Genomic DNA, 112,654 nt, shown 5'->3' on the forward strand with positions numbered 1-112,654 from the left:
GCGCCCGTTCGCGCCGCGCCCCGGCCCCCCCCCCCGGCCCCGCGCCCCCCCCCCCCCCCCCCCCCCCGGGGCCCCGCCCCCCCCCCCCCCCCCCCCCCCCCCCCCCCCCCCCCAACTGCCTCACGAGCCAGTCGCATTACACGGCCAGCGCGGTTCCCTCGACGGATGCCATCGCCTGCTTCTCGGCCACGCCTCCGTCGCGGGGGCGAAGGAAAATCACACCGATGAGCAGAGCGGCGAAGGCGACACCGGCGACGGCCAGCAAGGCGGTCGTAATGCCGGAGTCGCCGTAGATGAGCACACCGGGCGCCGGGGACTTCGCGGTGGGCGTCATGATGGCGAACACCGTGGTGGTCATGACGGCGCCGACGAGGCCCGAGCTGAGTCCGCCGGCCGACGACATCGCACCCTGCTCCGACGCCGACGTGCCCGCGATCACCAGGTTCGGCATGGAGGCAATCGCCGCACCGGACCCGAGACCCGCGATCGTGCACGCGACGAGGATCTTCCCCAGCGTGTCGTGCGCGGACACCAGCACCAGCGATCCGGCGGTGAGCAGGCCCAGGCCCAGATACATCAGCAGCCGGGGACCGACTCGCCGGACCAGCACGCCGACCGCGACGCCGGCCACCACGCTGGCGAGGGTGAACGGCACCGTCACCAGGGCGAAGTGGGTCGCCGAGAAGCCCAGGCCGTAAGTGCCGCCCAGCTTCCGCGGTGTCATCGCCAGCAACGCCAGCACCGTCGTCAGCACCAGCGCGAGGCTGTTGCCCAGACCCCCGCCCAGCACGCCGAACAGGACAGTCCGGCGGAACAGAACCCGCAGGTTCAGCACCGGTTCCTGGATTCGAAGCGAGACGAGGGCATAGACCGCGAGCACGGCCGCGGCGCCGATCAGCAGGCCGATGACCCGGGCCGAGCCCCACCCCCAGTCCGCGCCCTTGCTCACCGGCAGCAGGACCAAGGTGACGCCGCCGGCCAGGAGCAGCACACCGAGCACGTCCATGCGCGCGGGACGGCGCACGCTCGTCTCCGGCGTGGTCAGGACCAAGAGCACCCCCATCACGACCAGCCACGCGAGGTTGAAGACGTACACCGAACGGAATCCGAAGTGATCGATCAGCACTCCGATCAGGAACGGCGCACCGACCAGCAGCAGCCCCATGCCCGTCACCGACACGCTCGCCGCGAAGGGAACGAGCTTCTTCGGATAGACGTCCCGGATCAGCGAGTAGCACAGGAACAGCAGGGCGGTGAGCGCGCCGAGCAGAACATGGCCGACGATCATCACCCAGAACGCGGGAGCGGCCGCAGCGAGGATCTCGCCGAGGCCGGCCACGACCAGCGAAATCAGGATCATCCGGCGCTTGCCGTGCAGGTCGGCCAGCTTGCCGAACAGGGGGGAGGACGCGGCTCCGGCCAGGGAGGCCATCGTCACCAGCCAGCCACCCTGGGTGGTGTTGAAGTGGCCGATGATCCGCGGAAGCGCGGTGTTGGTGGCTATGTTGGCGAACGCCGCCGACTCGACGAGGCAGACCAGGGAGATCAGGGACAGGACAAGCCGTGGAGTCCATCCGGCACTGCGGAAGGAGACCGTGCCGGCGGGGACGGGAGTGGACGAGCTCAAGGGGTCCTCCGAACGCGTCGTCATTGATACGCCGTGGGTTCTTGAAATATCAACTCACATTTCTGCTATGTCAACCAGTCCGGTTGCCCTCTTGTCGTGCAGGTTTTGACATCTCAGAATGTCCCCGTTCGCGAGCGAATCCTCTCCGCGAACGCGGGCGGGGCAGCAGGGCCTGGTGACCGGCGGCTTTTCCTCATCGCGACCGGAACTTCCTGGCCTTCTCGGCCTTTCCCGTTTCGACGACGCCCTACGAAGGGTACGTTTCCGGCCACATCCGCGCCGAGCCACCGTGCCAGCGGCCGGTAGTGATGTGGCAGTCGGTCCTGGATCGGGTGCAAGTGGTTCCGTCACCCACACCAAAGGCAGTGATCGGAGGACAAGCTTGTCCTCCGATCACTGCACTGATGACGGGCGCGGGCGGTCAGCTTCCCGTGTTCCACACGACCGGCGCCTTGCGGATCCACGTGCCCTGCTCCACGGTGTCCAGAAGGAAGCCGGCGAGGTCGGCTCGGTTGATCCGCGTGCCCGGCTTCTCCGTCCCGGCCTCGGCTGCCCGCACCGGGGTGACAACGGACTTGTCGGCGAGCAGGACCGCCCGGACAAGGGTCCAGTCCGTGTCGGAGGCGCGCACGACCTCGTCCACCCCGTCGTGGTCGTCGAAGCTGGCCTTGAGGTTGGAGAGCTTGACGAGGACCTTGAATGCCGGGTTGAACTGGTCCCGGCCGTCTCCGGAGTTCTGGGTGGAGGTGAGGACGATCCGGCGGATGTGCTGCTCGCCCATGACAGCCAGGGTGTTGCGGATGGCGTCGGTCATGAACATGGGCGGGCTGACGGGCTTGGCCCAGGGGTTGTCGGAGGCGCGGGAGTTGTTGAGCGCACTGATCACCGCCTCGCTGCCCTGGGCGGCCTTGCGGATGTCGTCGATGTCCGAGGGCGTGCCCCGGATCAGCTCGACACCGACCGGGGACTGGACGGCATCGGGGTTGCGCACCAGCGCCCGGACCCGATGGCCGCGTGCCACGGCCAGAGTGAGCACATGCGTTCCGGTGCGGCCACTGCCGCCGAGAACCAGCAGATTGGTCATGGAGATCACCTGGGTAGATGGGACAGACGAGGACGTCGAACCCGGATGCCTTGTCCACCGGGCTGTGCGGCACGGTCCTCAGGGGCGGGTGGACGCCTCGCGCTCCGGGGCCGGGCTGTCCGTCGACGGGGCTGGGACGGGCTCGTCCGGCGGGTCGACGGAGAGGTGGGGCATCCTGCGATCCAGCCAGTCCGGGAGCCACCAGTTGGCCTTGCCGAACATGTGCATGGCCGCCGGGACCAGGATGGTCCGCAGGATGAAGGCGTCCAGGGCCACCGCGGAGGCCAGGCCGATGCCGAACTCGGCGATCGTGCGCTGCCCGCCGAAGACGAAGGCGATGAAGACGCAGACCATGATGGCGGCGGCGGCGGTGATGACCCGCGCGGTCTCCACCTGGCCGACCCGCACCGCTCGCGCGTTGTCCTTTGTGTGGATCCACTCCTCGTGCATCCGGCTGACCAGGAACACCTGGTAGTCCATGGACAGGCCGAACAGAATGGAGATCATCATCACGGGGAGGAAGGCCTCCACCGGACCTGCCCGACCGAGCCCCATGGCGTCCGAGCCCCAGCCCCACTGGAACACCGCGATCAGGACGCCGAAGGAGGCGCCGGCGGCCAGCAGGTTCATCACGGCCCCGATGAGCGGGATCAGCAGGCTGCGGAAGGCGAGCATGAGCAGCAGCCCGGCGAGGACCACGATCACCACGATGAACAGCGGCAGTTTGCCGGTGAGCACGGTCGCGAAGTCGTTGAATATCGCGGTCGTTCCGCCGACGTAGACCTTGAGGGTGGTGCCCTTCTCGGCCGTGGGGATCACCTTGTCCCGCAGGTGATCGATCAGGTCGGAGGTCTGCTTGTCCTGGGGGGAGGTGGTGGGGAACACCTGGACGATGCCCACCGTGGAGCCCGGTCGGACGGGCGGCGCGACGACGCTCGCGACCCCGTCGACGTCCTTCAGCTGGGCGGACAGTTTCGTCAGGGCGGCCTTGTCCTCGGCCGAGGGGGCCTGGGCGACCAGTTGCAGCGGCCCGTTGAAGCCGGGGCCGAAGCCGTCGGCCAGCAGGTCGTAGGCCTTGCGGGTGGTGTTGGACGCCGGGTCGTTGCCCGAGTCGGACGACCCCAGGCGCAGGGAGAACACGGGAATGGTGAGGGTGACCATCACCACCAGTGCGACCAGGGACAGCACTCGCGGACGTCGTTCCACCACAGCCGCCCAGCGGGCCCAGGGGCCGGAGGCGGCGTTCTCGGGCAGCGGCTCTCCCGCCGCCAGCCGGCGCCGTGCCCGCCGGCCGAGCACCCGGGTGCCGAGCAGTCCGAGAAGGGCCGGAAGCAGGGTGACCGAGGCGAGCACGGTCAGTGCCACCGTCAGCGCCGAGGCGACGGCGATGCCGTTGAGGAACTTGGTCTGGAGGACGAACATGCCGAGCAGGGCGATGCAGACGGTGCCGCCGGCGAACAGGACGGCGCGTCCTGAGGTGTTCACCGCCCTGACCAGGGATTCCTGGACGTCGATCCCGGACTGCAGGCCCTTGCGGTGGCGGGTGACGATGAACAGGGCGTAGTCGATGCCCACGCCGAGGCCGATGAGGGCGGACAGGGTCGGGGCGATCTCACCAATGGTCATCGCGTGACTGAGCAGGCCGGTGGTGAGGATGGCGGTGCCGACCCCGGCCACCGCGGTCAGGATCGGCAGGAGCATGGCGAACAGCGAGCCGAAGGCGACGAAGAGCACGATGGCGGCCGCCAGCACGCCGACGAGTTCGCTGGTGGCCGGAGGTGTCTGCTCGGTGCTCTTGATGGCCTGGCCGCCCAGTTCGACCTGCAGGCCGTCGGTCCTGGCCGCCTCGGCGGTGTCGATCACCCGCTGGATGTCCGCCTTGTCGAGTTCCTGCTGGACCTTGGCGAAGTTCACCTGGGCGTAGGCGGTGCGGCCGTCCTTGCTGATCTGGGCCGCGCCCTGCGGGCCGTAGGGGCTGGTGACGCCGCTGACCTCGGGCAGTTTCGCGATCTTGTCCAGGGTGCCGGTCATCCGCGCCTTCGTCGCGCTGTCGCGCACGGAGCCGGCCTTGACATGCCAGACCACGGTGTCCGTGTCACCCGACTGGGCCGGGAAGGACGACTTCAGCAGGTTCAGGGCCCGGGTGGACTCGGTGTTCGGCAACGAGAAGCTGTTGCTGTATGCGCTTCCGGCGCCCTGCGACACCGCGGCGAGTCCGATGAGCGCTGCGAGCCAGAGCAGGAGGACGACGAGCCGGTGCTGATAGCACCATCGTGCGAGAGTGGACAATTCGAGCTCCACGTTCAGGGGTGGGCAGTTCGGCGGGTGCCGATAGACGGAAGGGCCGGTTCGCCGCCGGCAGGGACGCTCCTGCTCCGTCCGGGGGTCGTGATGCTCCCGCCGGGAGCCGGAGCCGGTCAGCGCGCGGGCGATGGCGAGTCAATGGGTGGCACTCGTCGACAGATCGGCGGGACGCCGGGCTCCACCTCGGCCAGGAGCCCTTCGCCGCCTCGGCGGCTTCTCGCGGGTGGTGCGATGGGGAGGCACCTGGCCGGGTGCCGACGGTGTCGCCGTACCAGGCGGTCCGGCCGGCCCCTGAGACCGGGGTAGTGCCCTGGAACCTGGAAGCGTCCGCCGCGACCTAGGTGAGCACCAGGAGAGTGACGTGATGCTCCGACGGCCGCGAGGCGGCGGGCGTCGGCACCGCATACGAGTCCGGTGGCACCGATCGAGAAGATCTCCACGGCGGTTTCCTCACGCCGGCAGCCGGCTGGTCTCGCCGCCGTCGGCGAAGATGATCGCGCCGTTGATGTAGCTGCTCGCGGGGCCGGCGAGGAAGGCGACGATCTCGGCGATCTCGCTCGGCTCGCCCGCCCGGCCTCGGGCGCTGACCTGGTCCAGTACGCCGATCTGGTCCCCGAGCGCGGCGGAGAGGCCGTCGGTCCTCACCGGACCGGGCGAGACGGTGTTGACGCGTACCCCGCTGCCACCGAACTCGGTGGCCCAGTACCGGGTGAGGATCTCGACGCCGGCCTTGGAAGCCCCGTAGGCCGCGCCGATCGGCGCGGGGGTCCTGACGGAGCTCGACCCGATCGTGATGATCGAACCGTGTCCCCGGGCCGCCATGGCCGGGGCGAGGGCGCCGACCAGGAGGAACGGGGCCCGGGTGTTGACCGCGATGTGCAGGTCGAAGGCAGCGGCGTCGGTCTGCGCGGTCGACGTGAAGGCGGTGAAGACACCCGCGTTGTTCACCAGGATGTCGATGTCACCCGCCTCAGCGGCCAACCGCAGTGTGTCCTCGGCGTCGGCCAGGTCCGCGGCCACGAACCGGGCGGATCCGCCCGCCTGCTCGATGGTCTTGGCCAGGGCCTCGCCACGGGTGCGGTCCCTCCCGTGAAGGACGACCTCCGCGCCCTGCTCGGCCAGTCGCTGAGCCACGGCACGACCAATGCCCGCGGTGGCTCCGGTCACCAGAGCGGTGCTGCCCTGCAGCGGGGTACCGGCACTCATCACGTTCTCACTTCCTGTCCGCGCAGGTTGGGTTCATGGCCCGAAACTATGCACCACAGATGTTCTGATGGCAATACGATCTGGCGGGCTGTGCAAGTGCGGTACATTGACCGGATGAGCGCATCCCCTTCCTCTGCCAACGGAGCCGGTCTCGAGTCGGAGCTGGGGTGGGCAATCCGCATGGTCTCCTCGACCTTCGGCCGAATGGCCACCAGCTGCGTGGAGGACTTGCCGGGCGGACCGCGGGGCTACCTCATCCTGGTCGCCCTGGCCGCAGGCGAGCCCCCGTCCCAGCTCGCCCTCGCGCAGCAGGTGAACCTCGACCGAACCGTGGTGACCTATCTGCTCGACGATCTCGAGGCCCGTCAGATGATCACGCGCAGGCCCGACCCCCGCGACCGGCGGGCCCGCCAGGTCCTGATCACCGACGAGGGACGCACCCACCTAGAGCGCGCCCAACACAGCCTCTCCCTCGCCGAGGCACGCCTGCTCGCCGACCTCGACGAGGACGACGCCCGCCAACTCCGCCGTCTCCTCACGCGGGTGGCCCTGTCGGCTCAGCGCGAGGCGCTCACCCCGGACACCGACTGCTGAGCAGCCCCGGGGCCCCGCGCCGGGTGTCGCCAGGTCACGGGGTCCCGGTAGCTCTACGGCTCCTGCGAGACCGAGTCCGGTGGGCGCATGGACGGGCTGACCACCTCTTGAACCGCACCGGCCGCGTTCACCCGCTGCCCACGCTCCCCACGGCCGGCCGGCACGACAGGAGTGGACGAGGACGTCAGCGGCCGCATACTCGGCTGGACGGCAGGCGCGGTGACGCCGTGCACCTTGGACAGGTGGGCCACCGTCTGCGGGCAGCTCGCATGTCCGCCGTCAGTAGTGGTCCGTAGGTGAGTTGGCGAGTTGCCCCCCCCCATTCGCGGGCATGCCGTTTCACACCTCGCTACCGGCGCCTGGCGTCCCCCGGGGCCAGAAGGCCGTCCACCACCAAACCGGCCAGGGCCTCCGCCTTCGCGAGACGGTCCGCCTGCGTCATGTGCCCGTAGCCGCCCATGCGCCGGGCGAGCGGCTCCTGCACCAGTGCTGACACCGGAGTGATGACGGCGAAGAACACGACGTCCATCGGGACCCGTGCCATGCGACCGGATGCCATCAGCCTCTCCACACTGGGCGCGACGAGGGCCAGCGTCGGCTCGATGTAGCTCTGGTAGAGGTAGTCGAGCCGCTCGGTGTCCCGTGCGGATTCATCCGCCATCAACATGGCGAGGTACGGCTCGCCGATGGTGGTGCGGTAGAACTCGCTGACGAACTGCCGCACCACGTCCCCATCGTCGCTTCCCGGGGCGGCCGGCGCCATGCGGGTGAGCTGAGCCCGGAGTGCGGCGTCCACCACCGCGCGCCAGTAGGCCGCCTTGGAACCGTAGCGGTCGTTGATGAAGGTGGGGCCGACCCCGAGACGGCGCGCGAACTCCCGCGCCGACGCCCGGTCGTATCCCAGCTCCGCGAACGCCTCCAGGCCTCGCAGCAGCACGTCCGGCTCCGAGGGCACCGCGGCGGAATCCGCGCCGGGACGGCCCGGGCGTCGCGTGGTGGTCGGCTTGCCTCCCACGTGTCCTCCTCTGTCGGCTGTGCGGGCGCGCGCCCGTCGGCCGGACCAGCGTAGCCGCCCCGATCGACACATCTGAGCACCATCCCAGGTCAGCACCTGTGACGGATCTGGCGCACCGGCCCCTGCCGGGACACCGACTTGACAAGGGCCACGCGCCCCATAATCCTACAGGTGTTGGATAATTCTCCCGGGTGGCCGACGCGAAGCACCTAGGAACAGGCGCCGCCCGCCATCGGAGAGGCGCAGCACTCATCCGACATCAACAGGTTTTCCTCCACCACACAACCGCATCCGCCGAGAGTACGAAACCGTTTCGTACACCCACACCGCAATCCGTGCGGGACATCCGCACAAGGAGTCATCATGCGCAAGTCCACCGTAGGCGCGGCAGCCGTCGCCTCGGCAGTCATCGCCTCGCTCACCCTCGTCGCGGGAGGAACGGCCACCGCGACCACCACCGGCGCCGGCCCGGCCGCGGCACACAGCACCTCCGGGAAGGGGCTGAACCAGACCAACCTCCCGGTCGCCGTCGACCCGGCCGCGGACCTCACCGCCAATCCCGACCGGGTCAACGAGTCCTGGTACGTCACCGCACACGTGACCGCCGGCGGCCACCGCTACGGATTTCTGGCCCACTACCTGAGCGCCGGTGACGCCAAGCAAGGACGCGCCGCCTCAGCTGTGTCGATCACCGACGAGGACACCGGCTGGTACACCAGGTCGGAGGCCACCCTCCCGGCCCGGGCGGGTCTGTCCGACAGGCAGGGCGTGGACATCCACACCGACAACATCACCTGGACCGGCGACGCCAAGGAACAGACGCTGCGCGCCAAGGTCCCCGAGGGGACCATCGACGTCACCTTCCGCCCCCGCGGCAACGTCCTCTACAACATGGGGACCGGCTACTTCCCCATGTTCGGCGACGCCAAGTACCCGAACTACGAGTACGCCCTCCCCACCATGGACACCTCCGGCACGCTGACCCTCAAGGGCCATTCCGAAAAGGTCCGCGGGCAGTCCTGGCTGGACCGCCAGTGGGGCCCCCTTCCCAACGTCGCCGCCGGCGAGGCCTCCTGGGGCTGGATGAACCTCAACCTGTCCAACGGCGACAAGGTCAGCCTCTGGAAGACGGAGGACAGCAAGGAGAACACCTGGGCGACCGTCCTGAAGCCCGACGGCACGCAGACCGTCGCCGAGGCGACCCTCACGCCCGACACCGCCACCCTCTGGACCAGCCCGACCACCGGCAAGAGCTATCCCACCCGCTGGAAGATCACCATCCCGGGCGAGCACGCCAAGCTCAACGTCAAGACCTACGCCGACGACCAGGAACTGGTGATCACCGGGCCCCGCTACGAAGGCGGCGCCGCCATCTCCGGCACCTACGACCACCGCCCGGTCACCGGCACCACCTACATCGAGGTCGCCCCCTCGAAGCAACCGTGACCTCCACCTGACCGCACGAGCCACGTCGTCGGTGTTCTCGGCGCCGCCCCTCAGGGACGGCGCCGAGATTCTTCAGGTGGGCCCCCCGGACCCCTGGTCGGTGACCATGTCCGCGCAAGGGGTCGGCGTCGGGATGGGGCAGCAGCCCGCCTGTGCGCGCGACGAGGTCACGATCCCCTGGTTCGCCGGGCGCGTGATCCGTGCGCGAAGAGTCGCGTCTGGATGTGGCCGACCGCGCGTCCCATGGCGTCGGCCACGTCCCGGACCCGGGCCGGCGGCATGCGACTGATCGGTGCCGCGACTCCCACGCTGCCGATCGGCTGCCCGAACAGGTCGCGGATCGGCACGCCCACCCCGGCGACACCGACCGTGATCTGGTCCTCGATGTGGGCGAAGCCCTGGCGTCGGGTTCGAGCGACGAGCTCGTCGAGAGTCTGTTCGGTGATCCCCCAGTCGTGCTCGATCGGCTCCACGACGTCCCGCAGCACGTCGTCGCGTTCCGGTTGCTCGATGGCCGCGAGGATGGCGAGACCTGCGGCGCCCACACCGAGCGGACGGCGGCTGCCGATGCGCAGGGTGACGACCTGGATCGGCGCCGGGCCGCTCTCGACTTCCAGACAGACGGCTTCCGACCCGCTGCGCATCATGAGGAAGACGGTGTCGCCCAGTTCGGTCGCGAGCGTGATCAGGGCGGGGCGGCTCCGGCCCCGGATGTCGAACTGCTGCGCGGCGGCGACACCGAGCTCGAAGGCAAGCGGTCCGAGGGAGTACATGCCGTCGGGCGAGTCCTGGTGCACCAGATGAGCTTCGCGGAGCTGGCTCAGGACTCGGTGGGCGGACGAGTGGGGCAGGCCGCATCGCTCGGCGATCTGGGTCAGCGCGAGACCGCCGGGCCCGGCGCTCGCGAGAGCCTTCAGTACGACGACTCCACGCTTGAGCGAGCCCACGGCTCCTGTCTGCGGCATGGTCCGGATAGTGGATCGGCTGAACGTCGGAAGTCAAGGGCGGTGGCGCGACAGGGCAGTGGCCACACGAAAGGAGGGGCAGAACCGTCTTTCCGATAAACGGAAACTGCTCCTGACACCTGCGCGGCCGGTCTCTTCAATGGGGCGCGAAGCCGAACGACTGGGGAAGGACCGCACAGTGAAGCTGGGCAGTTTGGTTGAAGGAGGCCGTGACGGCACTCTCGTCGTCCTCGATCGCACACTGACCCGTGCCGTACCGGCGACCGGGATCGCGCCGACACTCCAGGCCGCGCTCGAGAACTGGACCGAGGTGGAGGAGCCGCTGCGGAAGCTGAGCGAGGCCCTCGACGGGGACGGCGTCACCGGCGCCCTGCGCGTCGCCGACCTCGAGATGGCGAGTCCGCTTCCCAGGAGCCACCAGTTCCTCGACGGCTCCGGCTACCTCGACCACATGCGCAAGGCGCGGGCCGCTCGAGGGGCGGACATGCCGCCGAACTGGGAGACGGAGCCCCTGATGTACCAGGGCCTGTCCGACCGTTTCCTCAAGGCCCGGGACGAGATGGTGATCCCCGAGGAGGAACTCGGTCTCGACTACGAGGCCGAGATCGCGGTGGTGCTCGACGACGTCCCGATGGGCACCACCGTCGAGGAGGCGGCGGCCCACATCAAGCTGTTCGTCCTGCTCAACGACTACACGCTGCGGACCCTGACGCAGAGCGAGCTTCCCAAGGGCTTCGGGTTCCTCCAGGCGAAGCCGACCAACGGGTTCGCCGTCGCGGCCGTGACCCCTGACGAACTCGGCGCCCGGTGGGACGGTGAGCGCGTCCACCTGCGGGTGCGGACCAGCCGCAACGGATCGATCGTCGGTGAGCCCGACTCGGGCACCGGCATGTACTTCACGTACCCGCAGTTCATCGCCCACGCCGCGCGTACGCGCGACCTCGCCGCGGGCACCATCCTCGGTGCGGGCGCGGTCTCCAACGAGGGCGCCGAGAGCGGGCACGGATGTCTCGCCGAGGTGCGCATCTGGGAGACCGCGACCTACGGCGCCGTACGCACCCCCTGGCTCCTCCATGGCGACGTGCTCAAGATGGAGGCCTTCGCCGACGGAGAGTCGGTCTTCGGCCCGCTCGAGCACCGCATCACGGCGCTGAACAAGACGGGCGAGCCCGCGGGCGAGCGGCGATGAAGCGGTACGACGCGGTGATCGCGGGCATGGGCCCGACCGGGGTCACCCTCGCCAACCTCCTCGCGCGCAGGGGGTGGAGGGTCCTGATCGCGGACCCCGCGTACGAGGTCTACCCGCTGCCCCGGGCGATCACCGCCGACCACGAGGTGATGAGAACCTTCCAGGCCATCGGCGTCGCGGATGAGGTGGCACAGGAGTGCATCCCTCATCCGGGATCGGACTACCTCGGTGTCGACGGCGGGCTCATCAAGACGTTCTACCCGGCTCCGCCTCCGCACCCGCTGGGCTGGGAAGCCAACTTCCTCTTCTACCAGCCGAGGCTCGAAGCCCGGTTGAGGCGGGAGCTGGAGCGCTACCCGAACGTCGAACAACGACCGGGGACCTCGCTGGTCGACGCGGCCGAGAACGCGGACTCCGTCGTGGTCGTCCTGGAGCGCGACGGAGAGACGGAACAGGTGGAGGCGGAGTTCCTGGTCGGCTGCGACGGCGCGAGGAGCCGGACCCGCGCACTCGTCCAGCCCACGATCACCGATCTCGACTTCGACGAGTGGTGGGTGATCGTCGACACCAACCTCGTCGCCGACACCGACCTGCCCTCCAGGGCCACGCAGTACTGCCAGCCCTCCCGGCCGGGCACCTTCATCATCGGACCGGGCTCGCTCCGGCGCTGGGAGATCAAGGTGCTTCCGTCGGAGGACCCCCAGGACTTCAAAGACCATGCCGTGCTGAGAAGGGTCCTGTCCCATTTCGTCGATGTCGACGCTCTCGAGATCGCACGGGTCGCCGTCTACCGGTTCCACGCCCTGGTCGTCGACAACTGGCGGCGCGGACGCGTCCTGCTCGCGGGCGACGCGGCTCATCAGATGCCGCCCTTCCTCGGGCAGGGCATGTGCGCCGGGATCCGGGACGCGGCCGGGCTCGCCTGGAAACTCGACGCCGTCGCCAAGCGCGGCTGGCCCGAGCAGGTGCTGGACACCTACGAGGCCGAAATGCGTCCGCACGTGGCTGAGGTCGTCGGGCTCGCGAAGTCGTTCGGCGAGATCATCGGCGAGCTCGATCCCGACCGCGCGAGGGCTCGGGACGCCCGGCTCCGTGAGGCACGCCGACTGCGTCCGGACCCCACACGGCAGCAGGTCATCCCGCCGTTGTCGGCAGGGCTGATCGCGTCGCCGCCGAACGTGGCGGCCGGCACCCAGCTCCCCCAGCCGTGGGTGAGGGACCCGAGCGGTGACCGGGTCCGCCTCGACGAGGTACTGGGCGACTGGTTCGCCGTAGTGAGCATCGAGAACGACGACGCCGCCCGGGCCGGCGCAGGCGACGGCTCCGGGCGGTTCTTCGAGAGCGCGTGTCGGGCACTCGGTGCCCGACACGTGGCCGTCAGGAGACCGACCGGTGGCGAGAACGGCCGTACGGCGTCCAGGGCGGGGAACGCGGAGGTGACGGAGGTCGTCGACCTCGACGGCACCCTCGTGAACTGGGCCTCCCGGCTGGGGATCTCCTGGGCGGTCGTTCGGCCGGACCGCTACGTCTATGGCACGGCCACCTCGCAGGGCGCGGCCCTCGGGCTCGTGGAGGAGCTGTGTCTGCGGGGAGAGGTGCTCGCGTCCGAGCCGGTCGTCGAACGGCACTGAGCGCTCCGCTGGAAGAACAGTGACAAACATGCGGGCCAGTGGGGACCGGTCGCGCCCACACGCCGGAGCCGCACATCGACACAGCCCCGCGCCCCTTACGGGGCGAGGAACAGCTGAGGCGTCTTGCCTCCCCTTCGCCCACGCCGATCCTCGACTCCCCCGTCCCCTCCCGCTCTGCCGACGAACCGGCCGTGAAAGGAACCGACATGGCTGTCATTCACCCCACCGCCACCGAGGCGCTGCACGATCTGCTGTCCGACGGGATGACCCTGGCCGTAGGCGGGTTCGGCCTGAGCGGCATCCCGGACGATCTGATCGCGGCGGTCCGCGCGTCGGGCGTCCGGGATCTCACCGTCATCTCCAACAACATGGGAGTGGACGGGATCGGCCTCGGCGTCCTCATCGAGGGCGGTCAGGTCCGCAAGGTCATCGCCTCCTACGTGGGTGAGAACAAGCTCTTCGCGCAGCAGTACCTCGACGGAGTGCTCGACGTGGAGTTCAACCCGCAGGGCACCCTGGCCGAACGGCTCCGTGCGGGCGGCGCCGGGATCCCCGCCTTCTACACCCGCACGGGGGTGGGCACCGAGGTCGCGGCGGGCAAGAAGACCGAGGTCTTCGACGGCGTCGAGTACGTGCTCGAACGGGGCCTGGTCGCCGACCTCGCGCTGGTGCGCGCCCACCGCGCGGACACCGCCGGCAACCTCGTCTACCGCTACACCGCCCGCAACTTCAACCCGGTCGTCGCGACGGCCGGCCGGGTCACCGTGGCCGAGGTCGACGAGGTGGTCGAGGAGGGCGAGATCCATCCCGACCACGTGGTCACGCCGAGCATCTACGTGCAGCGCGTCGTACGGACGTCGAGTCTGGTCAAGCACATCGAACAACGCACCACGCGGCAGCGGACCGAGACGTCCGCATGAGCGCCTACCGCGCAAGCCGCGCAAGAAGAAGAGCCGCGTGCGAAGAAGAGGAGCTGTCATGACATGGTCCCGCGACGAGATGGCCGCCATCGCCGCCTCCGAACTGAGAGACGGTGCCTACGTCAACCTCGGCATCGGCATCCCCACCCTGGTCGCCAACCACCTCCCCGAGGGCGTGAAGGTCACCCTCCAGAGCGAGAACGGCCTCCTGGGCATGGGCCCGTTCCCCTACGAGGGGGACGAGGACGCCGACTTGATCAACGCGGGCAAGCAGACCGTCACCGTGCTGCCCGGCGGCAGCGTCTTCGACTCGGCCGCCTCCTTCGCGATGATCCGCGGCGGGCACGTCGACCTGACGATCCTGGGAGCCATGCAGGTGTCGGGCTCCGGAGGCCTCGCCAACTGGAGCATCCCGGGATCCGTCGTCAAGGGCATGGGCGGAGCCATGGACCTGGTCGCCGGGGCTCGCCGTGTGATCGCCCTGACGACCCACCGCGCCAAGGACGGATCCTCCAAGATCGTCCGCGAGTGCACCCTCCCGCTGACCGGTGTCGGCGTGGTGGACCGTGTCATCACCGACCTCGCCGTCTTCGACGTCGTCGAGGGCGGCCTGCTGCTGGCCCGGACCGCCCCGGGGGTGACGGTCGACGAGCTCCGTGCCGTCACCGAGGCCGAGTTCACCGTCGGCTCCGCGTACGAGGCGGCTGCCCGATGACTCTCGCCCAGACCTTCGGAACCGACATCGTCATCTCCGGTTGGGGGCACACACGCTTCGGCTCACTGGGTGACCAGTCCCTCGAAGACCTCGTCGTCGCCGTCGCCCGCGAGGCGATCGTCTCCGCGGGGATCGAGGCCGGGGATGTCGACGAGATCTGGCTCGGCCAGTTCAACTCGGGCCTCTGGCCACTGGCCTTCGCCTCGTCCCTGGCCCTCCAGATCTCCGACGACCTGTTCGGCGTACCCGCCACCCGGGTCGAGAACGCCTGCGCCTCCGGCTCGGCGGCCGTCCACGGCGGTATCAAGTCCCTCCTCGCGGGCACCGCCCGGACGGTCCTGGTGATCGGCGCCGAGAAGATGTCCCACGCCCCGGCGGAGCAGGTCGGCGCCGCCCTGCTCGGGGCCGACTACGAACTCGCCGGCCAGGAGTCCCGTACCGGTTTCGCCGGGCTGTTCGCGAAGGTCGCCGAGGCCTATCAGCAGCGGTACGGCGACCTGGGCGACGTACTCGGACAGATCGCCGCGAAGAACCACCGCAACGGCCTGGCCAATCCGTGGGCCCACCTCCACAAGGAGCTCACCCCCGAGTTCTGCGCCACGACGTCACCCAAGAACCCTGTCGTCGCCGGTCCGTTGCGGCGCACCGACTGCTCGCCGGTCTCCGACGGCGCGGCGGCGCTGGTCCTCACGACCGCGCCGAGCGGCGGCGCGGCCCAGAGCCCGGTGCGGCTGATCGGCTTCGGCCAGGCGAACGACTTCCTGCCCGCCGGCAAACGTGACCCGGTCGAGTTCGCCGGCAGCGCCGCCGCCTGGAGCCGCGCGAAAGGCATGGCCGGCGTGGAGCTCGGTGACCTCGACCTGATCGAGCTGCACGACTGCTTCACCATCGCCGAGCTGGTGATGTACGAGGTGCTCGGGATCGCGCCTCGGGGGAAGGGGCGCGTCGCGCTCGACGAGGGCACCGTCTTCCGGGGCGGCAGCCTGCCGGTGAACCTCTCGGGCGGGTTGAAGAGCAAGGGCCACCCGGTCGGCGCCACCGGGGTCTCCCAGCACGTGATGGCCGCTATGCAACTGTCCGGCACCGCCGGTGACATGCAGCTGCCGGGAGCCCGTCGCGCCGCCGTGCACAACATGGGCGGGCTCGCGGTGGCCAACTACGTCAGCGTCCTGGAGGCGACCTGAGCCCGTCCCAGGCCCCGAACACCTAACGGAGGTACTCATGACCACAGTTGACAGGTCACTCACCGACATCACCGGACCGGCTTCCGCACGCGACCTCGCGTATCTCTCGGGTTTCGGCAACCAGCACGTCACCGAAGCCGTCCCGGGGGCCCTTCCGCAGGGCCGCAACAGCCCGCAGAAGGCACCGCTGGGGCTCTACTCCGAGCAGCTGAGCGGCACCTCGTTCACCGCGCCGCGCCAGGACAACCTGCGTACGTGGGTCTACCGCATCCGGCCGTCCGCGAAGCACTCCCCGTTCCGGCAGGTCGACGCCGGCGGCCTGGCCGCGAGCCCGATCGCGAACGCCGCTCCCTCCCCCAACCGCCTGCGGTGGGACCCCTACGAATTCCCCGCCGAGCCGAAGACGTTCGTCGAGTCGCTGTTCACCATCGGCGGCAACGGCGATGTGCGCGCGCAGTCGGGTGTCGCCATCCACATGTACGCCGCGGCCAGGTCGATGGACCGCGAGTACTTCGTCAACAGCGACGGCGAGATGCTGATCGTCCCGCAGCAGGGCGGTCTGCGGGTGGCCACGGAACTCGGCGTCCTCGCCGTCTCCCCCGGCGAGATCCTCGTCCTCCCCCGCGGCCTCCGCTTCAAGGTGGAGCTGCCCGACGGCGTGGCCCGCGGATACGTCCTGGAGAACTACGGGCAGATCTTCAGGCTGCCCGAACTCGGCCCGATCGGTGCCAACGGCCTGGCCAACCACCGGGACTTCCTGTACCCGACGGCGGCCTTCGAGGACCGGGACGAGGAGGTGCAGGTCTTCAACAAGTACCTCGGCAACCTGTGGGTCTCCGACTACGACCACTCCCCCCTCGACGTCGTCGGATGGCACGGCAGCCTCGCGCCCTACAAGTACGACCTGAGCAACTTCATGGTGATCGGCACGATCTCGTTCGACCATCCGGACCCGTCGATCTACACCGTGCTGACGTCGCCCAGCGGAATCCCCGGGACGGCGAACGCCGACTTCGCGATCTTCCCGGACCGCTGGCTCGTCGCGGAGAACACCTTCCGTCCGCCGTGGTTCCACCGCAACGTCATGAGCGAGTTCGTGGGGCTCGTGCACGGCACCTACGACGCGAAGGCCGAAGGCTTCCTCCCCGGCGGCGCCAGCCTGCACAACTGCTTCGCCTCGCACGGCCCCGACCGTGAGACCTATGAGACCGCCAGCACGGCAGAGCTCAAGCCGCGCAAGATCGACAACGGGCTCACGTTCCTGTTCGAGACCCGGCTGCCCCTCATCCCGACCTCTGCCGCCCTCGCGTTGCCGACGCTTCAGGAGGACTACGACGCGGTCTGGGACGGCCTCCAGCGTCACTTCCAGGGCTGACACCGCCGTACGACACATCTTCCGGCCCGCATCCCATGGCGGGCCGGAAGCACGTGTGTGAAGCCACCAGCTCGGGACGGACAGTCAGTGTCGCCGGCTGCCCGGCATCGTCAATGGCTCTCGCGCCACTTGTCGAACTCCTGCTTCCAGCGACCAGTAGGAGGGAACAGCCTCTCGACGGGATTCCCTTCCGCGATCCGCTCTGCCACCCAGGCGTCCTGTTTCTCCTGGTCGGCCGCGGCGTCGGCCACCTCTTCGACGAGGTGTGCCGGGATGACGACGACACCGTCGTCGTCTCCGACCATGATGTCCCCGGGCTGGACCGCCACTCCCCCGCACGTGATCGTCGTGTCCGTCTCCCAGGGGACGTGACGGCGGCCGAGGACCGCGGGGTGAAGCGACTGGGTGAAGGTCGGCAGGCCGATGCCGACGACAGCGGCCGAGTCCCGAACACCTCCGTCGCTGACGATTCCGGCAGCGCCGAGCACCTTGGCGCGCAGGGCGAGAACATCGCCGAACGTCCCCGTGGAGGGATCCTGGCGCGCCTCGATCACCAGCACGTCGCCGGCCCGGAGATCGTCGAAGGCTCGTTTCTGGGAGTTGTAACCGGATCCGTACTCATCGGAGAGGTCGGGCCGGTAGGCGACGAAGCGGAGCGTTCGAGCAGGGCCGACGAGCTTGCTGCCCGGCACGCGGGAGTGGACGCCGTCGATCGACATGTCCGGGTAGCCCCGTCGGCGCAGTTCCGCGCTGATCGTGGCAACGGCAGTGTGCGTCAGCTTGTCCCGCACTCCGATGTCCAACGTGGCTCGGGTGCCCTTCACGACGTGCCTCCTCCCGTGTAGGCGGACATCAACCGCTCACTGCCCCGCGCCAGCAGATCGACGTCGGCGCCGACGAGGATGAAGTCGGCACCCGCTTCGATATAGCGCTGGGCGAGGGCGGGGGCGAACGCATTCACCCCGACCTTCCTTCCGGCACGCTTCGCAGCCGTGATGCAGGTGGTGACGGCGTGTACCACATCTGGGTGATCCTGCCGACCCAACAACCCCATGGATGCCGCCAGATCGGACGGGCCGACGAAGACGCCGTCGATGCCGGGCGTGGTGGCGATCTCCACGATGTTCTTCACCGCGGTATCGGACTCGACCTGCACGTACACCGAGAGCGTTTCCCGGGCCTGTCCCAGGTAGTCCGGCACCCGGTTCCAGCGCGAACCGCGGGCCAGCGCACTGCCGACGCCCCGGATCCCCTCCGGCGGATAGGTGACGGCTCGTGCCACTTCCCTGGCCTGCGCACCGTCGTCGATCATCGGAATCAGCAGGTTCTGCACGCCGAGGTCGAGATACTGCTTGATCGTGACCGGGTCGGCGCTGGGGGGCCGTACCACCGGGGTGATCGGGTAGGCGTGGGTTGCCTGCAGCTGGGCCAGCAGCGTCATGAGGTCGCCGGGGCTGTGCTCCGTGTCGATGAGCAGCCAGTCGAGGCCGCTGCCGGCGCAGATCTCGGCGACAAGGGGACTGCCGCTGCACACCCACATCCCCACCAGTGGCCGGTCCGCGTCGGCGAGTACCGAAGCGAATGTCGGGTCTATACGAAGCGGCATGTGACCGCCCCCAGGTTCCCGTAGTCGGCATGGATCGTGTCACCGCGCTCGACCCACAGGGGACGGATGAAGGATCCCGAGAGGACGATGTGACCGGCGCTGAGCGTCGTGCCGTGCTGGAACAGCTTGTTCGCCAGCCACGCGACTCCGTTGGCGGGGTTGCCCAGCACGCCGGCGGCGAGGCCGGTCTCCTCGATGGTCTGGTTGCGGTAGAGGAGCGCGCCGACGCGCCGCAGGTCGATGTCGCCGACGGACACGGGACGACCGCCGACCACCATGGCTCCCAAGGCCGCGTTGTCGCTGATCGTGTCGACGATGGTTCGTCCCGCCAGCTCGATGTGGGAGTTGAGGATCTCGATCGCCGGTACGACGTACTTGGTTGCGGCGAGAACGTCGACGACCGTGCAGCGCGGTCCCGTGAGGGGCCGACTCAGCACGAAGGCCAGCTCGACCTCGACTCGCACGTTGGAGAAGTCGTCGTGCGGGATGTCGACACCGCTCTCCAGCACCATGTCGTCGAAGATGACGCCGTAGTCGGGCTCGGAGATGCCGGTCGCCTCCTGCATCGCCCGGGACGTCAGGCCGATCTTGTGTCCGACGACGGTATGCCCTTCCTCTTCACGCCGCCGCGACCACAGCCCCTGCACGGCGTAGGCATCCTCGACCGTCATTCCCGGGTTGCGGGCCGCCAGCAGAGGCACCACCGTGCGACTGTGACCCGCCTTGGCCAACTCGTCGGCGATCTCCTCGATGCGCGCATGTTCGAGCATGTACCCTCCCAGCCAATCGTGAGCTAATATCGTATATGATTACAGCTACGAAGCCATGCATGATGCTGGGGGCTCTGGTGATCAACCCACTCCGCGATCAGCCTTCGAAGATGGTGGCCGTCCACCTCAACTACCGAAGTCGCGCCGATCAGCGCGGCAGGACGCCCGCGTTCCCGTCGTACTTCCTCAAGGCGCCATCCACGCTGGCGCCCTCCGACTCCGTACTCGGCGTGCCCGCCGACTGTGAACTCCTCGCCTACGAGGGAGAGATCGCCCTCGTCGTCGGAGCCGAAGCGCACCGCGTCAGCCGTGACACCGCATGGCAACACGTCGGCGGGGTGACGGCGGCGAACGACTTCGGCCTGTACGACCTGCGCTATGCCGACCCCGGGTCGAACGTCCACTCCAAGGGCCTCGACGGATGCACCCCGATCGGTCCCTCAATCCTGGACGCGGCCCAGCTCGACCCATCGAGCCTGCACCTCCAGACCTACGTGAACGGTCGGCTGGAGCAGGACGCGCGAGTCGCGGACGACATGATCTTCGACTTCGCCTATGTGATCGCAGATCTGTCACGGTTCATGACGCTCCAGCCGGGTGACGTGATCCTGACCGGCACACCGGCCGGCTCCTCCGTCGCACAGCCCGGGGACGTGGTCGAGGTCGAGGTGTCCGGCACCCACGTGAACGGACTGCGCACGTCGACCGGCCGCCTGCGCACGTCGATCGTCAAGGACGACTACCACGTCGGGCCACTACTGCCGACTCCACAGGCCGACGCGGCCGCGAAGGCGGCGGCGTACGGGCACCCAGCCCCCAAGGCCACGGGCGCCACCCCGCGCGGGTAGCCGTCCCCTGCTGCCGGACCGACACCATGTCAACCCACGGAAGCGAAGGACTCACCCAGGTGACTGCGCCGTACGAGGCCCCCGGCACCATCAAACGAATGCTGTTCGCCACGTGGGCGCTGTGGAACTCACTCACCCCCGAGCAGCGCGCCATCGCCACCTATCCCATGTCCGATCCCCGACGCCTCGACTGGGACTTCATCCCGAAGCCCGACCGCACCGGGATCGCGATCTCGGCGCTGCACGGGCACCAACGAACGCTGGCCCAGAACCTGCTGGCTTCAGGGCTGAGCACACGGGGCTACAGCCAGGCACTGCAGATCATGGCCATGGAGAACATGCTGCGCGAGAAGGAGGTCCATGAACGGGGCCTCGGCGTCATCGCGGGCGACTTCCGCGATCCCGACAACTACTCCTTCTCGTTCTTCGGCCGCCCTGGCTTCGAGGACACATGGGGCTGGAGAGTCCTCGGTCATCACCTCTCCCTGAGCTACACGATCATCGGTCAGCGCTACCTGACGGTCACGCCGTGCAACATGGGTGCGCAGCCGGTTCCCTCGGGTGTCTTCCACCCGCTCAGGGACGACGAGGAACTCGCCTTCGAACTGCTGCACGGCATGTCGGACGCCCACCGCAAGGCGGCGGTGATCCACGACGTGGCTCCCGCCGACTACGTCACCCGGCAGGTGCCCCGCGTCGGCCGCGTCGAACTGCCCGACCACGTCGACCTGGGCATCCCGAGCTACCGCATCTCGGACGCGGACCGGGAGGCGCTCAAGTTCGAGGCCGACCGGCCGCGCGGGGTGGCCGTGAGAGACCTGGACAGCCGGGGGTCCGCGCTGGTCAAGGACCTCGTCCGGACCTACGTCGGCCGCATCCCCGACGAACTGGCCGACACCTATCTCCGCACGCTCGACGGTACGAACGACGACAAGATCTTCTTCTGTTGGGCGGGCGGGACCGAGCACGGAACGTCGCACTACTACCGCATCCAGACCGACACGTTGCTCATCGAGTTCGACAACGCGATCGACAGCGGCAACCACATCCACTCGGTCTGGCGGGACTACAACAACGACCTGGGACACACGTTGCTGATCGACCATTACGAACAGTCGAAGAACAGCGATCACCATCTGTCCCGCCGGACTCGCTCCACCGTGCCCGCGGAGGGATGACATGCTGAGGGACGCCGGTCCCCCGCCTGCCAGCCGGCCGTGCCCCATGTACGTTCCAGACCAGACCCACCGGCGAGGATGAACCGATGCCTTCCCCCGATGCACAGACGACTCGCCTGTCGAAGTCACAGCTGGTCTACCGCGCACTTCGCGAGCGCATCATGGACGGCACCTACAGCCCGGGGTACCGTCTGGTCCTCGAACAACTGGCTCGTGAGTTCTCGGTCAGCGCCGTCCCGGTACGCGAGGCGGTGCGGCTCCTGGAAGCCGAGGGCCATGTCACCTTCGAGCGGAACGTCGGCGCCCGGGTCGCGATCGACGAGACGAAGTACGAGACGGCGGCGGAAGCGCTTGCGGTGGTCGACGGTGCCGCCGTCGGCCTCAGTGGTCCGCTCCTCACCGAGGACGACCTCGAGGCGGCCCGCGAGGTGAACGAGAAGATGCGCCGGAGCCGCGAATCCTTCGACCCGGTCGGCTTCGCCAGGCTGAACGGCGAGTTCCACGCCATCCTGCGCAGCAGGTGCCCGAACACCGACCTGCTGAACATGGTCGACAGGCAGTTGCAACTCCTCGACCGGATCAGAAGGTCCCCCTTCGACTTCGTACCGGCACGCTCGCTCCAGTCGGTCGAGGAACACGAGGAGTTGCTGGCGCTCATCGAACGGGGTACGGAACCGGACAAGGTCGAGCGCTACGCGCGGCAGCACAGGCTGAACACCTTGCAGGCGTTCATCGAGCAGCGCAGGCAAAGCGCCGAGTGAGCGCGCGCCTTACACGCGGGCGGCCAGTGCCAGGAGGCGCCGTGCGCGTTCCATGACGGGTCTGTCGACCATCTGGCCGCCGACAGTGGTGACGGAGTCACCGGCCTGGAGGACGGTGCGGGCCCAGCGCAGTTCGTCCGCGGTGGGGGCGAATCCGTCGGTCACGTACGAGAGTTGGTACGGGTGGACGCAGAGCTTGCCTGTGAAGCCCAGGCGTCGGGCGTGGGCGATGTCCGAGCCGAGGGCTTCCCTGTCCCGTACGGCTGTGGTGACGCCGTCGATCGGCGGGCTGATGCCCGCGGCGGCCGAGGAGAGGACCAGGCTGGAGCGGGCGTAGGTCAGTGCCGCATGGTCGTCGTGGGCGACGCCGAGTTGGGCGGCGAGGTCGACGTTGCCGAAGGCCGCCCGGACGACACCGGATGTGGCGCACACCTCGCGGGCCCGCTGGACGCCGAGGGCCGTCTCGATGAGCGGCACGAGGGCACACCGTCCGGCCGTACGGGCGGCGAGCCGTGTGAGTAGCGTCGGATCCTCGGCCTTGGGCACCATCACTGGGCAGCCGTGGTCGGCGGCCATGGCAAGGTCGCTCTCGGACCAGGGCGTGCCGAGCGGGTTGATGCGTATGACCGCCTGGTTGCCAAGGGCGAGCCAGCCGGCGGCGTTGTTCCGGGCGCGGTCCTTGTCCTCGGGGGCGACGGCGTCCTCCAGGTCGATGATGACCAGGTCGGCACCGGAGGAGGCCGCCTTGTCGAAGCGGTCGGGCCGGTGTCCCGGGACGAACAGCAGGCTGGTCGCGGTGGCGATCCGGTCGTGGGGTGCGGTCATGCGAAGGTCACCTCGGCGGTGGCGTGCCGGTCCTCCCGGTGGGTGGCGATGTGCAGTTCGGTGCGGTCGTCCCCGGGGGTGCCGCAGGCGACGATGTGTTCGCCGGCGAACACCGGCCGCCGGAGCCGGTAGGAGAGCGAGCGCACGGGCCGGTCGGGAGCAAGGCGTCGGGGCAGTTCGAGCATGAGCAGGGCGAGCAGAGGGCCGTGGACGACGACGCCGGGGTAGCCCTCCTCGTCCCGGCAGTACGGGGCGTCGTAGTGGATGCGGTGGGCGTTCGCGGTCAGGGCGCTGAACCGGAACAGCAGGGTGGGATCCGGGCGCAGCGGAATCCGCCACGGGCTGTCGGGGTGGGGGGAAGCGGATGCGTCGATGCCGGCCGGGTGCTGTCCCGCCGTGCGTCCGGACCGGTAGACGATGTCCTGTTCCTCCACCAGACAGACACGGCCGTGCTGGCGGAACTCACGGCGTTCGGTGACGAACAGCATCTCTCCGGTGCGGCCCTGCTTGGCGGTCACCGCGGCGAGGCTGCTGGTCCGCTCGGCCGGCTCGCCCAGGCGCAGCGGCCGGGCGATCTCGCAGCGGCCGCCCGCCCACATGCGCTGCCGTCGCGGGACGGGCGGCAGGAAGAGGCCGTCGACGGGGTGGCCGTCGGCGCCGAGATCCCGCCCGGCGGGCCAGCTGAGGAAGTACAGCCAGTGCCACAGCGGGGGAAGCGGATCCCCGGTCTTCGCGACCGTGTCGGGTAGGTCCAGAACCGCCGAGAGGGCGGCCACCGGCCCGGTGGGCAGGGGGTCTTCGTCGGTGACGGGCCCGGGAGTCCAGGACTCCACGTATGAGTCAAGTGGGGGCGGAGGGGGCTGCATCGTCGGTGTGTCCTCTGTCCTCTGTCCTTGTCTGCCACCGCGAGTTCTCTCAGCGGAGGACGAAGGGGTTGCCGGTGGGGGCGCCGGTGTTGATCCATACGGTCTTGTCCTCCAGGTAGGAGGTGAGTGCGGCGATGCCGTTCTCGCGGCCGATGCCGGAGTCCTTGAAGCCGCCGAAGGGAGCCAGGTAGCTGACCGCGCGGTAGGTGTTGACCCAGACGGTGCCGGAGCGGATGCGGTCGGCCATGCGGAAGGCGCGGCCGATGTCGCTCGTCCACACGCCGGCTCCGAGGCCGTAGCGGCTGTCGTTGGCGATCTCGACGGCCTCGTCCTCGTCCTTGAAGGGGATGACGGACAGGACGGGGCCGAAGATCTCTTCCTGGGCGATGCGCATGCCGTTGCTCACGCCGGTGAAGACGGTGGGTTCGACGAACCAGCCGCCACGGTCGGCGGCCTTGCCGCCGAGGGCGAGTCGGGCGCCTTCCTGCTGCGCGATGTCGATGTAGTCGAGGACCTTGGCGTACTGGGTGGGGGTGGTGATGGGGCCGACCTGGGTGGCCTCGTCCATGGGATCGCCCATGCGTGCGGTGCGCGCCAACTCCACGAGCCTGTCCACGACTTCGTCGTGCACATCCTCCTGCACCAGAAGCCGGGAGCCGGCGATGCAGGTCTGCCCGGTGGCGGCGAAGATGCCGGAGACGGCGCCGTTGACCGCGGCATCGAGGTCGGCGTCGGCGAAGACGATGTTGGGGGACTTGCCGCCGAGTTCGAGGCTGACGTGCTTGAAGTCGCGGGCGGCGGCCTCGTTGATACGACGGCCCGTGGCGTCCGAGCCGGTGAAGCTGACCTTGCGGACCAGCGGGTGCTCGACGAGTGCGGCGCCGACGTCCCGACCGAAACCGGTGACGACGTTGAACACGCCGGGCGGCAGCCCCGCATCGTGGAAGAGCCGGGCCAGTTCGAGAGTGGAGGCGGAGGTGAACTCCGACGGTTTCACCACCACCGTGCAGCCCGCGGCGAGGGCCGGAGCGATCTTCCAGGCCAGCAGCAGAAGCGGGGAGTTCCAGGGCGTGATGACGGCGACGACCCCGACGGGCTCCTTCTTCGTGAAGGCGAAGTAGCCCTTCTTGTCCAGCGGCGGGACAGTGCCCTCGACCTTGTCGGCGAGCCCGCCGTAGTAGTGGAACCACTGGGGGACGTAGGCGACCTGCCCGTGCATCTCCGTGAACAGCTTGCCGTTGTCGCGGACTTCGAGCTCGGCAAGGTGTCGGGCGTTCGAGGCGATGGCGTCGCCGAGCCGACGCAGCAGGGCGCCGCGGGCGCTGGCGGTCAGTTCGGCCCAGGGGCCGGCGTGCAGGGCGTGATGGGCGGCGCGGACCGCGTCGTCGACGTCCTGGGGTGTGGCCTTGGCGATCTCGGCCCACTGGGTGCCCAGGTAGGGGTTGTCGGTGGGGAACCACTCACCGCCGGCGGCCTCGCGGCTCTCCCCGTCGATGAACAACTCGTAGCGCTGCATGGAAGGGGGGTCCTGTCGGCTAGAAGTCGGCTCACATCACACAGCATCATGAGTGCTGATAGCCAAGGTTGAACAATAGAAAGCCGTGATGGCCGCATGCTCCGCATGCATGCATGCGGAGCATCGCCGCAGGGGCACCCTGGACCTGGGCGAGTCACTCTCCCGCGGCAGGGGCGTCGTCTCCCCGGACCTGGACCTGGGCCGAGGGCCATCTGCCCTGAGCCACGGCGGAGTTGATCTGGTGGACCAGCTCCCGTGCGACGACCTCCACGGCGGGCGGGGTGCGCCCGAACCGCGGCGTACCGAGGACGACGGAGCGCCACACGTCGGGCTCGCTCAGCGGCGCGGCGCTCAGCGCGCCCCGAGCGACGTCCTCGGCGATGCCCACTCCGGGCAGGACGGTCCAGCCGTGTCCCGCCTGGACGAGTTGCTTCTGCACCCGCATGGAATTGGTCTGCACGGCGACGTCTACGGCGGCCCCGGACCGCACCGCGGCCGCGTCGATCAGCCGGCGGAGCGCGTGCCCCGAGGTGGGCATGACGAGCGGGTGCTTCGCCGCCTCCGGAAACGGCACGGGACGGTCGGCCCGGAGGCAGGCCGACGGCGGCGCGACCGCCCACAATCGCTCCCGCAGCAGCGGATGCGCGCTGAGGGAAGGCGTGCTGTCCAGGTTGTAGAGCAGGGTCAGGTCGAGGTCGCCGTCGTCGAGCCACTGCTGCAGATGCCCGGAGTAGGCCGTCATCAGGCGGAGTTCGACGCCGGGGTGGTCACGGGCGACCGCGGTCACGAGTGGCTCGGCCAGCAGGTCGCTGGTGCTCTCCAGCAGCCCGACGGTGACGATGCCGGTCACCACGCCCGGGGTCGGCTGCACCTCGGCGCGGGCCCGCTCCAGCTCGTTCAGGGCACGCTGGGCCCGGTCGACCATGATCGCCCCGGCCTCGGTGGGCCGCATGCCCGTCCTGGTCCGTTCGAAGAGGGCGATGCCCAGTTCCTGCTCCAGGGTGCGGATCTGCCGGGTGACCGCGGGCTGCACCAGGTGCAGCAGCTCCGCGGCGCGCGTGACACTGCCCACCTCGGCGACCGTGACGATCGCCCTGAGTTGCTTGAGGTCCAAGACGTCGTTCTTCCTTCCGCTGCCATCCGAAGCACGCATGGGGACATGACGTATTGGTATTTCACCTTCGCCGTCATGAGTGTTCATGATGGCACCCCGGCATGGGACCCACACTTTCCTGGAGGTCACCTCATGACCGAGCCCCCCGCGGCACCGCCGCTCTCCGGCATCACCGTGGTCAGCGTCGAACAGGCGGTGGCCGCCCCCTTCGCCACCCGCCAGCTGGCCGACCTCGGCGCACGGGTGATCAAGGTGGAGCGGCCCGGCGGGGGTGACTTCGCCCGTCGGTACGACACCACGGTGCACGGCGAGTCCAGCTACTTCGTGTGGCTCAACCGCTCCAAGGAGTCGGTGACGCTGGACCTGAAGACAGACACCGGCCGCGCGATCCTGGAGCGACTGCTCGCCGACGCCGATGTGTTCGTGCAGAACCTGGCCCCGGGCGCGGCCGCCCGGATGGGCCTGGGCGCCGAGGCCCTCGCGGAACGCTTCCCCTCCCTCATCCCCTGCTCGATCTCCGGCTACGGCTCCACCGGACCGTGGGCCGACCGCAAGGCGTACGACCTGCTGGTGCAGTGCCAGACCGGGTTGGTCTCCCTCACCGGCAACGAGCACGGTTCGGCACGGGTCGGTGTGTCGATCGCCGACATCGCGGCCGGCATGTACGCCTACTCGGGCATCCTCACCGCCCTGTTCACCCGGGCCACCACGGGTGTCGCCCGTGCCGTGGAGGTCTCGCTGTTCGAGGCGCTGGCCGAGTGGATGAGTCAACCCGCCTACTACACCCGTTACGGCGGCACCCAGCCCCCACGCCTGGGCACCCAGCACGCCACCATCGCCCCCTACGGCTCCTACACCGCCGCCGACGGCAAGGCCGTGCTGTTCTCCGTCCAGAACGAGCGCGAATGGGCCGCCCTGTGCGGGCGGTTCCTGGACCAGCCCGGGCTCGTCACCGATCCGCGTTTCGCCACGGGCTCGGCCCGGGTGGCCCACCGTGAGCAGTTGAACGCGATCGTGGCCGAGCGTTTCGGCGAACTGGACAGCGACGAGGTGACGAAGCTGCTGGACGCGGCGGGCATCGCCAACGCCGGCGTCAACGACTTGACCGACTTCCTGGCACACCCGGTGCTCAGCGGCAGGGACCGCTGGAGGGACGTACGGATTCCCGGAGGAGCCGCGGTGTCCGCGCTGCTGCCGCCGGTGGTTCTGGCCGGCACGGCCCCGCGCATGGACGCCGTCCCCGGCGCCGGGCAGCACACCGACACGATCCTGGCCGGCCTGGGATACAGCCCGGCCGACATCGACGGCCTGAAGGCCGAGCACGTCATCTGAACCGCGCTTCGCCACCCGAGCCTGTCACTTCAGCAAGGAGCATCGCCGCATGGGCATCCTGGACATCCTGTCCGAGGACGAACAACTCGTCGTCCGTACCGTGCACGACTTCGTCGACAGGGAAGTTAAGCCCGTCGTCCGGCAGTTGGAGCATGCCGACACCTACCCCGAGGCCCTCGTCGAGCAGATGAAGGCCCTCGGGATCTTCGGTCTCGCCGTCCCCGAGGAGTACGGCGGCACCCCGGTCTCCACCCCCTGTTACGTCCTGGTCACCGAGGAGCTGGCCCGTGGCTGGATGAGCCTGGCCGGAGCGATGGGCGGCCACACCGTGGTCGCCAAGCTGCTGCTGCACTTCGGCACGGAGGAGCAGAGGCGCCGGTATCTGCCGAGGATGGCCACCGGCGAGATCCGCGCGACCATGGCCCTGACCGAACCGGGCGGCGGCTCGGACCTGCAGTCCCTGCGCACCGTCGCCCGCAAGGGCGCCGACGGCGGATACGTGGTCAGCGGGACGAAGACCTGGATCACCAACTCGCGGCGCTCCGGGCTCATCGCCCTGCTGTGCAAGACCGACCCGGACGCCACTCCGGCGCACAGGGGCATCTCGATCCTGCTCGCGGAGCACGGTCCGGGCCTGACCGTCTCCCGTGACCTGCCCAAGCTCGGCTACAAGGGCGTGGAGAGCTGCGAGCTGTCCTTCGAGGACTACCGGGCGCCGGACGACGCGCTGCTCGGCGGTGTCGAGGGCAAGGGCTTCGCGCAGATGATGAAGGGCCTGGAGACCGGACGCCTCCAGGTCGCCTCCCGCGCGCTCGGGGTCGGCCGTGCGGCGCTGGAGGACGCCCTCGCCTACGCCCAGGAACGCGAGTCGTTCGGCAAGCCGATCTGGAAGCACCAGTCCATCGGCAACTACCTGGCCGACATGGCGACTTCACTGACAGCGGCGCGACACCTCACCCTGTACGCGGCACGGGAGGCGGACGAGGGCCGCCGCGTGGACATGGAGGCGGGCATGGCCAAGCTCTTCGCCTCCGAGACCGCGATGCAGATCGCGCTCAACGCCGTGCGCATCCACGGCGGTTACGGCTACTCCACCGAGTTCGACGTCGAACGGTACTTCCGCGACGCCCCGTTGATGATCATCGGCGAGGGGACGAACGAGATCCAGCGAGACGTCATCGCGAGCCAGCTCGTCAAGCGCGGAGGGCTGGACGGCTGACGCGGCAGGTCTTCGAGGAACCGGACCTGTGATCCGCCACGGCAGCCCGCCGAATGCTTGACACTTCAGAACCGAATTGAAATATTTACTTAAGGTCATTTAAACATGTCTCAATGGGGTCTACGAGGCCTCTGAGGTCGTCTACGCCACGGAACCCGTCGTCCGGAAGACGGTCGGCTCCGAATCACGAGCAGGATCACCCAGCTTCCATGTGATCGAAAGTTGGCTCCAATGACATCCGCATCCGCACAGTACGGTTCCGCCTTCACCGAAGGCGTCGCCCAAGCCGACGGCCACCCCATCCGGTACTTCCGCGCCGGCTCCGGCGACACCCTCGTCGTCATCCACAGCGCCGTCGGCATCCGCTTCACCCCCATGCTCGACCGCCTCGCCGAGCAGTACGACGTCATCCTCTTCGCACTGCCCGGCTGGGGCGACGAGCCCGACGGCGGCCGCGAGCTGACACTCACGGAACTGGCCGACACCGTCCACCAGGCGACCCAGAACCTCGGGCTCAAGAGCTTCCACCTGCTCGGAAGCACGCTGGGCGGCGACGTCGCCCTCAACATCGCCCTCGATCACCCGGAACGGGTGGCCTCTCTTGTCCTCGACACACCGGGCACGTTCCACGAAGGGGCCGAACCCTCACCGGGAAACATCACACCTGAGGAAGCCCTTGCCAAGGTTCGCGTCCACCCCGAGCGGGAGCCGGTCTTCGTACCGCCTCACCCCGACTCCCAGGCTCGGATGTTCGCGTTGATCTCCAGGCTCCAGGGAGCGAACCCCGACTACTCGAAGCAGATCACCGAACGTCTGCCTGAACTTTCTGTTCGCACGCTGGTGGTGTTCGGCGAGAGGGACGGCTTGATCCCACCCCAGAACGGACGCACTTTCGCCCGTCTCATGCCCGACTGCAGCTTCGTCCTCCTTCACGATGCCGCGCACGACGTGCAGGGCGACCGCGCCGAGGATCTGGGCGCCCTCGTGGCCGACTTCCTCGCTCACGGATCGGACTTCCAGCTTCCCCCGGACGCCACCCTCGTCACCCCGTGAGTCACGCCATAGCGCCATGAAAGTGGGCGGTCAGCTCGGAATCCCGAACTGACCGCCCACTTCGCTGCCTGGCCCCGGGCGCTCCGGTGGCAAAGGCGACGCCCGCACGTCGAGTACGGAACGTCGCCAGTCCTGTCACTGATCAGGACGCCACTTCACAGACGGGCGCGGTCACAGACCGGGGGGCACAACAAGTGCCGTGCCCATCCACTGCAGCTCCGGCGGCGCGCCGATGAGTTCGTGACCGATGTCCGCCAGCTGACTGCGGCTGATCACCGCGTGCTGACAACCGGAGATGGCGTCGCGGATGATGCGCTGAAGAGTTCCGGCGCGCAGTGCGGTGCCTCCGCCCTTGTTGAACGCCCACAGGGCGACATCCCGACAGATGTCGTGCATGTGCACGCTGGCGCCGGCGAGCAGACTGGTCTGCCGACGGCTGAGGGGCTCCCCACGTGCCGCCGAGGCGTCGACCTCGGCGAAGACTTCGGCCCCGAACGCGCGAGCGGAGCGGTAGGCGAGTTCGAAGTCCGCGTACTCGGTGCGGAAGACCGGGTTGTCCGCGAGCCGGGTCGCTCCGGGCTTGGGGTCACGGCTCGCGAAGGCGGCGATCTCGTCGAGGAGTCGACGGGTGGTGCCGGACGCCCACGTCTGGCGCCCGAGATGAACCACTGCCAGCAAGCCGGCGGCGACGTCGGGGAACAGCGGCACGGCGTGGTGATCCGGAACGAAGTAATCGGTCACGGTGAAGTCGACGGAGCCGGTGCCACGGAGCCCGATCGTGTCCCAGTTACCCCGGAGGGTGGTCTCCGAGGCCGGTACGAGGAACATGAACGGCGGGCCGGGGACGGGCTGGTCGCCGTCGAAGGCCAGGGAGTTGCACAATACGTAGTCCGCGTTCGGAAGCCCGCTGCAGTACGAGTAGGACGCGGTGAGCCGGTAGCCGCCCTCGACCCGGACGGCGCGCCCGCTGGGATAGGCCGTCGCGGAGAAGTTCGGCACCCCGTCGGCGAAGAGTGTTTTCTCGACGGCTTTGTCGAAGAACGCCGACAGGAAGCCGACGCCCGCGAAGATTCCTCCGGTCCAGCTGATCGACCCGTCGATGTAGGCGAACTGTTCGAGGACCTTGGCCGCGTCGCCGGGAGACAACGCCAGGCCACCCAGGTCCTTGCTGACGAACATCCAGCCGAGGCCGCTGTCTCGCAGCAACTCCATCGTGCGGTCCGTGAGCTTGCCCGCGTCGTCACAGGCCGGGCCTTCGGCCTGGAGGTCGTCGGCCATCGTGTCCAGGGCAGCGAGCAATCGGTCGCGGCCGGCGGCGGAGTCGGTGCCGGCTACATCGGCCACGTCAGTTGTGGTGGTCATGGGAACCTCGATCCGTGAGAACGGTGCTGTCAGGGCGAGAACCGCGGGAACGGTCCTCCTGTGTTCGGCTCGGCCGAACCTTTCTGTGATGCGATCTGAAAAACGTGCCCGCACGGTGTTCCGGGGGGCGCATTCCCGGCCGGGCAGGAGATCCGCCAGGCCGTCAAGGGTGCGGAGGAGCAAGCGTTACGAGGGCAGCAGCACCAACCGCCCCCGCACCCCGCCCTCCGCGAACCGGGCGTGCGCCTTGGCCGCGTCGTCCAGGGCGTAGGTCCCGGCCACCCGAGGGGTCAGCACCCCTTCGTCGGCGAGCCGGACCAGCTCGGCCAGGCTCGCTCCGTCGGCGTTCACCTCGACACCACTGATCCGCACGCCACGCTCCGCCGGCGGCAGCAGGTGTGGCAGGAGGCCGACGAAGGCGCCGCCGTCCCGCACCCATGCGAGGGCCTTTTCACCGAGGACCGCCGCGTCGAGGACCGCGTCGACGCTCTTCGGCTCCCCACTCGTGACGTGCGCCGCCCCCAGCGACCGTACGAACTCCTCGTCGCCTTCCCGCGCCTGGCCCGTCACCACGAGCCCGCGGCGGGCGGCGAGCTGCACGGCGTAGGCGCCGACCGCGCCCGCGGCGCCGGTCACCAGGACCGACTGTCCCTCCGTCAGCTCCAGGAGGTCCAGGGCCTGGAGCGCGGTCAGTGTGTTCAGCGGCAGAGTCGCGGCGTGCGCCGAGTCCACCGTCGTGGGCGCCTCGGCGACGGCGTCCGCGGGTACGACGACGTATTCGGCATGGGTGCCCAGCGGCTTGACCAGGCCGAAGAGGAGCGCAACGACGTTGTCTCCGACCTTCCAGTCACTCTGCTCGCCGACCGCGTCGATCGTCCCGGCGACGTCCCAGCCGAGCCCTATCCGCTGTCCCCCTCCCCCGTAGACCCCGGACCGCGCCGCGACGTCACACGGGTTCAGCGCGGCCGCGGCCACCTTGATCCGCACTTCCCGCGCCCCCGGCTCGGGCACCTCGGTGTCCACGACCTCCACGACCTCGGGTCCGCCGAAGCTGTTCACTACTGCAGCACGCATGGCATGTCTCCTGAAATCATTGATCACTCGTCTGAAGCGGCGGTGGTTGTGGGGTGCTGCCAGGCCCGGAGTTCGGGCATGACGTGTTCGGCGAACAGGTCCATGGAGTGGCGGACCGCGGCCGTGTCCATGAACACCTGGCGGAAGGACAGGGCGAGGTTCGTGTTGCGTGCCGACCGGACCCGCCGGAGCAGCGACTCGGCCACCTGATCCGGTGTGCCGACGTGGTACGGGATCGGTGAGTCGGCGGCCCAGTCGCGCAGTCGGTCGGGTGCGGGCACGTCGAGTCTGCCGCCGGTGAATTCCAGCCCGACCCATTCGTGGCCGGCGAGGAAGGTGAGCCAGTGGTGGACTCCGCGGGCGGCCTCGGCCCACGCCCGGTCCTCGTCGTCGGCGACGTGCACCATGGACAGGAGCCCCGACCCATGGTCGGCGGGGTTGTGCCCATGGGCGCGCAACTCGCTGTCGAACAGCTCCATGAGCTGCGGACCGAACGCGGAGGCGCCGGCGACGTTCAGTCCTCGGCGCGCGACGCGCTTCACTCCTACGGGACCGCTGGCGGCGACCCAGACCGGCAGCCTCTCCTGCAGCGGTTTGGTGGTCATCCGCACGCCGGGGAAGGTGAAGTACTTGCCCGCATGGCTGAACTCGTCCTCGGTTAAACACTTGAGGATGACGTCGAGCCCTTCGAAGAGCCGCCCGAAGCGTTCGGCGGCGTCGACGTCGTAGGAGCGGAACTCCTCGTAGAACGACCCGGCGCCCACGGTGAGTTCGAACCGGCCCCCGGAGAGGATGTCGAGCACCGCGGCGTCCTCGGCCACCCGGAGCGGATGGTGGTAGGGCAGCACGGTCACATGGGTGCCGATACGGATCCTGCTGGTCCGTTGCGCCACCGCGGCCAGTACCGGGAAGAGTCCGGGCGTAGCCTGGTCCCAGGCGAAGTGGTGTTCGCCGGCCCAGGCGTGGGTGAACCCGAGCCGCTCGGCGTGTACGACGTCGTCGATGTGGTCCTGGTAGACCTGCCGCAGGCTGCGCTGCTCCTCGGGGTGACGGCGGATGTTGAACAGGAAACCGACGTCCATCGCGGTTCTCCTTCCGTAACGCGTTACTCCGTCACGTGTGTGGGTGCTGGTGTGCGTAGTGCTGACGCAGCAGGTCCTTGCCGTAGTCACCGCCGTTGGGGGTGCGCACGATGGTGTGCACGTGGTACGGCTCGGGTTCGTCGTTGTCGAGGAAGATGCCGGCGTGGTTGTCGTACTCGATCAGCACGACCGGACTGTGCACCCGGTAGTAGAAGGGCGCGTGGGGTTCCCACGTCCCGATCCACCCCAGGTGGGTGTCGTCGAGGAAGCGCTCGATCTGGTTGCGGCGGTGCGCACGAGGCGCTGGGGGCAGGTTCTCCAGGTAGGGGTCGGTGAGCGAGAGCAGCAGCTCTCGCTGGCCCGGCGTCAGCCGGTCGCCCGCCAGACCGACGTAGGGGAGCACACGGTTGTCCCGGCCCGCTGCCGCGCGGTGGCGGCCGTCGACGATGCCGGACAGCTCGGGCGGAAGGTCCGCGGACAGCATCGAGCCGTACAGCAGGGCCCGGTCGCGCTGCGCCGCGCTCAGGGACTCCATGAACTCCCGGGCACGCTCGCGATGATCGGAGAACACGGCCTCACCGCCGAACTCCACGCCGAGGAAGGTCGGTGTGAGCACCAACTGGCCGCCGATGAAGACCGCGTGGAGATCGATGTGGTGCCCCGCGAGCTGCCAGCCCCACGGCTGCTGGAGCGAGGGCTCGCCGAACAGGGTGAACCGGTAGCAGTACTCGGTGAGTGTGTCCGGGTACTTGCCGACAAACGTGCCCAGTTCGGCGTTGAGACGCATCGCCTCGCGCAGCAGCTCGTAGCCCTCGGGGCTGACGGTGGCTTCGATCACCGACAGCGCCGCCTCACGCGCGCGCCCGGGCAACTCCTGCAACAGCAGACCGTGTTCGGGGAACGTCAGAAACGCGTTGGACCACACCCGCCATTCGGTGGCGTCGACCGGCAGCACGCCGAGCGCCTGTTGCTCTGCCGTGAGCTGATCCAGATAACCCCGTGCGTTGTGCACCGCCTGCTCTGTCGGTGCACCTTCGTCGGTCAGGGTGAAGAGGTCGGTCAGGGGCTGCCCGTCGGTCGTGATCCCCACGAAGGGATCGCCGGCGGTCTCCCCCACTGGCGGCAGCTCCGCGCCCGCGACGAGCTTCATGATCGCCGCCACACCGGCGTCGTCGGAGAAGTCCACCGCGCCCCGCTTCAGCGCCAGGCGCTCCGGGCGCGGCCGGTACCCACCGCGCAGATCGGTCATGACCGCCCCACTCCGACCTGCTCGAAGACGGACTGAGGGCCGGTGGCATCGTGGCCGTTGGCGCTGAAGTCGACACCGCTGTCCCAGGGCTTCACCGGCTCCGGCGCGGGCGAGAGAACCGAGATGTGCTTCTCTGCCACCGTGCCCGCGTTGTACTGCCGGTGCGGTACGCCCGCGGGCAGCACCACCAGCGTGCGGGGGCCGACGACATGCTTCTCCAGAGCGATCTCGACGGTCAGTTCCCCCTCCAGCACCAGGTAGTACTGGTCGAAGGCGTGGATATGAGTGCCCGGCCCGGCCCCGCCGGGAGCGACTTCCATGTAGTTGACGACGGTGTGCCGCGCGCCGGTCGCAGGACCGGCCAGAGCGACCATCTTGAGACCCGGCATCGGCTCGTCCAGGGCGTCGGGATCGACGCGCCGGGTGTAACCGGGGTGGTCGGTGCGGTGGGTGGCCGGTACATCGTCGGGAGAGTCCACCATGTACGCCAGCTGGGCCATCGGCCCGGGAGCGGGGATCAGCATCTCGAAGTGGGTCTCGGCTCCCGGCCCGTCGTTCCAGTTGCGGTGTGCCAGCCCCGCCGGGATGAACACGAGGGTGCCGGCACTGATGTGCTGGACCTCGTGCCCCAGTTGCACGTTCATGGTGCCCTCGACCAGGTAGTACAGCTGGTCGACGTGGTGGTAGTGCAGACCGGGGCCGCAACCTCCTTCCTCGATGTGGCTGTTGATCAGGATCGCGCTCTCCAGATGGGAGAGGAACTGCGCGCGGTAGCCGGGGAACCCCGTGTCGATGGCCTGGTCCGGGTCGAAGGGGCGGACGTACTGCATGCGGGTCGGCGGTGTGATGGGCGGCATCGGCCTACTCCTGCGTCGTCGTGTGGGTCTCGTGGTGTGCGCGGCTCAGCGGGAGAAGGCGGCCTCGACGTCCTGGGTGGTGACGATCTCGCCCAGCAGCGTGAAGGTGTCCAGGGCGGCCTGGTGCGACTCGTCGCTGGCCGCCGAGCACGCGTCGGAGACGATGAGGGTGCGGTAGCCGTGGTTGGCCGCCTCGCGGGCGGTGCCCTGGACGGCGTGGTCGGTGGCGACCCCGGAGAGGACGACGGTGTCGATGCCCTTCCCGCGCAGGATGCCGTTGAGGTCGGTGCCGTGGAAGCCGGTGAGGCGGGTGTGGGTGATGACCAACTCGCCGGGCTCGGGGCTGAGTTCCTCGATGTGATCAGCGCCGCGCGTTCCGTCGACGAGGGCCTTGCGCTCTTCCACCAGGGCCAGCAGAGGGCAGTTGATGATCAGATCGCCATAGCCGGGCCGGAAGGCCGTCCGGATGTGGATGACGGAGGCTCCCGCGGCTCGGGCCGCCCGGGCGAGCAGCTGGTTCTTGGCGATGACACCGTGCCGCTGCACGCCCTCGGCGAAGAACGGTCCGAAAGCACCCTCGGGTTTCACGATGTCGTACTGCCAGTGGATGTTGATCACGGCGGTACGGGCTGGATCGAACTCGGTCATGTGTCCTCCGACTGGCAGGCCCGCGGGCGTCCGGTTGACCGCTGAGCAACCATGTTTCAGATCGCAACATGACAGTCCACTACTGTCAATAGAAATGTTTGTTTTCAAGACAGACATGTCTGTGTTACGTTCATATTGGCTCCTCAAGGGCGTCGCCGGATGGTTCGCGCGCGCCCCGGTATCTGATCCACCTGGCCGGGATCGGCCAGGTGGACCCAAGTCTCAGCGCGTTGTGACTCCGCTCGAATCGGTCCGCCGCAGCTTCGAGCTGTCAGCCGCCCGGGGATCTGCCCGCCGCGCGTGCCTGCGGCGGCGACATGGTCCCCGCCTGACCGGAAAAGGACTGCAACAATGGCATGGACATCACTACCGGCCTCACCGAGCGGCTCTGCCGGGAGTGGGGCGACCCTGGAAGCCGCCCGTTTCCGCGACGTCCTCTCCGCGGTGCCCACCAGTGTTGTCGTGGTGACCGCCCTGGACCGCGGCGAGCCGGTCGGGCTGGCCGTCGGCACCTTCCTCTCGGTGTCGATGAATCCACCACTGGTCGGGTTTCTGCCCGCGGCGACGTCGAGCAGCTTCCCCCGCATACGACAGGCCGGCGCCTTCTGCGCGAACGTGCTGACCGTGAACCAGCAGCACGTTTCCCAGGCGTTCGCCACCAGTGGCGCCGACAAGTTCGCCGGCCTGTCCTGGCGTCCGGCACCGGTGACCGGCTCGCCGGTGCTGGAGGGAGTGGCGGCGTGGATCGACTGCCGGATCACGACCCTGCACGAGGCCGGGGACCACTTCATCGTCATCGGTGAGGTCGCCGACCTCGATGCCGCACCGGAGGAGACACCGCTGGTGTTCCACCGTCGCCGCTACACGGGCGCCGTCGGGCCGACCGCGGCCTGAACCCCGTACGTCCCGCCGGAGGTTCACGGGGCGTAGGCCGCTGCTGGCGGAGCTTCGCGGCTCACACCGCAAGAAGGATCGCAGGTGGTCGTCCGCACCGCCGATGCCCCCGACCGGCCGGTCTCAGCGGAGGACCCCGACGAACGGGCGGTCCCCCGTCGAAGGCGTCGGCCTCGACACGGCGCAACCGCGCGCCGGAATCCATGAGGAGAAGCACCGATGAAGCTGCTCACGTACCGCATCGGCGACAAGGTGTCGTTCGGCGTTCTCTCGGCCGACGGCGTCATCGACGGCGCCGAGACACTCGGCGGGGAGGCCACCTCGATCCGAGAGCTCCTGGAACGCGATCTCACGGGGCGACTGGAGCGGCTCAGCGCGGGCCGCGAGGCCACCCACTCCCTGGCCGAGATCGAGTTCCTCCCGCCTGTCCCGGACCCGGCGAAGATCCTGTGCGTGGGCGTCAACTACGTCGACCACCGCGACGAGACCGGGCACGTCGACAAGCCCGAACACCCCACCGTCTTCAGCCGGTTCGCCGACACCCAGGTCGGACACGAACAGCCCGTCGTCCATCCGCCGAACACGAGGCAGCTGGACTACGAGGGAGAGGTCGCGATCGTCATCGGCCGTCATGTGTCGGTGATCGAGACGGACGCCGACGCCCGGGCGGCGATCGCGGGACTGTCGGCCTACAACGACCTGAGCGCACGGGACTGGCAGTTGCACAACAGCCAGTGGCTGCCCGGCAAGAACTTCCGCGGCGTCGGTTCCTTCGGTCCGTACCTGGTCACGCTGGACGAGTTCGACGACCTCGGATCGGTACGGCTCACCACCCGGGTCAACGGCGAGCTGCGGCAGGACGCCACGCTGGACCAGCTCGTCTTCGATTTCACGGCGATTCTGGGGTACGTCACCGGGTTCACCTCCCTGAATCCCGGCGACGTGATCGCCACCGGAACGCCTGGCGGTGTCGGACTGGCGGCGAAGCCGCCGCGTTTCCTCGCCCCCGGCGACGTGACCGAGGTCGAGGTGTCGCGCGTCGGGGTCCTCCGGAACGAAGTCGTGGCGGTACCGAAGGACGCGCGGTGAACCGGCGTCCCTGGCTGAACACGTATCCCGGTGATCTCCCGAGGCAGATCACTCCCGAGTCCGAGTCGATGCTCGAACTGTTCGCGACCACCGTCTCCAGGTTCCCCGACAGAACCGCGATCGCCTATTTCGACGGCGCCGTGTCCTTCCGAGACCTCGACCAGCACTCGGATGCCCTGGCGATCGCCCTGACGGAGGGCGGCTTCGCCGCCGGCGACCGGCTCGCGCTCTACACCCAGAACAACCCGGCCTTCGTGGTCGGCCTCCTCGCGGCCTGGAAGGCCGGTGGTATCGCGGTTCTCATCAACCCCATGAACAAGACGCGCGAACTGTCCTACCTGCTCAGGGACTCGGGCGCGACGGCCCTGCTGAGCCTTGACGATCTGTACGTATCGGTTGCCCGTGAGGTGCTCGACGGCGGGCAGACCGAGGTACGGCAGGTCTTCGTGGCATCCGCACGCGACGACCAGAAGCGCGACGACGGGCGCGTCATCCCCGTCGCGGAGCAACCGGCGGTCTCCGGGGCCCTCCGGCTGACGGACGTGTTCTCCCGACACGGCGACCGCAAGCCGGCACCAGTCAGCGTGAACGCCGAGAAGGCGGCGGTCCTGACCTACACCTCCGGCACGACCGGAGTACCGAAGGGGGCGATCAACACTCACGGCAACCTGGCCTTCAACACCCACACCTACCGCGAGTGGATGAAGCTGAGCCAGGACGACGTCGTGCTCGGTATCGCTCCGCTGTTCCACATCACCGGGCTCGTCGGGCACGTCTGCGTCTCGTTGGTGATCGGCTCGAAACTCGTGCTCGCTCACCGTTTCGACGGCAGGGTCGTCCTGGACGCGATCCGCGAGCACCGGCCGACGTTCACCGTCGGCGCCATCACCGCCTTCAACCATCTCTCCGGACTGCCCGGAGCGACAAAGGACGACTTCGCGTCGCTACGGGTGGTCTACTCCGGCGGCGCACCGATCGCACCTCAGCTGCGCGACAAGATCCTGGCCCGCACCGGGATGGACATCCACAACTGTTACGGGATGACCGAGACCACCTCGCCGACACACGCCGTGCCGCTGGGTGTGGCGGCGCCCGTCGATCCCGACACGGGCGCTCTGTCGATCGGCGTGCCCGTCTTCAACACGTCCGTGCGCATCATCGACGACAACGGCACGGAGCTGCCGCCGGGAGAGACCGGCGAACTCGTCGTCTCCGGTCCGCAGGTCACCCCCGGCTACTGGAACAAGCCGGCGGAGACGGCGGACAAGTTCGTCGACGGCGAGCTCCACACCGGTGACCTAGGCCTGATTGACGAAGAGGGCTGGTTCTACCTGGTCGGCCGGAAGAGCGACATGATCATCGCCTCCGGCTACAAGGTGTGGCCCCGGGAGGTGGAGGACGTCCTCCTCGGCCACCCCGCCGTCCGTGAGGCCGCGGTGATCGGCGTCCCGGACGAATACCGCGGCCAGACGGTCAAGGCGTTCGTGTCCCTGCAATCCGGGCGAACGACCAGTCCAGACGCCCTCATCGTGTTCTGCAAGGAGCGTTTGGCGGCCTACAAGTACCCCCGTGTCGTCGAGATCGTCGACGAACTGCCCAGGAGCCCGGCCGGCAAGATCCTACGGCGCGAGCTGCGGTGAGGACCGAGAAGGAATGAGCAGATCATGAACGACGCCGTCATCGTCGCCGCCGTGCGCACCCCGGTGGGGAAGCGCGGCGGTGCGCTGTCGTCCATCCACCCGGCCGACCTGTCCGCCCACGTCCTCGAAGCTCTCGTCGAACGCACGGGAATCCACCCGGCGCTCGTCGACGACGTCGTGTGGGGATGTGTCAGCCAGGTCGGGGAGCAGACCTTCGACATCGCCCGCACCGCGGTTCTGTCAGCGGGTTGGCCCGAGTCCGTACCGGGGACCACGGTCGACCGTCAGTGCGGCTCCTCGCAGCAGGCCGTGCACTTCGGAGCCGCGGGACTCATAGCCGGCTACTACAGCGTGGTCGTCGTCGGTGGTGTGGAGAACATGTCCCGGGTTCCCATGGGGTCCGCGGCCGCGACCGGCAATCCGTTGGGTGAGCGATATACCAAGCGCTACGGCGCCGAGTTCCCGAACCAGGGCATCGGCGCCGAGATGATCGCCGACGCGTGGGGGCTGTCACGGACCCAGCTCGACGAGTTCGCGCTGACCTCGCACGAGCGCGCGGCCATCGCCACGGATGCCGGACTGTTCACCACGGAGATCGAACCCATCGTGGCGGCCGACAAGATGGTCACGACGGACGAGGGCATACGACGCGGCGGGACCCTCGACAAGCTGAGCACGCTCCGCCCGGCCTTCCGCGAAGACGGCCGCGTCACCGCCGCCAACTCCTCGCAGATCTCGGACGGAGCGGCCGCGTTGCTGATGATGACGAGCGAGGCGGCGGCCGCTCTGGGGCTGACGCCGCTCGCCCGCATCCACACGGCGGTCGTCACCGGCTCCGCGCCGATGCCGATGCTGACCGGCCCGATCCCGGCGACGCACAAGGTGCTGGCCAAGTCCGGAGTCGGCCTCGACGAGATCGGCGTCTTCGAGGTCAACGAGGCCTTCGCCTCGGTGGTGCTGGCCTGGGCGGCGGAGTTCGACGTGGACATGGCCCGTGTGAACCCTCGCGGCGGCGCCATCGCACTCGGCCATCCTCTGGGCGGATCCGGGGCCCGGCTGATGACCACCATGCTTCACCACATGCGCGCCGAGAACATCCGGTACGGCCTGCAGACGATGTGCGAGGGCGGGGGCCAGGCCAACGCGACGCTTCTCGAACTTCTCTGACGGCGTGAACCCCACGGACTACAAGAACCACACGAACAGCACGAAGCCCCCTTTCTCAGGAGAGAACTCGCGATGAACCTGTCCTTCGACTTCACCGGCCAGTCCGTGATCGTGACCGGCGGCGCGCGAGGTATCGGTCTCGAACTCGGCCGGTTCTTCGCGGACTCCGGTGCCGACGTCTTCCTCATCGACTACGACGGCGAGGAGGTCCGCAAGGCCGCGGCCGAGGTGGGATCGCGAGCCATCCCCGGTGACGTCAGCAGCACCGAGGACATCGACCGGGCCGTCGAGCAGGTCATCACCGAGACCGGCCGGATCGACGTCGTCGTCAACAACGCCGGAATCCTGCGCGACAAGGTCCTGTGGAAGCTCACGGACGACGACTGGGAGAGTGTCCTGGCCATCCACGCCGGCGGCACCTTCCGGCTGACCCGCGCCTGCGTTCCGCACTTCCGCGCCCGGGGCTACGGCCGCGTCGTCAACGTCACTTCCTACACGGGTCTGCACGGCAACACCGGTCAGGCGAACTACGCCACCGCCAAAGCGGGCATCATCGGATTCACCAAGACGGCAGCCAAGGAACTGGCCCGGTTCGGGGTCACCGTCAATGCGATCTCCCCCAACGCCGAGACCCGGATGGTCGCCTCCATCCCGGAGGACAAGAAGGCCGAACTGGCGGCGGGCATCCCGCTGGGCAGGTTCGGCGACGCTTCCGAGATGTGCGCCGCGGTGGGCTTCCTCGCCTCCCGCGAAGCGGGGTACGTCACCGGCGTCGTCCTGCCCGTCGACGGCGGGATCTCGATCTGATCAGGAGGCACGTTCGATGTGCAGGGGAACCGACCGGATGGACTCCGCGGCCTGAAGGATCCGGTAGAGCTCCGACGCACCGACGTGAATCACTTTGAGGACCGCCTCCCGTGCACGTTTCTCATCGCGGGCAGCCAAAGCTTCAAAGAAGGCGCTGCGCCAGCGGACGTGAGCGCGGTCCAGGAAATTGTCATGCAGCAGTCCGAATCTGAAAACTCGTTCCACATGCGTCGCCAAGGGAAGCGCCATTTCCGTCATCACCGGATTGCCGCAAATCTGGACGAGGTAACGGATAGGCGCTGCCTTCATCAGGTCAGGATTGAGTTCGGACGCGGGGCGGCCGCCCGGTGCCGTCGTCGTCACCAATTCGGCGAACGTGGCGATCTGCTCGTCAGTGGCGTTGCGGATGATCAGCACCACCAGCGACGGGGCGGTCAGCTCGAAGGCTTCGAGGATGTCCTGGACGCTCTGCAGCGTCATCGGGGTGACCTGCCATCCCTTGCGCTTCACGGGGCGGGCGAACCCGGCCGCCTCCAGGCGCTGCAGCGCCTGCATCGTCGGCGTCCGCCCCAGGCCGAGCGACTCCGAGAGCTCGGACGCCTTGATCCATGTCCCAGGCGCCAGTTCGCAGCTCACGATGGCCTCGCGGAGCGTCTCATAGGCCTTGTCGCTCATCGACCGTGCCTTGCTCTGCCTGCCGTCCCCCATCATCGTCATAGCTGTATTATAAACGAAGATCCGTGTGTACCGGACGGCTCCGCAGCCGACTATTTCGGCACCGTAATTCGTTCGAACTATTCGGCTTGTTTCTCGCCGACCACACTGTGATCTCGCTCCGCGTTTCCATGTGGCACTACCGGTCTCTTCGGGCCCACGTGGCGACGATATGGCACGGTCGGCCGGCGGCGGCCGCATTCACCGAACTCGCCGCCGCCCACACCGCGGGCGCAGAGACGGCGACGCACCCGCCGCTTCCTCTGCCGCGTGCACGCGTTCACCACCCGCGGCCTTGCGGCAGGAACTTGGCCGGATCTCCGTATCGCGCACCAGGAACACCGGGCAGCCTCCGGGCCAGAGTGGCCTGGTCGGCCGCGAAGGAGCGCGACGAGTGGGTCGGCGGCCACTGACCGGGCAGCGGCCGCCCACACACTCGGCCTTGACGTCCGGCGTGATGCCGCACATCCTCGCGGGCGGGTCGGCGCCCCGCCATAGCGCTTCGGCACGAGGCTTGTGCCCCATACAGGGCTGCGAGCCCGAAGACGTCGAAGTGGTAGCGGACACGCGCTGCCAGCAGACTCTCCCAACTGGGCGGTGTGTCGACGAAGAACGTTAGGTAGGCGGGTGTTTGCTCGGCTACCTCGGCGCCGAGCCACTGGACGTCGCCGAGGTCGTCAAGTACGGATGAAGGGTTTGTTCTTCAGCACAGCGGGGAGCGGTGTCGCTCTTGGTCTTGTTGCATTCGCTGCAGGCGGGGATCAGGTTCGTCGGTGCGACAGCGAGCAGGGCGAAGATGCTCTTGGGCAGGTGGTGGTCGAGGGTGGTGGCCTCGCGGTGGTCGCACAGCGGGCACCGCGGAGGTGCCGTTCTCAGTTCGTCGTAGACGGGTCTGGCCGGGGCGGCTGCCTTGGCCATGCGCTGGGTGTAGTTCTTCAGCAGCTCGACATGGTCCTCCACGGTGCCCGGCGCGAACGCTGCCGGTTGGAGTGTGTGCAGAATTGTGGCGCGCACCGCTGTCTCGAAGACCGCCGCCGCTTCGGCTACGCCGTCCTCGAAACCCGCCAGGCGCTGTTGGAGGCCGTCGTTGCGGATTCTGCTGATGCACAGGCGATAGGTGTCGCGGGCGGTATGTGCGGGTATCGGGAGCGGGCGCATCAGAACAGGCGCTCCCGGCGGTCTCGGACGGAGATCAGTACCCGCACCAGGCTTTTGGCTTCGCTGCCGAGTTCTCCGCCGAAGCGTTCGACGACCTCGTGGTAGGCCAGGCCCTCGTTCACAGCCTTCTCCAGGTCCCGGTGGAAGCCCGATCGCGTAACTTCGAGCCCGAATGCCTCATGGGTGAGGATGCCCACGTTCTCGCCGAAGGTCTCGATGGCGGGGCGCATGGCCCGCATGACCTGCCCGGACCGGCGCAGGACCCACACGCATTTGCGGGGTGTTTCCTGCAGGACCACGGGCGAATGAGTCGCGATGACGGCGACGCCGTTGCGGTCGGCAAGGAGGTCGGAGACGGCCCGGATGAAGGCGGCCAGCAGGGGCGGGTGGAGATGGGTCTCGGGCTCGTCGATGAGGACCAAGGTGGTCTCGGTGACGAGGTCCGCGAGGTTGGTGACGGCGAGCAGCACGATCTTGTGCCCGGAGCTGAGCCTGCCAAACGCCTCCTCCCTGTCAGCTGCGGGGTTGTCGGGCGCCATCCAGTTGGTTGCGAGTATCTCCGAATCCCGGAACAGCGGGTCGGCCTCCGCCAGGGTCGCCAGGGCGGTCTGCCAGCGATCCAGCCGGGCTCCAGTGAGTCCTTCTACCAGCTGAGTGAAGCGCTGGGCAGGCGTCACGTCGCCCCTGTGGATGCTGCCGCGGGCGAGCGTGACATGAGCGTGATGGGTTCCGTTGGTCTCTTGCACTGGGGTGAGGAGGTCGAATGCGCTGGAGGCAACGGAGACCATGTTGGTGAAGGCGGGCCCGGTGCCGCTCAGATTGGTGACCTGGCCGACTTCGTCCACGGTGGCGGAGCCGTCTGCGACTGCTCTGGCCAGGTGGCTGAGCAGACGTGTTTTGCCGACGCCGTTACTGCCGATCAGGGCGTGCACATTCGTGGGCGGCGACGCGCCCGGCTTCACCGTGAACGACAGGGTCAGGGGATCCACTTCCCCGGTCTCCGGTGCCGGAGCCGTGTAGGAGAAGTCGAACGGCGTCAGCCGGGCGCCGCCCCGGGCGATCCGGTGGAACTGATGGACCACGGTCTCCCGGGAGACCGAACGAAGCAGTGACGTCCGCGTCACCTTTTCGTCGAAGGCTCTGGCGAAGAGTTCCTGGTCGTAGGCGAGGTCGCGTAGGTCGCGTAGGGAGCTCAGAACTGCGAGCCGGACGTCGTCGCCCAGGTCGCGGAGCTTTTCGTAGTAGGTGTCGTCCTGTCCCAGGGAGAAGAACTCTTCGTCGACCGACTCGAAGTGATCGGCCAGCGTCGTACGCTCATGCTCGCGCATTCCGAACTGAGGAGCCACGAAGTTTCCGGACAGGCTTCTGACCGTTTATTTCACGCGGCGATTCGCAACTTCTCGTACTCGGCGTGGACTTCGCGCGGAGGGCGGTAACCCACTGCCGAGTGGAGGCGTTCGCGATTGTACCAGAATTCGATGTAGCGAGTGATGTCCTGCCGCGCGGCCTCGCGGGTCAGGTAAGTCACCCTCGATACGCGCTCGTTCTTCAGCGCGCCGAAGAATGACTCGGCCATGGCGTTGTCGAAACAGATCCCGGTGCGGCCAGCAGATCTGCGGAGCCCGAAGCGTTCCAGCGTCCTCCCGAACTCGGCAGACATGTAGTTACTTCCGCGATCCGAGTGAAATATTGCGTCGGCCGAGAGGTTCCTGTTCCGTGCCGCGTTTCGGATCGCTCTGGATATCAGTGGGGTTTGGTAGTGGTCGTCCATTGCGTAACCGATGACTTCCTTCGTACAGCAGTCGATGACCGTCGCGAGGTACAGCCAGCCTTCCCCGGTCGCGATATAGGTAATGTCACCGACGAGCTTCTCGCCGGATGCATCCGCGGTGAAGTCGCGTCCGACAAGGTCCGGTACCTGGCCGGCTGCAGCCTGCGTGAGGTTGAACCTCTTCGGCCGTGGCAGGCAGGGCACCAGGCCCAGTTCGCGCATGAGACGGCGGACCAACTCCACGCGTGCGGCGACGCCCCAGCGGTGCAGCTGGGCCTGGATACGTCGGTGCCCGTAGGTGCTGTCGGACATGTCGAAGGCTTTCTCGATGAGCAATTTCAGTTCTACGCGCCGCTGAGCTGTCGCGGATTCCGGGCGAGATCGCCAGTCGTAGTAGCCGGATCTGGATACGCCAAGTCGGCCGCACATGAACTCGACGCTGTATGCGTACTTCTCGGTGCCGAGCCGCATCTCGTCGATGAACTCGTACTTGCTTGCTACCGAGGATCCTTCGCGAAGTACGCTGCGGCTTTTTTCAGGAAGGTGACTTCCATCTCCAGCTCACGGTTACGTCGTTCGAGTTCCTTCAGACGCGCCCGTTCGTTCACCGTCAGTTCCGCATCAGGGGCCGGTTCCTGCTGCTTCTGATACTTCTTCACCCAGCCGCGTAGCGTCTCCGAGTTCAGCTCAAGCTCCCGGGCGACTTCGGAGATCGTCTTGCTTGACCTCAACGCGATCTGGACGGCTTCCTCGCGGAACTCCGGCGAGTACTTACTAGGTGGCGACACTTCTTCCTCGTTTCCTTGTTCAGGACAACCCTATTGGGTGCCTGTCCGGAAACTGCGTGGCCCCTCACCTGAATCCGAAGCCCACGACCTGGTGATGTCTGTGTTCGGCGGCATGAGCAAGGGGGAGCGCAACCGGATCAAGATCCGGGTCCGCGCCGCCATGGCCTCCCAGGCGAAGATCGAAGGCCGTTACCTGGGCGGCCGACCGCCCTACGGCTACCGACTCGCCGACGCCGGCCCCCATCCCCATCCGGCCAAGGCGAGCGACGGCAAGCGCCTTCACCGACTTGAGCCGGATCCCGCCACCGCGCCCATCGTCCAGCGCATCTTCCACGACTACTGCCGCGGCCGCGGGTTCTTCGCCATCGCCGAGTCCCTCACTCGCGACGGCATCCCGAGCCCGTCCGCGCACGACCCAGCACGCAATCAGCATCGCAGCGGCATCGCCTGGTCCAAGGGCGCCGTGCGCGCCATCCTGTCCAACTCCCGATACACCGGACGGCAGGTCTGGAACAAGCAGCGCAAAGAAGAGACCCTCCTCGACGTCGACAACGTGGCGCTCGGACACGAGACCCGACTGCGCTGGAACCAGCCGGATGCCTGGATCTGGTCCAACGACCGCGTGCACCCGCCGCTGATCGACACCGAGACCTTCGAACTCGCCCAGGCCCTACGAGCAGCCAAGGGCGCCGATCACACGACACGCGAGCGACGGCGGCACACCAGTCCCCGATACGTCCTGCGGACGTTTCTGCACTGCGGACTGTGCGGCCGGCGCATGCAGGCGCACTGCAGCCACGACGTCCTCTACTACCGCTGCCGCTTCCCCAGCGAGTACGGGCTGGCCAACAAGGTCTCCCACCCACGCAACGTCTACGTCGCCGAACGAGACCTGATCGCCCCGCTCGACACTGGCTCACGCGTGCCTTCGCCCCGCACCGGCTGGAGGACACGGTCGCGCGGATGTACGCGGCCCAGCAGCCCGACCCTGCGGTCCCGACGGAGGCGGAGAAGGCAGCTCAAGTCATCGCCGAGTGCGACACGAAGATCGCCCGCTACCGAGAGGCTCTTGAAGCCGGCACAGACCCGGCACTCGTCGGCCGATGGATCACCGAAACCCAGGCCCGCCGCGCCGGAGCGATGGCCAAGAGCCGAGCAGCCACCCATGAGGACCGGCTCACCAAGGAGGACATCCGCTCGATGATCACATCACTGGGCAGCATCCGCGACGTACTCACCGACGCCGAAGCCCCGGACAAGGCCGACGTCTACCAGAACCTCGGCCTCAAGCTGACCTACGACCCCGCAAAACAGCTCGTGCGGGCCGAGGCTCAGCTCGACCCGCACAAGTTGGGGTTATGGTCTGTGTCCGAGGGGGGACTTGAACCCCCACGCCCGATAAAGGGCACTAGCACCTCAAGCTAGCGCGTCTGCCATTCCGCCACCCGGACTAGGTGTCTGCCGCCTGACCGGGGGTGTTCCCCGCGGCGACATGGACAACAATACCAAGCTTTCGGAGTGCCTTTCACCTGCGTTTCCGTCGGTGTAGGCGCAGGTGGGAGCGGGTCACGGCGCGTGGCCGGGCCGTCACCGGGCGGGCAGCAGTGTACGCAGGGCGCGGACGAGTGTCGCGGCCGTCTCGTCGTCCAGCGGTGCGAGGAAGCGGCGCTCGGCGGCCCGTCGCGCCTCCTCCGCCCGGCCCATCCGCTCACGCCCGGCGTCGGTCAGTTCGACGATGTTGCGCCTCCGGTCCTGCGGGCTGCGCCGGCGCTCGACCAGACCTCGCCGCTCCAGGCCGTCGAGCAGGGCCACCATCGTCGTGCGGTCCACCCCGAGCCGTCCCGCCACCTCGATCTGGGACAGCGGTTCGGCCCCGGCCAGCACCACCAGCACCGCCAGCTCGTGTCCGTCCATGCCGTACGGGGCGAGGGCCTCGGCCGAGCTCCGTGCCAGGTCGGCCTGGACATGCTTGAGCAGGTACCCGAGCCGGGATTCGAGGGGATCGCTGACCATGTCGTAGACGATAGCGAAAACTGATCGTCAGGATGGCTGATGATTTACTAGGCTGACGGCTATGACGACCGTGACGGCTGTGCGCTTCGGCATCAAGACCACCCCCATGCACGTCCCCTACGAGGACATCCGCCGTGTCTGGCAGGAGGCGGACGCGATACCGCAGATCGCGGACGCCTGGCTCTGGGACCATCTGCTGCCGGTGGCCGGTCCCAAGGACGGCACCGTCCACGAGGGCTGGACGCTGCTCTCCGCCCTGGCCGCGCAGACCGAGCGGCTGCGGCTCGGTCTGCTGGTGACGAGCAACCGGATCCGGCCGCCCGCCCTCCTGGGCAAGATGGCCTCCACCGTGGACGTGATCTCGGGCGGGCGGCTGGTCCTGGGGCTGGGCGTCGGCGGGACGCATCAGCCGCCGGGTGCGGGCGGGATCGCCGGGGAGAATCCGGCGGTCGCCGAGTACGACGCCTACGGCCTCACGCTCGTGCCGCCCGCCGAGGGCATCGCCCGGCTCGACGAGACGGTACGGGTCCTGAAGCTGATGTGGACCCGGGACGTCTTCGACTTCGAGGGCGAGTACTACCGGCTGAGGGGGACCCGGAACGAGCCCAAGCCGGTGCAGCGCCCGGGGCCCCCGCTGCTGATCGGCGGCTGGGGCACCCGGCTGCTGCGGCTGGTCGCCGAGCACGCGGACGTCTGGAACGTGCCCGGGCCGCCGCACAACACCGTCGAGTTCGTCGCCGCGCGCGCCCGGGTGCTGGACGCGCACTGCGCCGAACTGGGCCGGGATCCGGCGGAGATCGTCCGCTCGGTCCAGGTCCTGGTGTCGTACGACGACCCGGCGGCGACCCGTGCCACGGTCACCGCCCTCGTCCGGGCCGGGATGAACCACATCGTGCTGAGCCTGCCCCGCCCTTATCCCGACGGCGTGGCACGCCGGCTGGCGGACGAGGTGATCCGGCCGGTGCGCGACGCCACGGAATGAGAGACGCGCGCGGTCAGGGCTTCAGCTGGTACTCCGGGAAGTTCCCGGGCAGCCGCTCCCCCGCCGGGCCCTGGGTCACCGCCCGCACCAGCAGTTCCCCGCCGACGAAGGCCCCCCGCCAGGACGCGCCGAAGCCGCCGAAGAGCTCGTCGCGGTCGCCGCGGGAGCGTGGCTTGCCGTGGCCGACCTTGAAGGCGCGGATCTGCGGGGCCAGGCGCGCGAACGTGGCCTCGTCGTCGGTGGAGAGCGTGGCGACCAGCGCGCCGTTGGACGCGTTCATGGCCGCCAGCAGTTCGGCCTCGGTGTCGACCAGGACGATCGTGTCGACCGGGCCGAAGGGTTCCGCGTGGTGCAGCGGTGAGGACGGGGGCGGGTTGAGGAGGGTGACCGGGTGGACGTACGACGCGGTGTCCTGGCCGGGCAGGAAGCGGGCGTCGGCCGGGCTGCCGCGGTGCAGCGGGACGGCACCGCGGTCGATGGCCTCGGCCACCTGGTCGGTCAGGTCCTTGGCCTTGGCCGCGTTGATCACCGGCCCGAAGTCCAGCTCGGGGAGCGGGTCCGCGGGGTCGGCGACCGCGAGGGGGTGGCCGATCCGGAGCCGGCGCACGGCCGGGAGGTAGGCGGTGAGGAACTCGTCGAACAGCTCGCGCTGGACGACGAAGCGCGGGTAGGCGGTGCAGCGCTGTTTGCCGTAGTCGAAGAGCTTGGGGACGACGGCGGTGAACGCGGCCCAGTCGGTGAAGTTCCAGATGCCCCAGGTGTTGAGTCCCTCCTGTTCGAGTACGTGCCGCTTGCCGAGGTCGGTGACGGCCGTGGCCACCGCCGCCCCCGTGTCCCGGCCGCCGACGAAGGAGACGCAGCCGATCTCGGGCGCCCGCACCAGCGCCTCCGAGAGCTCGCCCCCGCTGCCGCTGAGCAGCGTCACCGGCAGGCCCTCCCGGGCGGCCAGCGCGCAGGCCAGGGTGAGACAGGCGACGCCGCCGTCGGTCGGGGTCTTCGCCACCACCGCGTTGCCCGCCAGAGCCTGGACCAGTACCGCGTGAACGAGCACGCTCATCGGGTAGTTCCAGCTGGCGATGTTGGACACCGGCCCGTCCAGCGGGCTCCGCCCGGCGAGCATCGGCTCGATGCCGTCGACGTACCAGCGCACCCCGTCGATCGCCCGGTCCACGTCCGCCTGGGCCAGCCGCCAGGGCTTGCCGATCTCCCAGACGAGCAGCAGGGCGAGGAGTTCGCGGTGTTCGGTCAGGGCGTCCAGGGTGGCGGCCACCCTGGCCCGGCGTTCCGCCAGCGGGACGTACCGCCAGGCCCGGTGCTGGTCGAGGCAGGCCCGGACGGCCCTGCGGGCGGTGTCCCGGTCGAGGCGTGGGGCGCCGGCGATCGGGCTGCCGTCGACGGGGCTGGTCGCGGGCAGCGGCCGGCCGTCGGGCTGCCAGGCGGCGGCCCAGAGGTTGAGGACGCGGTCGTCCCGGAAGGCCTCGGGGGCGAGGGCGAGACAGCGCGCCCAGGCGTCGCGCCAGCCGGTGCCGGGCTTCTGGACCAAAGAGGCCGAAGGGGCTGACAGGGCCGAAGGGGCCGCAGAGGCTGAAAGGGCCGGAGGGGGCGAGGATTCGAGAGCCATGGCTCAGCTTCCTTCCGGCTGACGGGTGTCGAGCAGGTCCAGGACGAGCCGGGCGGTCTCGGTCGGCGTGCTCCCCACCCGGACCCCGACCGCCTCCAGCGCCTCCTGCTTGGCCCGCGCGGTGCCGGCCGAACCGGAGACGATGGCGCCCGCGTGGCCCATGGTGCGGCCCTCGGGCGCGGTGAACCCGGCGATGTAGCCGACGACCGGCTTGGTGACGTGCTCCCGGATGTAGGCGGCGGCCCGCTCCTCCGCGTCGCCGCCGATCTCCCCGATGAGGACGACGAGTTCGGTGTCGGGGTCCTCCTGGAAGGCGGCCAGGCAGTCGATGTGGCTGGTCCCGACGACCGGGTCGCCGCCGATGCCCACGCAGGTGGAGAAGCCGATGTCCCGTAGTTCGTACATGAGTTGGTAGGTCAGGGTGCCGGACTTGGAGACGAGTCCGATACGGCCGGGCTTGGTGATGTCGGCGGGGATGATGCCCGCGTTGGACTGGCCCGGGGTGATCAGACCGGGGCAGTTGGGGCCGATGATGCGGGTGCCCTTGCCCCGCGCGTACGAGGTGAAGGCCACCGAGTCGTGGACCGGGATGCCCTCGGTGATCACCACCGCGAGGCCGATGCCGGCGTCGGCCGCCTCCAGCACCGCCGCCTTGGCGAAGGCGGGCGGCACGAAGACGACGGTGACGTCGGCGCCGGTCGCCGCCATGCCCTCGGCGACCGTGCCGAAGACCGGGACCGCCATGGGGGCACCTCCCAGGCCGTTCAGGCACTGGGGGACGTCGAAGTCGACGCTCTGCCCGGCCTTGCGCGGGTTGACCCCGCCGACGACGTCGGTGCCGGCGGCGAGCATCCGGCGGGTGTGCTTCATGCCCTCGCCGCCGGTCATGCCCTGGACGAGGACCTTGCTCTCCTTGGTGAGGTAGATCGCCATGACAGGACTCCTCAGGCGGTGGTGGCGAGTTCGGCGGCACGGCGGGCGGCGCCGTCCATGGTGGTGGCCTGTTCGACCAGGGGATGCGCGCGGCCGTCGAGGATCGCCCGGCCGCGGGCCGCGTTGTTGCCGTCGAGGCGGACCACCAGCGGCTTGGTCAGCCGGACGGACTCCAGGGCCCGGACGATGCCGTCGGCGACCGCGTCGCACGCCGTGATCCCGCCGAAGACGTTGACGAAGACCGACTTCACGGACGGGTCGGAAAGGATCACCGCGAGTCCGTCGGTCATGATCTGGGCGGATGCCCCGCCGCCGATGTCCAGGAAGTTGGCGGGCCGTGCGCCGCAGCCGGCCACCACGTCCAGGGTGGACATCACCAGGCCCGCGCCGTTGCCGATGATGCCGACCTCGCCGTCGAGCCTGACGTAGTTGAGCCCCTTCGCGGCGGCCGCCGTCTCCAGCGGGTCGTGGTGCCCGGCCTCCTCGCCGCCCCAACGGGCCTGCCGGAAGCGGGCGTTGTCGTCGAGGGTGACCTTGCCGTCGAGGGCCAGGATCCGGCCCTCTCCGGTGCGCACGAGCGGGTTCACCTCGACGAGCAGTGCGTCCTCGCGGACCAGGACCTGCCAGAGCCGTACCAGGACGTCGACGGTCTGCGGCGGCAGTCCGGCGGCCGCGGCGATCTCCTGGGCCTTGGCGGAGGTGACGCCGACCGCGGGGTCGATGTGGACCCGGGCCACCGCCTCCGGGCGGGTCGCGGCCACCTCCTCGATCTCCATGCCGCCCTCGGCGGAGGCGATGGCCAGGAAGCCGCCGGCCGCCCGGTCGAGGACGTAGGAGACGTAGAACTCGCTGTCGATGTCGACGGGTTGGGCCAGCATCACCTTGCCGACCGTGTGCCCCTTGATGTCCATACCCAGGATCTGACGTGCCGTGAGCTCCGCCGCGGCCGGGTCGGCGGCGAGCTTCACGCCGCCCGCCTTGCCCCGGCCACCGGTCTTGACCTGCGCCTTCACGACGACCCTGCCGCCGAGCCGGCGGGCGATCTCCCGGGCCTCCTTGGGCGAGTCGGTGACCTCCGCCCTCGGCACCACGATGCCGTGTTCCTCGAAGAGTTCCCTTGCCTGGTGTTCGTACAGGTCCATTTCGGCTCCTGTCTTAAAAGTGCCGCACGCCCCCTGGACACCACCCACCGGATGCGGGATAACAAGGTTCATACAGTATTCGTCGACTGTATGCAATGTACCGCGAGCCGCTCCAACCCCCTACGAAGGGACAGGACTTCGCCATGCCCGACGACACCCAGGACGTGATTTCCGGTGGTCATCTCGTTGCCAAGGCGCTGAAGGCCGAGGGGGTCGACCGCGTCTACACCCTGTGCGGCGGCCACATCATCGACATCTACGACGGCTGCGTCGACGAGGGCATAGAAGTCGTCGACGTCCGCCACGAGCAGGTGGCCGCCCACGCCGCCGACGGCTACGCACGCATCACCGGCAGGCCGGGCTGCGCGGTCGTCACCGCGGGGCCGGGTACGACCGACGCCGTCACCGGGGTCGCCAACGCCTTCCGCGCGGAGTCCCCGATGCTGCTGATCGGCGGCCAGGGGGCGCTCACCCAGCACAAGATGGGGTCCCTGCAGGACCTGCCGCACGTCGACATGATGACGCCGATCACCAAGTTCGCGGCGACCGTCCCGGACACCGCCCGCGCCGCCGACATGGTCTCCATGGCGTTCCGCGAGTGCTACCACGGCGCGCCCGGCCCCTCCTTCCTGGAGATACCCCGCGACGTCCTCGACGCCAAGGTCCCGGCCGAGAGGGCCCGCACACCCAAGGCGGGCGCCTACCGCGCCTCGACCCGCTCGGCCGGCGACCCCGAGGCGATCGAGAAGCTCGCCGACCTGCTCGTGCACGCCGAGAAACCGGCCATCCTGCTCGGCAGCCAGGTCTGGACGACCCGCGGCACCGCGGACGCCATCGAACTGGTACGGACCCTCAACATCCCGGCGTACATGAACGGCGCGGGGCGCGGCACCCTGCCGCCCGGCGACCCGCACCACTTCCAGCTCTCCCGCCGGTACGCGTTCTCCAACGCCGACGTCATCGTGATCGTCGGCACCCCCTTCGACTTCCGCATGGGCTACGGCAAGCGCCTCTCCCCCACCGCGACCGTCGTCCAGATCGACCTCGACTACCGCACGGTCGGCAAGAACCGGGACATCGACCTCGGGATCGTCGGCGACGCGGGCCTGGTCCTGAAGTCGGTGACCGAGGCGGCCTCGGGCCGGGTCAACGGAGGTGCCTCCAGGCGCAAGGAGTGGCTCGACGAGCTGCGCGCCGCCGAGCAGACCGCGCTGGAGAAGCGGCTGCCGAGCCTGAAGTCGGACGCCTCGCCCATCCACCCGTACCGCCTGGTCAGCGAGATCAACGACTTCCTCACCGAGGACTCGATCTACATCGGCGACGGCGGCGACATCGTCACCTTCTCGGGGCAGGTCGTGCAGCCCAAGTCGCCAGGGCACTGGATGGACCCGGGCCCGCTCGGCACCCTCGGCGTCGGCGTCCCCTTCGTGCTCGCCGCCAAGCAGGCCCGCCCCGACAAGGAGGTGGTCGCCCTCTTCGGCGACGGCGCCTTCTCGCTCACCGGCTGGGACTTCGAGACCCTGGTCCGCTACGACCTGCCCTTCGTCGGGATCGTCGGCAACAACTCCTCGATGAACCAGATCCGTTACGGCCAGGCCGCCAAGTACGGCAAGGAGCGCGAGCGGGTCGGCAACACCCTCGGGGACGTCCACTACGACAAGTTCGCCCAGATGCTGGGCGGTTACGGCGAGGAGGTCCGCGACCCCGCCGACATCGGCCCCGCCCTGCGCAGGGCTCGGGAGTCGGGCAAGCCGTCGCTGATCAACGTCTGGGTCGACCCGGACGCGTACGCCCCCGGAACCATGAACCAGACCATGTACAAGTGAGGTGGAACGCCCATGACCGCCAAGGCACTCGAGGGCATTCGCGTCCTCGACATGACGCACGTCCAGTCGGGCCCCTCCGCCACCCAGCTGCTCGCCTGGCTCGGCGCGGACGTGGTCAAGCTGGAGGCGCCGACCGGTGACATCACGCGCAAGCAGCTGCGCGACCTCCCGGACGTCGACTCCCTCTACTTCACGATGCTCAACTGCAACAAGCGGAGCATCACCCTCAACACCAAGACCGCGCGCGGCAAGGAACTCCTGACCGAGCTGATCCGCCGCTCGGACGTGATGGTGGAGAACTTCGGTCCTGGCGCGGTCGACCGGATGGGCTTCACCTGGGACCGCATCAAGGAGATCAACCCGCGGATCGTGTACGCCTCCATCAAGGGGTTCGGGGACGGCCCGTACACCAACTTCAAGGCGTACGAGGTCGTCGCCCAGGCGATGGGCGGCTCGATGGCCACCACCGGCTTCGAGGACGGCCCGCCGCTGGCCACGGGCGCGCAGATCGGTGACTCGGGGACCGGAGTGCATACAGTAGCCGGAATACTGGCGGCACTCTTCCAGCGGGAGCGCACCGGCCGTGGCCAGCGCGTCAACGTCGCCATGCAGCACGCCGTGCTCAACCTCTGCCGGGTCAAACTCCGCGACCAGCAGCGACTGGCCCACGGCCGGCTCGCCGAGTACCCGAACGAGGACTTCGGCGACGAGGTGCCCCGCTCCGGAAACGCCTCCGGCGGCGGCCAGCCCGGCTGGGCGGTCAAGTGCGCGCCGGGCGGCCCCAACGACTACGTGTACGTCATCGTGCAGCCCGTCGGCTGGCGGCCGATCACCCAGCTGATCGGCCGGCCGGAGCTCGCGGACGACCCCGAGTGGGCGACCCCGGAGTCCCGGCTGCCCAAGCTCAACAAGATGTTCCAGCTGATCGAGGAGTGGTCCTCGACGCTCCCCAAGTGGGAGGTGCTGGAGAAGCTCAACGCCCACAACATCCCGTGCGGGCCGATCCTCTCCACCAAGGAGATCATCGAGGACGAGTCGCTGGTCGCCAACGAGATGGTGGTCACCGTCCCGCACCCCGAGCGCGGCGAGTTCGTCACCGTCGGCAGCCCGCTCAAGCTCTCCGACTCCCCCGTGGACGTGACCAGTTCACCACTCCTGGGCGAGCACAACGAAGCGGTCTACATCGGCGAACTCGGCCTAGGCGACGAAGAGTTGCGCCTGCTCAAGTCGAACGGAGTGATCTGACGTGATGGCAGAGGACCGGGAGCTGCGGGTCCGTGAGCTCCTCGACTCCGTGCGCGCGGAGGGCCGTACGGCACTCACCGCGCCGGAGGGCAAGGTGGTCGCCGACGCGTACGGGATCGCCGTACCGGGCGAGGAACTGGCCACCGACGTCGACGAGGCGGTGGCGTACGCGGCACGCTTCGCCGGACCCGTCGTCATGAAGATCGTGTCGCCGGACATCCTGCACAAGACCGACGCGGGCGGGGTCGTCGTCGGGGTGGAGGGTGCGGCGGACGTACGGGCGGCCTTCCACCGGATCGTCGAGAACGCGAAGGCCTACGACGCCGCTGCGCGCATCGAGGGCGTCCAGGTCCAGGAGTTGCTGCCGAAGGGCACGGAGGTGATCGTCGGCGCGGTCACCGACCCGACCTTCGGGAAGGTCGTCGCCTTCGGGCTCGGCGGGGTGCTGGTCGAGGTGCTGAAGGACGTGACCTTCCGGCTCGCGCCGGTCACCGCCGACGAGGCGCTCTCGATGCTGGACTCCATCGAGGCGGCCGAGGTGCTGCGCGGGGTGCGCGGGCAGGCCGGTGTGGACCGGTGGGCGGTCGCCGAGCAGATCCGCCGGGTCTCCCGACTGGTCGCGGACTTCCCTGAGATCGCCGAGGTGGACCTCAACCCGGTGATCGCGACCGCGGAGGGCGCGGTCGCCGCGGACATCAGGATCATCCTCGCGGAGAAGCAGCCGCCGGAGCGCAGGAAGTACACCCGCGCCGAGATCCTGGAGACCATGCGCCGGCTGATGCAGCCCCGCTCCGTCGCCGTGATCGGTGCCTCCGACGAGCAGGGCAAGATCGGCAACTCGGTGATGCGCAACCTCGTGGACGGCGGCTTCGCCGGGGAGATCCATCCGGTGAACCCCAAGGCCGATGACATTCTGGGCCGCAAGGCGTACAAGAGTGTCACGGACGTTCCCGGTGAGGTGGATGTGGCCGTCTTCGCCATTCCCGCCAAGTTCGTGGCAGCGGCGCTGGAGGAGGTGGGCCGGAAGAGGATCCCCAACGCCGTCCTGATCCCGTCCGGTTTCGCGGAGACCGGCGAGCACGAACTCCAGGAGGAGATCGTCGCGATCGGCGAACGCTACGGCATCCGCCTCCTCGGCCCGAACATCTACGGCTACTACTCCACCTGGCAGGACCTGTGCGCCACGTTCTGCACGCCGTACGACGTGAAGGGCGGGGTGGCGCTGACGTCCCAGTCGGGCGGGATCGGCATGGCGATCCTGGGCTTCGCGCGCACCACCAAGACGGGGGTGTCGGCGATCGTCGGCCTCGGCAACAAGTCGGACCTGGACGAGGACGACCTGCTGACCTGGTTCGGCGAGGACCCGCACACCGAGTGCATCGCGATGCACCTGGAGGACCTGAAGGACGGCCGCGCCTTCGTCGAGGCGGCGCGGGCGACCGTGCCGAAGAAGCCGGTGGTGGTCCTCAAGGCGGGCCGTACGGCGGCCGGCGCCAAGGCCGCCGGTTCGCACACCGGCGCGCTCGCGGGCGACGACGCGGTGTACGACGACATCCTCCGGCAAGCCGGAGTCATCCGGGCGCCGGGCCTCAACGACATGCTGGAGTACGCGCGCGGGCTGCCGGTGCTGCCGCCCCCGCAGGGCGACAACGTCGTGATCATCACCGGCGCGGGCGGGAGCGGTGTCCTGCTGTCCGACGCGATCACCGACAACGGGCTGACCCTGATGGAGATCCCGCCGGACCTGGACGAGGCGTTCCGCCGCTTCATCCCGCCCTTCGGGGCCGCCGGCAACCCGGTGGACATCACGGGCGGCGAGCCGCCGTCGACGTACGAGGCGACGATCCGGCTCGGCCTTGAGGACCCGCGCATCCACGCGCTCGTCCTCGGCTACTGGCACACCATCGTCACCCCGCCGATGGTGTTCGCGGAGCTGACCGCGCGGGTGGTCGCGGAGTTCCGGGAGCGGGGCATCGAGAAGCCGGTCGTCGCCTCGCTCGCGGGGGACGTCGAGGTCGAGGAGGCCTGCCAGTACCTGTACGAGCGGGGGGTCGTGGCGTACCCGTACACGACCGAGCGGCCGGTGGCCGTGCTCGGTGCCAAGTACCGCTGGGCACGGGCGGCCGGACTGTTGGGGGGCGACTCATGACGTAGGTGCGGGAAGGGGCCGGCCGGCGGTGCGCGTCGGTCGGCCCCGGGACCCGAGCGCGCACGAAAGGCATTGGACAGGGGGCGCTGGCCAGAACTTTCGACGCAAGGGGTGCTGAGCGAACATGTCATCCATCGATCTATCGACATCCGTCCCCTTCAGGGAGGTGACGGACCGCAACGGCCGCAGGTACCGGATCGGCGAGACCGACGTCGATCTCATGGGCCGTAAGAGGAAATGGATGGTCATCCTGCCCTGGGTGGGCATGATGGGCATCAGCTCCGCCGAGTACGCGTTCACGTCGGCGGAGGACACGCTGCACGAGGCGCATCTGTGGAACAGCGGGCACATCTTCTGGCTGATGGGCGTCTGGGTGTTCTTCCAGGCGGCCGTGGCCTTCCCGGCCGGGCAGCTGCGGGAGAGCGGCCGGCTCCCCGCCCGTACGGCCATGCTGATCGGCGCGGTCGGCACGCTGCTGGGCTATGTGTCACTGGCGTTCGCGCCGAACGTGGTTGTCGCCTACCTCGGCTTCGGCATGTGCAGCGGTATCGGCGCCGGTCTCGTCTACGCGACCTGCGTGAACATGGTCGGCAAGTGGTATCCGGAGCGCAAGGGCGGCAAGACGGGCTTCGTGAACGGCGGTTTCGCCTACGGGTCCGTGCCGTTCGTGTTCCTCTTCACCTCGGTGCTCGACCTGAGCAACTACAAGGTCGTGCTCACCTCGGTCGGGGTCGGGCTGTGTCTGGTGGTGGCGTCGGCCGGCTGGTTCTTCAAGGACCCGCCGAAGAACTGGTGGCCGCCGCACGTCGACCCGCTGAAGGCCACTCAGGACCCGAGGATACGGCGGGCGTTGGAGAAGAACCCGCCGGCCATCAAGCAGTACACACCCAAGGAGGCCGCCCGTACGCCCGTCCTGTGGATGATGTGGTTCTGTCTGCTCTGCACGGCCGGGATCAACATCTTCGGCATCGCCTTCCAGGTGCCGTTCGGCAAGGACATGGGGTTCGCGGGCGGGATCGTCGCCACCGCGATGTCGTTGAAGGCGATCGTCAACGGCACCGGGCGCGGCGTCATCGGCTGGATCTCCGACCGCTACGGCCGCCGCAACACGCTCATCATCGTGTGCATCGTGCTCGGCACCGCGCAGTTCGGTGTGCTGGTCTCCGGCCAGATGGGCAGCATGCCGTTCTTCCTGTTCTGCTCCATGGTCTCCGGGTTCGGCGGCGGGGCGATCTTCCCGCTCTTCGCGGCCATGACGGCGGACTACTTCGGTGAGAACAACAACGCCACCAACTACGGAATCGTCTACAGCTCCAAGCTGATCTCCGGCCTGGTGGGCTCCGGTCTGGGCGCGGTCGTCGTGGGTGAGTGGGACTACCACGGCGCGTTCGTGCTCGCGGGCTCCGTCGGCCTGGCCTCCGCAGTGCTGGCCCTCTTCCTCAAGGCACCGGGCAGGCCCAGCGCCCGGCGCATCGTCCCCAACCCGCAGCCGCTCGGCGAGGAGATGGCGTGATGACGGCAGACCCTGTAGCCACGAACAGCACGGACACCGGACGCCGCCCGTACCGCGAGGTCACGGACGCCCGCGGCCGCGTCTACCGGATCGGCGAGACCGACCGGGACATCCTCGGCCACTCCCGCAACATCATGGTGTACCTCCCCTGGACAGCCATGATGGCCATCAGCGTCTTCGAGTACGCGTACGGCTCCGCGGAGGACACCCTGTCCCACGCGCACGGCTGGACGCAGTCCAACACCTTCTGGATCCTGAGCGTCTGGGTGTTCTTCCAGGCCGGCATCGCCTTCCCGGCGGGCTGGCTGCGCGAGAAGGGCATCCTGACCGCACGCCGCGCCATGTACACCGGATCGTTCATGTGCCTGCTCGGCTTCCTGGCCCTCTCGCACATCAGCGAGATCTGGCTGGCGATCATCGGCTTCGGCGTGATCGGCGGCCTCGGCTCCGGCCTGGTCTACGCGACCTGCATCAACATGGTCGGCAAGTGGTTCCCCGAACGCCGGGGCGCCCGCACGGGGTTCGTGAACGGCGGCTTCGCCTACGGCTCGCTCCCCTTCATCTTCATCTTCAACTACGCCTTCGACACCGCCAACTACCACCGGGTCCTGGACCTGATCGGCGCCTACGTGATGGTCGTCGTCCTGGTCACGGCGTTCTTCTTCAAGGACCCGCCGAAGAACTGGTGGCCGGCCGACATCGACCCGCTCACGCACTCGGGCGGCGCCAAGACCGCGACAGCGCTCGCCAAGAACCCGCCCGCTGTCCGGCAGTTCACCCCCAAGGAGGCGATCCGCACCGGCATGCTCCCCCTGATGTGGATCTCCATCGTCATGACGGCCGGCGTCTCGATCTTCGGCATCTCCTTCCAGGTGGACTTCGCGAAGGACGTCGGCTTCGGCCCTCTGGTCGCGGCCTCGTCGATGGGCGTGATGGCGGTCATCAACGGCATAGGCCGCGGCGTGGTCGGCTGGCTCTCCGACCGCCTGGGCCGCAAGCCGACCCTCGTCTTCGTGATCGTCGTCCTCGGCCTCGCCCAGTTCGGCGTGATCTGGGCCGGTGACATCAAGAGCGAGTGGCTGTTCCTGTTCTTCGCCTTCCTCTCCGGCTTCGGCGGCGGCGCCTTCTACCCGCTCTTCGCCGCCCTCACCCCGGACTACTTCGGCGAGAACTACAACGCCACCAACTACGGCCTCGTCTACAGCGGCAAACTCATCAGCGGCCTCTTCGGCGGCGGCCTGGGCTCCATGGTCGTCGGCGCCTGGGGCTACAACGGCGCCTACGCCCTGGCCGGCGGCATCTCCATGCTGGCGGCGGGGGTGGCGCTGCTGTTGCGGCAGCCGGGGCGGGGGGCGGCCACGACGGTGGGGGCGGTACAGGCACAGACGGCGACCTGACGGTTTCCGCCGAACCTCAGGACGCGGACTTCCCCGCGGTGAGTCCCGGACCGGTGTCCGGGACTCTGCCTGGTGACGCCGGCTCGCGGCGAGCGCGGGTCAACTGCGCAACTGCTCGGCCGCCTCCTGGTATGCCTCGGTGGCACGGGCGAAGTAGTCGAAGAGGACGTCGAGCTGGTCGGGTGAGTAACCGGCGAGGATCTCGCCGATCCGCTGCCGCGCCGGAGTGAGCACCCGGTCCAGGGCGGCGGGCCTCCCGACCGGTTCGACGATGACCTTGCGCCGGTCGCCGGGATCGGGCACCCGGCGCACGTAACCGGCTTCTTCCAGCCGGTCGATCAGGCGCGTGGTCGGACCGGTGGTCAGCCCCGTGCGCGCGGCCAGTTCCCCGGGCGTCATGGCCCCGGCCAGCTGAAGGATGTTCAGCGCGTACAGATCGGTGGCGCCGAGATCGCAGGCCCGGGCGCTCGCGTGGCCGTGGAACATCACGGCGCTCAGGTAGCGCCGGTAGACCTCGCTGCCACCGGCTGGCGACGCAGGCGTTGACATGGGTTCCCCCTCTCCCTAATCTCTTCCTGAAAGAAGATAAATCTTCAGTGAAGTAACTTCTCCGAAGAAGCTATCACGCAGGGGGAACATCATGCCCGCTCCCAACTCCGCCCGGGAGACCGACGCCGCCGAGATCCGCGCCCTTCTGGAGCGCAGCGCGGCCGCCTGGAACCGCGGCGACGGCACCGCCTACGGCGAGCAGTTCACCGTAAATGCCACGGACGTCACCTATGCCGGCACCGTTTACCACGGCGGCCCCGAGATCGGCCGCGCCCACCAGGCTCTGTTCGACAGCTTCCTGAAGGGCACCGAGCTGACCGTCGAGGTCATCGACCTGCGCTTCCACGGGCAGGACACCGCCGTCGTCGTCGCCCGCGGTGAGGTGCACAAGGGGCGTCCGAAGCGCCTGGGCAAGCTGGCCACTTACACGGTGACCCGCGAAGCGGACGGCCGCTGGCGCATCGCCGCCGTCCAGAAGACCCAGCGCAAGCGCCTTCTGGAGGCGCTCTCGTTCCGCCTCCAGCCTGCCACCCGGCCGGCCGCTCACACCCACTGACCTCCGCCCGCGCCTCCGGCCCTTGGATTTCCGGCTCGGGAGGCCTTCCCGAGGCACTCCGGAACGGGGGGCGTCGGTGACCGTCGAGTCGATACCCGTGAAACCGGCGCCGAAGTCGCTGGTGTGGGACGGCGACGAGCCGGGTTGCCTCCCTGTCACCTCGGCGTGTGGTCGATGTCCGAGGGACGCCGGCTCCACCGCCGCCCCGCCGGCGATGGCGAACCGGGTGTCCTGCTCCTGCCCCGCGGCGATCGGGTGATCTCGTTCCCCGGCCATCCGCGACTGCTGGACACGGCCACGGGGCGCATCGTCGCGGAGAGGCCCGAGATCGGCGTACCCGCGAAATCCGCGTGCTTCGGCCGCGACGTCCCGACCCCGGTCGCCGCTCTGCACCCCGACGGCACCCGGCTGGCCGTCGCGACGGCGGAGAGCATCGCTCTCATCACGCTGCCGTGAACCGCCCGGCCGGGACAGACGCGCCCCGCACCGTCACCCGGCTCAGGGCTCAGGCCTGTGCCCGCTCGTGGTACGACCGCCGGGTGTGCTCCGTGTGTTCGCGCATCAGGGTGGTCGCCAGCTGCTCGTCCCGGGCCGTGATCGCCGAGATCAGTTCGCGGTGTTCGACCCAGGACTGGTGGCCGCGCTGCCGGGCCACCGGCGTGTAGTACCAGCGGACCCGGCGGTCGACCTGGGCGGCGAGTTCGGCCAGGACCGCGTTGCCCGCCAGGTCCATGATCTTGGCGTGGAACGCGGCGTTCAGGGCGACGGCCCCGTCCACGTCGTCCGCGGCCACCGCCTTCTCCCCCTCGGCGCAGAGGGATTCGAGGGCGGCCACGCCGGCGCTGCCCGCGTTGGCCGCCGCGAGCCGTGCCGCCTCCGCCTCCAACAGGGTGCGGACGGTGAGGAGTTGGTCGGCCTCCGCCTCCGTCGGCTCGTGCACGAACGCGCCCTGTGCAGGCCGCAGGTCCACCCAGCCCTCGGTGTTCAGCCGCTGGAGTGCCTCGCGCACCGGCTGCCGGGAGACGCCGAGGTGGCCGGCGAGTTCGCTCTCGACGAGGTGCTGGCCGGGCTGGAGGGCACGGGTGGTGATGAGTTCCAGCAGCGCCTCGTAGACGCGGTCGCGGAGCGGGCCGGGGCGTTCGAGCTTGGGCACCGCGCCCTGCGGCAGTCCGGCTGACAACATCGGGTCCCCCTTCGGCAGACACCCGTTACGAGCGGACACTCAGTATCGATTGTCTTTCGTCTACAGTCTACGGCGCACAGCTGCCAGAGGAAGCGGGAGTCGACCACGTCACACCGCAGAACGCGCTCTCACGGGCACCGCACGACCTGCCCCGCGTACGACAGGTTGCCGCCGAAGCCGAAGAGCAGGACCGGGTCGCCGCCCGACACCCGTCCCTGTTCGACCAGCTTGGAGAGGGCGAGCGGAATGCTCGCCGCCGACGTGTTCCCGGACTCGGTGACGTCCCGCGCGACGACCGCGTTGACCGCGCCGATCTTCGCCGCGAGCGGCTCGATGATCCGCAGGTTGGCCTGGTGCAGGACGACGGCCGCGAGGTCGGCGGGGGCGACCCCGGCCTTCTCGCAGGCACGCCGGGCGATGGGCGGCAGCTGGGTGGTGGCCCAGCGGTAGACGCTCTGCCCCTCCTGCGCGAACCGGGGCGGGGTGCCCTCGATCCGCACGGCGTGGCTCATCTCGGGGACGGAACCCCAAAGGACCGGTCCGATGCCGGGCTCCTCGCCCGGCCCGCACGCCTCGACCACGGCCGCGCCCGCCCCGTCGCCGACCAGGACGCACGTCGTGCGGTCGGTCCAGTCCGTCACCTCGGACATCTTGTCGGCGCCGATGACGAGCGCCCGGGTGGCGGCGCCCGCCCGGACGGTGTGGTCGGCGGTCGCGAGCGCGTGGGTGAAGCCGGCGCACACGACGTTGACGTCCATCGCGGCGGGCTGCGGGATGCCGAGCCGGGCGGCGACGCGCGCGGCCATGTTCGGCGAGCGGTCGATCGCGGTGGAGGTGGCGACCAGGACCAGGTCGATGTCCGCGGGGGTGAGACCGGCCCCGGCGAGGGCCTTGGCCGCGGCCTGCGCGGCCAGCTCGTCGACGGGTTCGTCGGGGCCCGCGATGTGCCGGGTGTCGATGCCCACCCGGCTCCGGATCCACTCGTCACTGGTGTCGACCATGCCCGCCAGGTCCTCGTTGGTGAGTACCCTGGCGGGCTGGTAGTGGCCGACGGCGGCGATGCGCGAGCCGTTCATGGGTGGTGGATCCCCCTCGTTGCCTGGGTGTGGGTCCACCAGTCTGTTCAGTGACTCACGGGTACGACGGCACGCGAGGCCACAGGAAACGGGCGCCCGAGTTGTCGGCTTCTTGCAGACCCTCGGACGCCCGACCATTCTCCTGACTCACCCGTTGAACAGCTGTGTCGCTTTCTGTACGAGTTCGTACACCCCGTAGGCGAAGGGCGCGCCCACCCAGACCCAGGCGACGGCGATCAGCCAGCGGCGGTCCGGCTCAGGCCGGCTGCTCTCGTTCGACATCGACGGCCTCCCTCGGGGCGGGAATGTGGTGGCGGGCATGGACGGGCCGGACCAGCTCGTTGGCGACGAAACCGACGACGAGCAGGCCGATCATGATGCCGAAGGACAGCGTGTAGAGGTCGGAGCCGTGCTTGCCGGCGCCCTTCTGGTGGTCGGCGATCCAGTTGACGATCAGCGGCCCGAGCACGCCGGCGAGGGACCAGGCCGTGAGCAGCCGGCCGTGGATGGCGCCGACCTGGTAGGTGCCGAAGAGGTCCTTCAGGTAGGCGGGGACGGTCGCGAAGCCGCCGCCGTAGAAGGAGAGGATCACCAGGGCGCAGAGGATGAACAGGGGTTTCGACGAGTCCCCGAACAGGGTGATGAGCAGGTACATCACGGCACCCACGCCCAGGTAGACACGGTAGATGTTCTTGCGGCCGATCAGGTCGGAGGTGGACGACCAGCCGATCCGGCCCGCCATGTTGGCCGCGGACAGCAGGGCGACGAACCCGGCCGCCGCGGACGCCGACACCGGGGTGGAGCTGTCGGCGAAGAAGTCCGTGATCATCGGGGCGGCCTTCTCCAGGATGCCGATGCCGGCGGTCACGTTCATGCAGAGCACGACCCACAGGCACCAGAACTGCGGGGTGCGGATCGCGCTGTTCGCCGAGACCTGCACGCCCTCGAAGGGGCTCGGCGCGTCCGCGACGGGCTTCTCGGTGCGCGGGACGCGGATCAGGAGCACGCCGAGGGTCATGAAGACGGCGTACGACAGCCCGTGCACCAGGAAGGCGAGGGCGATGCCATCGTTGTCACTGCCGAAGGACGAGAGCATCTGCGCGGACCAGGGCGAGGCGATCAGCGCGCCGCCGCCGAAGCCCATGATGGCGATGCCGGTGGCCATGCCGGGGCGGTCCGGGAACCACTTGATCAGCGTGGAGACCGGCGAGATGTAGCCGATGCCGAGGCCGATGCCGCCGACGAACCCGTAGCCGAGGACGATCAGCCAGTACTGCTTGGTCTCGGCGCCGAGGGCGGAGATCAGGAAGCCGGAGGAGAAGCAGATCAGGGCCACCGTCATGGCCCAGCGCGGTCCGTTGCGCTCGACGAGGGTGCCGCCGAACGCGGCCGACAGGCCGAGCATCACGATCGCGAGCTGGAAGGGCAGCGCGCTCTCGGTGCCGCTCAGGTTCAGCGCGGATTCGAGCGGCGGCTTGAACACGCTCCAGGCGTAGGCCTGGCCGATGGAGAGGTGGACGGAGAGGGCGGCGGGCGGGACGAGCCAGCGGCTCCAGCCCGGCGGCGCTACAGGGGGGCTGCTCATGAATCCCGGACGGTAGGGCCCCACAAGGGTGGTTGAGAACCCGACGACTCGATCGTATGCGTTGAACGGTATCCAGAATGCGCCGAACGGTCGCTGTCCGAACCCTTGTCGCCCTCAACTCCATACTGTAGACAATATTTCGTCGACATCATTCGACGAGGCCGAGTCCGAAGCCACCTCCGCGGTATCCCTCAAACCGAACGGAGTGTTCCGTGAAAGTCGCAGTCCTCGGCGCCGGTGCGATCGGCGCCTACGTCGGTGCCGCGCTCCACCGCGCGGGCGCCGATGTGCATCTCATCGCCCGTGGACCCCATCTGGCGGCCATGAGGCAGTACGGAGTACGGGTGCTGAGCCCGCGTGGCGACTTCACCGCGCACGCCCACGCCACCGACGACCCGGCCGAGGTCGGCCCGGTCGACTACGTCTTCCTGGGCCTGAAGGCCAACTCGTACGCGGCGTGCGGGCCGCTGATCGAGCCGCTGCTGCACGGGCGGACCGCGGTGGTCGCCGCCCAGAACGGCATCCCCTGGTGGTACTTCCACCGGCACGGCGGCCCCTACGACGGCCACCGTGTCGAGAGCGTCGACCCGGACGGCACCGTCAGCGCCGTACTCGCCCCCGAACGCGCCCTCGGCTGTGTGGTGTACGCCGCCACCGAGCTCGAAGCCCCGGGCGTGGTACGGCACTTGGAGGGCACCAGGTTTTCGGTCGGCGAGCCCGACCGCAGCGTGTCCGAGCGCTGTCTGCGGTTCAGCGAGGCCATGCAGACCGGCGGGCTGAAATGCCCGGTGGAGCCCGACCTGCGCAACGACATCTGGCTCAAGCTGCTCGGCAACATCTCCTTCAACCCGATCAGCGCGCTGGCCCGCGCCACCATGCGGCAGATGTGCCTGCACGGCGGCACCCGGCGGGTCATCGAGATCATGATGCGCGAGACGCTCGACGTCGCCGAGGCGCTCGGCTGCGAGGTCGGGGTCTCCATCGAACGCCGGCTGGCGGGCGCCGAGAAGGTCGGCGACCACCGCACCTCCACGCTCCAGGACCTGGAGCGCGGCAAGCCGCTGGAACTCGACGTCCTGCTCGCGGCCGTCGTCGAGCTGGCGGAGATCACCGGCGTGCAGGTGCCCACCCTGCGCACCGTGCACGCCATCTCGGACCTGCTCGCACTGAGGAGCGCCGCATGAGCCGCACGAGCCCCACGAACCGTACGCGGAAAAGGCAGCCGAAGGCCTACACCCGGCTCACCCACCCCCTGATCCGGGACTCCCGCGACGAGCCCTTCCGGCAGGCGAGCTGGGAGGAGGCCCTGGACCGCGCGGCCCGCGGCCTGGAGCGCAACCGGGACGCGTTCGGGATGTTCTCCTGCGCCCGCGCCACGAACGAGATGAACTACGTGGCGCAGAAGTTCGCCCGGGTGGTGATGGGCACCAACAACGTCGACTCCTGCAACCGGACGTGTCACGCCCCGAGCGTGGCCGGCCTGAGCGCCGCCTTCGGCTCCGGCGGCGGCACCTCCTCGTACGAGGAGATCGAGCACACCGACGTCATCGTGATGTGGGGCTCCAACGCCCGCTTCGCGCACCCGATCTTCTTCCAGCACGTGCTGAAGGGGATCAGGAACGGCGCCCGGATGTACGCCGTCGACCCGCGCCGCACCTCCACCGCCGAGTGGGCGGAGAGCTGGCTCGGGCTGAACGTCGGCACCGACATCCCGATGGCGCACGCGATCGGCCGGGAGATCATCCACGCGGGGCTGGTCAACGAGGCGTTCGTCGAGCGGGCGACCACCGGCTTCGAGGAGTACCGGGCGCTCGTCGAGCCGTGGACGCTCTCCCTCGCCGAGAAGGTGACGGGCGTCCCGGCGCGCGCGATACGGGAGTTGGCGCACGCCTACGCCCGCGCCGAGCGCGCCCAGCTGTGCTGGACCCTCGGCATCACCGAGCACCACAACGGCACCGACAACGTCCGCGCCCTGATCAACCTCTCCCTCCTCACCGGTCAGGTCGGCCGCTGGGGCGCCGGGTTGCAGCCGCTGCGCGGTCAGAACAACGTGCAGGGCGGCGGTGACATGGGCGCGATCCCCAACCGCCTGCCCGGCTTCCAGGACATCCTCGACCCGGAGACGCGGCTGAAGTTCGAGTCGGCCTGGGACACGGTCATCCAGCCGCACTACGGGCTGAACCTCACCGAGATGTTCGAGGCGATGGAGGAGGGCACGCTCAAGGCGGTCTACTGCATCGGCGAGAACCCGGCCCAGTCGGAGGCCGACAGCGAGCAGGCGGTACGACGGCTGCGGGCGCTCGACTTCCTGGTCGTCCAGGACATCTTCCTCACGAGGACGGCCGAGTTGGCCGACGTGGTGCTGCCCGCGACCGCCGGCTGGGCGGAGACCGAGGGCACGACCACCAACAGCGAGCGCCGGGTCCAGCGGGTGCGCCGTGCGGTCACCCCGCCCGGCGAGGCCCGCGAGGACATCGACATCATCTGCGAACTGGCGGTCCGGCTCGGCCACGACTGGAAGTACGAGGACGCGGAGGCCGTCTGGAACGAACTCCGCTCGGTCTCCCCGGACCACTACGGGATGACGTACGACCGTCTCGTCGAGCACCAGGGCATCCAGTGGCCGTGCCCGAGCACCGAGCACCTCGAACCGACGTACCTGCACGGCCGGTTGTGGGAGACGGACCCGGCGAGGCGCGGGGTGCCGGCGCCGTTCGGGCTGGTCCGGCACGATCCGCCGGTCGACCTCACCGACGAGGAGTACCCGATCCGGCTCACCACCGGGCGACGGCTCGACTCCTACAACACCGGAGTGCAGAGCGGCGGTTACGCCTCCCCGCTGCGGCGCGGCGAGTACATCGAGCTGTGCCCGGAGGACGCCGAACGGTTCGGGGTGGCCGTCGGCGAGGAGGTCCGGGTCTCCTCGCGACGGGGCGCGGTGGTGGCCCCGGTCTGGATCGACACGGCGCTGCGCCCCGGTCTCGCCTTCATGACCATGCACTTTCCCGACGAGGTGGACACCAACCAGCTGACGATCGAGGCGAACTGCCCGATCGCGGGGACGGCGGAGTTCAAGGCGTCGGCGATCCGTATCGAGAAGCTCCCGGTCGCGACCATCGTGAGGTGACCAAGTGGACCTGCACTTCGGCGACAGCAAACCGACGGACGACGAACGCGCCGCCGTCGACGCCCTGTTGGGCCCTCCGGAGTCCTCCTGGGAGGGCGCCGACCGTTCCGACGCGGACCTGCGGTGGGCGCGCGGCGGCCGCGCGGCCCGCGACCGCCGCGACCTGCTGCTGCCGGGGCTGCACGCGATCAACGACCGGGTCGGCTGGATCAGCGAGGGCGCCCTCGGCTACCTGTGCCGCCGCCTGACCGTCCCCCCGGCCGAGGCGTACGGGGTCGCCACCTTCTACGCGATGTTCTCCGTCACACCCCGCCCGGCGACCGTCCTGCACGTCTGCACGGACCTGGCGTGCACGGCGGCCGGCGCGTCCGCACTGTGCGCCGGGGTGGAGCAGGGTCTCGGTCCCGGGGTGCACGTCGAGCGCAGCCCCTGTCTGGGCCTGTGCGAGCGGGCCCCGGCGGCCCTCGCGATCCGGGCCGGGGATCCCGTGCGTACGGCGGTGGCGGCCCCGGCGACGGTGGAGACGGCCGTCCTCGCGGCGACCGCGCCCGACTCGGCGCCGGAGGAGCCGCCGGCCGCGACCGCCGTACCCCAGGCGGGGCACGAAGGCCTGACCCTGTTGCGGCGGGTGGGCGTGGTCGACCCGGCCTCGCTCGACGACTACCGGGCGAACGGCGGCTACACCGCTCTGCGGCACGCCTTCGGGCTCGGTCCGGCCGGGGTCATCCGCGAGGTCACCGACTCGGGTCTGGTCGGGCGCGGCGGAGCCGCCTTCCCCACCGGCCGCAAGTGGCAGGCCACGGCGTCCCAGCCCGACCACCCGCACTACCTGGTCTGCAACGCCGACGAATCGGAGCCGGGCACCTTCAAGGACCGCGTGATCATGGAGGGCGATCCGTACTCCCTGGTGGAGGCGATGACGATCGCGGCGTACGCGATCGGCGCGCACCGGGGCTTCGTCTACCTCCGCGGCGAGTACCCGCGGGCGACCCGCCGCCTCCGGCACGCGATCGACCAGGCCCGCGCCCGGGGCTTCCTCGGCGACGACGTCCTCGGGCAGGGCTTCGCCTTCGACATCGAGATCCGGCGCGGTGCCGGGGCGTACATCTGCGGTGAGGAGACGGCGCTGTTCAACTCCATCGAGGGGTACCGGGGCGAGCCGCGCTCGAAGCCGCCGTTCCCGGTGGAGAAGGGGCTGTTCGGGAAGCCGACGGTCGAGAACAACGTGGAGACGCTGGTCAACGTCCTGCCGATCCTGACGATGGGCGCCCCGGCGTACGCGGCGATCGGCACGGCGAAGTCCACCGGCCCGAAGCTCTTCTGCGTGTCGGGGAGCGTGGCCCGCCCCGGCATCTACGAACTCCCCTTCGGCGCCACGCTCGGCGAACTCCTCCGACTGGCCGGAGTGCGGGAGAACCTGCGGGCGGTCCTGCTCGGCGGCGCCGCGGGCGGCTTCGTACGGCCGGACGAACTCGCGATCCCGCTCACCTTCGAGGGCACCCGGGAGGCCGGGACCACGCTCGGCTCGGGTGTGGTCATGGCCTTCGACGACACCGTGCCCCTCCCCCGGCTCCTGCTCCGGATAGCCCGGTTCTTCCGGGACGAGTCCTGCGGGCAGTGCGTGCCCTGCCGGGTCGGGACGGTCCGGCAGGAGGAGGCGCTGCACCGGATCGTCGCGCGCACCGGCGCCGACGCGGCCGGGGACGTCGCGCTGCTGCGCGAGGTCGGCCGGGCGATGCGGGACGCCTCGATCTGCGGTCTCGGCCAGACCGCGTGGAACGCCGTGGAATCCGCCATCGACCGTCTGGGGGCGTACGAATGACCGTGACACCGCTGGGGATCCCGCGCCGGCTGCTGGAGTTCACGATCGACGGCGATCAGGCGCGGGTCCCGGAGGGCTCGACGATCCTGGACGCCTGCCGGGCGGCCGGGAAGGACGTGCCCACCCTCTGCGAGGGCGACACGTTGCGCCCGAAGAACGCCTGCCGGGTGTGCGTGGTGGAGGTGGAGGGGGCCCGGACCCTGGTACCCGCCTGCTCCCGGAAGGCCGAGCCCGGGATGGTGGTCCGCACCGGCAGCGAACGCGTCCGGCACAGCCGCAAAGTCGTCCTGGAGCTGCTGGCCTCCTCGGTGGACCTGTCGACGACCCCGCGGGCCGCCGAGTGGATCAAGGAGTACGAGGCGAAACCGGACCGCTTCGGCCCCGACGCGGCCCGCCTGAACGAGGAGCCCAGGGTCGACAACGATCTGTACGTGCGCGACTACGACAAGTGCATCCTCTGCTACAAGTGCGTGGACGCCTGCGGCGACCAGTGGCAGAACAGTTTCGCGATCTCTGTCTCCGGGCGCGGCTTCGACGCCCGGATCGCCGTCGAGCACGACGCCCCGCTGACCGACTCGGCCTGTGTCTACTGCGGGAACTGTGTGGAGGTGTGTCCCACCGGGGCGCTGTCGTTCAAGTCGGAGTTCGACATGCGGGCGGCGGGTACCTGGGACGAGTCCAGGCAGACGGAGACGACCACCGTGTGCGCGTACTGCGGTGTGGGCTGCAACCTCACGCTCCACGTGCAGGACAATGAGATAGTCAAGGTCACCTCGCCGCACGACAACCCGGTGACCCACGGCAATCTCTGCATCAAGGGCCGTTTCGGCTACCAGCACGTACAGAACCGGGGCTGATCAGGACATGGGACGTGTCACGGAACGACGCAAGGTCATCCGCATCCGCGACGGAGCGGTCTCCGCCCGGCCGGACACGCTCGTCGCAGAGGAACCGCTGGAGATCAGACTCAACGGGAAACCCCTCGCCATCACCATGCGCACGCCCGGCGACGACTTCGCGCTGGCGGCCGGGTTCCTGGTGAGCGAGGGAGTGCTGGCGGCCGCCGGCGACCTGCAGAACATCGTGTACTGCGCGGGCGCCACGGTCGACGGGTCCAACACCTACAACGTGGTCGACGTGCGGACCGCGCCGGGCGTCGAGCTCCCCGACTTCACCCTGGAGCGGAACGTCTACACGTCCTCGTCCTGCGGGCTGTGCGGCAAGGCGAGCCTCGACGCGGTGCGTACGACGGCCCGCTGGCCGATAGCCGACACTCCCCCGGTCCGGGTGGAGCCCGAGCTGCTCGCGAGCCTCCCCGACCGGCTCCGCGCGTCGCAGCGGGTCTTCGACCGGACCGGGGGGCTGCACGCGGCGGCCCTGTTCACCGAGGACGGCGAGCTGCTGGACAGCCGCGAGGACGTGGGCCGGCACAACGCGGTGGACAAGCTGGTCGGCCGGGCCCTGCAGAACGGTGACCTGCCGCTGTCCCGGACGATCCTGCTGGTCTCCGGGCGGGCCTCCTTCGAGCTGGCGCAGAAGGCCGTGATGGCGGGCATCCCGATGCTCGCGGCGGTCTCCGCACCGTCCTCGCTGGCGGTGGACCTGGCGGCGGAGACCGGGCTGACCCTGGTCGGCTTCCTGCGGGGCAGCAACATGAACGTGTACGCGGGCGAGGACCGCATCGCCCTGCGGGCCGCGGCCGCCCAGGGCTGACCCGGTTCCCCGCGGCACGGCGGCGGGGCCCCGACCGGCGGGGAGCGCCCCCTGCGCCGCAGGGGCCCCGCCTCAGTCCGGCGTCCCCGGCACCGCAGGACCCGCACCTCAATCCGGGTGCCCCCGGCACCGCAGGACCCGCGCCTCAATCCGGGTGCCCCCGGCACCGCAGGACCCGCACCTCAATCCGGGTGCCCCCGGCACCGCAGGACCCGCGCCTCAATCCGGGTGCCCCCGGCACCGCAGGACCCGCCTCAGTCGGAGCCGGAGCCCGCGACGCGTGCCGCGGCCTCGGCAAACGCGGCGACCAGCGGGGAGCGGCGGCCCGCCGCCCAGGCCAGCAGCACCCGGTCCGGTTCGGCGTCGACGACCGGGACGTAGACGATGTCGGGGCGGGAGTACTGCTCGGCGGCCGAGCGGGGCACCATCGTGATGGCGGTGCCGGCGGCCACGCACTCGAACTTCTCCTCGATGGTGCGCAGCGGCAGGTCGCCGGGCCGGGGGTCGTTGTAGCGCAGCCACGTCTCGCCGTCGAGGTCGGCGAGCGCGATCTCCTGCTTCCCGGCGAGCCGGTGCCGGTCCGGGAGCATGGCCACGCGGGGCTCGCTGTACAGGGGGCGCAGTTCGAGCCCCTCCTCGCGGACGGGCAGCCGTACGTAGGCGATGTCGACGGTGCCGTCGAGGATCAGCTGCTCCTGGTCGTCCCACTCGACCCGGCGGGCGCGCGCCTCGATGTCCGGGTGGCCGGCGTTGAAGGCGCGCAGCGCCTCGGTGACCACGACGCCGGCGCGGAAGCCGACGACGAGGCGCCGCCGGCCGCGTGCGGCCTGCACGACCCGGCGCCGGGTGCCGTCGGCGAGGGCCAGCAACTGACGTGCGTCTTCAAGGAGTTGACGCCCGGCGTCGGTCAGGGTCACGCCGTGGCTGTCCCGTACGAACAGCTCGGCCCCCAAGTCCTTCTCCAGGGCGCGGATCTGACGGCTCAGCACGGGCTGGGCGATGTGCAGCCGCTCCGCCGCCCGGCCGAAGTGGAGGAGTTCGGCGACCGCCGCGAAGTAGCGGACCTTGCGCAGATCCAGGTCCATGACCGCGGCTCCTTCCAGACGGCGATGTCTTCAGGGTATCGCCGGCGCCGAAAGAGGTCTTGGACGGCCGATGCCGCGGGACCGCAGGCTGGAGACGTCCGAACGGGACGGAACACCGGCTTGGAAAGGGATCAGCCATGGGTCTGCAGGGACAGCGTGTCGTCGTCATCGGGGGCACCTCTGGTATCGGCCTCGCGGTCGCCGAGGGCGCGGCACGGGAGGGCGCGCAGGTGGTCGTCGCGTCGCGGCGGCAGGAGAGTGTCGACGCGGCACTGAAGGTGCTGCCGGAGGACGCCGAGGGGCAGGTGCTGGACGCCGCGGACGAGGCCGCGGTGCGCGGCTTCTTCGCGAGGATCGGGGCGTACGACCACCTCGTGTACACGGCGGGTGACTCGATCCTGCTGGAGACGCTGGCCGAGACGGACATCGCGGCGGCCCGGAGCTTCCTGGACACCCGGCTGTGGGGTGCGTACGCGGCGGTGAAGTACGGCGCCGGGTCGGTCCGGCCGGGTGGGTCGGTGGTGCTGACCACGGGTACCGCAGGGCGCCGGCCCATGCCCGGTTCGAGTGTCGCGTCGGCGCTGTGCGGGGCGATGGAGTCGCTGACCCGGGCGCTGGCCGTGGAGCTGGCGCCGGTGCGGGTCAACGTGGTCTCGCCGGGGGTGGTGCGGACGGAGCTGTGGCGGGGGCTGCCGGAGGAGGTCCGGGAGGAGCTGTTCCGGTCGTCCGCCGAGTCGCTGCCGGTGGGACGGATGGGCGAACCGGCGGATGTGGCCGAGGCGTACCTGTACCTGATGCGTGGGGGGTACAGCACCGGCTCGGTGGTGGTCGTGGACGGGGGCGGGACGCTGGTCTGAGCGACCGGGCGGTCAGCCGGCGGTGAGGCGGACGTCGGCTGCGGTCACGACCGTGCCGAGGCGCGGGAAGTCGAGCCGGACGGACGCCTCGTGCTCGGGGCCGGTGAGGGCGGCCATGGCGTCCTCGACGAAGACCAGGTCGTAGCCGAGGTCGGCGGCGGCGCGGGCGGTGGACTCGACGCCGAGGTTGGTGGCGATGCCGCCGAACACCAGCCGGGTGACGCCGAGCGCGCGGAGCCGGGCGTCGAGGTCCGTGCCCTGGAAGCCGCCGATCGTCCGCTTGACGACCTCCACGTCCCCTTCCTTCCTCAGTCCGGCGACGAGTCCGCTGCCCGGCGGCTGCTCGGCGAGGGAGGGCCGTTCGACGCGGATCAGCACCACGGGAGCGCCGGCGGCGCGGAAGGCGCGGGCCAGCTCCTCGGCGGTGTGCAGGACTTCGGTGCCTTTGCGGGGCTCCAGGGGCAGCGCGACGATGCGGTCCATCAGGTCGACGAGGACGAGGGCGGTGTGCGCCGGATCGAGTGCGAGGGGTGCGGTCATGACGGAACGTTAGCCGTCATGAGCCGTCCGTACCGGAAATCCGGATCAACAGGTCCGTGAACTGGTCGCGTTCGGCGGCCGACAGCGGGGCGAGCAGCGTGGCGTTGGCCTCGCGGGCCGCCTGTTCGCAGCGGCCGAGGAGGCGGTCGCCCTCTTCCGTGAGGGAGACCGCGTTCTTCCGGCGGTCGGCGGGGTCGGGTGCGCGGACGACGAGTCCGGCGGCCTGGAGGTCGTTGAGGATGCCGACCAGGTCCTTGGGGTCGAGGGACACGGACCGGCCGAGGTCGGCCTGGGCGACCGGGGCGAGGTCGCGGACGGCGGAGAGCACCACGTGGTGCCACATCCGCATGCCGTGTTCCGCGAGCGCCTCGGCGACGAGGGCCCGGCCTCGGGCGGCGGCCCGCCCGAGCAGCCAGCTGGGCAGGGAGCGGATGGCGGGGAGGGGTGCTTCTGACATGGGGGCAGCGTAGCGAAGAAATCGTTGGGGACTCCAATGGCCTCGTGGCGTTTCGCCGCGGGAAACCATTGGACTCCCCAATGACTTCCCTATATCATTGGGGTTCCCAACGACATCTGTGTGCTTCGGAGGTGCGATGCGTCGCGTCCGGTACGAGTCCACCGGCGGCCCTCTGTTCCTGGAGGAGGCCCCCGTCCCCGAACCCGGCCCCGGAGAGCTGCTCGTCCGGTGCGAGGCGGTCGGGGTCACGCTGCCGGTGGTCCGCAAGGTGACCGAGGCCCCGGAGCCGATTCCGCTGGGCGGTGAGATCGCCGGCGAGGTGCTGGCGGCCGGCGCGGGCGTCACCCGCTTCCGCACCGGCGATCGGGTCACGGGCCTGTGCTTCGGCCACGGCTATGCCGACTTCGCCCTGCTGCAGGAGACGATGGCCACCGCGGTCCCCGCCGCCGCGTCCGCCGTCGAGGCGGTCGCCCTGGTCCGCAGTGGCCTGGTCGCCCTCGGCGCCCTGACGGCGGCCCGCCCCGAACCGGGCGAGACGGCTCTGCTCACGGCGGCGGCGAGCGGCGTCGGCCACCTCGCCGTCCAGCTCGCAGGCGTGCGGGGCGCGGGCCGGGTGGTCGGCGCCGTCTCCGACCCGGCCAAGGCGCCCTTCGTCCGCTCGCTGGGCGCCGACACGGTGGTGACGTACGCCGACGGCGACTGGGGCGCCCCGGCCGACTACGTGCTGGACGCGGTCGGCGGTGACCTGCTCACCCCGGCCGTCGCGGCACTGGCCCCGGGCGGCCGGCTGGTGGCGTACAGCTCGGGCGGCGGCACCGTCCGGGCGTACGACCTGCTGGCCGGCGCCAAGTCGGTCACCGGATTCCAGATGGCCCGCATCGCCCGCGAGCGGCCGGCACTGTACGAGGAGTGGCGTCAGGAGCTGTGGCGACTGTTCGCGGAGGGCGCCGTGCGGCCCGCCGTGCACGGGGAGTTCGCGCTCACGGAGGCGGCACAGGCGCACCGGGCGGTCGAGACCAGGGCAAATATGGGCAAGGTCGTGCTGATCCCCTGATGGGGGTGGGGTTCAGCGGCCGGTCGTCCCCGTGCCGACCGCCGGACGCGACTGCGCCGCCGGGGCGGGCGGGGACGCGGCCTCCTCCTGGGCCTCCGGGTCGTGGGCGCGGCGCTTGGCGATGACCGCGCACACCATGAGCTGCATCTGGTGGAAGAGCATCAGCGGCAGCACGGCCAGCGAGGCGTGGGCGCCGAACAGGACGCTGGCCATCGGCAGCCCGGAGGCGAGGGACTTCTTCGACCCGGCGAACTGGATGGCGATCCGGTCCCCGCGGCCGAAGCCGAGCGCCTTGGCGCCGTACCAGGTCAGGAGGAGCATCACGGCCAGCAGCACGGCCTCGACGGCGAGGAGCCCGGCCAGCCGCACCGCGCTGACCTGGTGCCAGATGCCCCGGACCATGCCCTCGCTGAACGCGGTGTAGACGACGAGCAGGATGGAGCCGCGGTCGACCAGGCCGAGGATCTTCTTGTGCCGGGCGATGAAGTCGCCGATCCACCGGCGCAGCAGCTGCCCGGCGACGAACGGCACCAGCAGCTGGAGCACGATCTTGACGATCGAGTCGGCGGAGAACCCGCCTCCGCTGTTGCCGAGGAGCGCGGCGGCGAGCAGCGGGGTGAGGACGATGCCGACCAGCGAGGAGAAGGAACCCGCGCAGATCGCGGCCGGCACGTTGCCGCGCGCGATGGAGGTGAAGGCGATCGACGACTGGATGGTGGAGGGCACCAGGGTCAGGAACAGGAGGCCCTGGTAGAGCGGATGGGTGAGCAGGACCGGCACCAGTCCGCGAGCCGCCATGCCGAGCACCGGGAAGATCACGAAGGTGCAGACCAGGACCGTGACATGGAGCCGCCAGTGCCGCAGCCCGTCGACGGCCTCGCGGGTGGACAGGCGGGCGCCGTAGAGGAAGAAGAGGAAGGCGATCGCGGCCGTGGAGGCACCGGAGGCCACGTCGGCGGCCGTGTCCCGGGCCGGAAGGAGCGCGGCGAGGCATACCGTCCCGAGCAGCAGCAGGACGTACGGGTCGATCGGCATCCAACTGGGCCAGCTCAGGCGTTTCACGGTGCTCCACTTGCGGGTCGGTCAGGGTGTCGTGCCGGCGGTTGCGGCCGGGTTCTCGCCGGGGCCGGAAGGGCCCCCTCCATCGTCCTCCCCCGACACTTGATCGGGAATCCGGTATACCGCTCTCACTGCCATCATGTTCCGCGATAACATGTTCGAGTGTACGACCCCTCGCAGCTGCGCACCTTCCTGGCGGTGGCCCAGACGCTCAGCTTCACCCAGGCCGCCCGGCGGCTCGGGCTGCGCCAGTCCACGGTGAGCCAGCACGTGCGCCGCCTGGAGGACGCGGCCGGCCGCCAGCTGTTCTCCCGGGACACGCACTCCGTGGAGCTCACCGAGGACGGCGAGGCGATGCTCGGGTTCGCCCGCCGGATCCTGGAGGTGCACGAGCAGGCGACGGCCTTCTTCACCGGTACCCGGGTGCGCGGCCGGCTCCGCTTCGGCGCGTCGGAGGACTTCGTCCTCACCCGGCTGCCGGAGATCCTGGAGGGCTTCCGCCACGACCACCCCGAGGTCGACCTCGAACTGACGGTGGAGCTCTCGGGCACCCTGCACGAGCAGCTGGCCGCCGGGAAGCTGGATCTGGTCCTGGCCAAGCGGCGCGCCGAGGATCCGCTCGGCGAGCTGGTCTGGCACGACGACCTGGTGTGGATCGGCGCGGAACGGCTCCGCCTGGACCCCGCCCGGCCGGTCCCGCTGATCGTCTATCCCCCGCCGGGCATCACCCGCGCCCTGGCCCTGGAGGCACTGGAGCGTCAGGGCCGCGACTGGCGCATCGTCTGCACGAGCGGCAGCCTCAACGGCCTGCTCGCGGCGGCACAGGCCGGCCTGGGCGTGATGGCCCATTCCAGGGGCCTGATCCCCCCGGGCCTGTTCCGCGTCCCGGACCGGGCGGGACTGCCGGAACTGGGCAAGGTGGACTTCGTCCTGGTGCACGGCCCGCGACGCTCACCGGCCCAGTCGGCGGCAGACGCACTGGCGGCCGCGATCCTGACCAGCGGAGCACGCCTGAGACGCCCCTAGCCGCAGCGCCCCGAAAGGGGCGCTGGGCCGAGTCGGTGTGCGGCTGCCGCCGCGCGGGACGACAAGCCCCCACCGGCCTGCACATTCAAAACGGCCCCACATACGTCAGCTGCTTCACACGGCGCAAAAACGGCATGGCCTCCACATGCTGCACCCCCGCCAGCCGCCCCACGGGCCCGCTCAGGTACGCGTACAGGTGCGCCGTGTCCCGCAGCACCGCCGTCACCACGACATGCGACGGCCCGGCGGTAGCCGCAGCAAACGCCACCTCGTCATGGGCCGCCAGCGCCTGCCCCACGGAGTGCATCGCGGCCGGTGTGGTGGTGATCCACAACACCGCGGACTTCGAGAATCCCAGTACCTCGGACCGGTACTCCACGTCGATGTACACCGCCCCGGAGCCGATGAGCGCGGCCAGCCGCCGCTTCACCGACGACTCGGACCGCCCTGTTGCCCGCTGCAACTCCGGATACGTCGCCCGCCCGTCCCGCTCCAGCGCGGCGAGCAGCGGCGCGTCCTCCGGCTCCAGCCGCGCGGGCGCGTCCGCTTCCGGCGGTGCCGGCCGCAGCGCCGCCGCCTGCTCCTGCGAGAGCGCCCGGAACTTCCGCACCCACCCGGTCGGTCCCCCGTAGAACCGGTGCAGGAGTTGCTGCGCGCGGATCTCCACCACGCTCGGGGTGCGCGGCAGCTTGCCGAGCAGCAGGTCGTCGTGGTCGCCGGGATGGCGCGGCCGGGTCATGCAGGCGATCTCCGTACCTCCGGAGGCCAAGCCGATCCAGGCGGTGTCGGGGCGTTTGGCGAGCGCGTCGGCGATGACGGTGGCGCCGTCGGGCGCGCAGCGCAGCCGGAGCATCCACTGGTCCTGGCCGAGCCGTTCGGCGTCGCGGACCGCGACGACCCGCAGCCCGGCCTCGGCGCACAGCCGCCGGTAGCGGCGGGCGATGGTCTGGTCGGAGACGCCGAGCACGGCGGCGATCCGGCTGAAGGAGGCGCGGCCGTCGACCTCCAGCGCGCTGAGCAACTGCACGTCCAACGGGTCCAGCGTGTCGGATTCCAGCTCCAGCATGACCACTCCCGTCGGGTTCCGCCGCACGGCCGGCTCTCGCCGAGCTGAACCGTACGCGCGGCGGGAGGGACGGAGTGACGGAATCGGCCACGTCGGCGCTGTCCTGAGAGGGGACCGCGGACCCCCGCCCCTGACCGGTGAGTAACCGGCCGGAGGCCGTAACCGGGTCGTACAGATTCCGTGGAGATTACGGAGCCGGAACTTACTGAACCGTAAGGATTCTGTCCGCCCCTTCCCCATGTGGGCGTATTTTTCAGACGTGCGCGCGACCATACGAGAGCAATGCTCGTTTTCGCACCCCCTCCCGAACGGACTTCCGGTGGGGTAGCTTTCACGGCGCTGTGCGGAGCGTCACTGCCGTCACTGTGGAGCGAGGAGCGGGGAGCGGGGTTTGCGCGAGTTCACCAACCCGCCGTTGGCGTCGGCACCGCCGGTCGGCGGTCTGGCCGACAGTGTGTTCGAGCATGCCCAGACGAACCCGCTGCACGTCGCGCTGGGCCGCAAGGACGAGCTCGGCCAGTGGCGTGATGTGACCGCCGCCGAGTTCCGCGACGAGGTCCTCGCTCTCGCCAAGGGGCTCCTCGCCCGTGGCATCCGGTTCGGCGACCGGGTCGCGATCATGTCCCGCACCCGCTACGAGTGGACGCTGTTCGACTTCGCGCTGTGGACGATCGGCGCCCAGGTGGTGCCGGTCTACCCGACCTCGTCGGCGGAGCAGTGCTTCTGGATGCTGTACGACGCCGAGTGCACGGCGGCGGTCGTGGAGCACGAGGACCACGCGATGACGATCGCCACCGTCATCGACCGGTTGCCGCAGCTGCGCCAGCTGTGGCAGCTGGACGAGGGCGCGGTGCAGGAGTTGTACGACGCGGGCGCGCACCTCGACGACGAGGTGGTGCAGCGGCACCGGCAGGCGGTCACGCCCGACTCGGTGGCCACGATCATCTACACCTCGGGCACCACGGGCCGCCCCAAGGGCTGCGTCCTGTCGCACGGGAACTTCATGTACGAGGCGGACACGGTCGTCGCCCGCTGGGAGTCGGTGTTCCGCGCGAAGAAGGGCGAGGAGGTCTCCACCCTGCTCTTCCTGCCGCTGGCGCACGTCTTCGGGCGCATGGTGGAGGTGGCGGCGATCCGGCACGGGGTCCGCTTCGGCCACCAGCCGCAGCTGCACGCGGCCGCGCTCCTGCCCGACCTGGCCGCGTTCCGGCCGACGTTCATCCTCGCCGTGCCGTACATCTTCGAGAAGGTGTTCAACGCGGCCCGGCGCAAGGCGGAGAAGGACGGCAAGGGCGGGCCGTTCGAGAAGGCGGTCGAGATCGCGGTGAAGTACGCGGACGCCGTCGAGGCGAAGGCCTGGGGCACCGGTCCCGGCCCGTCGGCGTCGCTGCGCATGCAGCACCAGCTCTTCGACAAGCTCGTCTACGCCAAGGTGCGCACGGCGATGGGCGGCAGGATCCGCAACGCCATGTCCGGCGGCTCGGCCATGGACCGCCGGCTCGGCCTGTTCTTCGCCGGCGCGGGCGTGCAGATCTACGAGGGCTACGGCCTGACCGAGTCGACGGCGGCCGCCACCGCCAACCCGCCCGAGCGCACCCGGTACGGCACGGTCGGCCAGGCCATCCCCGGCACCACCGTGCACATCGCGGACGACGGGGAGATCTGGCTGCACGGCGGCAACGTCTTCCAGGGCTACCTGAACAACCAGAAGGCCACCGACGCCACCCTGCACGACGGCTGGCTGGCCACCGGCGACCTGGGCTCCCTGGACGAGGACGGCTACCTGACGATCACCGGCCGCAAGAAGGAGATCCTCGTGACCTCCGGCGGCAAGAGCGTCTCCCCCGGTGTCCTGGAGGAGCGGGTCCGCGACCATCCGCTGGTCAACCAGTGCATCGTCGTCGGCAACGACCGGCCCTACATCGCCGCCCTGGTCACCCTCGACACCGAGGCGGTCGAGCACTGGCTCACCATGCGCGGCAAGCCCCAGATGTCCGCCGCCCAGCTGGTGCGGGACGCCGACCTGGAGACCGAGGTGCGGCGCGCGGTGGTGGCCGCCAACACCCTGGTCTCGCAGGCCGAGTCGATCCGTACGTTCCGTATCCTCGCCCAGCCGTTCACCGAGGAACACGGCTTGCTGACCCCGTCGTTGAAGCTGAAGCGCAAGGCGATCGAGAACGCCTACGCCAACGAGGTCGAGGCCCTGTACCGGGCCTGACGCCCCGTCAACCGGTCTGTCAACTGATACTGACCCGGAAGATCTTGTCGGATCCGTCCGGCTCGTTGCCGTTGTTGTCGCAGTTGGTGGTGGACAGCCACAGCTGGTCGGCGCCCGGCACCTTGGTCACGGTCCGCAGCCGGCCGTAGGTTCCGACGTAGTACGCCGTCGGGGTGCCGACACTCTCGGTGTCGCCGTTGATCGGGATGCGCCAGAGCCGTTCGCCGCGCAGCGAGGCCATGTAGACGACGTTGCGGACGATGGCGATGCCGCTCGGGGACGCCTCGGAGACGTTCCAGGTGGCCTTGGGGTTGGTCATCCCGGCGACCGAGCAGGTGCCCTCGCAGGTCGGCCAGCCGTAGTTGGCGCCGGGCTTGATCAGATTCAGCTCGTCCTTGGAGCTGTTGCCGAACTCGGCTTCCCACAGGCGCCCGTTGCGGTCGAAGGCGAGGCCCTGCGGGTTGCGGTGGCCGAGGCTGTAGACGTAGTTGCCGAAGGGGTTGCCGGGAGCCGGTTTCCCGTCGGTCGTCATGCGCAGGATCTTGCCGTTGAGGGAGTTCTTGTCCTGGGCGAGATCGGGTGTCTGGGCCTCCCCGGTGGAGACGTAGAGATAGCCGTCGGGGCCGAAGAGGAGCCGTCCGCCGTTGTGGTAGCGGTTCTTCTTGATGCCCTGGAGGAGGATCTTGTAGTCGCTGAGCTTGGTGCCGTCGTAGGTCATGCGGACGACCCGGTTGCCCTCGTCCGCGGTGTGCATGAAGTAGACGTAGTGGTTGCTGTCCCACTTGGGGTCGACGGCGACGCCGAGCAGGCCGCCCTCGCCGTTGGTGGTGACGGCGTTCGGGACGGTGCCGACCTGGGTCTTGGTGCCGTCCTTGGTGACCTTCCAGACCTTGAAGTCGTCCCGCTCGGTGACCAGGGCGGTCTTGCCGTCGGGCATCCAGTAGGTGCCCCAGGGGATGGTCCAGCCGCTGGAGAGCGTCGCGATGGAGGACGGGACGCCGCCGTCGGTCGCGCACGCCTTCGTGGTGAAGGTGACGGTGTTGCTGGCCTCGGACACGTTGCCGGCCGCGTCCCGGGCGACGACGTTCAGGCTGTAGGGGCTGTTGCAGGCGAGCCCGGTGAGCGTGGTCGACGTGCCGCTGGTGACCGTGTCGTAGACGGTGGTGTCGCTGCGCACGTCGTAGGCGACGACCGCCTTGTCGTCGGTCGAGGCACCCCACTTGAGGTCGGCGCTGTTGGCGGTGACATTGCTCGCGGACAGCGTGCCCGGCTTGCTCGGCGGGGTGGTGTCGGAGCTGGGCCTGGTGGTGCAGTCGACGACCGGGCTGGCGGGCGAGGTGTTGCCCGCCGCGTCGCGGGCGATCACCGTGAGGTTGTAGTCGGTGTTCGGAGTCAGCCCGGTCAGCGCCTTGGAGGTCGAACTCCCCGGCGCCTCACTGATCTTGTTGCCGTGCTCGTAGATGTCGTACGCGCTCACGCCCACGTTGTCCGTGGCCGCGCCCCAGGCGAGGGTGAGCGCGTCCTCGCCGATGTCGGAGCAGGAGGGCTGGCCGGGGCGGGTGGGGGCCTGGGTGTCGGCGGCCGCGTCGAGGCTGACGCGGTCGAGGTTGGGACCCCCGTTGGCGGTGGTGGCGGTCGCCCGGATCTTGTCGGTGCCCGCGGTCAGCGGGACGTTGACGGTCTTGGTGACCCAGGTGTTCCAGTCGGCGGTGGCCGGGAAGGACACCCCGGAGGCGACGACCGTGCCGCCCACGGAGATGTCCATCGGCCGGTCGGTGGAGGTCCCGTTGGCGTAGCGGAGGGTGAGGGCGGAGGTGCCGGCGGAGGCCGCGCTCACCGTGAACTCCACGTAGGAGCCCTTGACGTTGGTGTAGTCGACGAAGCCGGTGCCGGTGTACCCGGTGTGGTTGGTGGCCACGGTGCCCTGGGAGATCTGGGCGTCCTCGGCCTGGTAGTCGGTGGCGGCCAGCGCGGTGCCCTGGCCGAGGCCGGCGAGCGGCAGCGCCAGGGCCGCCGCGACGCCGTACGGCAGAACTCTTCTGATGTTCACGGATGTTCCCCTCAGCCCGTGTACTGGGTGAAGACCTTGAGGTAGTCGTACGGCTGCTGCGTCACGCCGCTGCAGGCGTCGCCGTCGGTGCCCGAGCCGCAGGCCCGGTCGCGGTTGACGGCCCAGTAGGTGAGCCGTCCGATGTGGTGCTGCTGGGCGTAGGCGAGCATGGTCTTGAAGTCGGCCACCCGCACGCGCTCACCGGAGTCGTCGGTCCTGCCGTTCATCGACGACAGCCCGATGTGGGTGTAGGCGGTGGCGTCGCTGTAGCCGTACGCCGACTTCACATGGGCCTTGAGCCCTTCCATGGCCTTGGTGGTGAGGCTGCCCATGTTCGTGGTGCCGCCGCCGAAGTCGAACGGCATGATGCACCAGACGTCGTTCGCCAGACCGGAGTTGGCGGCCCGCTTGATCATGTCGACGCCGGTGGAGTCGGGGCCGCTGGAAGTGGTGCCGAAGGTGATGACGGTCTTCAGGCCCGGGTTGTTCGCCTTCACCGTCTTCAGCGCGTCGACCACCCGCTGCCGCACGGTCGCGTTGGACCACTCGGTGTTCTCGATGTCGATGTCGAGCGCCTTCAGCCTGTAGGCGTTGATCACCTTCTGGTAGGCGCCGGCGAGTGCGGAGGCGCTGGAGCACTTCTCGCCGAGCTTGTTCCCGCTCCAGCCGCCGACGGAGACGACGACGTCACCGCCCGCCGCTCTGATCGCGTTGATGGTGGACTGGTCGCTGCCTCCGGTCAGCGGGCGGGAGCCGTCCCACTTCGGGTTGCAGGTGCCGTCGGAGAGGATGAAGGCGAGGGTGAACCACTTGACGCCGGTCGCGGACATCACGGAGGTCGGGTTCTGGGGGCTGCCCCAGCCGAGGTACTCGTAGGGGGCGACGGCGAACCCGGGTGAAGCGGCGGCGGCCGCCTTGAGGGAGGTGGCGGGCTTGACCCGGATGAGCCTGGTCTCGCCCGGGCGCAGGGTCGCGCTGTAGGAGTCGGCGATCACGCCCTTGTGGGATCCGGACCAGAGGTCGGTCACGTCACCCGAGCCGCTGAAACCGACCTGCGACCAGTTCACGCTCACCGTCGCGTTGCCCGAGGTCCCGGTGTTGAACAGGGCCACGACGTACTGTCCGTCGCTCTCCTTCTTGCTCCAGACCTGCTTCACACCGCTGCTCACGATCCGCTTCGCGGCCACCCCGTCCTGGTCGACGCCGATCAGCCGGTCGTTGGTCAGCATGGCCTTGTCGACGGAGTCGAGTTGGGTGAGGTCGGTGCCGAGCAGCAGCGGGGCCGCCGCCATCGACCACAGCGTGAAGTGCGAGCGGCGCTGGTCGGCCGTCAGGCCCACCTGGTCGCCGTTGCCGATCTCCAGCGAGTCCAGGTCGTTCCAGCCGCCGGGGCCGGCGTACGGCTGCCAGGAGGCGGCCGAGTCGAAGCGCTTGGAGACGTGGGACCAGTCGGTCAGCGGATAGCCGCTGCCGTTGCTCCCCGGCCCGCAGTAGCACTCGACGTCACCCTGGGTGCGCCAGCTGTTCGCCAGTTTCCGCCAGGTGGCGGCGTCGGCGATCGGCAGGTTGTTGGACAGGGCGAAGTTGATGGGCCGTCCGCTGGCTCGCAGCGCCTTGTCCCAGGCCTGGACGTCGGGGATGTCGGCGCTGCCCACCCCGTCGATCTTCAGGTAGTCGACGCCCCAGGACGCGAACTGCTTGGCCCAGGAGTCGACGAACTCCTGTGCACCCGGCTTGGAGTAGTCGATGGCGTACATGTTCTTGCAGTTGTAGTTCTTCTCTGTCGTGGACGTGTCCGCGATGTCCTTCGCGTGGTACGAGGTGCCCTCGATCGGCGTGTTCTTGGTGACGGCGTTCTTGGCGATGCCCGGGGTGACGTAGAAGCCGAACTTCAGACCTTTGGAGTGGACGTAGTCGGCCACCCCTTTGATGCCGTCCGGGAACTTGCCGGTGTCGACGGCCCAGCGGCCGTAGCCGTCCACGGTGAAGCCGTTGGAGTCGCACTTCTGCCAGAAGTCGTCGAGGTTGACGTAGACGAAACCGTGGTCCTTCAGACCGCTGGAGACCAGCGCGTCGGCCTGTGCCTTGATCTTCGCCTCGGTCGGCGTGCGGCGCACGAAGCTCCAGCTGGACCAGCCCATGGCGGGCCGTGCGGACTGGCCGTTGTCGGAGGCGGCCGCCGGGTGGGCGGTGCCCACGAGCGGCACCGCCGCGGCGACGAGCAGGCCCGCCGCCGCGGCCGTGAGCGATCTGACCCGGATCATGACTGTCCCCCGTTCGCGGGTGTGGCGTACGACGTGCCGATCCACGCCTCGTCGACCCGCAGTCGCTTGTAGCGGGTGGTGTCGCTGGAGGCGGCCCAGGTCGTGTCGACCTCGAGCCGGACGTAGCGGGCGTTGGCCGCGGTCAGGTCGATGCCCTGGATGCCGCGGCGACTGGGCAGCTGGCCGGTCTTGACCGCGCTCCCCCAGTTGGTGCCGTCGTTGCTGACGTACACCTTGTAGTCCTTGATCCGCGCGGACTGCTCGGTGTCCGAGCGGGCGTAGGCCACGGAGTCCTCGCGCTGGTTGAGCCCGATGTACTGCACCTTCTTGGCCGAGCCGAGGTCGAAGGTGAGGTTCACCGGCAGCGTCTTGTTGTTGTCCCAGTAGGTGAGGTAGTCGCCGTCACCGGCCGCCGACGCGGCGTGCCCGCTCGCGGAGGCGCTCGCGCTGACCTTGACGCCGGTGAGGATGCCCTGGCGGCCGGCCGTCGTGACCTTGAAGACCGTGTCGTACGGGTCCCAGTTGCCGAGCCCGTTCAGGGTGAGCACGCCGCCGGACTGCGACCACGAAACGGCCGCTCCCGTGCGGAGGTTGGTGACGGAGGCGATGCGGTAGCCGTGGTCCCGCACGCGCAGCGTGCTGGTGCTGGGCGGGGTCAGGACGTGGATGTACTGCCGGTTCGCGTCGTCCTTGGCGATGGTCGTCACCCCGTACGCGCCGTCGTTCCAGGCGCCGGGCTTGAGGCCGCCGTACATGTAGCCGCCGCCCTCGGTGCCGTGCAACGACTCCCAGATGGGGTCGAGGTAGGAGTCGGCGAAGGTGTTGAAGGATGCCTGGTTCGACGGGAACTTGCCGTTGACCTGGGCCGTCTCGGCCATCAGCGCCTTCACCGAGGAGCCTGCGTTGGTGATGAGGCGGCCGAGGGTGAGCGCGCGGTCGACGGAGGGGTTGGAGCCGTCGTACCACCACGCACCTGTCGAGGGCAGCTTGAAGTCGGCCTCGGTCAGGCGGGGCTGGGCGGTGTAGACGGCCTGGGGGTAGTCGTAGGACGGCGTCATGCCCGTCTTCTGCTCATTGCTGATCATGTCCATGATCGGCGTGTCTTCGTTGTTGTTGCTGAGCGTGTAGTTCGGGCGCTTGTCGTAGATCTGCTGGTAGAGGTTGTGGCTCTCCCAGTAGGAGTTGTCGTTGTCGATCCAGAAGCCCCCGAGGTCGGGATAGCGGTCCATGACCTCGAAGAAGTTGTCGTAACTGAACTGGCCGAAGCCGTCGTTGGTGGTCAGGTCGACGTTCTTGCCCTTGTATGCGGAGTAGGCGGCGGAGTCGAGCCACTCGTGGCCGCCCTCGTCGTGCCACTGGGGGTCGTTGGTCATGTAGAGGATGACCTTCATGCCCTTGGCCTTGGCGGCGGTGATCAGCTCGCCGAGGAAGTCCCGCTTGGTGGAGCAGGAGCCGGGGATCTTGGACGGCCAGGGGCGGGCGTAGCCGAGGCGGCTGTGGAAGGTGGCGAGGACCAGGTACTGGGTGTGCAGCTTCTGCGCCTCGTTCACCCAGTAGTCGGGGCTCCAGCCCCCGCTTGTGACGTCGTTCTCCCAGGCGGTGCAGCTGGTGTGGGCCGGTGCGGTGCGCAGGCCCCAGTGCAGGAACAGACCGCCGACGGAGTTGCGGAGGAAGTCCTGGCGGGGGTTCTCCAGGTCGAGCGGCCGCGCGGCCGCGGTGCAGTCCTGACTGCCGGAGACGCGGAGCGCGCCGCCCGAGGTGTTGTGACTGTCCGTCACGCAGGCGCCGGTGACGTCCTGGAGGCCCACGTCGTACGGGGAGTCGCCGCCCTTCTGGGCGGTGAAGCGGGTGAGACGGAGGTCGCTCGCCGCGTTGGCGATGACCGCGGGCCGGCCGTCGTTCGCGGCGAACTTCACGCCGCTGTCGGTGAACTGGACGTGGTCGGCGTTGTGCAGGTACCAGCCGTAGGCCGGTCGGGTGCCGATGGCCTTGGGGTTGTAGTCGTTCGGGTCATTGCTCGGCACTCCGGTGGACATGGTGCCGTTGCCGCCGGGGACCGTGATGTTGACGTTGTTGAAGGTCACCCCGCTGATGCGGTGGCCGCTCTCGCCCCACAGGGTCGGGCTGAAGGAGGGGCTGTTGCCGGTGGCGGTGATGTCGTCGTACGTGACATTGCTGATCGAGCCGACACCGGGACTGTTCCCGCAGCGTTTCCGCGTGCCGATCTTCTCCATGATCGGCGAGTGCACGTTTGTCATCGTGATGTCGCGGTAGTGGACGTCGGAGATCTTCGCGCCGTCCATGGAGACCATGCCGAGGCCGGACTTGTCGGCACCGTCGATGCGGATGTTCTCGAACTGGTAGTCCGAGAAGTCGCCACAGGTCTCGGAGCCGAACATCAGCGCGTTGCAGCACTTCGCGCCGAGCGTCGAACCGCTCACCCGCACGTGCCCGTTGGGCAGCTTGGCGCCGAGGGCGTAGTCGCTCTTGAAGACCAGGGCGTCGTCGTTGGCGTGGATGGTGGCGTTGGTGATCGTGGCGTTCGTGGTGGAGATGACGTTCCAGCCGTCGCGGTCGCTCGCGGTGTCGATGGTCAGGTGGTCGGACGTCACGTTGGTGCAGCCGTTGATGAGGGCCGCGAAATGGCCACCGCGGCGGAGGGTGAGTCCGTCGCCGATCCGGAGGCCGTCGCACCGGGTGAGCGAGATGATCTTGTCGGCCTCGCCGGTCTTCGGGTTGCCGGTGATCAGGTTGCCCGCGCCGTCGATGACGCCCTGGCCGACGAAGCCGATGTCGGTGAGCTTGTCGCCGTAGATCATCGCGTCGTGGAAGTGGCTGTGCCCGTAGTCCTGGTAGGAGTCGTACGGGTTGGACTCGGCCTTGTCGTAGGTGTCCGCGCTGGAGCCCTGGAGGGTGGCGCCCTTGTCGAGCTGGAGTGTCACATGGCTCTTCATGTGGAGGGTGTTCTTGGACTTGTAGGTGCCGGCGGTGAAGCGGACGGTGCCGCCGCCCGCGGAGTTAGCGGCCGTGATGGCCTTGTCGATGGCAGGGCTGTCGTTGGTGGAGCCGTCGCCCTTGGCGCCGTAGTCACGCACGTCGTAGACGGCGGCGGCGCGGGGTGCGGTGGGCTGCGGGGCGGCGAGGGCCGCGGGGTGGGTGAGGCCGAGGACCACGGCCACCACGAAGAGGATGACGGCCGCCGCTCGGCGGCCCGGACCGGTGGGGGGTTTCATGTGGCGTCTCCTCACACCAGTTGGTAACCACGGAGGTTGGTGAGCAGGAGGTAGGTGTCCTGCAGGGATCCGGAGGTGTCACCGAGGGAGCGGTAGATGCCCCACTTCGGGCGCACCCGGTCGGCGAGGAAGGTGTCGACGCCGGACTTCGACTTGTCGATCACCGTCGAGCCACCGGACTTGAGGATCCAGCGGACGGAGCCCGCCGAGCCGTTGCCGACCTTGATCTGGAAGTCGACGTCGGTCCATGTGTCGTGCAGCGGATCGAGGTCGGTGCGGCCGACGATGATTCCGTCGGTGGCGAGGTTCAGCTCGATGGTCTGCTTGCCGTTCACCCGGCGCAGCGACTGCGTGACGATCGGCGAGGTGCCGCTGCCGGGCTGCTTCATCTGCATGATGTGGGTGAAGGTGGTGGTCGCCTTCAGCGAGCTCGGGATGTACATCGAGTAGGTGATCCGCCAGGTCTGGCCCTCGTTCCACTTGAGGTAGCTGCTGGAACTGGTGCGCAGCCCCGTGACCTCCTGGCGCTGCCGGTCGGTCGAGGTGTCCCGGTCCACCGTGTGGATGTTGAAGCGCCAGTTGCTGCCGGTGGCGAAGATGTGCGGATGCCCGGCGGGGTGCGAGTCGGCGCGGTCGTCCTCGACCGTCTCGAAGGCGCCGAGTCCGTCGCCGCTCGCGGAGGGGGCCCACTTCTGCTGCCAGGAGGCGGCGTGGGCGGTGGCGGGCAGCCCCAGCGTCGCTCCGGCCGCGCCCGCGGCAGCCGCGCCCAGCAGTGCTCTTCTGGATGTGCTCATGACATTAATCGCCTCGCAGTTGTTCGTTCATGATCAGGAAGGCGCCCAGACCGTGGAAGTCGTTGGTGGCCCGGGAGCGGCCCACGTAGTACGCGTAGTCGCCGACGTTGGTGCCGATGGAGATGTCGGCGAGGTTGGTGCGGCCGTCCGAGCCGACCGAGAGCTTCGCCAGCACCCCCTGGTAGCCGCGGTGCGCGACGGCGGCGTAGTGCGGGTCGAGGTAGCCCTGCTGGACGCCGCGGGAGAGGGCGTAGGTGAACATGCTGGAGCAGGAGGTCTCGGTCCAGTTGGCGGACTGGTTGCCCTTGTCCATCACCTGGAACCAGCGACCGGTCGCCGGGTCCTGGTACTTCTCCAGACCGGCGGCCAGCTTGCGGAAGATGGACAGGAGTTGGGGGCGCCGGGCCTGGTTCGCCGGAATGGCGTCCAGGACATTGACGATCGCCATGGAGTACCAGCCGACGGCGCGGCACCAGTGCTCGGGGGCGAGCCCGGTCTGCGGATCGGCCCAACTCGCGGTCCCCGACTCGTCGTAGGCGTGCTTGAGCAGTCCGTTCGCGACCTGCAGATGACTGCCGTAGACGTACAGCTGCTTCGCCGCCTCGTCGTCGGTGTAGGTGCTGTCGCCGAACTCCTTGCCGTACTCGACGAGGAACGGGTTCACCATGTAGACGCCGTCCGCCCACAGTTGATGGGCGCGGCTGGAGTTGTCCGCGTGCCAGAAGCCGCCGTCGCCGGTGCGCGGATAGGTGTTCAGACGGTCGCGGATCTTCTTGGCCGCCTTGCGGTAGCGGTCCTGGCCCGTCTCGTGGTGCAGGATCACCAGGAGCCGGCCCGCCTGCATGCTGTCCAGGCTGTTGAAGGACTGGTCGATCGTCCCGTCGCTCTTCACGAACCGGTCGACGTAGTTCTTGATGTAGGTGAGGTAGCGGGGGTCGTGGGTGCGCCGGTAGGTGAGGTACTGGCCGTAGAGGTAGAGGCCGACCGGATAGGACCAGCCGCCGATGGTGCTCGGGGTGTAGCGGGCCATGGTGGAGTCGACGACCGCGGTGGACCAGTCGGTGGCCGCCGCCGGCCTGGCCGGGGCGGCGGCCGCGGCGAGGGCGGGCGGGGGGACGGCCGCGGGGAGCGCGACCAGGGGGGCGGTGGTGAGGGCGACGGCCGCGAGGGCGACTCGCAGGCGTTTCATGGTCCTCCTTCTGCAAGGGCTTCTCTGGGGGCGGCGGCCTCGGAGGTCCTCCGCAGGGGTACGAGGTGGTGGGCGGGGGCGTGGCGGCAGGCCGGGTCGGTGTTGCGGGCGTCGCCGGTGAGCGCGTACGCCTGGCAGCGGCAGCCGCCGAAGTCGGTGGTGCGCAGGGCGCAGCCGCGGCAGGGCTCGCGCATCCAGGACTCGCCCCGGTAGGCGTTGAACGCCTTCGACTCCCTCCAGATCCAGGCGAGTTCACGGTCCCTGACGTTGGGCGCATCGAGGCCGGGCAGGGTGGCCGCGGCCGGGCAGGGCAGGACGGTGCCGTCGGGCGTGACGGTGAGCGAGATCCGGCCCCAGCCGCCCATGCAGGGCTTCGCCGTGCCGGCGAGGTGGTCGGGGGCGACCCAGACCAGCTCCGGTTCGTCCAGGCGCCGGCGCCAGCGCAGGACCGCCTCGCGGGCCCGCTCGACCTGTCCGGGCAGCGGCAGCAGCGCGGCGCGGTTGCGGGCCGCCCAGCCGTGGTACTGGGTGTTGGCCAGCTCGATCCGGTCCGCGCCCCAGGCCACGCCGAGCGCGATCAGGTCGTCGACGGCGTCCAGGTTGCCCCGGTGCAGGACGACGTTCAGGCCGAAGGGCAGGGCCGCCGCCCGGATCAGCCGGGCCGCGCGCTCCTTGGCCGCGAACGAGCGGGCGCCCGCGATGCGTTCGGCGGCGGTCGGCTCCGCGTGCTGCACGGACAGCTGCACGCCGCGCAGCCCGGCGCCGACCAGCCCTTCCAGCCGCCGCTCGCTCAGCCCGAGCCCGCTGGTGACGAGCTGGGTGTGTAGTCCGGCGGTGTCGGCGGCACCGACCAGCTCGGGCAGATCGCGTCTGAGCAGCGGCTCGCCGCCGGACAGGTGGGTCTGGACGACGCCCAGTTCACCGGCCTGCCGGAACACCTCGGCCCACTGCCCGGTCTCCAGCTCGGCTGACCGACCGATCAGTCGGACCGGGTTGGAGCAGTAGCCGCAATGCAGCGGACAGGCGTGGGTGAGCTCGGCGAGCAGCGCCCAGGGCGGCTCCGGTCCGCCCGGCTCCGGGGTCGTCATCGCAGCCATCCCTCCTTCCGTAACGCCGTCAGGAACTCCGGGACCTCGGCGGCGACCGGGGCGCCCGGGAAGGCCTCGGTGAGTTCGGCGACGATCTCGGGGACCGCCCGGCTGCCGTCGCACAGCCGGAGCACACCGCCCGCCCGGCCGTGCAGCACGACCACACGCTCGGGCAGCAGCAACAGATCGGTGCCGCGGACCCGGTCGTGGCGCAGTACGACCGTGCGGGCGAGGACGGGCCGCCAGGTCATGGCCCGCCGCCGTCCCGGGCGTCGCCCCAGCCACCGGTGTCCCCGCGGTCGACGGCGTCGAGCAGTGCCCACAGCACCTCGCACTTGTAGGCGAGCGCGGCGACGGCGCGTTGCTGCTCCTCGCGGGTGCGGGCCCAGGCCAGGACCAGCGCGAGGGCCTCCGCGCCGTCCCGGGCGCCCTGGTCGACGCGGGTGCGGAAGTAGCCGAGGCCGGCCGGGTCGATCCACGGGTAGTGGCGTTCGAAGGCGGTGATGCGGGTGCGCATGAGGCCGGGCGCGGACAGCTCGGTGAGGGAGGCGGCGACCGCGTCCAGTGCGGGGCGCAGCCGGCAGAAGGTGACGTACCCCTCGACCGCGAAGCGCACCCCGGGCAGCACCCGGGAGCTGTCCCACAGCTGTTCGCGGGGGACGCCGGCCGCCTCGCCGAGGCGCAGCCAGCGCTCGATGCCGCCCTCGCCCTCGGTGGGGCCGTCGTGGTCGCGGATGCGCCGCAGCCATGGGCGGCGCAGTGCGGGCCGGTCGAGTTTGGCGAGGATCAGGGCGTCCTTGACGGGGATGTGGCGCTGGTAGTGGAAGCGGTTGGTGATCCAGCGGCGCAGTTCGGCCGGGGTCAACTCTCCTCGGTGCATGCGCTGGTTGAAGGGATGCCGGTCGTGGTAGCGGTCGGCGGTGACGGCGCGCAGCCGTTCGGTGAACTCCGGGACCGGCCAGGGGTCGGCGGCCGTCCCGGTGTGGACGACGGTGACGGTCATTTTGGCTCGCCCAGGACGGGTCAGCGGTCGCCGAGGGCGTAGCCGGTCACTTCCAGGGCGGTCTCCACGACCTGGTAACCAGGGCTTCGCCAGACCTTTTCATCCGATGTCTGCGGGGCGGTGGTCTCCGGCTGACGGTCCTCGGAGGTCGTCTCGTTCATGGGGCGGGTACCTGCTTTCCTGAGGTTGGGGGGTCTCAGAGTGCAGAGAGAGGGGTCTCCTCTCACAGGGATCGATCGGAAAACCCACAGGGATGTTCACATCCCTGTACCGGGTTCAGTGATAGGTCCGACGACGCGCACCAGAGTCTCGGCAGAGACGGGCCGCGGTCAATGGTCCGGACCCATATCGTCGGATGCATTTCCGGCCAATCTCCGCCCGCGGCGGCTGACCCATCGGTCAGTTCCGGCGGATTCCGCGGTCAGGAATGCGTCGGGGCCGGTGATCGTTGACGATGGGAGTACCACCTGTCGACAACCTAAGGATCGAGAGCTCGTGAGCAGCAAGGTCCCCCCGAAAATCCTCAACAACGGCGTCGAGATGCCCCAGCTGGGCTTCGGCGTGTGGCAGGTGCCGGACGACGAGGCCGAGCAGGCCGTCGCCACGGCGCTGGAGGCCGGGTACCGCAGCATCGACACAGCGGCGATCTACGGCAACGAAGTGGGCACCGGCAAGGCGATCGCCGCGTCCGGTGTACCGCGTGAGGACATCTTCGTCACCACCAAGCTCTGGAACGCCGACCACGGGTACGACGCCACGCTGCGTGCCTTCGACGCGTCGCTGGCGAAGCTGGGTCTGGACTACCTGGACCTGTACCTCATCCACTGGCCGCTGCCGGCCCGGGGCAAGTACATCGACTCCTACAAGGCGTTCGAGAAGCTGCACGCCGACGGCCGCATCAAGGCGATCGGTGTCTCCAACTTCCTTCCGGAGCACCTGGAGCGGCTGATCGCGCAGACCTCGGTCATCCCGGCGGTCAACCAGATCGAGCTGCACCCGCATCTGCAGCAGCACGCGTCCCGGGAGTTCCACGAGGAGCAGGGCATCGCCACCGAGGCCTGGTCACCGCTCGGCCAGGGCAAGGGCCTGCTGGAGGTGCCGGCGATCGTCGCGATCGCGCAGAAGCACAACCGCACCCCGGCCCAGGTCGTGCTGCGCTGGCACGTCCAGCTGGGCAACGTCGTGATCCCGAAGTCCGTGACCCCGTCCCGGATCAAGGAGAACATCCAGGTGTTCGACTTCAGCCTGGACACCGAGGACCTCGCGGCGATCAGCGCGCTCAACGAGGACCGGCGCATCGGCCCCGACCCGGCCACCTTCGACATGGGCTGAGCCGGAGCCCGGCCCACGAGCGGCCGTCCCACCGTCCACGCGGTGGGGCGGCCGTCTGCGTTCCCCGACTCCCGTGCAGGGCGGCTCAGTCGGGGTGTACGTCCGCGTGCAGGACCTCGAACTCCTCCAGGCCGACCACGGTCACGTGCGCCTTGGCGGCGTCCGCGCGCCGGGCCTCGGCCTGGCCGGCGCGTGAGGCGGCCATCGAGGCGCGGTCGACGAAGAGCGAGCCGGCCATGCCCCGGCCCCGCTGCCGGTCGACGAACAGGGAGCACAGGGCGAAGCCGGGCAGCGCTTCGAGCCGGGGCACCGCCGAGGAGCGGAAGGTCTCGGCGAACAGGTCCGTGTCGGCGGGGTCGAACTCCACCCGGGTGGACCGCAACCCGCCGCCCGTTCTCGGCGGCCGCACGGAGTGGAAGACGGCGACCTCGTAGTTCTCGACGGCGACGGTGCCCGCGAACGGTTCCAGCATCGGCCTGCGCCGCTCGCGCATCACCTGGTCGCTGTTGCGCCGGGCCGCCTCGCTGCCCCACCAGCTCACCGCGAGCAGTTTGCCCAGCTCCCGGTCGATGAAGACGCCCGCACCCCGGTACTCGGGACGTTCTTCGAGCAGTTCGCGCCCCTCGCTGTTGAGGGCCCTGACGGCCGCCTCGAGCTTCGCCGGATCGCCGGTGACGTACACCGTGCGTACGAACATGACCCCTCGCCTTCCAGGAGCCACTGGAGCCACCGCTCAACCTTCGCACGGCTCCTGCTCGAATATCCGAAATGTCCTGCCCCACCAGTGTTCCCCCGGGGCCATATCACCGCAATGCGCAAGAAATCACCGAGTTGACATCCAGGGGTTGACGCGGACATGTAGCCGGGTCCACCTTGTACGACACCCGGTCAGGAAACTTTCCTAACAGAAGGGCACCCCCCACCGTGCGCATCCGAACACTGACCCTTGCCGCGGCCTCCGGGGCCGCACTGCTCGCCGCCGGAGTACTGCCCGCCAGCGCGTCCGGCGCCTCCGTCCCGAAGTCCGCCCAGGAGGGCTCGGTCAGCGCGGCGAACCTGCTCGCCAAGGTGACGTCCTGTTCCCAGATCTCCAACGGCAAGTACAAGACCGACGACGAGACGTCGGCGACGATTCCCGTCTGCGGCAAGAACGGCGCGGTCTTCTGGAAGGCCGACATGGACATCGACTGCGACGGGCAGCGGACCACCAACTGCAACGAGGACCGCGACCCCTGGTACCAGGACGACACCGCGTTCCACCAGTCCAACGGCAAGCCGCTGAAGGCCGAGTCGCTGCCGTACATCGTGGTTCCCAGCTCCAGCAGCATCTGGAACTACTCCAGTGCCGGCATCAAGGGCGGCGGTGTGGTCGCCGTCATCTACAACAACAAGGTCGAGTACGCGGTGGTCGGCGACACCGGCCCCACGAAGATCATCGGCGAGGCCTCGTACGCCACCGCCAAGGCGCTCGGCATAGACCCCGACCCGGCGACCGGCGGCGCCGACTCCGGCGTGACGTACATCCTGTTCAAGAACTCCAAGGTCTCCCCCATCGAGAGTCACAGCGCGGCGGTGACCCTCGGCGACCAACTCGCCCAGCAGTTCCTCGCGAACAACTGACCCCAGGCGTCTGCGCACCACCACCGGCCCGGGGAGGGCGGACGGCCCGGTACCGCGCGGTACCGGGCCGTTCCGGCGCATCGCCTCGTGCGCTCGTCACGAACGGCGGGCGGGCGCGCTCAGGCGGGCCGCACCGCCGTGTGCACGGTGCGGACGGCGAGGACGAACAGGTCGGACCTGCGGTGCAGGCTCGCCGGGTCGGCCGGGTCGAGGAGGCGGTCCAGGGTGGCGCGGTCGTCGGCGTGCAGGTCGCCGGTGAGGGTGTCGCGGAAGCGGGAGAAGATCTCGACGGCATAGGCGCGGGCCCGGTCGGAGGCGGGAGCGGGCAGGTCGAGCAGGAAGCTGCGGGTGCGGGCGTACTTGAGGCCGGCGGAGGACAGCAGCGTCGGCCAGTCCTCGGCCTCGGCGACCGAGCCGGGCAGTTCGGCGCGCATCTGCGCGAACCACTCCTCCTGCAGCGCGTCCAGCCGGGCCTGGAGTCCGGGGCGGCCGATGCCGATGTCGCGGGGCAGGAACCGGCTGGGCAGGCCGCCTTCGAGGACGGCCAGGGTGCCGCCGGGGGCCAGCCGCTCGCCGAACGCGGTGAGGGCGGCCCGCTGGTCGCCGAGGTGGTGCAGGCTGTGGCCGGCCCACAGGAGATCCGCCGGGTAGTCCAACTCGTCCAGCACACCCGGAAGTTCACCGGCGAGTACGCCGAATCGGTCGCCCACGCCCTGCCGCTCGGCGCGGGCCCGGGCCCGGTCGAGGAGCGGCTCGCTGCTGTCCACGGCCAGCACCCGCGCGCCCGGGAACATCTCGGCGAACAGACACGACACCACCCCTGGCCCGCTGCCGAGGTCGACGACCAGCCCCGGCTCGGTGACCTCCTTGCCGAGCCAGCCCAGCGCTCTCTCGTAGAGGGGCGCGAAGAGCTCCGCCTGCGACTCCAGGTGACCGGCCATCTCGGCCCAGTCGAGGTCGGTGTTCGAGTGGGCGGGGTCGTGGGTGTGGGTGTGTTTGTGGTCGTGGTGGTGGTCGTGCGCCATGGGAGCAGCCTCTCGTCCGGATGCCGCCAGCGTGCGCCGACGCACCGCCCGGAGGCCAGTCCTGTTGCCGGGGCGGCAAAAAACAGGATGCAGACGGCAAGGCCGGGAGCGCACGATGACCGCATGGACGACGAGCTGGTGGAACGCTTCCTGACCGACGGCTTCGTGAAGATCGAGGGCGCGTTCCCGCCTCGGGTCGCCGAGGACTGCGCCCGGCTGCTGTGGCGGGAGACGGGGTACGACCCAGGGGACCCCGGTACGTGGAAGGACCCGGTGGTGTGGGTCGCGGGGATGGCCCAGGGCCCGTTCGCGGCCGCCGTCAACTCCCCCGTGCTGCACACCGCGTTCGACCTGCTGGTGGGTGAGGGCCGCTGGGAGCCACGTTATTCGCTGGGCAGCTTTCCCCTGCGGTTCCCGCACGCCGAGGAGCCGGACGACGCGGGCTGGCACATAGAGGGCAGCTACCTCCCGGACGGCGTCGAGACCCGCTGGTACCACACGAACCTGCGCTCCCGCGACCGCGCGCTGCTGATGCTGTTCCTCTTCTCCGAGGTGACCGAGCAGGATGCGCCCACCCGGATCCGCGTCGGCTCACACCTCGACATCCCGGCGGTCCTGGAGCCGTACGGCGAGGAGGGCGTCTCAATGCTGGAGGTCGCCCCGCAGGTCGTCGAGGCCTCCGCGCACCGCCCCGTCGTGTACGCCACCGGCCGCCCCGGCGACGTCTACCTCTGCCACCCCTTCCTGGTGCACGCGGCCCAGCCGAACCACGGCACCCGCCCCCGCTTCATGGCCCAGCCGCCGCTGATGCCGGCCGTCCCCTACGAGCTGGACCGCCCCGACGGCGACTACTCGGCGGTGGAGCACACGATCCGTCGGGGCCTGTCCCACTCGGGCTGACCCCAGCGCCCCTCAGGGGCGCTGGGGGGTACCCCCGGCCGAAGGCTGGGGGATGAACTGCGCGACCAGCCCCCACCGGCCCGCAGCGTGATCTCAGCTCAACCCGCAGTCATCACGACAACGGCGGGTACGCGTTGGCCATCAGCTGCTGGAACTCCGCCGAGAACCAGTGCCCGGACAGCGGCGCGTTCGGCAGGGCGCCGGACATGTTGTTGCCGTTGCGGGCGTTGCCCGTGTACGTCGGGTCGCACATCTGGTCGAAGCCCTTGCCCTCGTCGTTCGGGATGGCGCTGCTGGAGCCGTCGGACTCGCCCGGCGGCTTCATCCAGACGTAGGCGTCGATCCCGGCGGCCGGACTGGCCTGCGGGCGCTCGCCGAGGCCGGCTCCGGCCTGGTTGCACCAGTTGCCGACGTGGATCCGGCGGTCGTAGCGGCCGCCGTCGACGTACGTGTCCACGCTGGTCGTCGCGCCGGGGCCGGTCGGGCGCGCGCTGCCGCCCCAGCCGTTGCGGGAGGTGTCGATCAGCATGCCGATGCCGGAGTTGAAGCCGACCGAGACCAGCTCGGTGCGGAAGGCCTGGGCGAAGGACAGCTCGTCGACGTAGCGGTTCCAGTCGACCCACTTGGACTGGCGGACGGAGGTGCCGTTCACCGTGTCGTTGATGGTGAAGTTGTTCTCCTTCAGGGCGCTGTAGTTGGCCGTGTTGGTGATGAAGCCCTGGACGTCGTCGACGGTCGCGCCCTCGGCGGTGGCGGCCTGGTGGAGGACCTGGGCGGAGGGGGCGAAGTTGTCGTCCCAGCCGAGCCAGCCGTGGTGGCCGGCGTCCAGGTAGTTGTAGACGTTGGGGATGGCGCCGAGTTTGGCCAGGGCGTAACCGACGCCCTTCACGTAGTTGCCGTTGGCCAGCATGGTGTTGCAGTTGGCGGTGGCGGTGGCGCGGCTGCCGGTGTTGGTGACCAGGTTGGGCAGCGAGTCGAGCTCGATGGTGGTGACGATCCGCAGCGAGGCGTACTTGCTGTCGGAGAGGATCGCCGCGATCGGGTCGATGAACTGCGTCTTGTACTTGTCGATCTCCGTCGGGCCGATCTCGCCGTTGGAGGCGAGGGCCGAGCAGTCGCGCCCGGGCAGGTCGTAGACGACCAGCTGGACGACTTCCTCGCCGCTGCCCTTCTGGGCGAGCGCCGCGTCGAGGTGGGCGCGCAGGCCCATGCTGGTGCCGGTGCCGTTGATCGCGGCGATGCGGTCGAGCCAGACGCCGGTGGGCTGGTTGGAGACGCGGGTGCCGCCCGGTTCGGCGGCGGCCTTCGCGGACCACTCCGGGTTCACGTACACCTTGGCGCCGGAGTACGGGTTGTCGACCCGGGTACCGCCGCCCCCGCCTCCGCCGCCTCCACCACCGCTGCTGCCGTCGACGTTGCAGGCGACGCCGTCGAGGGTGAAGGAGGTCGGGATCGCGTCGGTGCCGGTGTACGTCCCGTTGAACCCGAAGCTGACCGAACCGCCGGTCGCCAGCGTCCCGTTGTAGGTCTCGTTGTTGGCGGTGACGGCGGCGCCGCTCTGGGTCAGCTTGGTGTTCCAGTAGCTGGTCACCTGCTGGTTCCCGGCGTACGACCACTTCACCGACCAACTCGACTTCGCCGCCGAGTTGTTGGTGACGGTGACAGCGGCGGTGAAGCCGGCGCCCCAGTCGTTCTGGATCTTGTAGTCGACGGTGCAGGGGATCGCGGAGACCGCCGCCTCGGAGGAGGGGGTCACGGCGACCGCCGGACCCGAGACCCCGGCGACGAGCGCCAGGGCGGCGAACACCGCTGTTCTGGTACGACTCATGAGTGCGGGTTCCTTCTTGTTCGGTGGACGTGCTTCTTCGGTGGACGTGCTTCTTCGGTGGTCGGGCTTACGGGTTGACGGCCCGGAGGTGGTCGCGCAGTCCGACGCCATACGCCGTGGGCGTGCCGGTGTAGTCGGAGATCAGGGACGGGCCGGAGGAGCAGTCCCAGGTGTTCCAGGTCCAGCCCAGGTAGGAGAGGCCGCGGTCGTCGAACCACTTCATGACCTGGTCGACGAAGGCGTGCGAGCAGGTGTTCTCGCCGATCTCCCCGGCCACCAGGGGAACCCGGGCCGCGACCGGGGCGAGGGTGGAGTTCCAGCAGCTCTCACCGGCGCAGGCGTTGAAGTTGTAGCCGTGGTAGGCGGCGACGAGATTGCCGGCCGGGTCGGTGGGCCTGTACGTCAGCCACTGGCTGAGGTCGTTGGAGTACGCGAGCCCGCCGATCATGATGACGTTCCTGGCGCCGGCGCCCCGGATGCGGTCCACCAGGTCCTGCATCCCGGCGACCTCGTAGCCGATCCCCGGGCAGCTGCCGCCGTCCCGCCAGCATTGCCAGGCCTGGGTGGCCGTCGAGGTCGCCCGGTCCGGGTAGGGCTCGTTGAACAGGTCGAAGACGGCCGCCTGGTCGTCCTTGAAGTTGCCGGCCACCGAGGACCAGAAGGACGGGGCGTACTGCGCGTCCGGCATCGGCTTCTGGCAGGTGGCGTGCACGTCGGAGCAGCCGGCCGAGTTGCCGGTGTACTGGCCGTAGGACCAGTGGAGTTCGAGGATCGGCGTGAGGCCGTACGACTCGACGCGCGCCACCAGTTCCTTCACGGCGCTGATGTAGTTGGCGCCCGCGTACTCGGGTTTGACGTCGGACAGGCCGAGCCAGCACTCCTCGTTGAGCGGGATGCGGACGGCGTCGGCCTTCCAGTCGGCGATCGCCTTGACGGCCGCGTCGTCCACCGGGCCGTCCCAGATGCCGTAGCCCTGCACGCACATGAACTCGCCGCCGGATCGGTTCACGCCGAGGAGCCGGTGGGCCTTGCCGTCGGCGTCCACGAGCTCGTTGCCGGAGACGTGCAGGGCCGGTGCCGTCCCGTCGGTGGGCGGCTCGGTCGGTGTCGGAGTGGACGTGGGCTGTGAATCGAGGTTGCACGTCGTGCCGTTGAGCCTGAACGCCGTCGGCACGGTGTTGCTCCCCGACCAGGAGCCGAGGAACCCGGCGCTCACGGCGGCGCCGGTGGCCAGGGAACCGTTCCAGCTCTCGTTGGCGGCGGTGACCGTCGTGCCGGACTGGGCCCACTTGGCGCTCCAGCCCTGGGTGACCTTCTGGCCGTTCGCGAAGTCGAAGGTCAGCCTCCAACCGCTCACGGCGGCCATGTTGTTGGTGATGGTCACGGAGCCCTGGAACCCGGTGTCCCACTGGCTGGTGACCGCGTACTCGACCGTGCACACGGGTGTGGCGCCGGACGCCGACACCACCGGCACCAGTGCGGCCCCGACGAGGGCGACCGCACCGGTGACGGCTAAAAGAACTGAACGCGGGGGGTGTCGCATGAGCGACTCCTTGCAGCTCGGGCGCGTCGTGACGGACGCGTCGACTGAACGGAATCGCTCCCACTGGTGCGAAGGAAGGTAGCGCCGAGTGCAGGCGAAGAACAGGGGAGTTGCTTGACTTTTCCGCAGTGGGTCCGTCGAATCTTTTCGACTCTTCAACGGCCTTGACCGCGCCATGCCACGTCTCCACTATGGGAGCGCTCCCACTGGTTCAAGCCTTGACTTCTCCCCGAGCCGCAAGCGCAAGGAGGAACCAGCACATGCAGCCCGGATATGCCATGCACCACGGGCGGAGGCGCAGAGCCGTACGGCGGTTGTGGACCGCCGTCGTCGCCGTCCTCGCGCTGCCCCTGTCGATGCTCGCCACCGGCACGTCCCCCGCCCAGGCGGCGACCGTCCAGTGCAGCGTGGACTACAAGACGAACGACTGGGGCACCGGCTTCACCGCCGACCTCACCCTCACCAACCGCGGCACCGACGCGATCAACGGCTGGACCCTGACCTACGCGTACACCGGCAACCAGAGGCTGGTCAGCGGCTGGAACGGCACCTGGTCCCAGTCCGGGACCGCGGTCACCGTGCAGAACGCGCCGTACAACGGCACGATCGCGGCCGGCGCGGCGGTCTCGACCGGCGCCCAGTTCTCGTACACGGGCAGCAACGCGGCCCCGACGGGCTTCGCGGTCAACGGCACGACCTGTGCCGGTGCGCACCAGCCGCCCATCGCCGTGCTGACCAGCCCGAGCGCGGGCGCCGTCTACACCCAGGGCGACGCGATCCCGCTGGCGGCGACCGCGGCGGCGGCCGACGGCGCGACGGTCGGCAAGGTGGAGTTCTACGACGACACCACCCTGCTGGGCACCGACACGTCGTCGCCGTACTCGCTCTCGGTCTCCAGCTTGACCGTGGGCAGTCATTCGCTGGTGGCGAAGGCGTACGACAGCCTGGGCGCGTCCGCGTCCTCGACGCCGGTCGGCATCACGGTCTCCTCGGGCCCCGCGGTCGTGGCCTCGCCGACCCAGCTGGGCATCCAGCAGGGCGCGACGGGCACGTTCGGGGTGAGCCTGTCGAAGCAGCCGAGCGCCGACGTGACGGTGGCCGTGGCCCGCACGGCCGGCAACACCGGCCTGTCGGTGAGCGCCGGATCGTCGCTCACGTTCACGCCGTCCAACTGGAGCACCGCGCAGAACGTGACGGTGGCCGCGGACTCCGCCGGCACCGGCACCGCGACCTTCACGGCCTCGGCGACCGGCTACACCGGCGCCACGGTCACCGTGACCGAGCTGGCCGCGTCGAACGCGTACGACGCGCGCTTCCTGGACCTCTACGGGAAGATCACCAACCCGGCGAACGGCTACTTCTCCCCCGAGGGCATCCCTTACCACTCGGTCGAGACGCTGATCGTCGAGGCCCCGGACCAGGGCCACGAGACCACCTCCGAGGCGTACAGCTACCTTCTCTGGCTGCAGGCCATGTACGGCAAGGTCAGCGGTGACTGGTCCAAGTTCAACGGCGCGTGGGCACTCATGGAGAAGTACATGATCCCGGCCCACGCCGACCAGCCGGCCAACTCCTTCTACAACGCGTCCAAGCCGGCCACGTACGCACCGGAGCAGGACACGCCGAACGAGTACCCGGCGAAGCTGGACACGTCGGTGTCGGTGGGCACGGACCCGATCGCCGGCGAACTGAAGTCCGCGTACGGCACGGACGACGTGTACGGCATGCACTGGCTGGAGGACGTCGACAACGTCTACGGCTACGGCGACACTCCGGGTGGTTCCTGCGAGGCCGGCCCGACGGCCGGCGGACCCTCCTACATCAACACCTTCCAGCGCGGTCCGCAGGAGTCGGTGTGGGAGACGGTGCCGCAGCCGACCTGCGACGCCTTCAAGTACGGCGGCAAGAACGGGTACCTGGACCTCTTCACCGGTGACTCGTCCTACGCCAAGCAGTGGAAGTACACGGACGCCCCGGACGCCGACGCGCGTGCGGTGCAGGCCGCGTACTGGGCGGACGTGTGGGCGAAGGAGCAGGGCAAGGGCGCCGACGTCTCCGCCACCGTGGGCAAGGCGGCGAAGATGGGCGACTACCTGCGCTACGCGATGTACGACAAGTACTTCAAGAAGATCGGCAACTGTGTGGGCCCGACGACCTGCGCGGCCGGCACCGGCAAGGACGCCTCGGACTATCTGCTCTCCTGGTACTACGCCTGGGGCGGGTCGACCGACAGCAGTGCCGGATGGGCGTGGCGGATCGGTTCCAGCCACGTGCACGGCGGCTACCAGAACCCGCTGGCCGCCTACGCGTTGAGCTCGTACGCCGACCTGAAGCCCAAGTCGGCCACGGGAGCGTCGGACTGGGGCACGTCCCTGACCCGGCAGCTGGAGTTCTACCGCTGGCTGCAGTCGTCCGAGGGTGCCATCGCGGGCGGCGCGACCAACAGCTGGCAGGGGCGGTACGCGAGTCCGCCGTCCGGTACGTCGACGTTCTACGGCATGTACTACGACTGGGAGCCGGTGTACCACGACCCGCCGTCCAACCAGTGGTTCGGCTTCCAGGCCTGGTCGATGGAGCGGGTCGCCGAGTACTACCAGCAGACCGGGAACGCCGCGGCGAAGACGATCCTCGACAAGTGGGTGGCGTGGGCGCTGTCCAAGACCACGATCAACCCGGACGGCACGTATCGGATCCCGTCGACACTCCAGTGGTCGGGGCAGCCCGACACCTGGAACGCGTCGAGTCCCGGCTCGAACAGCGGACTTCACGTCACGGTCTCCGACTACACGAACGACGTGGGCGTGGCGGCCGCGTACGCGAAGACGTTGACGTACTACGCCGCCAAGTCCGGTGACACGACGGCGAAGTCCACCGCCAAGGCGCTGCTGGACGGCATGTGGAACAACTACCGGGACAGCCTGGGGATCGCGGTGCCGGAGACGCGGGCCGACTACAACCGCTTCGACGACAGCGTGTATGTCCCGAGCGGGTGGAGCGGGACGATGCCGAACGGTGACGCGATCAACTCGTCGTCGACGTTCGCCTCGCTGCGGTCCTTCTACCAGGACGATCCCGCGTGGTCGAAGATCCAGAGCTATCTGGCGGGCGGGGCCGCGCCCGTGTTCACGTATCACCGGTTCTGGGCTCAGGCGGACATCGCGCTGGCCATGGGGTCGTACGCGGAGCTTCTCGAGTAGTTCCGGTGATGGAAGTGGTCGGCTGCGGGTTCGTCGTGGCCGGTCGCGCAGTTCCTCCCCCAACCTTCGGCCGGGGGTACCCCCAGCGCCCCTAAGGGGCGCTGCAGCCGGGCCGTCCTCACCCGCACTGGGGACGGCCCGGCAACTCTCACACCGTCGAGAAAGTGCTTACTCCCCTTCCCTGCTCCCGGAAGGGACCCCGTGCGAAGAACCCGCGTCCTCACCGCCGTACTCGCCCTCCACGCCGGCTTGCTCGCCGGCACCCCGCCCGCGCTCGCCGCCCACGAAACCACGGACGTCACGCTCGCCGCCGACAGCTGCACCTCGCACAACGCCCGGATCGACGGCGGCGGGTTCGTCCCCGGGATCGTCTTCAACCGGTCCGAGAAGAACCTCGCCTACGCCCGTACCGACATCGGCGGTGCCTACCGCTGGTCGGAGTCGACGAAGACCTGGACGCCGTTGCTGGACTCGGTCGGCTGGGACGAGTGGGGGCACGCGGGTGTCGTCAGCCTGGCCTCCGACTCCGTGGACCCGGACAAGGTGTACGCGGCCGTCGGGACGTACACCAACAGCCGGGACCCGACGAACGGCGCGGTGCTGCGGTCCTCGGACCGGGGCGCGAGCTGGTAACAGAACGACCTGCCCTTCAAGCTGGGCGGCACGGCCGGGTGTACGTCTCGACGCACGGCCGGGGCGTGATCTACGGCGACACGTCCGACACCGGCGGAGGCGGGGCGGATGGAAGCGGCCGCTGATCCGGTCGGTGTGGGCGCGCAGCTCCGGCGGCAGGGCGGCGCGGACCTTGAGCTGGGCGGCGGCCAGGACCGGGCGAGACCGAGCGCGGCGGCGGGGCCGGGGGCACCGGCCAGGAAGAGGGCCTCGGCAGGGTGACCAACTGGACGATGGACTTCAGCAGGCCGCCGGTTTCCTGAACGCCCGTACGGCGAAACGGGGGTCGGGGCGGCGGCGGTCCTGGTCGGGCAGGGCCGCCAGCCGCTCGGCGAACTCCTCGACGCGGTGGTCGTCGGGCGGGAGCATCGTGAACCAGCCGCGTCGCAGGTCGACGAGGGTGGAGCGGGGGCTGCGGCCCTGGCCGACGCCGGTGAAGGCGGCCCGTCCGGCGGGCAGCAGGCCGCTCGCCCGGGCGTATGCGCTCACGTCCGCGGAGGCGTCCGAGGCCGGGCGGCGGGGGCGGGCGGCGAGTACGGCGTCGATGTCGCTGCCGACGTCGTGCGCCGCGGCCTTGTCGACGGTGGTGACGTACACCCCGCCGGGCCGCAGCACCCGCGCGCACTCGGCGACGATCGCTCGGACCTCGGTGGCGTCCGCTATCAGGTGGAGCAGCCAGACGGTCGTGACGGCATCGAACGTACCGTCCGCGAAGGGGAGTTGACAGCTGTCGGCGAGCAGGACCGAGCCCGGCAGCCGGGTCGCGGCCAGCCGCGCCATGCCAGGTGCGCGGTCCGCGCCGGTGACCTGGAGCGCCGGGCGGGCGGCGGCGAGCCGGCGGGTGACGATGCCGGTGCCGCAGGCGAGGTCCAGGAGACGGCCGGGGCGGCCGGTGCCGTCGCGGCGGTCGCTGCGGTCGGGGCCTTCAGCGCTGCCGGTGATGTCGGCGCTGTCGGGGATCAGGCCGAGGACGGCGTCGGCGGCCGCCTCGGCGCGGGCCTCGCCGCCGCGGGTCGCGTCATAGACCCCGGCTTCCTTGTCGTAGTCGATCACATGGCTCAGTGTGCGCCGTGGCCTGGGGCGATGTCCTCCACCCTGTGGGCGAGTTCGAAGTCCTTGGCGGTGACGGCACCGCCCACGCTGTGGGTGTTCACCGTCAGGGTGACGGTGTTGTAGCCGAGGGTGAGGTCGGAGTGGTGGTCCAGTTCGTCCTGGATGTGGGCGATGTGCACGACCAGGGCGACGGCGGCGAAGTGCGAGTCGAGCCGGTAGGCGCGGGCGAGCCGGTCGCCGTCCAGCGACCAGCCGGGCAGCTCGGCCAGCCGGTCCTCGATCTCCTTCTGCGACAGCGGTGCGACGGCCATGGTGCGGCTTCCTTCCCGGGGACCTGCGAGTGGCGTGGGCGTACGTGCGTTCAGCCTGCCATGGACGGGCCTTCCGGCCGGCCGTCTCGGTCGCGTGTCCGGTCCTCGGCTACGGTCGTCGGCATGACCCTCGCCGCGTCCGGCCCCGCCGCATCCCCGACCGCCCCCGACGGCCAGGGTGTCGGCCCGCTGCTGCGCGCGTGGCGGGAGCGGCGGCGGGTGAGCCAGCTGGAGCTGGCACTGCGTGCCGACTCCTCGGCCCGGCACATCAGCTTCGTCGAGACGGGCCGGTCGCGGCCGAGCGAGGAGATGGTGCTGCGCCTGGCCGAGCACCTGGACGTGCCGGTACGGGAGCGCAACGCGCTGCTGCTGGCGGCCGGTTACGCCCCGCACTACCCGGAGACCCCGCTGGACGACCCGGCGCTGGACGCTCCCCCATCGCGACGGCATGGAGCGGCTGATCCAGGGCTACGAGCCGTATCCGGCGCTGGTCGTGGACGCCACGTACACGGTGGTCGCCGCCAACCGGGGCATCGCCATGCTCCTGGAGGGCGTCCCGGAGTCGCTGCTCGCGCCCGCCCCGAACGCCATGCGGCTGACCCTGCACCCGGAGGGGCTGGCGCCGCGCATCCGCAACCTGCGCGAGTGGCGCGGGCACCTGCTGGAGCAGATGGAACGGCGGATCGCGTTGCACCGCTCCGAAGCCCTGCGGGAGTTGTACGAGGAGGTCGCCGCCTATGCGGTTCCGGCGCGGGAGGACGCCGGCCGCCTCCAGTCCGCCGAACCCGCCGAACCCGTGGCGTACTTCGCGCTGCCGATGCGGATCGAGCACGCGGGGCGGGAACTGGCGTTCGTGTCGTCGATCTCGACGTTCAACACGCCGATGGACGTGACGGTCGCCGAGCTGGCCATCGAGACGTTCCTGCCCGCCGACCCCGCCACCGCCAAGTATCTGCACTCGTTGGTAAGTTGACAGAAGTAGTTCCCTCGACCAGGTGTGCGAGGCGGCATCGCGTGACACACTGCTCCCCGTACTTGGGCACGTAGGGGAGGCGTGGCGTGAGTGAGCGGCGTGCTGCGCCCACAGTGGGGCAGGTCGTGCTCGGCAAGCGGCTGCAGGAGCTGCGCGAGGCGGCAGGCCTCGGCCGGGACGAGGCGGCGCGGGTGCTGCGGGTGGCCCAGGCGACCGTACGGCGGATGGAGATGGCCGAGGTCGCGTTGAAGATCCCGTACATCCAGGTGCTGCTGGAGACGTACGGGGTGCCCGAGGAGGAGCAGGCCGCGTTCGTGCGGCTGGCCGAGGAGGCCAACCAGCCGGGCTGGTGGCAGCGGTTCCACGACGTGCTGCCGGACTGGTTCAGCCTGTACGTGAGCCTGGAGGGCGCCGCCCGGGTCATCCGCTCCTACGAACCGCACTTCTTCCCGGGCCTGTTGCAGACCGAGGCGTACGCCCGTGCCGTGATGGAGGCCGGGACGATAGGCCACGGCGACCCCGCGGCCGTGGAGCGGCATGTGGCGCTGCGCATGACCCGGCAGCGGCTGCTGGAGCAGGCCGATCCGCCCCACCTGTGGGTGATCATGGACGAGACCGTGCTGCGGCGCCCGGTGAGCATCCACTGCGAGGTGATGCGCGACCAGGTCGACAAGCTCCTCGCCTACATCGAACGGGACCGGATAACCCTCCAGCTGGCCGAGTTCGCGAGCGGCCCGCACCCGGGGACGTACGCGCCGTTCACGCTGTTCCGGTTCGCCGAGCCAGAGCTGCCCGACATGGTCTTCACCGAGTACCTGACCGGCGCCCTGTACCTGGACTCCCGCGACGAGGTCGGGGCGCACCTGGAGGTCCTGGACCACATGACGGCCCGGGCGGCCTCGGCACAGCGGACCGAGGACCTGCTGCGGGAGTACCGCGACAAACTCTGATCTCGCGACAGAATCCGACGCGACCCCGATCGCGCGACGAACTCCGATCCGAGGAGCACAGACTGTGACCGCACCCGAGCCCGCTCCGACCTCGATCGACACGAGCCGGCCGCATCCGGCGCGGGTGTACGACTGGTGGCTGGGCGGCAAGGACAACTACCCGGTGGACGAGGAGCTGGCCCGGCGGATCCTCGCCGTGGACGGCACCGTGCTGCGCGGGGCGCGCGCCAACCGCCGGTTCATGCAGCGGGCCGTGCGCACGGTCGCCGAGTCCGGCACCCGCCAGTTCCTGGACATCGGCACGGGCATTCCGACCGAGCCGAACCTGCACCAGGTGGCGCAGGGCGTGGCGGCGGAGTCGAAGGTGGTGTACGCGGACAACGACCCGATCGTGCTGCGCCACGCGGAGGCGCTGCTGCGGGGCACGGAGGAGGGCAGCACCGCGTACGTGCACGCCGACGTCCGGGACGTCGACACCCTGCTGGCCCGTGCCGCCGAGACCCTGGACTTCAAGGAGCCCGTCTCGCTGTCGCTGGTGGCGCTGACCCACTACCTCGACGAGGATCCGGACGGCGACGACGTCTACGGCCTGCTGCGCAGGTACGTCGAGGCGCTCGCCCCGGGCAGCCATCTGATCCTCTCCCAGGTCACCCCGGACCTCAGCCCGGAGGCGATCGAGCAGGCGGCCGCGAACTTCCGGCGCAGCGGGACGCCCTTCCACCCGCGCTCACTGCCCGCCTTCTACCGCTTCTTCGACGGCCTGGAGCTGCTCGGCCCCGGGGTGATCCCGGTCTCCGGCTGGCGCCCGGACCCGGAGGACGTGGCCATCCAGGCGGAGGGCATCGTGCCGGTGTACGGCGGGGTCGCCCGCAAGGTCTGACCCGTCCGGGTGCCCTGAACAGGTGCGTTCCCGTGCCCGCCCCTAGCGTCGAAGCAAAGGGTGAGCAAGGGAGCGGACGTGACCGACACGCGGACACCACCGAAGGAGCCGGGCGCGGCGCTGCTGAGCGCCGCCCGGTTCTTCCGGCCCGGTACGCCCGCGCCCGATCTGCACAGCGTGGCACCGACCGGCGGCCGGGAGCCGGACGCCTTCCACCGGGACCGCTGGAGCCACGAGGAGACGGACTACCCGTCGGTCGGCCCCGACCGCCCCGAGTACGGGCCCCGCGGCTGCCCGCGCGGTGCCGCGTTCTCCTGGTACACGTACTCGCCCACCCGGGTGCGGTATCCGTACGTCCGGGGCGTGCTCCTGGAGATGTACCGGGAGGCGAAGCGGCGGCTCCCGGACCCGGTGCTGGCCTGGGCGGCCCTCCAGAACGACCCCGGGCGCCGCCGCCGTTACCAGCAGGCACGCGGCAAGGGAGGCCTGGTGCGGGCCAGTTGGGACGAGGCGCTGGAGATCGTCGCCGCGGCGCAGGTGCACACCATCAAGACGTACGGCCCGGACCGCATCGCCGGCTTCTCCCCCGTCCCCGCGATGTCGATGGTGTCGCACGCGGCCGGCGCCCGTTACCACTCGCTGATCGGCGCCCCGATGCTGTCGTTCTACGACTGGTACGCGGACCTGCCGGTGGCCTCGCCGCAGGTCTTCGGCGACCAGACGGACGTGCCGGAGTCGGGCGACTGGTGGGACGCGGCCTATCTCATGATGTGCGGCTCGAACGTCCCGGTGAGCCGTACCCCGGACGCGCACGGGATGGCGGAGGCCCGCTACCGCGGCCAGAAGGTCGTGGCCGTCTCCCCCGACTACGCGGACAACGCGAAGTTCGCCGACGAGTGGCTGCATCCGCACCCCGGCACCGACGGCGCGCTGGCCCTCGCGATGGGCCACGTGATCCTCAAGGAGTTCTTCGTCGACCGCGAGACCCCGTTCTTCGCGGACTACGTGAAGAAGTTCACCGACCTGCCGTTCCTGGTGACGCTCACCGAGCGGGACGGCGCGTACGTGCCGGACAAGTTCCTGCGCGCCACCGACCTCGGCCGGCGGGGCGAGGGTGCCGAGTGGAAGACGGTCGTCCTGGACGCCGCCTCCGGCCGCGCGGTCGTCCCGAACGGCTCCCTCGGCTTCCGCTGGACGGACACCGGGAAGGGCCGCTGGAACCTCGAACTCGACGCGATCGAACCACAGTTGACCCTGTACGGCAGTGAGGTGGCGGCCGGTGTCGAGGTGCTGCTCCCGCGCTTCGACACGGACGGCGGTGAGCACGGCCGGGGCAGCGGGGACGTCCTGCGGCGCGGGGTGCCGGCGACCCGCCTCGGCGGCGCGCACGGCCCGCTGGTGACGACCGTCTACGACCTCCTGCTCGCCCAGTACGGCGTGTGGCGGCACGGACTGCCGGGCCGCTGGCCCACCCACTACGAGGACGCCGGCGCCCCGGCCACCCCCGCCTGGCAGGAGCGGCACACCTCGGTCCCGGCCGCCAAGTGCATCAAGATCGCAAGGGAGTTCGCACGGACCGCCGAGCGCTCCAAGGGCCGCTGCATGATCCTGATGGGCGCCGGCACCAACCACTGGTTCCACTCCGAGACCATCTACCGCGCCTTCCTGGCCCTGCTCCAGCTCACCGGCTGCCAGGGCCGCAACGGCGGCGGCTGGGCGCACTACGTGGGCCAGGAGAAGTGCCGCCCGGTCACCGGCTGGGCCTGCCTGGCCTCGGCGAGCGACTGGTCCCGGCCGCCGCGCCAGATGATCGGCACCGCCTACTGGTTCCTCAACACCGACCAGTGGCGCTACGACCGGTTCGGCGCCGACGTCCTGGCCTCACCGCTCGGGGAGGGCAGGTTCGCCGGAATGACCGGTGCCGACTGCCTCGCGCTGTCGGCCCGCTCGGGCTGGATGCCGTCCTACCCGACCTTCGACCGCAACCCGCTGGAACTCGGCGAGGCGTCCGGCGACCCGGTCGCCGAGGCGGTGGCCGAACTCAAGGCGGGGACCCTGAAGTTCGCGTGCGAGGACCCCGACGCCCCGGCGAACTGGCCGCGTGTCCTGACCCTGTGGCGGGCCAGCCTCCTCGGCTCGTCGGCGCAGGACGCCGGGTACTTCACCAAGCACCTCCTCGGCACGCACTCCTCCCTGCGCGCCGAGGAGGCGTCCCCGGGCCGGCGCCCCCGGGACGTGACCTGGCGGGACGAGGCGCCCGAGGGCAAGCTCGACCTCCTGCTCTCGCTGGACTTCCGGCAGACCCCCTCCAC

The 112,654-nt window shown here is 69.6% G+C and carries 96 protein-coding genes, 1 tRNA gene and 3 pseudogenes (1 of these 100 running past the window's edge); 46 read left to right on the forward strand and 54 right to left on the reverse strand.

All coding sequences use genetic code 11. The features are described 5' to 3' along the window. Positions 1–136 precede the first annotated feature (136 nt). The 4 genes from ACFY0P_RS22645 to ACFY0P_RS22660 form a co-directional block, all read right to left on the reverse strand. Positions 137–1,627 carry an MFS transporter gene (locus ACFY0P_RS22645; protein ID WP_316769127.1) on the reverse strand — a complete coding sequence of 497 codons (1,491 nt, stop codon included), beginning with the start codon at positions 1,625–1,627 and terminating at the stop codon, positions 137–139. 421 nt (positions 1,628–2,048) lie between these two features. Further along, positions 2,049–2,711: an NAD(P)-dependent oxidoreductase gene (locus ACFY0P_RS22650; RefSeq protein ID WP_388915863.1), complete on the reverse strand. Its 663-nt coding sequence runs from the start codon at positions 2,709–2,711 to the stop codon at positions 2,049–2,051. Between the two features lie 78 nt (positions 2,712–2,789). Next, positions 2,790–5,000, reverse strand: coding sequence for an MMPL family transporter (locus tag ACFY0P_RS22655; protein ID WP_316769131.1), 2,211 nt, complete (start codon positions 4,998–5,000; stop codon positions 2,790–2,792). Positions 5,001–5,465: 465 nt separating this feature from the next. Then, complete coding sequence (locus ACFY0P_RS22660; protein WP_388915866.1) at positions 5,466–6,221, reverse strand: SDR family NAD(P)-dependent oxidoreductase; 756 nt, start codon at positions 6,219–6,221, stop codon at positions 5,466–5,468. A 114-nt stretch (positions 6,222–6,335) separates the two neighbouring features. On the opposite strand from ACFY0P_RS22660, the gene ACFY0P_RS22665 reads away from it, so the two are divergent. Further along, entirely contained in the window at positions 6,336–6,815 is a 480-nt protein-coding gene (locus tag ACFY0P_RS22665; RefSeq protein ID WP_388915869.1) for a MarR family winged helix-turn-helix transcriptional regulator, read from the forward strand. Positions 6,816–7,164: 349 nt separating this feature from the next. Here the strand turns inward: ACFY0P_RS22665 and ACFY0P_RS22670 are convergent, their stop codons facing one another. Beyond that, the gene (locus ACFY0P_RS22670; RefSeq protein ID WP_316769136.1) at positions 7,165–7,830 is read right to left on the reverse strand and encodes a TetR/AcrR family transcriptional regulator; all 666 of its coding nucleotides are present in this window, start codon (positions 7,828–7,830) and stop codon (positions 7,165–7,167) included. A gap of 363 nt (positions 7,831–8,193) precedes the next feature. Here ACFY0P_RS22670 and ACFY0P_RS22675 point away from each other — a divergent pair, with 363 nt between their 5' ends. Further along, positions 8,194–9,276, forward strand: coding sequence for a lipocalin family protein (locus ACFY0P_RS22675; RefSeq protein WP_388915872.1), 1,083 nt, complete (start codon positions 8,194–8,196; stop codon positions 9,274–9,276). A 167-nt stretch (positions 9,277–9,443) separates the two neighbouring features. Here ACFY0P_RS22675 and ACFY0P_RS22680 read toward each other — a convergent pair whose 3' ends face one another. Beyond that, on the reverse strand, positions 9,444–10,241 hold the full coding sequence (locus ACFY0P_RS22680; RefSeq protein WP_316769140.1) for an IclR family transcriptional regulator: 798 nt from the start codon (positions 10,239–10,241) through the stop codon (positions 9,444–9,446). Positions 10,242–10,419: 178 nt separating this feature from the next. Between ACFY0P_RS22680 and ACFY0P_RS22685 the strand changes: the two genes are divergently transcribed. From ACFY0P_RS22685 to hmgA, 6 genes are all read left to right on the forward strand, one after another. Next, a complete protein-coding gene (locus tag ACFY0P_RS22685) occupies positions 10,420–11,430 on the forward strand; it encodes a fumarylacetoacetate hydrolase family protein (protein WP_388915875.1) in 1,011 nt (336 codons plus the stop codon). After that, complete coding sequence (locus tag ACFY0P_RS22690; RefSeq protein ID WP_388915878.1) at positions 11,427–13,061, forward strand: bifunctional 3-(3-hydroxy-phenyl)propionate/3-hydroxycinnamic acid hydroxylase; 1,635 nt, start codon at positions 11,427–11,429, stop codon at positions 13,059–13,061. Before ACFY0P_RS22685 ends, ACFY0P_RS22690 begins: the two co-directional genes overlap by 4 nt. Before the next feature lie 206 nt (positions 13,062–13,267). Continuing rightward, complete coding sequence (locus ACFY0P_RS22695; protein ID WP_388915881.1) at positions 13,268–13,981, forward strand: CoA transferase subunit A; 714 nt, start codon at positions 13,268–13,270, stop codon at positions 13,979–13,981. Between the two features lie 58 nt (positions 13,982–14,039). Continuing rightward, the gene (locus tag ACFY0P_RS22700; RefSeq protein ID WP_388915884.1) at positions 14,040–14,696 is read left to right on the forward strand and encodes a CoA transferase subunit B; all 657 of its coding nucleotides are present in this window, start codon (positions 14,040–14,042) and stop codon (positions 14,694–14,696) included. Next, the gene (locus ACFY0P_RS22705; RefSeq protein WP_388915887.1) at positions 14,693–15,880 is read left to right on the forward strand and encodes an acetyl-CoA acetyltransferase; all 1,188 of its coding nucleotides are present in this window, start codon (positions 14,693–14,695) and stop codon (positions 15,878–15,880) included. The genes ACFY0P_RS22700 and ACFY0P_RS22705 overlap by 4 nt, the downstream gene beginning before the upstream one ends. A 37-nt stretch (positions 15,881–15,917) precedes the next feature. Beyond that, positions 15,918–17,255 carry a homogentisate 1,2-dioxygenase gene (gene hmgA, locus ACFY0P_RS22710; RefSeq protein WP_388915889.1) on the forward strand — a complete coding sequence of 446 codons (1,338 nt, stop codon included), beginning with the start codon at positions 15,918–15,920 and terminating at the stop codon, positions 17,253–17,255. 110 nt (positions 17,256–17,365) lie between these two features. Here hmgA and ACFY0P_RS22715 read toward each other — a convergent pair whose 3' ends face one another. Genes ACFY0P_RS22715 through ACFY0P_RS22725 form a run of 3 tightly spaced genes read right to left on the reverse strand, consistent with a single transcriptional unit; the run spans position 17,366 to position 19,631 of the window. Then, positions 17,366–18,079: a dimethylmenaquinone methyltransferase gene (locus ACFY0P_RS22715; RefSeq protein WP_388915892.1), complete on the reverse strand. Its 714-nt coding sequence runs from the start codon at positions 18,077–18,079 to the stop codon at positions 17,366–17,368. After that, positions 18,076–18,795 (reverse strand): HpcH/HpaI aldolase/citrate lyase family protein, encoded by a 720-nt coding sequence (locus ACFY0P_RS22720; RefSeq protein WP_388916389.1) that lies wholly within the window; start codon positions 18,793–18,795, stop codon positions 18,076–18,078. Before ACFY0P_RS22720 ends, ACFY0P_RS22715 begins: the two co-directional genes overlap by 4 nt. Positions 18,796–18,845: 50 nt before the next feature. Next, the gene (locus tag ACFY0P_RS22725) at positions 18,846–19,631 is read right to left on the reverse strand and encodes a fumarylacetoacetate hydrolase family protein (RefSeq protein WP_316769157.1); all 786 of its coding nucleotides are present in this window, start codon (positions 19,629–19,631) and stop codon (positions 18,846–18,848) included. Positions 19,632–19,690: 59 nt separating this feature from the next. Here ACFY0P_RS22725 and ACFY0P_RS22730 point away from each other — a divergent pair, with 59 nt between their 5' ends. The 3 genes from ACFY0P_RS22730 (at position 19,691) to ACFY0P_RS22740 (ending at position 22,418) form a co-directional block, all read left to right on the forward strand. Then, on the forward strand, positions 19,691–20,479 hold the full coding sequence (locus ACFY0P_RS22730; protein WP_388915895.1) for a fumarylacetoacetate hydrolase family protein: 789 nt from the start codon (positions 19,691–19,693) through the stop codon (positions 20,477–20,479). Between the two features lie 59 nt (positions 20,480–20,538). After that, positions 20,539–21,657: a DUF3500 domain-containing protein gene (locus ACFY0P_RS22735; protein ID WP_388915898.1), complete on the forward strand. Its 1,119-nt coding sequence runs from the start codon at positions 20,539–20,541 to the stop codon at positions 21,655–21,657. A gap of 86 nt (positions 21,658–21,743) precedes the next feature. After that, a complete protein-coding gene (locus ACFY0P_RS22740) occupies positions 21,744–22,418 on the forward strand; it encodes a GntR family transcriptional regulator (RefSeq protein ID WP_316769163.1) in 675 nt (224 codons plus the stop codon). 9 nt (positions 22,419–22,427) lie between these two features. Here the strand turns inward: ACFY0P_RS22740 and ACFY0P_RS22745 are convergent, their stop codons facing one another. The 4 genes from ACFY0P_RS22745 to ACFY0P_RS22760 all read right to left on the reverse strand — a co-directional run bounded on the left by ACFY0P_RS22745 (position 22,428) and on the right by ACFY0P_RS22760 (position 26,739). Beyond that, positions 22,428–23,243 carry an HpcH/HpaI aldolase/citrate lyase family protein gene (locus ACFY0P_RS22745; RefSeq protein WP_388915901.1) on the reverse strand — a complete coding sequence of 272 codons (816 nt, stop codon included), beginning with the start codon at positions 23,241–23,243 and terminating at the stop codon, positions 22,428–22,430. Then, the gene (locus tag ACFY0P_RS22750; protein ID WP_316769167.1) at positions 23,240–24,076 is read right to left on the reverse strand and encodes a MaoC family dehydratase N-terminal domain-containing protein; all 837 of its coding nucleotides are present in this window, start codon (positions 24,074–24,076) and stop codon (positions 23,240–23,242) included. The genes ACFY0P_RS22745 and ACFY0P_RS22750 overlap by 4 nt, the downstream gene beginning before the upstream one ends. An 82-nt stretch (positions 24,077–24,158) precedes the next feature. Then, positions 24,159–25,625 (reverse strand): aldehyde dehydrogenase, encoded by a 1,467-nt coding sequence (locus ACFY0P_RS22755; RefSeq protein WP_388915904.1) that lies wholly within the window; start codon positions 25,623–25,625, stop codon positions 24,159–24,161. A 154-nt stretch (positions 25,626–25,779) separates the two neighbouring features. Then, entirely contained in the window at positions 25,780–26,739 is a 960-nt protein-coding gene (locus ACFY0P_RS22760; protein WP_388915907.1) for a LysR family transcriptional regulator, read from the reverse strand. Positions 26,740–26,871: 132 nt separating this feature from the next. Here ACFY0P_RS22760 and ACFY0P_RS22765 point away from each other — a divergent pair, with 132 nt between their 5' ends. The 3 genes from ACFY0P_RS22765 to ACFY0P_RS22775 all read left to right on the forward strand — a co-directional run bounded on the left by ACFY0P_RS22765 (position 26,872) and on the right by ACFY0P_RS22775 (position 30,343). Beyond that, positions 26,872–28,071: a CaiB/BaiF CoA-transferase family protein gene (locus tag ACFY0P_RS22765; protein ID WP_316769174.1), complete on the forward strand. Its 1,200-nt coding sequence runs from the start codon at positions 26,872–26,874 to the stop codon at positions 28,069–28,071. A 49-nt stretch (positions 28,072–28,120) separates the two neighbouring features. After that, a complete protein-coding gene (locus ACFY0P_RS22770; RefSeq protein WP_388915910.1) occupies positions 28,121–29,290 on the forward strand; it encodes an acyl-CoA dehydrogenase family protein in 1,170 nt (389 codons plus the stop codon). A gap of 231 nt (positions 29,291–29,521) precedes the next feature. After that, positions 29,522–30,343 carry an alpha/beta fold hydrolase gene (locus tag ACFY0P_RS22775; protein ID WP_388915913.1) on the forward strand — a complete coding sequence of 274 codons (822 nt, stop codon included), beginning with the start codon at positions 29,522–29,524 and terminating at the stop codon, positions 30,341–30,343. Between the two features lie 171 nt (positions 30,344–30,514). Here ACFY0P_RS22775 and ACFY0P_RS22780 read toward each other — a convergent pair whose 3' ends face one another. From ACFY0P_RS22780 to ACFY0P_RS22805, 6 genes are all read right to left on the reverse strand, one after another. Continuing rightward, positions 30,515–31,705 (reverse strand): hypothetical protein, encoded by a 1,191-nt coding sequence (locus tag ACFY0P_RS22780; protein ID WP_388915916.1) that lies wholly within the window; start codon positions 31,703–31,705, stop codon positions 30,515–30,517. A 186-nt stretch (positions 31,706–31,891) separates the two neighbouring features. Beyond that, entirely contained in the window at positions 31,892–32,779 is an 888-nt protein-coding gene (locus ACFY0P_RS22785) for an NADP-dependent oxidoreductase (protein ID WP_316769181.1), read from the reverse strand. 23 nt (positions 32,780–32,802) lie between these two features. Next, on the reverse strand, positions 32,803–33,861 hold the full coding sequence (locus ACFY0P_RS22790) for an LLM class flavin-dependent oxidoreductase (RefSeq protein ID WP_388915919.1): 1,059 nt from the start codon (positions 33,859–33,861) through the stop codon (positions 32,803–32,805). A 31-nt stretch (positions 33,862–33,892) separates the two neighbouring features. Continuing rightward, entirely contained in the window at positions 33,893–35,110 is a 1,218-nt protein-coding gene (locus ACFY0P_RS22795; RefSeq protein WP_388915922.1) for a DUF3500 domain-containing protein, read from the reverse strand. Beyond that, positions 35,107–35,967, reverse strand: coding sequence for a cupin domain-containing protein (locus tag ACFY0P_RS22800; RefSeq protein ID WP_388915925.1), 861 nt, complete (start codon positions 35,965–35,967; stop codon positions 35,107–35,109). The genes ACFY0P_RS22795 and ACFY0P_RS22800 overlap by 4 nt, the downstream gene beginning before the upstream one ends. Before the next feature lie 45 nt (positions 35,968–36,012). After that, on the reverse strand, positions 36,013–36,615 hold the full coding sequence (locus ACFY0P_RS22805) for a cysteine hydrolase family protein (RefSeq protein ID WP_388915928.1): 603 nt from the start codon (positions 36,613–36,615) through the stop codon (positions 36,013–36,015). A gap of 444 nt (positions 36,616–37,059) precedes the next feature. Here ACFY0P_RS22805 and ACFY0P_RS22810 point away from each other — a divergent pair, with 444 nt between their 5' ends. The 5 genes from ACFY0P_RS22810 to ACFY0P_RS22830 all read left to right on the forward strand — a co-directional run bounded on the left by ACFY0P_RS22810 (position 37,060) and on the right by ACFY0P_RS22830 (position 42,212). Further along, positions 37,060–37,509 (forward strand): flavin reductase family protein, encoded by a 450-nt coding sequence (locus ACFY0P_RS22810; protein ID WP_388915931.1) that lies wholly within the window; start codon positions 37,060–37,062, stop codon positions 37,507–37,509. Between the two features lie 219 nt (positions 37,510–37,728). Further along, a complete protein-coding gene (locus ACFY0P_RS22815) occupies positions 37,729–38,598 on the forward strand; it encodes a fumarylacetoacetate hydrolase family protein (protein ID WP_388915934.1) in 870 nt (289 codons plus the stop codon). Next, on the forward strand, positions 38,595–40,238 hold the full coding sequence (locus tag ACFY0P_RS22820; protein WP_316769194.1) for an AMP-binding protein: 1,644 nt from the start codon (positions 38,595–38,597) through the stop codon (positions 40,236–40,238). Before ACFY0P_RS22815 ends, ACFY0P_RS22820 begins: the two co-directional genes overlap by 4 nt. A gap of 24 nt (positions 40,239–40,262) precedes the next feature. Then, positions 40,263–41,405, forward strand: a complete 1,143-nt coding sequence (locus ACFY0P_RS22825) for an acetyl-CoA C-acyltransferase (protein WP_316769196.1) — start codon at positions 40,263–40,265, stop codon at positions 41,403–41,405. Positions 41,406–41,477: 72 nt separating this feature from the next. Further along, the gene (locus ACFY0P_RS22830) at positions 41,478–42,212 is read left to right on the forward strand and encodes an SDR family NAD(P)-dependent oxidoreductase (RefSeq protein ID WP_388915939.1); all 735 of its coding nucleotides are present in this window, start codon (positions 41,478–41,480) and stop codon (positions 42,210–42,212) included. On the opposite strand, the gene ACFY0P_RS22835 is transcribed toward ACFY0P_RS22830, so the two are convergent. The 4 genes from ACFY0P_RS22835 to ACFY0P_RS22850 form a co-directional block, all read right to left on the reverse strand. After that, entirely contained in the window at positions 42,213–42,929 is a 717-nt protein-coding gene (locus ACFY0P_RS22835; RefSeq protein WP_388915942.1) for a GntR family transcriptional regulator, read from the reverse strand. Between the two features lie 636 nt (positions 42,930–43,565). Further along, positions 43,566–44,084 carry an HNH endonuclease gene (locus ACFY0P_RS22840; protein ID WP_388915945.1) on the reverse strand — a complete coding sequence of 173 codons (519 nt, stop codon included), beginning with the start codon at positions 44,082–44,084 and terminating at the stop codon, positions 43,566–43,568. Continuing rightward, a complete protein-coding gene (locus ACFY0P_RS22845) occupies positions 44,084–45,412 on the reverse strand; it encodes an AAA family ATPase (protein ID WP_388915948.1) in 1,329 nt (442 codons plus the stop codon). The genes ACFY0P_RS22840 and ACFY0P_RS22845 overlap by 1 nt, the downstream gene beginning before the upstream one ends. A gap of 50 nt (positions 45,413–45,462) precedes the next feature. Then, positions 45,463–46,643 (reverse strand): IS3 family transposase gene (locus ACFY0P_RS22850; protein WP_388915951.1). Its coding sequence is split into 2 segments (ribosomal slippage): positions 45,463–46,379 and positions 46,379–46,643, totalling 1,182 coding nucleotides; the frame shifts between segments, so codons are not numbered across the junction. Positions 46,644–46,755: 112 nt separating this feature from the next. Between ACFY0P_RS22850 and ACFY0P_RS22855 the strand changes: the two genes are divergently transcribed. After that, entirely contained in the window at positions 46,756–47,847 is a 1,092-nt protein-coding gene (locus tag ACFY0P_RS22855) for a recombinase family protein (protein ID WP_388915954.1), read from the forward strand. 162 nt (positions 47,848–48,009) lie between these two features. On the opposite strand, the gene ACFY0P_RS22860 is transcribed toward ACFY0P_RS22855, so the two are convergent. Together ACFY0P_RS22860 and ACFY0P_RS22865 are read right to left on the reverse strand one after the other, a co-directional pair. Continuing rightward, positions 48,010–48,094 (reverse strand) — tRNA-Leu (locus ACFY0P_RS22860). A gap of 136 nt (positions 48,095–48,230) precedes the next feature. Then, positions 48,231–48,656, reverse strand: coding sequence for a MarR family winged helix-turn-helix transcriptional regulator (locus tag ACFY0P_RS22865; protein ID WP_388915957.1), 426 nt, complete (start codon positions 48,654–48,656; stop codon positions 48,231–48,233). 61 nt (positions 48,657–48,717) lie between these two features. Here ACFY0P_RS22865 and ACFY0P_RS22870 point away from each other — a divergent pair, with 61 nt between their 5' ends. After that, positions 48,718–49,638, forward strand: a complete 921-nt coding sequence (locus ACFY0P_RS22870) for an LLM class flavin-dependent oxidoreductase (protein WP_388915960.1) — start codon at positions 48,718–48,720, stop codon at positions 49,636–49,638. Positions 49,639–49,651: 13 nt separating this feature from the next. On the opposite strand, the gene ACFY0P_RS22875 is transcribed toward ACFY0P_RS22870, so the two are convergent. From ACFY0P_RS22875 to sucC, 3 genes are read right to left on the reverse strand one after another with little or no spacing between them, the layout of a single operon-like run. Continuing rightward, on the reverse strand, positions 49,652–51,259 hold the full coding sequence (locus ACFY0P_RS22875) for an aldehyde dehydrogenase family protein (RefSeq protein WP_388915963.1): 1,608 nt from the start codon (positions 51,257–51,259) through the stop codon (positions 49,652–49,654). 3 nt (positions 51,260–51,262) lie between these two features. After that, positions 51,263–52,192: a succinate--CoA ligase subunit alpha gene (gene sucD, locus ACFY0P_RS22880; RefSeq protein WP_388915966.1), complete on the reverse strand. Its 930-nt coding sequence runs from the start codon at positions 52,190–52,192 to the stop codon at positions 51,263–51,265. 11 nt (positions 52,193–52,203) lie between these two features. Then, the gene (gene sucC, locus ACFY0P_RS22885; protein ID WP_388915968.1) at positions 52,204–53,334 is read right to left on the reverse strand and encodes an ADP-forming succinate--CoA ligase subunit beta; all 1,131 of its coding nucleotides are present in this window, start codon (positions 53,332–53,334) and stop codon (positions 52,204–52,206) included. Positions 53,335–53,477: 143 nt separating this feature from the next. On the opposite strand from sucC, the gene ACFY0P_RS22890 reads away from it, so the two are divergent. The 5 genes from ACFY0P_RS22890 to ACFY0P_RS22910 all read left to right on the forward strand — a co-directional run bounded on the left by ACFY0P_RS22890 (position 53,478) and on the right by ACFY0P_RS22910 (position 61,464). Next, positions 53,478–55,160, forward strand: a complete 1,683-nt coding sequence (locus ACFY0P_RS22890; RefSeq protein WP_388915971.1) for a thiamine pyrophosphate-binding protein — start codon at positions 53,478–53,480, stop codon at positions 55,158–55,160. 12 nt (positions 55,161–55,172) lie between these two features. After that, entirely contained in the window at positions 55,173–56,405 is a 1,233-nt protein-coding gene (gene frc / locus ACFY0P_RS22895) for a formyl-CoA transferase (protein ID WP_388915974.1), read from the forward strand. A 4-nt stretch (positions 56,406–56,409) separates the two neighbouring features. Beyond that, the gene (locus ACFY0P_RS22900; protein ID WP_388915977.1) at positions 56,410–58,554 is read left to right on the forward strand and encodes an acetate--CoA ligase family protein; all 2,145 of its coding nucleotides are present in this window, start codon (positions 56,410–56,412) and stop codon (positions 58,552–58,554) included. A 124-nt stretch (positions 58,555–58,678) separates the two neighbouring features. After that, positions 58,679–60,067 (forward strand): OFA family MFS transporter, encoded by a 1,389-nt coding sequence (locus ACFY0P_RS22905; protein ID WP_388915980.1) that lies wholly within the window; start codon positions 58,679–58,681, stop codon positions 60,065–60,067. Further along, the gene (locus ACFY0P_RS22910; RefSeq protein ID WP_388915982.1) at positions 60,067–61,464 is read left to right on the forward strand and encodes an OFA family MFS transporter; all 1,398 of its coding nucleotides are present in this window, start codon (positions 60,067–60,069) and stop codon (positions 61,462–61,464) included. The genes ACFY0P_RS22905 and ACFY0P_RS22910 overlap by 1 nt, the downstream gene beginning before the upstream one ends. 99 nt (positions 61,465–61,563) lie before the next feature. Here ACFY0P_RS22910 and ACFY0P_RS22915 read toward each other — a convergent pair whose 3' ends face one another. Continuing rightward, positions 61,564–62,013, reverse strand: a complete 450-nt coding sequence (locus ACFY0P_RS22915) for a MarR family winged helix-turn-helix transcriptional regulator (protein ID WP_388915985.1) — start codon at positions 62,011–62,013, stop codon at positions 61,564–61,566. A gap of 91 nt (positions 62,014–62,104) precedes the next feature. On the opposite strand from ACFY0P_RS22915, the gene ACFY0P_RS22920 reads away from it, so the two are divergent. Both ACFY0P_RS22920 and ACFY0P_RS22925 read left to right on the forward strand, forming a co-directional pair. Continuing rightward, positions 62,105–62,569 carry an SgcJ/EcaC family oxidoreductase gene (locus ACFY0P_RS22920; protein WP_388915988.1) on the forward strand — a complete coding sequence of 155 codons (465 nt, stop codon included), beginning with the start codon at positions 62,105–62,107 and terminating at the stop codon, positions 62,567–62,569. Between the two features lie 174 nt (positions 62,570–62,743). Further along, positions 62,744–63,025: a hypothetical protein gene (locus tag ACFY0P_RS22925; protein WP_388915991.1), complete on the forward strand. Its 282-nt coding sequence runs from the start codon at positions 62,744–62,746 to the stop codon at positions 63,023–63,025. Between the two features lie 49 nt (positions 63,026–63,074). Here ACFY0P_RS22925 and ACFY0P_RS22930 read toward each other — a convergent pair whose 3' ends face one another. The 4 genes from ACFY0P_RS22930 to ACFY0P_RS22945 form a co-directional block, all read right to left on the reverse strand. Next, positions 63,075–63,752: a GntR family transcriptional regulator gene (locus ACFY0P_RS22930; RefSeq protein ID WP_388915994.1), complete on the reverse strand. Its 678-nt coding sequence runs from the start codon at positions 63,750–63,752 to the stop codon at positions 63,075–63,077. A gap of 128 nt (positions 63,753–63,880) precedes the next feature. Further along, entirely contained in the window at positions 63,881–64,828 is a 948-nt protein-coding gene (locus ACFY0P_RS22935) for a beta-ketoacyl-ACP synthase III (RefSeq protein ID WP_388915997.1), read from the reverse strand. Between the two features lie 147 nt (positions 64,829–64,975). After that, complete coding sequence (locus tag ACFY0P_RS22940; protein ID WP_256215692.1) at positions 64,976–65,110, reverse strand: hypothetical protein; 135 nt, start codon at positions 65,108–65,110, stop codon at positions 64,976–64,978. Continuing rightward, complete coding sequence (locus ACFY0P_RS22945) at positions 65,085–66,413, reverse strand: OFA family MFS transporter (RefSeq protein ID WP_388915999.1); 1,329 nt, start codon at positions 66,411–66,413, stop codon at positions 65,085–65,087. The genes ACFY0P_RS22940 and ACFY0P_RS22945 overlap by 26 nt, the downstream gene beginning before the upstream one ends. A gap of 212 nt (positions 66,414–66,625) precedes the next feature. On the opposite strand from ACFY0P_RS22945, the gene ACFY0P_RS22950 reads away from it, so the two are divergent. From ACFY0P_RS22950 to fdhD, 5 genes are read left to right on the forward strand one after another with little or no spacing between them, the layout of a single operon-like run. Beyond that, a complete protein-coding gene (locus ACFY0P_RS22950) occupies positions 66,626–67,597 on the forward strand; it encodes a 2-dehydropantoate 2-reductase (protein ID WP_388916002.1) in 972 nt (323 codons plus the stop codon). Beyond that, the gene (locus tag ACFY0P_RS22955; protein ID WP_388916005.1) at positions 67,594–69,540 is read left to right on the forward strand and encodes a molybdopterin oxidoreductase family protein; all 1,947 of its coding nucleotides are present in this window, start codon (positions 67,594–67,596) and stop codon (positions 69,538–69,540) included. Before ACFY0P_RS22950 ends, ACFY0P_RS22955 begins: the two co-directional genes overlap by 4 nt. 4 nt (positions 69,541–69,544) lie before the next feature. Next, complete coding sequence (locus ACFY0P_RS22960; protein WP_388916008.1) at positions 69,545–71,362, forward strand: NADH-ubiquinone oxidoreductase-F iron-sulfur binding region domain-containing protein; 1,818 nt, start codon at positions 69,545–69,547, stop codon at positions 71,360–71,362. Beyond that, on the forward strand, positions 71,359–72,219 hold the full coding sequence (locus ACFY0P_RS22965) for a 2Fe-2S iron-sulfur cluster-binding protein (RefSeq protein WP_388916011.1): 861 nt from the start codon (positions 71,359–71,361) through the stop codon (positions 72,217–72,219). The genes ACFY0P_RS22960 and ACFY0P_RS22965 overlap by 4 nt, the downstream gene beginning before the upstream one ends. Before the next feature lie 7 nt (positions 72,220–72,226). Next, positions 72,227–73,075, forward strand: a complete 849-nt coding sequence (fdhD, locus tag ACFY0P_RS22970; RefSeq protein WP_388916014.1) for a formate dehydrogenase accessory sulfurtransferase FdhD — start codon at positions 72,227–72,229, stop codon at positions 73,073–73,075. A gap of 254 nt (positions 73,076–73,329) precedes the next feature. Here the strand turns inward: fdhD and ACFY0P_RS22975 are convergent, their stop codons facing one another. Beyond that, on the reverse strand, positions 73,330–74,160 hold the full coding sequence (locus ACFY0P_RS22975; protein WP_388916017.1) for a LysR family transcriptional regulator: 831 nt from the start codon (positions 74,158–74,160) through the stop codon (positions 73,330–73,332). A gap of 137 nt (positions 74,161–74,297) precedes the next feature. On the opposite strand from ACFY0P_RS22975, the gene ACFY0P_RS22980 reads away from it, so the two are divergent. Continuing rightward, entirely contained in the window at positions 74,298–75,017 is a 720-nt protein-coding gene (locus ACFY0P_RS22980) for an SDR family oxidoreductase (RefSeq protein WP_388916020.1), read from the forward strand. Positions 75,018–75,029: 12 nt separating this feature from the next. Here ACFY0P_RS22980 and ACFY0P_RS22985 read toward each other — a convergent pair whose 3' ends face one another. Both ACFY0P_RS22985 and ACFY0P_RS22990 read right to left on the reverse strand, forming a co-directional pair. Next, positions 75,030–75,557 (reverse strand): isochorismatase family protein, encoded by a 528-nt coding sequence (locus ACFY0P_RS22985; protein ID WP_388916023.1) that lies wholly within the window; start codon positions 75,555–75,557, stop codon positions 75,030–75,032. A gap of 16 nt (positions 75,558–75,573) precedes the next feature. After that, positions 75,574–76,014 carry a MarR family winged helix-turn-helix transcriptional regulator gene (locus ACFY0P_RS22990; RefSeq protein ID WP_388916026.1) on the reverse strand — a complete coding sequence of 147 codons (441 nt, stop codon included), beginning with the start codon at positions 76,012–76,014 and terminating at the stop codon, positions 75,574–75,576. A gap of 136 nt (positions 76,015–76,150) precedes the next feature. Between ACFY0P_RS22990 and ACFY0P_RS22995 the strand changes: the two genes are divergently transcribed. Then, the gene (locus ACFY0P_RS22995; protein ID WP_388916029.1) at positions 76,151–77,068 is read left to right on the forward strand and encodes a zinc-binding alcohol dehydrogenase family protein; all 918 of its coding nucleotides are present in this window, start codon (positions 76,151–76,153) and stop codon (positions 77,066–77,068) included. Between the two features lie 12 nt (positions 77,069–77,080). Here ACFY0P_RS22995 and ACFY0P_RS23000 read toward each other — a convergent pair whose 3' ends face one another. After that, entirely contained in the window at positions 77,081–78,130 is a 1,050-nt protein-coding gene (locus ACFY0P_RS23000; RefSeq protein WP_388916032.1) for a bile acid:sodium symporter family protein, read from the reverse strand. A gap of 159 nt (positions 78,131–78,289) precedes the next feature. Between ACFY0P_RS23000 and ACFY0P_RS23005 the strand changes: the two genes are divergently transcribed. Continuing rightward, entirely contained in the window at positions 78,290–79,153 is an 864-nt protein-coding gene (locus tag ACFY0P_RS23005) for a LysR substrate-binding domain-containing protein (RefSeq protein ID WP_388916035.1), read from the forward strand. An 85-nt stretch (positions 79,154–79,238) separates the two neighbouring features. Here the strand turns inward: ACFY0P_RS23005 and ACFY0P_RS23010 are convergent, their stop codons facing one another. Beyond that, a complete protein-coding gene (locus ACFY0P_RS23010) occupies positions 79,239–80,219 on the reverse strand; it encodes an Lrp/AsnC family transcriptional regulator (protein WP_388916037.1) in 981 nt (326 codons plus the stop codon). A 391-nt stretch (positions 80,220–80,610) separates the two neighbouring features. On the opposite strand from ACFY0P_RS23010, the gene ACFY0P_RS23015 reads away from it, so the two are divergent. Then, positions 80,611–82,437, forward strand: a complete 1,827-nt coding sequence (locus tag ACFY0P_RS23015; RefSeq protein WP_388916041.1) for an AMP-dependent synthetase/ligase — start codon at positions 80,611–80,613, stop codon at positions 82,435–82,437. Positions 82,438–82,456: 19 nt separating this feature from the next. Here the strand turns inward: ACFY0P_RS23015 and ACFY0P_RS23020 are convergent, their stop codons facing one another. Genes ACFY0P_RS23020 through ACFY0P_RS23060 form a run of 9 tightly spaced genes read right to left on the reverse strand, consistent with a single transcriptional unit; the run spans position 82,457 to position 94,219 of the window. Next, a complete protein-coding gene (locus ACFY0P_RS23020) occupies positions 82,457–84,487 on the reverse strand; it encodes a PQQ-dependent sugar dehydrogenase (RefSeq protein ID WP_388916044.1) in 2,031 nt (676 codons plus the stop codon). A gap of 11 nt (positions 84,488–84,498) precedes the next feature. Beyond that, complete coding sequence (locus ACFY0P_RS23025) at positions 84,499–86,751, reverse strand: alpha-galactosidase (protein WP_388916047.1); 2,253 nt, start codon at positions 86,749–86,751, stop codon at positions 84,499–84,501. After that, the gene (locus ACFY0P_RS23030) at positions 86,748–89,984 is read right to left on the reverse strand and encodes a glycosyl hydrolase family 28 protein (protein WP_388916050.1); all 3,237 of its coding nucleotides are present in this window, start codon (positions 89,982–89,984) and stop codon (positions 86,748–86,750) included. The genes ACFY0P_RS23025 and ACFY0P_RS23030 overlap by 4 nt, the downstream gene beginning before the upstream one ends. A gap of 11 nt (positions 89,985–89,995) precedes the next feature. After that, positions 89,996–90,778, reverse strand: a complete 783-nt coding sequence (locus tag ACFY0P_RS23035) for a heparin lyase I family protein (protein ID WP_388916053.1) — start codon at positions 90,776–90,778, stop codon at positions 89,996–89,998. Positions 90,779–90,782: 4 nt separating this feature from the next. Continuing rightward, positions 90,783–91,967, reverse strand: coding sequence for a glycoside hydrolase family 105 protein (locus ACFY0P_RS23040; protein ID WP_388916056.1), 1,185 nt, complete (start codon positions 91,965–91,967; stop codon positions 90,783–90,785). Continuing rightward, positions 91,964–93,055 carry a pyrroloquinoline quinone biosynthesis protein PqqE gene (gene pqqE, locus ACFY0P_RS23045; protein ID WP_388916059.1) on the reverse strand — a complete coding sequence of 364 codons (1,092 nt, stop codon included), beginning with the start codon at positions 93,053–93,055 and terminating at the stop codon, positions 91,964–91,966. Before pqqE ends, ACFY0P_RS23040 begins: the two co-directional genes overlap by 4 nt. Beyond that, positions 93,052–93,306 (reverse strand): pyrroloquinoline quinone biosynthesis peptide chaperone PqqD, encoded by a 255-nt coding sequence (gene pqqD / locus ACFY0P_RS23050; protein ID WP_388916062.1) that lies wholly within the window; start codon positions 93,304–93,306, stop codon positions 93,052–93,054. Before pqqD ends, pqqE begins: the two co-directional genes overlap by 4 nt. Continuing rightward, on the reverse strand, positions 93,303–94,058 hold the full coding sequence (gene pqqC / locus ACFY0P_RS23055; protein ID WP_388916065.1) for a pyrroloquinoline-quinone synthase PqqC: 756 nt from the start codon (positions 94,056–94,058) through the stop codon (positions 93,303–93,305). The genes pqqD and pqqC overlap by 4 nt, the downstream gene beginning before the upstream one ends. Before the next feature lie 20 nt (positions 94,059–94,078). After that, positions 94,079–94,219, reverse strand: coding sequence for a pyrroloquinoline quinone precursor peptide PqqA (locus tag ACFY0P_RS23060; protein WP_388916067.1), 141 nt, complete (start codon positions 94,217–94,219; stop codon positions 94,079–94,081). Positions 94,220–94,553: 334 nt separating this feature from the next. Between ACFY0P_RS23060 and ACFY0P_RS23065 the strand changes: the two genes are divergently transcribed. Further along, positions 94,554–95,390 carry an aldo/keto reductase gene (locus tag ACFY0P_RS23065; protein WP_388916069.1) on the forward strand — a complete coding sequence of 279 codons (837 nt, stop codon included), beginning with the start codon at positions 94,554–94,556 and terminating at the stop codon, positions 95,388–95,390. A gap of 85 nt (positions 95,391–95,475) precedes the next feature. On the opposite strand, the gene ACFY0P_RS23070 is transcribed toward ACFY0P_RS23065, so the two are convergent. Continuing rightward, positions 95,476–96,087: a hypothetical protein gene (locus tag ACFY0P_RS23070; protein WP_388916071.1), complete on the reverse strand. Its 612-nt coding sequence runs from the start codon at positions 96,085–96,087 to the stop codon at positions 95,476–95,478. Between the two features lie 227 nt (positions 96,088–96,314). Between ACFY0P_RS23070 and ACFY0P_RS23075 the strand changes: the two genes are divergently transcribed. Beyond that, complete coding sequence (locus ACFY0P_RS23075) at positions 96,315–97,010, forward strand: glycoside hydrolase family 75 protein (RefSeq protein WP_388916073.1); 696 nt, start codon at positions 96,315–96,317, stop codon at positions 97,008–97,010. 119 nt (positions 97,011–97,129) lie between these two features. Here the strand turns inward: ACFY0P_RS23075 and ACFY0P_RS23080 are convergent, their stop codons facing one another. Further along, positions 97,130–98,035, reverse strand: a complete 906-nt coding sequence (locus ACFY0P_RS23080) for a class I SAM-dependent methyltransferase (RefSeq protein ID WP_388916075.1) — start codon at positions 98,033–98,035, stop codon at positions 97,130–97,132. A gap of 123 nt (positions 98,036–98,158) precedes the next feature. Between ACFY0P_RS23080 and ACFY0P_RS23085 the strand changes: the two genes are divergently transcribed. Beyond that, positions 98,159–98,935, forward strand: a complete 777-nt coding sequence (locus ACFY0P_RS23085) for a phytanoyl-CoA dioxygenase family protein (protein WP_388916078.1) — start codon at positions 98,159–98,161, stop codon at positions 98,933–98,935. Between the two features lie 112 nt (positions 98,936–99,047). Here the strand turns inward: ACFY0P_RS23085 and ACFY0P_RS23090 are convergent, their stop codons facing one another. Continuing rightward, on the reverse strand, positions 99,048–100,763 hold the full coding sequence (locus ACFY0P_RS23090) for a glycoside hydrolase family 6 protein (protein ID WP_388916081.1): 1,716 nt from the start codon (positions 100,761–100,763) through the stop codon (positions 99,048–99,050). A gap of 67 nt (positions 100,764–100,830) precedes the next feature. Beyond that, positions 100,831–102,306 (reverse strand): cellulose binding domain-containing protein, encoded by a 1,476-nt coding sequence (locus ACFY0P_RS23095; RefSeq protein WP_388916084.1) that lies wholly within the window; start codon positions 102,304–102,306, stop codon positions 100,831–100,833. Positions 102,307–102,584: 278 nt separating this feature from the next. Here ACFY0P_RS23095 and ACFY0P_RS23100 point away from each other — a divergent pair, with 278 nt between their 5' ends. Both ACFY0P_RS23100 and ACFY0P_RS23105 read left to right on the forward strand, forming a co-directional pair. Further along, positions 102,585–105,503 carry a glycoside hydrolase family 48 protein gene (locus tag ACFY0P_RS23100; RefSeq protein WP_388916392.1) on the forward strand — a complete coding sequence of 973 codons (2,919 nt, stop codon included), beginning with the start codon at positions 102,585–102,587 and terminating at the stop codon, positions 105,501–105,503. Between the two features lie 201 nt (positions 105,504–105,704). Further along, a pseudogene (locus ACFY0P_RS23105) lies at positions 105,705–106,133 on the forward strand (xyloglucanase); the annotation flags it as partial. Between the two features lie 111 nt (positions 106,134–106,244). Here the strand turns inward: ACFY0P_RS23105 and ACFY0P_RS23110 are convergent. The 3 genes and pseudogenes from ACFY0P_RS23110 to ACFY0P_RS23120 form a co-directional block, all read right to left on the reverse strand. After that, positions 106,245–106,390 (reverse strand): annotated as a pseudogene (locus ACFY0P_RS23110) (transcriptional regulator); the annotation flags it as partial. A 25-nt stretch (positions 106,391–106,415) separates the two neighbouring features. Then, complete coding sequence (locus ACFY0P_RS23115) at positions 106,416–107,228, reverse strand: class I SAM-dependent methyltransferase (protein ID WP_388916087.1); 813 nt, start codon at positions 107,226–107,228, stop codon at positions 106,416–106,418. 5 nt (positions 107,229–107,233) lie between these two features. Then, a complete protein-coding gene (locus ACFY0P_RS23120; protein WP_388916090.1) occupies positions 107,234–107,539 on the reverse strand; it encodes a 4a-hydroxytetrahydrobiopterin dehydratase in 306 nt (101 codons plus the stop codon). A gap of 123 nt (positions 107,540–107,662) precedes the next feature. Between ACFY0P_RS23120 and ACFY0P_RS23125 the strand changes: the two are divergent. The 4 genes and pseudogenes from ACFY0P_RS23125 to ACFY0P_RS23140 form a co-directional block, all read left to right on the forward strand. Further along, positions 107,663–108,512, forward strand: a pseudogene (locus ACFY0P_RS23125) (helix-turn-helix domain-containing protein). An 86-nt stretch (positions 108,513–108,598) separates the two neighbouring features. After that, positions 108,599–109,462, forward strand: a complete 864-nt coding sequence (locus tag ACFY0P_RS23130; RefSeq protein ID WP_388916092.1) for a helix-turn-helix domain-containing protein — start codon at positions 108,599–108,601, stop codon at positions 109,460–109,462. A 64-nt stretch (positions 109,463–109,526) separates the two neighbouring features. Next, positions 109,527–110,342 carry an SAM-dependent methyltransferase gene (locus tag ACFY0P_RS23135; RefSeq protein WP_388916095.1) on the forward strand — a complete coding sequence of 272 codons (816 nt, stop codon included), beginning with the start codon at positions 109,527–109,529 and terminating at the stop codon, positions 110,340–110,342. 78 nt (positions 110,343–110,420) lie between these two features. Next, a protein-coding gene (locus ACFY0P_RS23140) for a nitrate reductase subunit alpha (protein ID WP_388916098.1) crosses the window boundary here: on the forward strand, positions 110,421–112,654 show its 5' portion. Its footprint extends 1,357 nt past the window's final position; 2,234 of the gene's 3,591 nt are visible here — the first part of the coding sequence; the start codon lies at positions 110,421–110,423; its stop codon lies off the right edge, out of view.

Origin of the sequence: Streptomyces sp. NPDC001714 (genome assembly GCF_042892755.1) — a bacterium.
Classification (GTDB): domain Bacteria; phylum Actinomycetota; class Actinomycetes; order Streptomycetales; family Streptomycetaceae; genus Streptomyces.

What these genes read in the sequence shown, in the direction of transcription:
- ACFY0P_RS22650 (WP_388915863.1), bottom strand. Translation starts at nt 2,711, where the DNA reads ATGACCAATCTGCTGGTTCTCGGCGGCAGTGGCCGCACCGGAACGCAT.
- ACFY0P_RS22660 (WP_388915866.1), bottom strand. Translation starts at nt 6,221, where the DNA reads ATGAGTGCCGGTACCCCGCTGCAGGGCAGCACCGCTCTGGTGACCGGA.
- ACFY0P_RS22665 (WP_388915869.1), top strand. Translation starts at nt 6,336, where the DNA reads ATGAGCGCATCCCCTTCCTCTGCCAACGGAGCCGGTCTCGAGTCGGAG.
- ACFY0P_RS22675 (WP_388915872.1), top strand. Translation starts at nt 8,194, where the DNA reads ATGCGCAAGTCCACCGTAGGCGCGGCAGCCGTCGCCTCGGCAGTCATC.
- ACFY0P_RS22680 (WP_316769140.1), bottom strand. Translation starts at nt 10,241, where the DNA reads ATGCCGCAGACAGGAGCCGTGGGCTCGCTCAAGCGTGGAGTCGTCGTA.
- ACFY0P_RS22690 (WP_388915878.1), top strand. Translation starts at nt 11,427, where the DNA reads ATGAAGCGGTACGACGCGGTGATCGCGGGCATGGGCCCGACCGGGGTC.
- ACFY0P_RS22695 (WP_388915881.1), top strand. Translation starts at nt 13,268, where the DNA reads ATGGCTGTCATTCACCCCACCGCCACCGAGGCGCTGCACGATCTGCTG.
- ACFY0P_RS22700 (WP_388915884.1), top strand. Translation starts at nt 14,040, where the DNA reads ATGACATGGTCCCGCGACGAGATGGCCGCCATCGCCGCCTCCGAACTG.
- ACFY0P_RS22705 (WP_388915887.1), top strand. Translation starts at nt 14,693, where the DNA reads ATGACTCTCGCCCAGACCTTCGGAACCGACATCGTCATCTCCGGTTGG.
- hmgA (WP_388915889.1), top strand. Translation starts at nt 15,918, where the DNA reads ATGACCACAGTTGACAGGTCACTCACCGACATCACCGGACCGGCTTCC.
- ACFY0P_RS22720 (WP_388916389.1), bottom strand. Translation starts at nt 18,795, where the DNA reads ATGTGGGTGTGCAGCGGCAGTCCCCTTGTCGCCGAGATCTGCGCCGGC.
- ACFY0P_RS22725 (WP_316769157.1), bottom strand. Translation starts at nt 19,631, where the DNA reads ATGCTCGAACATGCGCGCATCGAGGAGATCGCCGACGAGTTGGCCAAG.
- ACFY0P_RS22730 (WP_388915895.1), top strand. Translation starts at nt 19,691, where the DNA reads ATGATGCTGGGGGCTCTGGTGATCAACCCACTCCGCGATCAGCCTTCG.
- ACFY0P_RS22740 (WP_316769163.1), top strand. Translation starts at nt 21,744, where the DNA reads ATGCCTTCCCCCGATGCACAGACGACTCGCCTGTCGAAGTCACAGCTG.
- ACFY0P_RS22745 (WP_388915901.1), bottom strand. Translation starts at nt 23,243, where the DNA reads ATGACCGCACCCCACGACCGGATCGCCACCGCGACCAGCCTGCTGTTC.
- ACFY0P_RS22755 (WP_388915904.1), bottom strand. Translation starts at nt 25,625, where the DNA reads ATGCAGCGCTACGAGTTGTTCATCGACGGGGAGAGCCGCGAGGCCGCC.
- ACFY0P_RS22765 (WP_316769174.1), top strand. Translation starts at nt 26,872, where the DNA reads ATGACCGAGCCCCCCGCGGCACCGCCGCTCTCCGGCATCACCGTGGTC.
- ACFY0P_RS22770 (WP_388915910.1), top strand. Translation starts at nt 28,121, where the DNA reads ATGGGCATCCTGGACATCCTGTCCGAGGACGAACAACTCGTCGTCCGT.
- ACFY0P_RS22775 (WP_388915913.1), top strand. Translation starts at nt 29,522, where the DNA reads ATGACATCCGCATCCGCACAGTACGGTTCCGCCTTCACCGAAGGCGTC.
- ACFY0P_RS22780 (WP_388915916.1), bottom strand. Translation starts at nt 31,705, where the DNA reads ATGACCACCACAACTGACGTGGCCGATGTAGCCGGCACCGACTCCGCC.
- ACFY0P_RS22785 (WP_316769181.1), bottom strand. Translation starts at nt 32,779, where the DNA reads ATGCGTGCTGCAGTAGTGAACAGCTTCGGCGGACCCGAGGTCGTGGAG.
- ACFY0P_RS22790 (WP_388915919.1), bottom strand. Translation starts at nt 33,861, where the DNA reads ATGGACGTCGGTTTCCTGTTCAACATCCGCCGTCACCCCGAGGAGCAG.
- ACFY0P_RS22795 (WP_388915922.1), bottom strand. Translation starts at nt 35,110, where the DNA reads ATGACCGATCTGCGCGGTGGGTACCGGCCGCGCCCGGAGCGCCTGGCG.
- ACFY0P_RS22800 (WP_388915925.1), bottom strand. Translation starts at nt 35,967, where the DNA reads ATGCCGCCCATCACACCGCCGACCCGCATGCAGTACGTCCGCCCCTTC.
- ACFY0P_RS22805 (WP_388915928.1), bottom strand. Translation starts at nt 36,615, where the DNA reads ATGACCGAGTTCGATCCAGCCCGTACCGCCGTGATCAACATCCACTGG.
- ACFY0P_RS22815 (WP_388915934.1), top strand. Translation starts at nt 37,729, where the DNA reads ATGAAGCTGCTCACGTACCGCATCGGCGACAAGGTGTCGTTCGGCGTT.
- ACFY0P_RS22825 (WP_316769196.1), top strand. Translation starts at nt 40,263, where the DNA reads ATGAACGACGCCGTCATCGTCGCCGCCGTGCGCACCCCGGTGGGGAAG.
- ACFY0P_RS22830 (WP_388915939.1), top strand. Translation starts at nt 41,478, where the DNA reads ATGAACCTGTCCTTCGACTTCACCGGCCAGTCCGTGATCGTGACCGGC.
- ACFY0P_RS22835 (WP_388915942.1), bottom strand. Translation starts at nt 42,929, where the DNA reads ATGACGATGATGGGGGACGGCAGGCAGAGCAAGGCACGGTCGATGAGC.
- ACFY0P_RS22840 (WP_388915945.1), bottom strand. Translation starts at nt 44,084, where the DNA reads ATGCGCCCGCTCCCGATACCCGCACATACCGCCCGCGACACCTATCGC.
- ACFY0P_RS22845 (WP_388915948.1), bottom strand. Translation starts at nt 45,412, where the DNA reads ATGCGCGAGCATGAGCGTACGACGCTGGCCGATCACTTCGAGTCGGTC.
- ACFY0P_RS22855 (WP_388915954.1), top strand. Translation starts at nt 46,756, where the DNA reads ATGAGCAAGGGGGAGCGCAACCGGATCAAGATCCGGGTCCGCGCCGCC.
- ACFY0P_RS22865 (WP_388915957.1), bottom strand. Translation starts at nt 48,656, where the DNA reads ATGGTCAGCGATCCCCTCGAATCCCGGCTCGGGTACCTGCTCAAGCAT.
- ACFY0P_RS22870 (WP_388915960.1), top strand. Translation starts at nt 48,718, where the DNA reads ATGACGACCGTGACGGCTGTGCGCTTCGGCATCAAGACCACCCCCATG.
- ACFY0P_RS22875 (WP_388915963.1), bottom strand. Translation starts at nt 51,259, where the DNA reads ATGGCTCTCGAATCCTCGCCCCCTCCGGCCCTTTCAGCCTCTGCGGCC.
- sucD (WP_388915966.1), bottom strand. Translation starts at nt 52,192, where the DNA reads ATGGCGATCTACCTCACCAAGGAGAGCAAGGTCCTCGTCCAGGGCATG.
- sucC (WP_388915968.1), bottom strand. Translation starts at nt 53,334, where the DNA reads ATGGACCTGTACGAACACCAGGCAAGGGAACTCTTCGAGGAACACGGC.
- ACFY0P_RS22890 (WP_388915971.1), top strand. Translation starts at nt 53,478, where the DNA reads ATGCCCGACGACACCCAGGACGTGATTTCCGGTGGTCATCTCGTTGCC.
- frc (WP_388915974.1), top strand. Translation starts at nt 55,173, where the DNA reads ATGACCGCCAAGGCACTCGAGGGCATTCGCGTCCTCGACATGACGCAC.
- ACFY0P_RS22900 (WP_388915977.1), top strand. Translation starts at nt 56,410, where the DNA reads ATGGCAGAGGACCGGGAGCTGCGGGTCCGTGAGCTCCTCGACTCCGTG.
- ACFY0P_RS22905 (WP_388915980.1), top strand. Translation starts at nt 58,679, where the DNA reads ATGTCATCCATCGATCTATCGACATCCGTCCCCTTCAGGGAGGTGACG.
- ACFY0P_RS22910 (WP_388915982.1), top strand. Translation starts at nt 60,067, where the DNA reads ATGACGGCAGACCCTGTAGCCACGAACAGCACGGACACCGGACGCCGC.
- ACFY0P_RS22915 (WP_388915985.1), bottom strand. Translation starts at nt 62,013, where the DNA reads ATGTCAACGCCTGCGTCGCCAGCCGGTGGCAGCGAGGTCTACCGGCGC.
- ACFY0P_RS22920 (WP_388915988.1), top strand. Translation starts at nt 62,105, where the DNA reads ATGCCCGCTCCCAACTCCGCCCGGGAGACCGACGCCGCCGAGATCCGC.
- ACFY0P_RS22925 (WP_388915991.1), top strand. Translation starts at nt 62,744, where the DNA reads ATGTCCGAGGGACGCCGGCTCCACCGCCGCCCCGCCGGCGATGGCGAA.
- ACFY0P_RS22930 (WP_388915994.1), bottom strand. Translation starts at nt 63,752, where the DNA reads ATGTTGTCAGCCGGACTGCCGCAGGGCGCGGTGCCCAAGCTCGAACGC.
- ACFY0P_RS22935 (WP_388915997.1), bottom strand. Translation starts at nt 64,828, where the DNA reads ATGAACGGCTCGCGCATCGCCGCCGTCGGCCACTACCAGCCCGCCAGG.
- ACFY0P_RS22940 (WP_256215692.1), bottom strand. Translation starts at nt 65,110, where the DNA reads ATGTCGAACGAGAGCAGCCGGCCTGAGCCGGACCGCCGCTGGCTGATC.
- ACFY0P_RS22945 (WP_388915999.1), bottom strand. Translation starts at nt 66,413, where the DNA reads ATGAGCAGCCCCCCTGTAGCGCCGCCGGGCTGGAGCCGCTGGCTCGTC.
- ACFY0P_RS22955 (WP_388916005.1), top strand. Translation starts at nt 67,594, where the DNA reads ATGAGCCGCACGAGCCCCACGAACCGTACGCGGAAAAGGCAGCCGAAG.
- ACFY0P_RS22965 (WP_388916011.1), top strand. Translation starts at nt 71,359, where the DNA reads ATGACCGTGACACCGCTGGGGATCCCGCGCCGGCTGCTGGAGTTCACG.
- fdhD (WP_388916014.1), top strand. Translation starts at nt 72,227, where the DNA reads ATGGGACGTGTCACGGAACGACGCAAGGTCATCCGCATCCGCGACGGA.
- ACFY0P_RS22975 (WP_388916017.1), bottom strand. Translation starts at nt 74,160, where the DNA reads ATGGACCTGGATCTGCGCAAGGTCCGCTACTTCGCGGCGGTCGCCGAA.
- ACFY0P_RS22980 (WP_388916020.1), top strand. Translation starts at nt 74,298, where the DNA reads ATGGGTCTGCAGGGACAGCGTGTCGTCGTCATCGGGGGCACCTCTGGT.
- ACFY0P_RS22985 (WP_388916023.1), bottom strand. Translation starts at nt 75,557, where the DNA reads ATGACCGCACCCCTCGCACTCGATCCGGCGCACACCGCCCTCGTCCTC.
- ACFY0P_RS22990 (WP_388916026.1), bottom strand. Translation starts at nt 76,014, where the DNA reads ATGTCAGAAGCACCCCTCCCCGCCATCCGCTCCCTGCCCAGCTGGCTG.
- ACFY0P_RS22995 (WP_388916029.1), top strand. Translation starts at nt 76,151, where the DNA reads ATGCGTCGCGTCCGGTACGAGTCCACCGGCGGCCCTCTGTTCCTGGAG.
- ACFY0P_RS23010 (WP_388916037.1), bottom strand. Translation starts at nt 80,219, where the DNA reads ATGCTGGAGCTGGAATCCGACACGCTGGACCCGTTGGACGTGCAGTTG.
- ACFY0P_RS23025 (WP_388916047.1), bottom strand. Translation starts at nt 86,751, where the DNA reads ATGATCCGGGTCAGATCGCTCACGGCCGCGGCGGCGGGCCTGCTCGTC.
- ACFY0P_RS23030 (WP_388916050.1), bottom strand. Translation starts at nt 89,984, where the DNA reads ATGAAACCCCCCACCGGTCCGGGCCGCCGAGCGGCGGCCGTCATCCTC.
- ACFY0P_RS23035 (WP_388916053.1), bottom strand. Translation starts at nt 90,778, where the DNA reads ATGAGCACATCCAGAAGAGCACTGCTGGGCGCGGCTGCCGCGGGCGCG.
- ACFY0P_RS23040 (WP_388916056.1), bottom strand. Translation starts at nt 91,967, where the DNA reads ATGAAACGCCTGCGAGTCGCCCTCGCGGCCGTCGCCCTCACCACCGCC.
- pqqE (WP_388916059.1), bottom strand. Translation starts at nt 93,055, where the DNA reads ATGACGACCCCGGAGCCGGGCGGACCGGAGCCGCCCTGGGCGCTGCTC.
- pqqD (WP_388916062.1), bottom strand. Translation starts at nt 93,306, where the DNA reads ATGACCTGGCGGCCCGTCCTCGCCCGCACGGTCGTACTGCGCCACGAC.
- pqqC (WP_388916065.1), bottom strand. Translation starts at nt 94,058, where the DNA reads ATGACCGTCACCGTCGTCCACACCGGGACGGCCGCCGACCCCTGGCCG.
- ACFY0P_RS23060 (WP_388916067.1), bottom strand. Translation starts at nt 94,219, where the DNA reads ATGAACGAGACGACCTCCGAGGACCGTCAGCCGGAGACCACCGCCCCG.
- ACFY0P_RS23070 (WP_388916071.1), bottom strand. Translation starts at nt 96,087, where the DNA reads ATGTTCGTACGCACGGTGTACGTCACCGGCGATCCGGCGAAGCTCGAG.
- ACFY0P_RS23080 (WP_388916075.1), bottom strand. Translation starts at nt 98,035, where the DNA reads ATGGCGCACGACCACCACCACGACCACAAACACACCCACACCCACGAC.
- ACFY0P_RS23085 (WP_388916078.1), top strand. Translation starts at nt 98,159, where the DNA reads ATGGACGACGAGCTGGTGGAACGCTTCCTGACCGACGGCTTCGTGAAG.
- ACFY0P_RS23090 (WP_388916081.1), bottom strand. Translation starts at nt 100,763, where the DNA reads ATGAGTCGTACCAGAACAGCGGTGTTCGCCGCCCTGGCGCTCGTCGCC.
- ACFY0P_RS23095 (WP_388916084.1), bottom strand. Translation starts at nt 102,306, where the DNA reads ATGCGACACCCCCCGCGTTCAGTTCTTTTAGCCGTCACCGGTGCGGTC.
- ACFY0P_RS23100 (WP_388916392.1), top strand. Translation starts at nt 102,585, where the DNA reads ATGCACCACGGGCGGAGGCGCAGAGCCGTACGGCGGTTGTGGACCGCC.
- ACFY0P_RS23120 (WP_388916090.1), bottom strand. Translation starts at nt 107,539, where the DNA reads ATGGCCGTCGCACCGCTGTCGCAGAAGGAGATCGAGGACCGGCTGGCC.